Source organism: Streptomyces sp. NRRL S-1022, from assembly GCF_000720135.1.
Taxonomy (GTDB): Bacteria; Actinomycetota; Actinomycetes; order Streptomycetales; family Streptomycetaceae; genus Streptomyces.
The window spans coordinates 279,587-390,689 of record NZ_JOIU01000005.1 but is presented as its reverse complement, the minus strand read 5'-3'; the positions used below and the strand labels follow the sequence as shown (position 1 = coordinate 390,689).

The window sequence follows — 111,103 nt, the reverse complement described above, 5'->3', positions numbered from 1 at the left end:
ATCAGGCGCAGATCCGTGTATTCGCCACCGGACTGAGCACGCCCGCCCTGAAGTTCATCCGCGGTGCGGCGAGCACCACGGCAGGCGCCCTGACCATCTTCGTCCTGGCCTATCTGATGGTGCTGGAGGGCCCCAAGGCCATAGAGCGGTCCCTGGCCCTCGTGGACGAGGGGTCTGCGGCCCGCATACGCCGCGTCGGAGCCGCGTGCGCCCGTACCGTCAACGGCTACCTGACCGGAAACCTGCTGATCAGCGTGATCTGTGGGCTCCTGACCTATATCGTGCTGCTCGTTTCCGGAGTGCCGTTCGCCGGCCTGCTGGCCCTCTTCGTCGCGGTGACCGACCTTATTCCTCTGGTGGGGGCCACCATAGGGGCTGTCGTCGCCTCCACGGTGGCGTTCGTCCACTCCCTGCCGGCCGGCATCGGAGCCATCGTTTTCTTCATCGTCTATCAGCAGGCCGAAAACCACCTTCTGCAACCGGTCATCCTGTCCCGGACGGTGAAACTCAATCCCCTCACCGTGCTGCTGGCCATCCTGATCGCCGCCGAAGTCGCTGGAATTTTGGGTGCCTTGCTGGCGATTCCCGTCACCGGCATCATCCAAATCGTCCTCAAAGACTTCTGGGCTCATCGCGACGGTCGGCCGCCGGGGCTGCCGTTGCGAGCAGACGACAGCCCCGAGAAGGCCGACCGGTCAGACGAACCCGAATGACTGCCGCGTGGAAACCGGCCGACACAAGACAGCAAGGAGTTGGCCAAGTCGACGACTCGCCGCGTCCCGCCGATCCGCCCTTCGATCAGTGCTGGGGGTGCGGACGTGCGTGGAACATGTGGCGCCGCTCGGTGGGCGTGCCGGCAGCCAGGTGGCCGATCTCGACGCGCGTCATGACGGCGCGTACCACCTCGGTCAGGCCCAGGACTATGGCCATGACGCCCACTACCAGGGTGAGTGTCGCGAGGGAGGTGAACGGCATGATGATCATGACGATGCCGGCCATGGTGCCGATGATGCCGAAGGCCACATGCCATCCGCGGGCGGGCATGGCCTGATCGGAGGCCGCAGCGACCGTCTCCAGGGTGCCTCGCATCAGCCAGCTGAAGCCGATCCACAGAGCGAGCAGGAAAATCGACTCCAGGGGGCCCCGGAAGCAGATCAGTCCCAGCAGGACAGAGACCGCGCCGGTGACGAAGTGCAGTACGCGAAGATGCCGGGGAACGTGGGTGCCGAAGGCGGCGGCGAGTTCGAACACACCGGTGGCCAGCAAGTAGACACCGAAGAGTACCCCGACGACGCGGAGCGTCTCGCCCGGCCAGACCAGGGCGATGACGCCCAACGCGATGGTGGCGAGGCCCATGGTGAGCAGTATCTGCCAGCCCAGGTTCGCCACGGCCGACAGACCGCCGGTCAGGCGATCCTCTGGTGGTTCAGTGACGCGCGGCGGAACGGGGCCGGCAGAATCGGAAGAAGACGTCATGGCACCTGCCTCCTGCTGTCAGTAGCGTGGTCATGTCCGGACCTATCCATCGTCACCCGATCAGCCGCAGGTCGCTCGCTCGGCGGGAAGGACTTGGGTGCCGTGCTGTGGGCCCGGTACGAGAACAACGGCGGCGGCCGGAAGAGGAAGATCGCCGGGACGGCCAAGCCGAAGGACATCGAGCCTCTGATGGCCAAGGCGATCACCGACAAGGCTCGCTCGCTGCGCCCGAGCGTGAAGACCACCAAGCACATCGACGCTCGCGACACCGGCATCCTCCTCGGCAACCTCCAGCGCCCGGCCGCTGCACCCGCGCCAAGCTGCTCGCCTCCTGCCAGGACGCGCGCAGCCTGCCGGCCGCCGAGCCCATGCGCCACCTGCACGCCCTGGGCACGGTGGAAGGCGGCGTAGTCGTCCTGACCGGGCAGCATGGCCGCGGCACGGGAGCGTGAGTGGTACTCCACGCTGATGTAGCCGACCCTACGCCGGCGGGCGTTTGCTGGCCTCCCGGGTGAGTGGCAGGACCCTCGGAGCGTCAAACGCGCGTGACGGAGGGAGCGGGCTGACCCGCTCGACGGCCTCCCGGAGCCGGATGTACCGCGCACGAAGGCACCGCCCGGTTTCAGTGGAGCTGAGCGCTCGGAAACGCGGTTCACGTCGGGACCGCGGACGCTCGGTCGGGCTCCTCAGGGCGGCGCTGGGGTGCCGTCGGCAGGGTGAGGACCATGGTCAGGCCGCCGCCGGGGGTGTCCTCGGCGTTGAGGGTTGCGCCGATCGCTTCGGCGAAGCCGCGGGCGACCGCGAGTCCGAGGCCGACGCCGGCGCCGCGCGGTGAGTCGCCGTAGCGCTGGAACGGTTCGAAGATGCGTGACTTGGCCTCGTCCGGGACGCCGGGCCCGCGGTCCACGACCCGGACCTCCACGCGGTCGGCGATCGCGCCGGGCGAGACCAGGACCCGCTCCCCCGGCGGGCTGTACTTGACCGCGTTCTCGACGACGTTGGCGACCGAGCGTTCCAGCAGGCCGCGGTCGACGTCGACCATCGGGAGGGTTTCCGAGACGTCGAGGTCCACGCTGTCCTCCGGTACACCGCCCAGGGCCATCGGGATCACCTCGTCGAGGTCGGTCTCGCGGATGACGGGGGTGACCGTGCCGGTCTGGAGACGGGACATGTCGAGGAGGTTGCCGACGAGGTGGTCCAGGCGGTCGGCGCCCTCCTCGATGGCCTCCAGGAACTCGGCCTGGTCCCGGGACGACCATTCGACGTCGTCCGAGCGGAGGGAGGTGACGGCGGCCTTGATGCCGGCGAGCGGGGTGCGCAGGTCGTGGCTGACGGCGGCGAGCAGGGCGGTGCGGATGTGGTGGCCCTCGGCCAGTTCCTTGGCTTCGTCGGCCTTCTGCTGAAGGCGTTGGCGGTCCAGGACCACGGCGGCCTGGGCGGCGAACGCCGCGAGCACCCGGCGGTCTTCGGCGGGCAGGATACGGCCGGAGAGCGTGAGTGACATCCGGTCGCCGACCGGGACGTCGACGTCCGCGTCGTCGGGGGTGGAATCGCTGTTCGGCCCCGGCCGCGCGCGGTGGGTGTCGATGGCCGAAGCCCTGGGCTGGGGCCGCACCGACGGCCCGGTCCCCACCGTGTGCGCCGGCGGCGGATTAGGGGGCGGCCCCGAGCCGTTCCCCTCCGGCTCGCGCAAAACCCTCACCGACGCCCGCGACCGCGGCACCTGGAGCCCACACCCGGGCGGGGCCGCCTGGCCCAGCAGCCGAAGCGACCTGCCCGTCGACCGCCCGACGACGGCATTCACCGCTGAAGGGCGTCGCTGGGCATGGTCCCTGCGGAGCAATAACCAGGCCAACGCCACCATGCGACCGGCGGACGAACCGGCCGGGACGCTGTTCTTCGGGCACCGCGCGAACGAATGCACCTGGGTCGCCGCCCCCGCCGCTCCCGTCCTCATGGACACCCTTGATGGGCAGGCCGTGGCGGTGCCCGAGCCGATCCGGATCACCGCCCGCGAGGCGGGCATCCTCCAGTCCTTCCCCGCCGACTACCCCTGGCAGGGCAACAAGGGCCAGCAGTTCTCACAGATCGGCAATGCCGTCCCGCCCCGACTCGCTGCCCATCTCCTCGCCCCCCACCTGAGCGTCTCCTTCACTCCAGACGAATTCGCCCTGGCCGCCTGATGCCCCAAACCCCGGACCCCGACGAAGACGATCTCGCCACCATCACGCCATGGCCGCCGGTGTACTACGCCGAGCAGGCCCTGCTCGGTGCCCTCCTCTCCGACCCACGGCGCATCGCTGACGCCACCCGGATCGGCCCGGACGCCTTCTCCACCGCCGCGCACGCCGCGGTGTTCACCGCGATCCGTGCCCTGCCAGCCCCCGCCATGGGCGAGGTCGCCGACTACGCCGCCGTGTTCGCCGCACGGCGTGGGCAATCCACCCCCGGCCTGGCCGAGCCCACCGAGCACATCACCTGGCTCAGCAAGGTGCTCACCGCTGCCCGCCAGCAGGCGCGCGGACTGACCGCCGCACACCTGCACTGGCTCATCAGCGCATGCCCCGACCCAGGGCACACGTCCGCGTACGTCCAGATCATCGAGTCAGAACACGCCCGCCGCCGCCTGCGCACGGCCGCCGCACACCTCATACACACGGCACGGGACGCCTCGCTTCCGCACCGCGTGTCGACCACACTGGCCGAGGCCGACGCCCTCGCATCCGTCGCGGACGACATCGCCGCCGCTTTCCCACCGCACTCCGGATCGCTGCCCCGTACCCCTGAACCCCCGCCGGCCTTCCTGCATGACAGCGACGAAGCCGCCCAGGAGGAGCGGCTGCTGCTGGCCACGGGCACGGTGCGCCCGGCAGAAGTGGAGCAGATGCGCTGGCTGGCCGCCGAGGACTTCACCCAACCCCTGCACGCCGGTCTCTGGCAGTGCCTGACCGCTCTAGTGCGCCGCCACGCGCCCGTCGATCCGGTGACCGTCGTATGGGAGGCCCAGCAGCGCGGTGTCCTCAGTGCCGCGGACGACCTTCGGGACCTGCTCGCCTTCCTCGCCGAACCGGACGTGTCCGCGCCCTACCTGGGCGAGCGAATTCTGCACCGGTCTGTCCTCACCACGGCCCACCATGTCGGCCGCCGCATCGTGGCCTTCACCGACGACCCGGTCAACACGCCCTACCAACTCGTCGTCGGCAGCCGCCGCGCCCTCGCCGAACTGACTGCCATTCGCACCCGCTGGCACCACGCCACCATGCCCACGGCAACAACCTGGTCCCCGCGCCGCACGACCAGGACGGCGCCCCGCGCAGGCCCTCCGCCCACCACAGCCCCACCCACCAGCCGCATCGCACGCTGACCCGACCCTTCTGGCGGCCGGACCCGACCGGTCTGGCCGCCGGCAGAAGGAGCCCCGCTCCGCATGACCGACCTACGCCGCCGACCCCAGTGACCATGACGCCACCAGGGTCACGAACTAGCCGACGCTCCCTGCCAAGCCCTCAACGGGGCGAACCCCGTAAGCCTGGGTCCTGTGCTCACCGACTCCCGCCGCGAACCGTTCGAAGATCAGCCCATAGGCGCTCTGTGATCCGACTCGGCGAGCGGCACGCAGGCAGAGCGGGGGCAACATAGCGCGGGATCGCCGGTTAGCCAAACCGGCGATCCCGCGCATCATTGATCAACCACCGCCACTGCATGCCCATTACGTCGGAAGGCACCACCGAAATGATCACAATCCGAGCGCCGCTCGCTGATGCTGGCGCACTGCCCCAGCTCGGCCAGCGCCGTGCTCTGGCCGTCCTTCACTGCCAGTACGGTCGACTGCCCGCGGGCCCGTCGTACGGCCGGCGACCTGCCGCTGACTGAGGCCACGGTCTCAAGGCCGAGCAGGTCTCTGCCGAAGAGTCGGTAGCGGACCAGGTCGATGCTGCGCCGGTGCTCGCGCACGGCGTGCACGTCGTAGCGGGTGAAGTCCCCGGCGATGCAGATCAACCTCGGGCTGCTCCAGAGCACCTGGGCCGCGGCCGGGGCCCCGAGCCAGCCTTGGACCAGGTGCTCGAACTCCGCCCTGTGGTCCACGAGCCAGCTCAAGTAGAACAGCCCCTGGTTGATGACGCCGGCGTCGAGGCCGCGCTTGTACTCCACGACAACGGGTGATCCGTTCTCGTCCAGGCCGAGCGAATCGATCCTGCCCCCGTGGACAGGTCCAGTGCTGTACTCGCTCGCCAGAAACCGGACCCCCAGCAGCGTCTCCATGTGCGTCTCGACCATGCCCTGCACATCTGCCTCGGCCTCAGCAAGACGCGGCGCCACCTCGGTCGCACCGCTCGTCGTCGTGTGGAACAGCTTCAGGCCCGACACCTTCCCCTCTTCGGCTCGAAGATCGTCAACGCCGGGCGGGCCTAGGATTGTTTCCGCGAGGGGCTTCGGCCCTGTGAAGATGGTGTGAGACGCTACGTCCGGGCCACCGGGATGCCGCAGCGTCCCACCGTTCCACGAAGCTCGAAGATCCCACATAGGTCCCACAGGCCACATGGGCAAGCACCTAAGATACTGCGTTTTCGCAGCTCAGTCCCCGTAGCTCAGTGGATGGAGCAGGCGCCTTCTAAGCGCCTGCTCCATCTCAATCACACGCACCGGCGCGCGCAAGTTGTCCATGTCGATGTTGCGATCCTCGACCGCCCCGAAGAGCGCCTGCCAGGCCGCCCTCACAGTGCTCGCAGAGGTCGTCCCGGGGGTTGCGATCCTCGGCCGCCCCGAAGGATGCCCGCCACCTGCGACGAGCGTGCGGTGCCCCAGCGCCATCATGCGGTTGCGATCCTCAGTCGCCGCCAAGAGCGACCGCTAGTCTCGGGTCTGGCGGGGTCGGCGGTTCGTAATCATTGCGATCCTCGGTCGCCCCAAAAGCCGACCGACAGACGCCCGGCACCAGACCACCGCGCCCTTACCGAAGTACCGCGACCAGTTCGATCGCCGGCTCGCACGTGGTGCCTGCTACGAACAGCCCCACTTCGGCTGCCGCGAGTTCGCAGCCTTCTTCGGGCCTCGCGGATCAGCGGAGGAGGCTGGCGCGGTCACGGTCGCCGATCAGGCGGGTATTCCGCCCATAAGACCTCCCGCTCCCGACCGGAAAGACCCTGCGGGGCCCGTAACTTTTTCACTGCGACCGTACGGCCGATCAACTCGTCGGTTGCCCGCCACACGACCCCCATGCCGCCGCGGCCCAGGACCACCGTCAACCGATACCACCCCGCAACCCGCCTTGCTTCTCCGGAGCCCGTCCCCGTCACAGCCCAACTCCTCAACGCACCGCACCGGTAGCACGACCAGCGTGACAGGCCGACGCCTCCTGCAATAGCCCACTGGCGCTACCCCAGCCTTCGGCTGGGGGTGCCCCGGCCGATCGGCGATAGCGTGCTGTCCGGCAGGATGTACGCCTTCAGGAGCCGCCCGAGCCGCCGGCACGGTCGGGGCGGGCGGGCCCGCGAGGCCGACAGCTTCGGTGACACAGCGGTGGGCGGTGGTGGTTCCGATGCCGAATGTTGCCGCCAGCTGGGCATGGGGGCGACCGTTACGGATGTGGATGTGGGCGAGGTCGGCGAAACCTGCCGGTCGGCACTCAGACGCCGCCAACGGGTACCGAGTACCTGGCGGTGTTCCCGCAGGCGAGTAAGGGGGAAGCGCAGGCGGAGCTGGACAGGTCCAGTTCGGACAAGTGGACAAGCACGCGAAACCTCCGGTGGATCCGGTGCTTCTGGCTGAAAACTCGTCCACCAGGGGCCTCGCTACGGCCAACTTCCGCCCCGTGAAGAGGTTGAGAAGGCTCACTGGGTAGGACTTATGCGAGATACCCGCCCCCAGGAGGCAGGCCGCGATGACCAAGGACACCATCGTCAGGGTCCACTACGCGAGACTTGGTCCATTAGTCCGGCACGACACGATGAGCCTGGAGGACGAATAGGGCAACGCCACCGGAGCCCTTTACTGTGCCCTCAGCCCTGAGTTCTCCGACCTCGACAAGTCGGAGTTCATATTGGCCCCCGCTATGGACGCCGCACGATGGTACGCCGCCACCGAGGCGTTCCTGTACGCAATGAAGATCCTGAATGACGAACAACGTCAGGCCAGTCTTCATATGTACCGGGCCGAGGCCCCACTGCCCCAACTTATCTGGCGGGTCCGCCACGCCTGGCGCAACCGGCGGCTGCGTGCCGACTACGACGCCACAATGCAACGCCTGCGCTACGACGCGCTCACCGCCTGCCGGCATTACCGGGAGCAGGCAGGTGACCTGACCCGATGTGTCGAGGCCGCACGCGAGGACGAGGAGCGTATGAAGCGACACACTGCTGGAACGGAAGAAACAGGAAGAGCGTGAACGCGACCTGCGCGAGTGTGCCGAGCTCGCCGCAGCGATAGTTGATGCTGTCGGCCAGCCCATGTGGGGGTACTACGTGTACTCGACCTACAGCAACAAAAGGCACATCTTCGAAATCTTTCTGCAGACCCTCGACGACGTTCAGGACACCTTGGGTGGCCGGATACGGACCGGGCTCACCCCCGACCAGGTGCAGACCGCGTTCACCGAGGAGCGCGTCCGGGACCAGTACACCGCGGTGATGTGGTCATACAACACATGTCGCGGGTTGCAGCACTGGCACGACAGTGGCTTCGAGCACAGGGCATGGCAGGAGATCACCGGTGTCCTGGTCGATCCATGGCCACGGCTGCCCCAGAGCCGTCCGGCTCGACAGAAGGACGGCCACTCGGGGCGTGGTTACGGCCCATCCAGCAACCGCTCCCGCCGCGGCCCCCGCCGTCGGCGTCCGGCCAAGCTCCACGCAGACAAGGGCTACGACTACGACCACCTGCGGAAATGAACGGTGCCGCGGCTGGAGCTGCAGCACACCCACTCGGGATCCTCCGCCGGCCGCCTTTGCAGGGGCTTGAAGTCGAAGACGCCCCTATAACGGGGGATCGCTGGATACCGTCCTGACCAGGTTGAAGACCTCGCGGGCGGCATATCGCTTGAGGCATCGGATGATCTCGCGTCGGGTCTTGCCCTCCTGGGTGCGGCGTTCGTAGTACGCCTGGGTGCGCGGGTCGTGGCGCAGGCGGGTGAAGACGATGCGGTGCAGGGCCGCGTTCGCCTGGCGGTCGCCGCCGTGGTTGAGCCGGCGCGTGCTCCGACGGCCCGACGAATACTCGACGGGGCTGACTCCGCAAAGCGCAGCAAAGGATGCCTCAGTGTTCAGCCGCTCGGGGTTGTCCCCCATGGTGATCAGCAAGGTGACTGCGCTGTCCGGACCGATGCCCACCGGTACGAGTAGCTGTGGGGCGTGACGTTCGACGAGCCGGGTTATGCGTTGGTTCAGCTCGTCGATCTGCCCGGTGAGCTGTTCGATGCGCTCGGCCAGCATGCGCAACGCCATGTGGGTGGCCTGGGCCACCACGTCATCGTCGCCCTCACCGTCACGTAGGCCGAGGCGCGCACAGGTATGGAACAAGTCGGCATTGCCTAAGCTCGGCAGCCGTTCCCGCAGTGCGGGATCGGCGATGACCAGGACGGCTTTGAGCTGGTTGATCGCCTGGGTGCGGGCCTTGACCGCGGAGTCCTTGGCGAGCTTGAGCATCCGGGCGCTGTGCACCGGTCCGTCGCCGGCTTTTGCCTGGGCCCGGGCGCGGCCGCTGAGCACGGCCCGCGCGGCAGCTTGCGCATCGAGCGGGTCCGACTTGCCGAGCAGCCGGCGGGCCGTGCGGTCCGGCCGATTCACTTCGATCACTTCGACGTGCTGAGCCAGCAGGTAGCGGGACAGGCCCGCTCCGAAGGTGCCTGTGCCCTCCACACCGGCCCGGCGCACCGTCCCCCGCTTGCGGGCCCACACGAGCAGCCGTCGGTAGCCGGCCGCTGTCGCCGGAAAGGACTCGGTGCCCACTACCTTGCCCAGCGGGGAGACCACGGCGGCGACGTGAACCTCGCCGTGCGTGTCCACGCCCAGAACAATTTCGCCCCGAGCGGGCGGATCGGTGCTGGAGGAGGTGCTGCGCTGTCTGGTCGTCATGGTGGTTGCCTCCCGCGTGGTGACGTGCTGGGTGGATGGCACCGGCCCGCTCGGGCGGTCTGAACCGTGATGGCGCCTGAAAGACGGCAAGGCCCTATTGGGACACGCCCTGTGGCTCGGTGACAGAAGGCACCATCCCGGACGACAGTCGACAAGCCTGTGACTGAACACTGCGGTCATAGATCTCATGAGTCAGACCCCCGCCCGGGACGGCACGGCGCAACCGTCCCATCGATCCCGCCACAACGGCGCGACTCGATCACCGCCGGATGGCTTCGAACGAACCGACGCTCAACCTGGCCTGGGCAGGCTGATAATGAGCTGACTTCTCGCCCACTCATGACCGGCAGTGACGGACAGCGAGGAAGCCCGCCGAAGTACTGCCCTTCGCCGTGAGACTGGGCGCGGATGAGCTGGGCGGCTCAGTCCTCGTCCTGGGCCCGTCGGTAGAGCTTGGCGATGTCGTCGTCGAAGTACGCGGCGTAGGAGACGTCGTCCTGGTCGCCGCCGCCTTCGTGGCCTCCCAGGACGCCGATGACCGTGCCGGTGTGGCTCTTGGGGTCGTAGTCGGCGAGCCAGGGGCTGCCGCTGGTCCCGTCCTCGAGGTCGGTGCACTGGATGCGCAGCTGGGTGTCGCTGAACTTCGTGGTGCGGTTTTGGCAGGAGATCGGGGTGTCACGGCTGGTGGGATAGCCGGTGATCTTGACCTTGTTGTCGAAGCCGCGGTCCATGCCGAGGGTGTTGCCGCCCAGGACGTCCTGGATATCCTTGCCGTCCTTCTGGTCGAGGACGAGGAAGGCGACGTCAAGGTCCTCGTCCTGCGACTTGGCCCAGCGGTCGTCGACGACCACCTTGCTGACCTTCCACAGGCCGGTGGGTTCGTCGCCGTTGCGGTAGCCGGGGGCGAAGACCAGGTCGTTCAGCGGCTGTCCGGAGTCGGCGTCGAAGGCGCAGTGGGCCGCGGTGATCAGCATGTTCCGGCCCGGACTCCGCACCACGCTCGCCGTGCAGAAGTGCGCGCCCCGGTCGTCCTTCTCGAAGACCGCGCCGATCCGGGCGTTCTCCTCGGTCCTGCGGGGGGTGTACGCGTTGCCGTCCTTGGCCGGGGCCGTCGCGGAGAGGGCCTGGTCCTGGTCCTGCGGGGACTGGCCCCGCTCGCCGGACTTGCCGAAACCGCTGCGCCCGCTGCTTGTGACCGTATGGGTTTCCCACGCGGTGTCGCCCACCGCTGCGGCTGTTCCGACGATGACCAGCGTCAGGGGCAGGATGGCATTCCTGGCTAGCGAGCGCACAAGGTCATTATCGACGCGGGTCGGGAGTCCGGGAGGTGCTCCACAGGGAGGTTCCCGTCACAATCAGCCGTCCCGAAGGCACCGGCCTGTCAGCCCGCACCCGCAAGGATCTGGACACCGTCACCGCCGAGCTCAATAGCCGCCCACGCAAGACGCCGAAGTGAAGGAGAACCCTGGATCACTTCGTACAGGCGTCGGCACGGATGATGCGCGACGCCGAGGAGAACACGCTTTCCGCTCGGCCAAGCCGTCGACTTCAAACAGCCTCAGCAGCCGCAACGATTCGTTCAGGGCCGTCCGATGTCTCGTGGCCAGGGCGAGGAGCATGCGGACACACCAGCACCAACGGCAGTTCACTCGCTGACCCCGGCAGCCTCACAAGACCTGCATTGGCATGGCCTTGACCAGCGCAAGAGGGCGGCCGCATGGTGAACCAACTGGCCCGCAGCTGACATGACATGCCGTCTGTCAACGCTGTTTTTCGTCATGTGGCCCTTCCGAACAGCCTGAAACCGCACGGAGGCTTGATGCACTCCTCGGTGGCGAGTTCGGTGGCGGCGCAGGGGCCCTCCCGCAGGCGGGAGAGGATCAGCAGCCGGGAAGGGGTGGCGAGGGCCTGGAGGGTGGTGGCCACCCGGGCGGCGCTAGCAACCAGGCCAGCCACTGCCCAACCGGGGCCCCGGGTCCTCGTGAGCGACGGCCGCCACGCTTGGCCCGGCACCATCCACCACACCCCTACCTGCGCAGCCCCGAGCAGTCGTACGCCCGGTCAAAAGATGGCAACGGTTTTCATCTGACGTTGATCTGAAAATCATTCCCATCTAGCGTCGAAAGTGTCGCCCTACAGCTGGCGCGTTTTCGCCTCGCGTCCGGCATCGCCCTAAGGAGCTCCCCGCATGTCCACCGCCCCCGTCTCCCGTGCCACCCGATCGTCCGCGAGGATCGCACTGGTCACCGCGGCGGCCGCCCTGACGGCCGTGACGGCGACCGCCTGCTCGACCTCCTCCCCGCACGCCAGCGACAGCGCCGCGGCCGGCAGCGGCTCGGGCAAGGCGATCCAGGTGGTGGCGGCGGAGAACTTCTGGGGCAGCATCGCCTCCCAGCTCGGCGGCAGCCACGTGAAGGTGACCAGCATCATCACCAATCCGGCCACCGACCCGCACGACTACGAGCCGACCGCCGCCGACGCCCGCACCGTGGCCGGCGCCCAGTACGCGATCGTCAACGGCATCGGCTACGACGCCTGGGCCGACAAGCTGCTCGCCTCCAACCCCGGCAGCGCGCGGACCGAGCTGAAGGTCGGGGACCTGGTCGGGATCAAGCCGGGTGGCAACCCGCACCGCTGGTACTCCCCGGACGACGTCCACCAGGTCATCGAGAAGATCACCACCGACTACAAGAAGATCGACCCGGCCGACGCCTCCTACTTCGACCGGCAGAAGACGACCTTCGAGACCAAGACGCTCGCCGGCTACAACAAGCTCATCGCGGACATCAAGGCAAAGTACGCCGGGACCCCGATCGGCGCCTCGGAGTCCATCGTCACGCCGCTCGCCGAGGGCCTGGGGCTGAAGATGCTCACTCCCGAGACGTTCCTGGACGCGATGAGCGAGGGCTCCGACCCCACGGCCAAGGACAAGGCCACCATCGACCAACAGATCAAGAACAAGAAGATCAAGATCTACGTCTACAACTCCCAGAACTCCACGCCGGACGTGCAGGCGCAGGTCAAGGAGGCCAAGGCGGAAGGCATCCCGGTCGCCACGCTGACCGAGACCTTGTCCCCCGCCGGGGCCACCTTCCAGCAGTGGCAGACCACCGAGCTGCAGGGCATCGAGCAGGCCCTGGCCAAGGCCACCGGGAAGTGAACTGAGCCATGAACCCGATAGCGAAGGCCCGAGAAGCCGTCACGCACAGCGGCCACACCGTCCCCCATCGCCGAAACGGCGGCCACGACACCACCGCGGACACCACGAACACCCCGGTGGTCGCCCTGAACGGCACGGCCGTGCGGGTCGGCGGCCGGACGCTGTGGTCGGGGGTGGACCTTCGCATCGGCGCCGGCGAGTTCACCGCCGTGCTCGGCCCCAATGGCGTCGGCAAGTCCACCATGATCAAGGTCCTGCTCGGCGCGCTACCCGCTGCGGCCGGTGACGTACGGGTGCTCGGCGCCCGGCCCGGGCAGGCCAACGACCGCATCGGCTACCTGCCGCAGCGCCGCAACTTCGACGCCAGCCTGCGCATCCGCGGCACCGACGTGGTGCGCCTCGGCCTGGACGGCGACCGGTGGGGAGTACCGCTGCCGTTCCCGAACGCGCCCCGGCGGGCAGCCCGCGCACGCGTGGACGAGGTGATCGAGCTGGTCGGAGCGTCGGCGTACGCGCACCGGCCGATCGGACAGTGTTCCGGAGGCGAACAGCAGCGACTGCTCATCGCCCAGGCACTGGTGCGCAGGCCCGATCTGCTTCTGCTCGACGAGCCGTTGGACAGCCTCGACCTGCCCAACCAGGGCGCGGTCGCCGCACTGATCGGGCGCATCTGCCACCACGAGGGCGTCTCGGTGGTGATGGTCGCCCACGACGTGAACCCGATACTCCACCACCTGGACCGGGTGGTGTACCTGGCCCACGGCGGAGCCGCCACCGGCACGCCGGGCGAGGTCATCACCTCCGAAACACTGACCCGGCTCTACGGCACACCAGTCGAGGTCCTGCGGGCCTCGGACGGCCGGCTGGTCGTGGTGGGCCAGCCGGAGGCACCGGCCGTCCACACCGACCGGCACGACACCCCGGGGAGCGGTCATGCTGCTGGCTGAGACAGGGGCACCAACCTGGTCGTGGAACCTCCTGACCGACTTCCAGGACATGTGGTCCTACCCCTTCATGGTCAACGCCTTCCGCGCGGGCGCGATCGTGGCCGTGGTCTCCGCACTCGTGGGGTGGTTCGTGGTACTGCGGCGGCAGACGTTCGCCGCGCACACCGTCTCCCTGGTCGCCTTCCCGGGCGCCGCCGGAGCGGTCCTGCTCGGGGTCAGCGCGGTCTACGGCTACTTCACGCTGTGCGTGGCCGCCGCCTTGGTCATCGCCGCCCTGCGCGGCGGCGGAGACCACCATGAGTCCGCACTCACAGGGACCGTGCAGGCGTTCCTGCTGGCTTGCGGCTTCCTGTTCATCGCCCTGTACAAGGGGTTGTTGGCAGGGCCGCAGACCATCCTCTTCGGCACCTTCCTGGGGATCACTTCCTCCCAGGTGACCGTGCTGACGGTGGTCGGCGCGGTGGTGCTCGCCGTGCTGGCGCTGATCGGGCGGCCGTTGCTCTTCGCTTCCGTCGACCCGCAGGTCGCCGCCGGGAGCGGCGTGCCGGTCCGTGCCCTGTCCGTGGTCTTCCTCGTCCTGCTCGGCGCGGCCACCGCCGAGGCGAGCCAGATCACCGGCACCCTGCTGGTCTTCGCCCTCATGGTGATCCCGGCCGCCACCGCACAGACCCTCACCGCCCGCCCGGCGTCGAGCCTGGCCCTGTCGGTGCTCCTGGCCTTCGCCGCCACCTGGCTCGGGCTGACTGCCGCCTACTACTCGCCCTATCCCCTGGGCTTCTTCGTGACATCCATCGCCTTCGCCGGATACCTGCTCGCCCTGGGCTGGCGCTCGCTGCGCGAGTCGCTCGGCCGGACCCGAGCCGGAGCCGCGCCCACCACCAGGGAGGTGGCCGTATGACCGTCCTCCTGGCCGCTTCCCCGCTGTCGCAGCCCTTCTTCCAGCACGCCTTCCTCGCCGGAACGGCCATCGCCGTCGCCTCCGGCCTGGTCGGCTACTTCCTCGTCCTGCGCGCCCAGGTCTTCACCGGCGATGCGCTCAGCCACGTCGCCTTCACCGGCGCGATGGCCGCCCTGGTCCTCGGCGCCGACCTTCGCCTCGGGCTGTTCGCCGCGACCATCGCCATGGCGCTGCTCTTCGGCGCCCTCGGCCGCCGGGCCCGGCCCGACGACGTGGTCATCGGGAGCGTCTTCTCCTGGATCCTGGGCCTGGGCGCCTTCTTCATCACCCTGTACACGACCTTCCACAGCACCACCAACGGAACCGCCGGCGTCAGCGTGCTGTTCGGCTCCATCTTCGGCATCTCCTCCGCAAGCGCGGTCGTCGCCGCCCTGGTGGCCGCCGGGGTCGGCCTGCTGGTGGTCCTCATCGCCCGGCCGCTGCTGTTCGCCACGCTCGACGAGGCCGTGGCCGCAGCCCGCGGGGTGCCGGTCCGACTGCTCGGATACGGCTTCCTCGCCCTCGCCGGGATCAGCGCCGCCGAGGCGACGCAAGCGGTCGGGTCCCTGCTCCTGCTCGGCCTGCTCGCCGCCCCCGCCGGCGCCGCGATCCGTCTCACCGACCGGCCCTACCGGGCACTCGCCCTCTCCGCAGGGCTGGCGGTGCTGGAGATGTGGGCGGGACTGTTCGCCTCGTACGCGGTGCCGAGGATGCCGCCGAGCTTCGCCATCATGGCCGTCGCCACGGCCGTCTATGCCGCGACGTTGCTGATACGACGGCCCGCCTCCGGTCCTCGTACGCACACCGCCGCCCCCACCGGCACATGAGCGAAGGCATCCGATGGAACGCGACCGGCAGCCCTCCCCCACACCGTTGGCCGACGTCACGCTGATCGGCCGGCACACCCAGCAACGCACCACGGTCGTCGAGGCGCTCATCCGTGCCGAGGGCTTCGTCGGCGCCCAGACGCTCCACAACCAACTCGCCGCCGACGGCTCACCGGTCGGCCTGTCCACGGTCTACCGCACCCTCACCGCCCTGGCTGCCGCCGGCCGGGCCGACATGGTCCGCGACACCGGCGGAGAGCGCCTCTTCCGCTACCGCCCCGGCCCCGACCACCGCCACTACCTCATCTGCACAGAATGCGGCCTCAGCCGCCCCGTCGACTCCGGCCCGGTGGAGGACTGGGCGGACACGATCGCACGGACGTCCGGCTTTGCGAACGTCCGTCACACGGTGGAGCTTTCCGGTGTGTGCCCGGGCTGCGGCCCACAACGGGTGGCGCCCCAGTGAGGCCGAACGCGAGCACCGCCTGACGTACCGGCGTTCGCTGTTCCAGATGGGCGACGAAACCGGTGGCTGCCCCTCGCGAGCAGCCCCTTTCCTGCACCGGCTGGCGAAACGCCGTCAGCTAGTAATGGGATTCATTTTCATGTAGCTTTGGGCATCTCATCGATCAAGGAGGTCCCCATGGCCGTACCCAAGCGAAAGATGTCCCGCAGCAACACCCGCCACCGCCGCGCCCAGTGGAAGGCGACCACGCCCACGCTCGTGCCGATCACCGTCGACGGAGTCTCGTACCTGGTGCCGCAGCGGCTGGTGAAGGCGTACGAGCGCGGACTGCTGCGCCCCGAGGACTGACTGTTCATGCCCTTCGACCGACTGCCCGTCACCGTCCTGTCCGGATTCCTCGGCGCGGGCAAGACCACGCTCCTCAACCACGTCCTCGGCAACCGTGAGGGCCTGCGCGTCGCGGTCATCGTCAACGACATGAGCGAGGTCAACATCGACGCCGCCCTGGTGCGCGGCGGCGAGGCGACCCTGTCGCGCACCGCGGAACGCCTGGTCGAGATGACCAACGGCTGCATCTGCTGCACCCTGCGCGACGACCTGCTTCAGGAAGTCGACCGACTGGCCCGCGAGGGCCGTTTCGACTACCTGCTCATCGAGTCGTCCGGTATCTCCGAACCCATGCCGGTGGCCGCCACCTTCTCCTTCGCCCGGGACGACGGAGCGACGCTGGGTGATCTGGCCCAACTGGACACCATGGTCACGGTCGTCGACGCGGCGAACTTCCTGACCGAGCTCGCGAGCGGAGACGAGCTGGCCGAGCGCGGCCTCGACCAGTACGAGGACGACGAACGCACGGTCAGCGACCTGCTGATGGATCAGATCGAGTTCGCCGACGTGATCGTGCTCAGCAAACTCGACCTCGTCGACGCCGAGACCGCCGACCGGCTGCGGGCGACCCTCGCCCGCCTCAACCCGGCCGCGCGGATCGTCCCTGCCGTCCACGGCCGCGTCCAGGCCGGCGATGTCCTCGGCACCAAGCTGTTCGACCTGGAGCGGGCCCAACAGGCCCCGGGCTGGGTCATGGAGCTCAACGGCGACCACGTACCCGAAACGGAGGAGTACGGCATCTCCTCCACCGTCTTCCGATCCGAAATGCCCTTCCATCCCGGGCGGCTGTGGACCTTCGTGACAGAGCAGCTGGACAGCGGGGCTTACGGGCAGATCCTGCGCTCCAAGGGTTTCTTCACGCTGGCCAGCCGCCCGCACCTAACGGGTCTGTGGTCGCAGGCCGGGTCCGTGGCCCGCTTCGAACCGTCCGCCGCTCGCGACGCGGAGAGCGCCGACGGTCAGGAACTGGTCTTCATCGGAACCCACTTGCAGGCCGACTCCTTGCAAGCGGCCCTGGCCGACTGTCTCATGGCGGACGGCGAGGGCCGTCCTGCAGCCGACCCGTTCCCCGCCTGGGACACTTACGGCATCGGCGACACCTGCGAACACGAGCAGCCCGCGCTCGTAGCGGGGCCCTGAGGACCCCGGGCCGGGTGGTGGTCGCAGCCACGGCACCACCCGGCCCGGTACGGACCGCGAACCCGGTACGACAACCTGCCCCAGCCTGATGGGAGCGGGTCCACATCCCTGCCTCTTCGACCGTTGGGTGACCGACGAGACATCGGCCGAGTGGTGGCTGCCCATGCCGATGGTGTCACTCTCGGCGCCCGACGACTGCTGTCCATCCCGTCCTACCCGAGCGGGAGTTCCCCGTCAGTGAGCGGGGCCTTGTCCAGCGCCGACCGCTCCTGGGTCGACACCGCGAGGACCATGGCACCTGGAGCGAGCCCCAGCAACTGTCCGCCGCGGCACCGCAAACGCGAGGGGCCGGTCACCACGCTCAACAGGCCCTTGCTCACACCGCCCGCCCTCAGTTGAGGTGCGGGACATGCCGCGGGGCGGGCGCCGACCGCAGCCTGTCGGGCAGCGTGCCGTCGTCCGGCATTCCGGCCCGCAGCCACGCTCCGACCGCTTCAGCATCGGCCACGGTGACAAGCGGGCCAAGACGCATGGCGGTTCCGGTGGGGCGGCGATCCGCCGTGCACGGCTGCACGGCAGCGTGCAGCCCGCGCCGGCCCGCGCAGTCGAGCACTGTCCGCAGGCATCCTGTGGAGATCATGACCCCCTGGGGGCTGTCGCGGACCACCCGGCGCAGCTCGTCCTTCACCTGACCGGTGGCGGCCTCGCACGCGGCGCAGACGACAAGTGTGAAGGGATGACCCGGATGGTTGCGTGCGGCGTCACTCATGCGTGCTCTCCTGCTGGATTTCGCAGTGGACGGTTTCCACTTGGGTCTGATCTCTCGCATACGCACAGACGGCGATCACGAGCACGCGTGACGCTTCGGTTGTGCTCGTGCGCCCTCCTTGGGCAAGGGGCACGGCTCGAGGTGAGACGTGCCCCCTGTGCCCTCCGTCAGCGCGGAGGAACCGCCGTCACCAGGACGACTTCGTGACACCGGGCAGGAAACCCGCGTGTGCCTGCTCCCTCACTCGGACACGGGAGAGCCCGAACCTGCGCAGATGGCCCCGCGGGCGGCCGTCGACGCTGTCCCGGTTGCGGACGCGGGTGGCACTGGCGTCGCGCGGCTGGCGGCGAAGTTCTGCGACTGCCGCGCTGCGCTCGGCCTCCGTCGAAGAAGGACGCCGGATGATCTCCTTGAGTTCGGCGCGTCGGGCTGCGTACCGCTCGACGACGGCCTTGCGCTTCTCGTTCTTCGCGATCTTGCTCCGCTTGGCCATCAGATTTTCCCTCCCCGGGCGCGGATGCGCGCGACAGCCGCCTCTACGCCGATGGTGTCAACCGTCTTGATGCCGCGGGCGCTCAGCGTCAGTCGGACGTACCGGGACTCGCTGGGCAGCCAGTACCGCTTGTGCTGGACGTTGGGGTTGAAGCGGCGGGAGGTGCGCCGGTGCGAGTGGGAGATGCGGTTGCCGAATCCCGGCTGGGCGCCGGTCAGTTGGCAGTGGGCGGACACAGGAGGACCTGCCTCTCACTGAGGGGGTGCTATCGATAATGGAAATCGTTCCCATATAGTAGCGCCTATGGCACGCAACGAACTCCGCCCGGTCATCAAGCTCCGCTCCACCGCGGGGACCGGCTACACCTACGTGACCCGCAAGAACCGCCGCAACGACCCCGACCGCCTGGTCCTGCGCAAGTACGACCCGCTCGCCGGCCGCCACGTCGACTTCCGCGAAGAACGCTGACCCGACCACCCACCGCCCGAGGGAGCACTCCATGAAGCCCGGCATCCACCCCGCATACGGTCCCGTCGTCTTCCGCGACAAGGCCGCCGACTTCGCCTTCCTGACCCGTTCGACGCTCACCAGCGACAAGCGCATCGAGTGGGAGGACGGCAACACCTATCCCGTCGTGGACGTCGAGATCTCCTCGGCGAGTCACCCCTTCTACACAGGTACCGCCCGCGTCCTCGACACCGCGGGCCGCGTCGAGCGCTTCGAGCGCCGCTACGGCCGTTCCGGAGGCCGCTGATGCGCGAGGAAGGCCGGCTGCCGGTCGTCATCGTCGGCGGCCTGCACACGGACGCCCGCACCCAGGTCGTCGACCGCCTGCTGAAGGCGGTGCCGGGAAGCATCGCCCTGCATCACGACCTGGCCACCGCGGGCGAGGGAACCGTACGACGACTCCTGCGCGACGCGTCAGGCGTGCTGGCCTCGGGCGAAGCACCGCTGGTCAACGACTGCGCCTGCTGCGCCCTGCGCGAGGACCTGGTCCCGGAGCTGGAGCGGCTCGCCGGCCACGGCCTGACGCGGCTGGCCATCGTCGAGTTGTGGGACTCGGTCGAGCCCAAAGCCATGGCGGAGGTCGTCGCGGCGCACAGCGGCGAGGACCTGACGCTCACCAACGTGATCACCGCGGTGGACCCGGCTCTGGTCCTGCCCTACCTCGCCAACGGGGACGACCTGGCCGAGGCGGGACTCGCGGCGGCGGCGACGGACCAGCGCACCGTCGGCGACACCTGGGCACGGCAACTGGAGTACGCGCCCGTCCTCGCCCTCGTGGACAGCAAGGACGCGGACGAACAGGACCACGCCCTGCTGGCCCAGCTGCACCCCACCGCCCGCCACGTCGACGCCGCCTCGGGTGAACTCGCGCACCTTGCCTTCGCCGGATTCGACGTGGAAGCAGCGGCCACGGCCCAGCACCCGGCCTGCGCGCTCCTGCCGCAGGACGCCGACGAAGCAGGCGTCACGACCCTGGTCTGGCATCGCACCCGCCCCTTCCACCCCGAACGCCTCTACCAGGCGCTGGAAGACCTGTGCTGTGCGGCCGCACGCAGCAGGGGCCGGTTCTGGCTCGCCGACCGCCCCGACACCCTGCTTTCCTGGGACGCGGCCGGCGGTGCCCTGTGCGTCGAGAGCGCGGGCCCGTGGCTTGCCTCCCTGCCGGACGCGGCGTGGGAACTGGTCCCCCCGGTACGGCGAGCGGCCGCCGCCCTGGACTGGCATCAGGAGCACGGGGACCGTTGCCAGCACCTCGTCTTCACCTCACCCGGACTCGACCGCTCCGGCATCGAGCAGCTTCTCGACTCCTGCCTGCTCACCGACGCCGAGTACGCGGCCGGACCCGAGGGGTGGCGACGCCTGCCCGCGGCCTTCGACTCCCTGCTCGACGCCGCGTGAGCCACCCATCCGCACGACATCCCTCACTACGACCACATTCCGAGGAATCCGCATGACCCGACGCATCAACACCCGCAAGCCGGTGAAGCACCGCTCCAACCCCCTCGACGCGGCCGGCATCACCTACATCGACTACAAGGACACCGATCTGCTGCGCAGGTTCATCTCCGACCGTGGCAAGATCCGCAGTCGGCGGGTCACCCACGTCACCGCCCAGCAGCAGCGCCAGCTCGCGGCAGCCATCAAGAATGCCCGCGAGATGGCCCTGCTGCCGTACTCCAGCAAGTGACAAGGCGCTGTCGACGGCGGTGAGAACCCGACGGACCAGCCCGCCGATGCGCGGCCGTCTGGCAGGCTGATCGCCATGGCAGCGCACAAGGCAGCGACGTCACCCGAGTTCACCCAGATCACCAGGCCCCAGGAGCTAACCGCCGACCTGAGGCGAGAGCTGGCCGACTGCTGGGTGACGGTGAGCAATGCCGGCGGGGCGGTCATCCCTTACGAATTCTCCTTGCCGCCGGTGAGTCCGCAGGAGGTCGGGCCGGTGCTCGACGAGATCGTCCACGCACTCGATCCGCAACGAAGCAGGCTGCTCGTGGCCACCGTGGACGGCGTGCTGGCGGGATGGCTGCTGCTTCGCCGTGATCCGCACCCGCTCGTCGCGCACTGCGGCACGGTCAACCACGTGCAGACGCACACCAGGTTCCGTGGCCTGGGAATCGGTGCCGCGCTGATGCGCCGCGTCGCCGGCGTCGCCCGGGACGAGATGGGCCTGGAACGGCTGGGGCTCAGCGCGAGGTCCGGCCTGGGGCTCGAGGACTTCTATCGCAAGCTGGGCTGGGTCGAGGTCGGCCGATGGCCGGGGGCCCTGCGGGTGGCCCCCGGTGACGACCGCGACGACATCCTGATGAGCCTCGTCCTCTGACGGCCGTCCACACCCCGTCCCGGGCGTCGTCCGTGTCGGCTCGGGGACGCGCGGGCCGTGCGGATCAGTCCTTGACCGCGACGAGGACTCGACTGTCGCCGAACTGCCAGACCGAGCTGACTTGGTGATAGCCCGCTTGCCGCAGGAGTTGGGCGTGGCGGGCCGCGGTCAGGTGCTCGCCGGCGCTTCCACCACCGCGCGTGGCCAGGCGCTGCTCGCGCTGGGTGAAGAGGTCGGCGAGCTCTGGGTCCTCGGCCGCCCTGCGCCACCAGGACTGCCAGTCCTCATGAACGTGGCTCCCGGCCCGCACGGCCCAACGGCGACCCACATGGGCGGTGAGTTCCGAACAGCGCGGGGTCTCCTGGGGGAAGTGGTCGCCGTTGACAAGGGCACCGCCTGGTCTCAGAAGTGACGCCAGGGACCCGTAGGTTTCCAGGAGCCTTGGTTCCGGGAGGTAGTGGAGAGCCGTTGTGGAGACGACCGCGTCCAGCGGGCGGTCCAGTTCCAGAGCGTCGATCCAGCCGTCCTCGCCGATCACGGCATCCACGTAGCGGGCGGCACGCGCATGGTGGGTGCGGCCCAGCTCCAGGAGGAGCGGGTCCATGTCGACGGCGACGATCTCCGCGTCCGGCATGCGCCCGGCGAGCCTGGCCGCCAGGGATCCAGGCCCGCAGCCCAGGTCCAGGATCAGCGGCCGGGTGCGGCCGGCCGTGACGTGTTCGACCACATCGGCGATCACGATGAACCGTTCCTCACGGTCGACGGCGTAGCGCTGCTGCTGGAGTTCCCAACGCTCCACCCACTCCTTGGCCGTCTCCATGCTCACGCCCATAAGGTCGCGCCACCTCTTCCGACTGACACCTGCCGCGGACACCGCCGAATCTACAGGCGTTGGAAACGGTTTTCATCCCGGATTCACCCGAGTGAGGTGAGTACGGCCACCAGGCGGTCAATCTCCTCGACGGTGTTGTACACATGCAGGCTGACCCGTACGGAACCGTCCTTCTTCTCGTCCGCCCCGGCCTGGCAGAGGCTGTCCGCCCGGACCATGAAGCCGTGGCTGAACAGGATGAAGCCGAGGTCGTCGGAGGGGATGTCGCGGTGCCGGAAGGTGACGATGCCATGGCGCCGTTGTGCGGGGCGGACCGAGGAGTCCGCGGCCAGGCTGGACTGGCAGCCCAGGATCTCGTACGGGGTCAGGCGTCGCAGCCCGTCGGTCAGACGGGTGGTGAGGGCGGCCGTCCAGTGCGCGATCCGGTCCGTGCCGACCGTGTCCAGCCAGTCGAGCGCAGCCTCCAGCGAGGCGATGCCCACCGTGTTGGGGGTGCCCTGCCAGCCGCCGGGCCGGAACGCCGGGCCACGTGCGTTGCGTGCCCACACCACCCCCGATCCGGGCAGCGCCAGGGCCTTGTGCCCGGAGAAGACCACGAAGTCCACGTCGAGCGCGGACTCGTCGACGCGGACCGGCGGGTGGCCGACGCTCTGGGCGGCGTCCAGACAGATCGGTACGTCCGGGCCCACGGCGGCGCGGATACGGTGCACGTTCATGTCGCCGCCGTACACGTGGTGGACGTGCGTGGCGGCGACGAAACGGGTGCGCGGGCCAATGACCCGGTCGAACGCCCGGTGGTCGTAGTCACCCGACGCGGCTTGATACGGCAGTGCCCGCACGTGGACGCGGATCCCCCGGTCGGCCAGCACCCGCTGGGCCTCCAACCAGGGATCGAGGTTCGCCCGGTGGTCGGCGAACGGGACGAGGATCTCGTCGCCGTCGGTGAGATGGGTGGTGAGCCAGTCCAGGGCGATGGTGCGCAGTCCCTCGGTGGTGCCGCTGGTGAAGTGGACAGCTGATCGCTCGGGATCGGAATCGCCCAGGAAGTCCTTGATCCGCCGTCGGGTGCGTTCCACCAGTTCCGTCGTCCGGTTGGCCCACGGGTATGTGCCCCGCCCCGCATTGGCGTTGGACGTCGTGAGGTAGGTGTGTACGACATCCAGCACGGCCCGGGGCTTCTGGGAGGTGGCCGCGCTGTCGAGGTAGGCCAGCTCGGGGTGCGCGGTGATGATGGGGAACTGCTCCCGAACCTCCCGCTGCCAGTCGCTCGCCTCGGCCGAGTCCACCCCGTGGACGGGGTGCACCGTGCTCACTCCCGCACCAGCGGCGCGCCCGCGTCCCGCCAGGCGACGATGCCACCGACCAGACTGCGCACGTCGGGATGGCCCATGCGGGTCAGCAGCGCGGCGTACCGGGCGGACTTCTCCCCGACCGGGCAGGCCAACAGCACCGGCTGCCGCTTACTGAAGGGCAGTCCGCCGCGGACGAGTTCGTCGAAGAGCTCGTCGACGATGTTCACCGACCCCTCGATGTGGAGCGCCGCGTAAGCGTGCGGGCCCCGCAGGTCCACGACAAGCGGACGCGGCTCACCGTCCGCGATCCAGCGCCGGGCGTCGTCGATGCCGACGGCTTTGGCCTCGGCACGTACGTCGGCTTCGGTCAGGGCGGTGACGGAAGGTCCGCGGCGCTGACTGCCCAGGAGTTCGGGCCGCCGCTGCCGTACGTAGCTCAGATAGCTCTCGGCACGGTCGCAGACGATGAAGACCGCCGTCCGGCGCTGGTCCGACTCGGACAACTCCGCGTCGATGGCTCGTAGATGACGTACCGCCCCCTCGTACGCGGCGCCTCCGGTCGGTCCCGACAGCAGACCGCAACGGCGTATGAGGGTCAGCATTCCGTCGATGGCCTCATCCGAGGTGACCGACTCGATCGTGTCGTACGTCGCCGGGTCGAACAGGCCGACCTGGCGCACCTCGTCGATGGTGCGGATGCCGGGTATGAAGTCCGACTTGTGGGCGACCAGGCCGAGGACGCGCACGTCCGGGTCGTGTTCGCGCAGCACCCTGGCGACGCCGGTTGACGAACCAGCCGTACCCACACATGCGATGAACCAGTCCGGCGTGCGGCCGTCCAGGTCCTTGACGATCTCCGGTCCGGTCCCCGTCGCGTGCGCCTCGGTGTTGCGCGGGTTGAAATACTGGTCGGTGTGCACGTACGTACTGCCCGGTTCCGAGAGTGCCTGGTGGAAGCGGGTGAGTGGATCGTCCGTGTCGGTGGGGTCGAGGCACTCGCTCTGCCCGGGCAGTTCCTCGATCTCGGCGCCGAGCAGCAGAAGCAGCTCCTTGATCTCCGGCACCCGCATCCGGTTGGTGACGCTCTTGAACCGCAACCCGTGCATACCGGCCAGCAGGGCGAGGGCTTTGGCCGTGTTGCCGCTGGAGAGTTCCACGACCGTCTCACCACCCTCGGCCGCGGCCTCCAGCAGCGGGCGCGCCATGTTCCAGGCGGGCCGGTCCTTGACCGAGCCGAAGGGGTTGAGCATCTCCAGCTTGGCGTACAGGTCGATGTGGCGCAGGCCGTGGACGGCCGGGTCGATGCGGACCAGTGGTGTGTTGCCGATGGCCTCGGTGATGCTGTCGTACCTCATGCCCCATGCCCCCCGGGGTGTGTGATCGGCCAGTACTCCTCGTCCAGGCACCAGCGCCAGGAGTCTCCTTCTCTTACGACGGCCACGGTGCGGGCCACCGGCTGTCGTTGGGCGTGGTGGGCGTGGAAGTCCATGGCATAGCCCGCGGTGTTGGCGAACGCCAGCAGGTCGCCGGCGCGCGGCAGGCGGGGCAGGAAGACCATGCGGCGCGTGATGAGATCGGCTTCCAGGCAGAGATTGCCGACGAGGTGGACTCCCACCGGCCCGTCTTCTTCGCTCTCCCCTCCCCCTCCGGTGCGCGGGAGCAGTATGGGGTCGACGAGGACGCCGTGTTCCTCCAGGCTCACATCACCCGCGTTCATGCCCAGACGCACCAGAAACTCACCGGCCCCCTGCCCCGTGCGCCGTACGTCCAGGACCCGTGCCAGCGAGAGCCCGCACTGGTCGACGAGGGCCCGGCCCGGTTCGACGTGCAGGTCGTAGAGGTGCTCCAGGAGCAGGGTGGCGGGCGGGCGGCCCAGGGACGGAGTGGGCATCGAGAGCAACTCGGCCAGGTAGCCGGGCCCGGCGGTGGGGCGGTACGCCGGGTAGAGGGCGGCGGCGCCGCGCACCGTACCGCTCTCGTTGCGTAGCCCGTAGCCGTGCCCGCGCCACGTCAGCGGCGGGCGGGCGCCGAGCACCGCCTCGGTCAGCGCGGTGGTGTACCGCTCCCACTGACCGGCGTCGTCGACGTAGCCGACCCCGAAGCCGCCGCCGATGTCGATGACGCGCGGAGCCAGGCCCCGGGCACGGCACTCGTCCATCACCATCACACAGCGCTCCAGAGCACGGACCTTCTCCGCCAGGGCTGTCGTGTCCAGGTGGTAGGCGACACCGGTCAACTCCACGGCGTCACGGCGCCGTTCGACTGCGGACAGCAGCTCACCGACCTCCCCCACCGGAGAACCGAAGCGGCTGCTTCGCGAGAGCACTCGTACACCCACGCCGGTCGAGTCATCTGGCGACTCGAACGCCGAGAGCCGCAGCAGAACATCGACGCGTGGGAGGTCGTACTTGGTCACCATGTCGGCCAGTTGCTCCAGCTCACCGCATGAGTCGATGTTCACCGTCCCCCCGACACGGGCGGCCAGCCAGAGGAACTCCGGGTCCTTCGGTCCGGTGGCCATGATGCGGTCCGGTGTGAAGCCACAGCCCAGCGCGTGCCGCAACTCCCCCAGCGAGGCGACATCGACACCTGTTCCGGCCGGGTCCGCCGCCGCCAGCCGTCGCACCAGCGCGCTGGACCGGTTCGCCTTGTGCGCGTAGTACACCCGGCCGGTCAGGTGGTGGTCACGGTAGACGGCACGGAAGCGGTCGGCGTTCTCGACGATCCGCTCCGGCAGCAGCACGTTGAGCGGAGAACCGAGCGCGTCGACGAGCGAGTGCAGGAACGGTACTTCGTCCAGCAGTGAAGTGAGCGGTGATTCCAGTCGTGGTCGCAGATACAAGGGCACACCCACGACAGGCACCTTCTTCCCCCTCCGCACCGCCGACCGGGGCTCCCGTCAGCCGTCCAGGCGGATTCATATCCACCTACAACGGTCATTAAGCCCCCAGTGACCGCATAGCCGAGTTGGCCGGTGAGCGTCAGTGCGCCTACTGCGGTCCAACGTGGCGGCTCGACCTCCACGTCGTGCGGGTCGTGCGCGCGCTGCGCGTCGAGAATGCCGACTGAGCGGCGCGCATGCTGGAGCGTCATACAAGCCGGTACCAGGGGTGCGACGGACTGTCTGACTTCCACCAAGATCTATGAAAGGATTAAAGAATCCCCTCGCCCACCGCCGCCGTGCACGTCCCGGGCCTGCCCACCCAGAGCGAGAAACCCCACTTGCCGATGGAGGCAGTACCCCATGTGTGAGTCACGCCCAAGCAGCCGGAGACGCAGCCTGCGAAGTCTCGTCGCCGTCGCCTTCCCGGCCCTCTCCCTCGCCGTCGCCAGGCTTTACGCGGCACCTTCGGCCGGAGCCCAGCCCGCGGCAGCACAGTCGCGCCTCCCCAAGACCACCCAGAACGCCGAGGTGCTGACCGACCGCACGTGTGCGCCACCGCCAAACCGGGTCAGGCGTCATCCTCCTCCGTCAGCAGGAGGCGAACGGCACTTCGGCGAGCCCCGGAAGCTCCGACGAGGACCGCGCCGCCGCCCAGCGGGAACTACGCCGACATCCCCGCGACGCCAAGCGCCACCCGCCTGCGCAATCGTGACTCCGTGGACGGCCGCCCGCCTTCGGCCTGTCCCGTATCCGCGTACGCCAGATGGCCCACGCGGGCGAGCTCCCTGGCGTGACCAACAGCAGTTGGTAACCCGGCACGCCAGGGGCTCACAACGGGCACGTCGGCGACGCAGCCCGAATCTGTGCCCGGTTCCGAACGCGCTTCCGTCACTTTGAACGGGGGCGGGTGACGGCACCGACTCGTGGCGTTCTGCCACGACCAGGTGGGTACAGCCCACCCCGCACGCGGACGGCTTCCGCGTGCGGGATCTTGGGCTCACAGGGTGCGGATCAGCTGGTCGTCAGGGCGGTGTCGTCCACGACGAAGCTGGTCTGGAGGGAGGCGTCCTCCACACCGTTGAACTTCAGGGTGACCGTCTGGCCCGCCAGCGAGGACAGGTCGAAGGTCTTCTGCGCGTACCCGGAGTTGTGGTTGAGGTTCGAGTACGTCGCCAGGGTGGTGGAACCGGCGGTCACCGTCATCTTGTCGTACGCGGTGCTGCTCGTGGTCTCCGAGGTGTCGATGTGCAGGTAGAAGGTCAGGGTCGCCTTGCAGCCGGCCGGGATCGTCACGGACTGGGACAGCGTGTCGGTGTGGCTGGAGCCGTAGCCGTCCAGCCAGGCGTAGTACGAGCCGCCGTGGGCCGCCTCACCGGAGTCGTTGGTGATGACACCGCTGGTCGCGCTCCAGCCGGTGCTGCCCGACTCGAAGCCCGGGTTGGCCAGCAGCTGGGCCGAGGTGCATCCGCCGCCACCGCCGCCACCGACGGTCCAGGTGAAGGACGTCGAGCCGGAGGCGCCGGTGGAGTCCTTCGCGGTGACCGTGACCTGGTAGGTTCCCGCGGTGGACGCCGTACCGGAGATCAGGCCGGTGGAGCTGTTGACGGACAGGCCGGTCGGCAGGCCGGTGGCGCTGTAGGTCAGGGCCGCACCGCCGCTGTCGGTGGCCTTGATCTGCAGGCTGACCGAGCCGCCGGTGGTGGTGGACTGGCTGCCCGGGTTGGTGACGGACACCGTGTTGCCGCCACCGCCGCCACCGGCGGTGAAGGCGGCGGTGCCGTTCGGGGTGCCCCAGCCGGTCGGGCCGTCGTAGCCGGTGCCGGCGGTGCAGAAGTACGACGGAGAGCAGCTGCCGTTGTTGCCGCTGGTCACGTCGTACAGGTTGCCCGTGCGGGAGTACGGGTACTTCGCCGGGTAGTCGCTCGCACCCGGAGCACCCGCGAGGGCGTAGACGCTCGCGATGATCGGCGAGGAGGCGCTGGTGCCGCCGTAGACCGCCCAGCCGGAGCCGCCGTAGGTGTCGTAGACCGCCACACCGGTGGCCGGGTCCGCGACCGCGGAGACGTCGGCCTCCATGCGCTTGGAGCAGCCGGAGTCGGTCTGCCAGCTCGGCTTCGGGTCGTACGCCGAGCAGCCGGAGCCGGTACCTTCCGTGGAGTTGGTGTGCCACACCGACTCGCTCCAGCCACGGGAGTTGGAGGCGGTGGTGAGCGCGGTACCGCCCACGGCCGTCACATACTGCGAGGTCGCCGGGTACTCGGCGCCGTAGGCGGAGTCACCCGAGGAGACGGTGATCGCGACACCCGGGTGCTTGAAGTATGAAGTGTCGTCGCTGGTCTGGGAAGAGGACTCGCCGCCGCCCCAGCTGTTGGAGACGAACTTGGCGCCGAGTGCGACGGCCTCGTTCTCGGCTGTGCCGAGGTCGGCGTCGGTCGCGGAGTTGGCCTCGACCAGGATGATGCTGCAGTTCGGGCAGACCGCGCTGACCATGTCGATGTCAAGCATCTCTTCGCCGGCCCAGCCGCTGTCGTTGGTCGGCAGCGAGGTGGTGGAGCCGGTCTGGCTGACCTGCTTGAAGCAGCCGTTGGCCTTGGTGCAGGACGACAGGCCGTAGGTGGAACGGTAGGTGGCCAGGTCCGACTCGGCGTTCGGGTCGTTGTAGGCGTCCACGATGCCGACCGTCATGCCCGAACCGGCCGCGGTGGGCAGGTTGTACGCGCTGTGCAGGTTGGCCGGGGAGAGGCCCGAGGGCGCGGCGGCGGCGAGTGCCGAGGCGAGGCGCTGCTTGATGTCCGTGCGGCGCTGGGCGAAACAGGACGCCTGACCGGGCTTGGCGGTGGCGCACAGGTGCTGGGTCGGCACCTTCTGGCCGGCCTTGCCGGTCGAGTGGTAGGTCTGCCGCTCGGGGGCGGTCAGTGCCTTGTTGTTCTGCGTGACCTTGGAGGTCTGAGGGTGGGGCGCGGCAGGCTGGGCGCCGGCCGTGGGTGCGGCGGTGAATCCGGCGACGGTCAGGGCGAGGGCGGGGAAGGTGACGGCGACGAGTCTTCGCAGACTGCGTCTCCGCCCGCTCGGGTGTGACTCACGCATGGGTTGCTGCCTCCGGTTGACGTGGGGTATCGCACTGGATGGGCAGGCCCGTGATTGCGCGTAGCGGCGGTGGAACCGCGCAGTCAGGAGCATGACACTCACCGCGTCCTGCCACGCCGGGTGAGCGTGACATGACAGGGTGCCGGGGGAACGTAGACCGGAACGGGTCCTACCGGGCAGTACCGGGTCGAATTCTTTGCTTCTCCATAGAATGCGGTTGGCCCCCTTATGGGGGCCGACGCGTGCCGGCCAGGGGTTGGGCCCAGAGCTGGCCCGGGTGGGTCTCGATGGCACCTTCCGTGGCGGGGCTCGTCCTGCTGAGCAGCCCTGAACTCCCCTTCGGGACCGCACAGCAACCGCAAGCGCTCCTTTCACCGTTGCCCGGCGTCTGCGGCACTCTCGACGAACCCAACGACTCAGCCGGCCGCGCACCGCCGCGCCGCCTCTGGCCACCTGCGTTGGGAACGCACCGCAAGGGCTCTCGGCCACGAGAGTGAAAGTGCGGCCGGTGAAGAGGCTCATGATCCGGGCACAGGGAGCAGACCGCTCGATCTTCTGGCGCTGCTCGGACTGAGACCAGGGCACAGCCGTTCCCGTACTCTTCCTCAGAGCCGCCGAGCAGGACCGGCTCCGAAGGGGGCACGGACAACCGCGAGGGAGACGGCATGGGAACCGCTGACCGGCAGAGTGCCGGAGACTGGAACCGGGTCGGCGACCCGCCCCGACCCAAAGGTGGTCGTGCGAGCGAGTACGGCCACGACTACAGGTACGGGAATCCTCCCGAGTCGATACCTCACCCCGGCTACGGACCCGATGCCGGCGGGGGCCGCCTCCCCTTTCAAGAGACGGGCCACGGACACGCACCAGCGACCGGCGCCGGACACGGCCCCGGTCACGGCCCCGGTCACGGCCCCGGAGGGAACGCCGACGGTAACGGACAGGCGCACACCCACGGACACAGCCACAGCCACAGCCACGGGCCCGCCGCCCCCGTCTCCCGGCACCTGCGCAAAGTCATCGCGGCAATCCTGATCCCCTTCACCGCCGCCGTCGTGGTGGGGCTCGTCGTGCTGTGGCCGGGCGGAGCCCCGCCGCACAAACGCACCGGTGTCGGCTTCGACCAGCAGACCCAGCAGGCCACGGTCACCAAGGTCCTCGAGGTGAGCTGCAAGTCGGTGAACGCCTCCGGCGAGACCCCCACCGGCGACACCTCCACCGCCGAGGGCAACTCGGCGCAGCAGGAGGCGAACGACACCTGCCACAAGGCCACGATCCGGATCGGCACCGGCAAGGACAAGGGACGCACCTTCACCGAGATCGTGCAGCCCGACCAGGCACGACAGCTGCACCAGGGCGAGAAGGTCGTCACTGCCTACGAACCCTCCGCGCCCAAGGACCTGCAGTACTCGGTCACCGACGTCAACCGCCGCTTCCCCATGGGCCTGCTCGCCGGCATCTTCGCGCTCGCCGTCGTGGTAGTGGGCCGACTGCGCGGCGTGATGGCGCTGGTCGCCCTGGCCATCAGCTTCCTGGTGCTGAACTTCTTCGTCCTCCCTGCGGTCCTCCAGGGCTCGAACCCGCTGCTCGTGGCGGTGGTCGGATCGAGCGCCATCATGCTGATCGCCCTGTACATGTGCCACGGCCTGTCGGCCCGCACCTCGGTGGCCGTGCTCGGCACCCTGCTCTCGCTGGCGCTGATCGGCATCCTGGGCTCAGCGTTCATCGGCTGGGCCGCCCTCACCGGCAACACCGACGACAGCACCGGCCTGATCCACGGCCTCTATCCGAAGCTCGACATGAGCGGTCTCCTGCTCGCCGGCGTCATCATCGGCTCCCTCGGCGTGCTCGACGACGTCACCGTGACCCAGACCTCGGCCGTCTGGGAACTGCACGAAGCCAACCCCACGATGGGCTGGCGCGGGCTGTACCGGGCGGGCATCCGCATCGGCCGCGACCACATCGCCTCCGTGGTCAACACCCTCGTCCTCGCCTACGCCGGCGCCGCACTGCCCCTGCTGCTCCTCTTCTCCATCGCCCAGAGCGGCGTGGCCACGGTCGCCAACAGCGAGCTGGTGGCCGAGGAGATCGTGCGCACGCTCGTGGGCTCGATCGGTCTGGTCGCCTCCGTGCCGGTCACCACACTCCTCGCCGCCCTGGTCGTCTCGGCAGACCGGCCCGGTCCGCGGACGGACACGGCCACAGCGGCCGGGCTGGCTCCTGGCCGAGCACCCGCCAGCAAGGGCGGACGTCGACGGAAGCGTTGAAAGCCAACTCCCCAAGTACGCCTACAACTGCACTCCTCCGGTCTCCGCCCTCGAATCCACGAACAGATACAGGCATCACGACGCACTCCACACGATGACCCGTCCAGGCCCCGGAAACAGGGCGACTGAAGCTGCATCAGCGCATCAGAATGGCGCTTCCGCGGTACCACCGGATGGCATCTCACCTGGCAGTATCCCTACGGGAAGCGGCAGGTTGGTCACCACGAACTGGTTCAGGATGTCGTCGCGATCCATGAACATGATCTGGCTCCGCTTCGCCGCGTCCAACGCGTTGCCCAGCCAGTTGCGTGCAGCCTTGGTGATCTCCCCGCCAGCCACGATGAACGCATGGTCGACGAGGACGCGCCGGTTGGTCTCGGGGTCGAAGATCTCGTGCGCCAGCATCATCAGAGCCTGATTGTGGATCTCAGCGATGTTGGCATTGCCCACCCTGGACTTTCCGGTAGCGTCCAGCTTCCCGCGCTTCACCTGGATGCCGAAGTACAGGAAGTGCTGGGTCGGCAAGGTGTACCGCATCCAGATGTCCTTGCCGTACTCCAGCGCCTTGTCCCGGTGCCCGGCCGCAGTGATTCGGTGAAAGCCCAGCTGCCGGAACAGTGGCAGCAGCACTTCTTCAATGAGTGCATCCTCACTACACTTGTCCAGGAAAACTGCAAGTGCCGCACGTCGCTGCATCTCGGCGACGCTCAGAGGACGATGCGGGTTCTTGGCCAACACCGAGACAGTGTTCGTTCCGATGTGCCGCAGGTAGCAATGCTTGTCCTCCCCGTAGAAGGCTTCGAACCCCTCACGGGCGAGCGCAAGCGCAGCAGTCATCACTCCAGACTGCCGCAAGATCTCGCCAACTGAAATGACGTCTAAGCGTTGTCCCGTAAATGATCTAGGGCATGCCGGTCCCTCGCCGGCCCCGACGTCGTCAACCACCTGGAGGGGTGGAGTAGAACTCGCGCCGGAAGTATGAGAGTTTCACCAACGGCTCTTGCCGGGTGTCGCCGATGCAGCAGATTCATCCTCACGACCTTCGTGCTGAACGTGTTTGTTCCTTGGTCGGAGAACATGTTCAGACGAAGGCCGCTTCGGTGTATGGCGGTTACCGAACCGCGTGATCAAGTTCGAGGCACCATTCGACGCCGGACGTTAAAGATCAAGTTAGGTGCTTCCATTCCTTAACTCGGCCCACGTTCGTCGTCTTGCCAAGACGCCTCAGCCGTGGTGCGAGAATTCATGGCTGATGGAGACCACCATAGCCGCACGGTTGTGGGAGCAGGTTGCAGACGAGGTCCGCCCGTGAGGTTTCCAGGGCCCCTTGATCTCCCACTTGACGCCGCCGCCGTATCGGCTCAGGCAGGTGACGACTGCGCGGTGCGTCCTGGTGGCAGAGCCGGGCTCGGCGCCACATTTGACGTTTCCGGTCTGGTCGGAGTCGCTCGTCCACGATGTACAGTCTCCGCTGGCTGCCGCCGCCGTGGTGATCTTGACGGACATCGCCTCCGCCGATGTTGCTGCGAGCATTCCGGATGCTAATGCCACTCCGGTGAAACTGGCAACAATGGTCATCCTGAGAGAACGCATATTTCCTCGCTTTCATCCTCGGATTACATGGAATGCACTCCCGTAACCCATCGGTCCTGACGGCTGGATTACCGAGTCGATCCAATCATTCTTGAGTCTCACAAGCAAGGGGATTTCTCGAAAACTTTGAGGGGGCGCGTTGCGGAATTGAGCATGGGAACTAGCGGACCCGAGGAATTGGAGCAGCAAATAGGCCCGTTCAAGCTTCTACTCGTTGAAAGCAGCTAGGAGAGAGTTGGCTTTCCCTTGCTGTTGAGCCAGGTGTCGAACAGTTCAGTCAGATCCATGCCGGATTTCCTCTCGCACAGCTTGATGAACTGGGCGGTGTGGGCGTTGCCGTGTCGGTGTTCCTTGGTCCACGTCTTCAAGATGATGAAGAAGACGTTGTCGCCGACGGTTTCGCGGAGACGGTGAAGGGTCATGGCTCCACGTCCGTAGACGGGAGAGTCGGACACATGCTTGGCGCTTGGAGGGTGCGCTGGCGGGAAGTCCCAGATGCCCTCGCTTTCGGGATGGGTGCCGTTGTAGAAGGCGTCGAAGATCTCATCGGCGGTCGTGTCGCCTTGGTCTTCCTGCCAGAGCCACTCGGCGTAGGTGGCGAACCCTTCGTTGAGCCACATGTCCCGCCAGGAGCGCGGGGTGACGGAGTTCCCGAACCATTGATGGGCAAGTTCGTGCACGACCAGCGTTTCGTCTGGGGCCTTCTCGAAGTACGGCTTGGTCTGGGTCTCCAACGCATACTCAATATCGGGGAGATGGTCGACGATCGCCCCGGTGCTGGCAAAGGGGTAACGGCCGAACCGACTGCTGGCCCAGTCGATGACCTCGGGGACCAACTGGGCCATGTCGGGGGAGTCCTCGACCTCGTCCGGGTCGACGGCGATGTACACCGGCAGCCCCTGCTTGGTAGTCGTGGTGGATATGTCGAAGCTGCCCACCACGACGGTTGTGACGTAGCTGGCCATTGGCTCACCCGTATGCCAACGCCACGTCCTGCGCCGTCCCTTGTCCCGCATGCTGGCCAGCTCACCGTTGCTGACTGCGGTGTAGCCCTTCGGGACGGTGACGGTGATGTCGTACCGAGCTTTGTCGGACGGATGATGGTTGCCCGGAAACCAGGCCATCGAGCCGGTCGGTTCTCCGAGCGCCGTCGCGCCGTCATCCGTTTCGATCCATCCCTCCATGCCTCCGTCCGCATCAGTGATCATGTTCGGGATGCCGGAGTAATGGATGGTGGTCGTGAAGGCCGCGCCGGTCTTGAGTGGATGAGCGGGCGTGAGGGTGAGTTTGTTCTTCTTGCTGCTTACCTCGGCGTCGGCTCCGTTGATGCTCGCGTTGTACACTTTCAGGCCCGCAAGGTCGAGAGTGAAGCGGCTCAGGTGCTGTTTGGCTCGGGCTGTGATCACTGCGGTGCCAGTCAGCTCGTTGGTCTCGGGGGCGTAGTCGAGCGTCAATGCGTAATGCCCAACGTCATAGCCGCGGTTGCCTAACGCGGGAAACAGGGCGTCCCCTGCCGAAGCCGCACCAGGTCTGGGGGCTTCGTCGGGGCGACTGTCGGAACTCGTGCAGGCGGTCCCGACGGTAAGGAGCAGCACGGCGAACAGAGCAGCCCGAGACAACCAAGCAGGATGCATTACACCTCCTGATGCAATGGACGGCGACGACAATGCCAAAGCGGTTTACTCAGACATCAACTCTGGGAGCGTGCGCTGCACCTATGCAAACCCGATGGATACGGTGATACCTAAAAAGCGCAAAGCATTGTCCTGGACCGTCCCGATGGATACCTGTCCGCCCGACGAAGCGAGCTTGTCCGCAGCGCGAAGAGATGCCACCGAGCCGGGCGATCACTGATCTCCCGCCCACCGCGTCCCGGTGCGTCCTTCCGGGCTCAGTCCATCAGCCCTACGGACGATGTGATCGCACCGTGAGAGCCTGTCCCGGAGGGAATGCCATATGGGGACGGATACCCCGGCACACCCGCTCGGGGTGCGCGAGAGACACCGTGGTTCAGCGTCGCCCCCTAGGACTTGACGAGGGCGCTTTCCTTTCCGATTCCGGGCTTGTTGCCCTCGAGTCGGCATCCACTTGCAGCTTCAGCGTGACAACGTTTGGGGGGCTCTCGCTCGCGCCGAATGGCCGGCCCGGCAGCAGCGGCCGAAACGCCGCGGGCCGTGCTCACGGTTCACCCCGAGCCTTGCCACATCTGCCGGGGTGATCTCGCCGACGCGCAGCAGACCTTCAGTCCCCTTCCTTTCACGGGGCCACCGACGACCACTCCCCGCGACCGCCACAGTGGGGCCGCGGGGGTAAGAGCTTCTCTCTGGGGTACCGGTCAGCCGTGGTAGTTGCGTTCCACACTGATCGCATACACACCGGCAGTGCCGGTTGTGCTACAGGTTGCGGATGACACGTGGTTGCGGGAACGCCACGGGCCGGTGATCTTCCACTTCGCTCCGCCGCTGTTCATGCACGTGACAACGGCTCTGTGGTGGCGTACTGCGCTGTCGCTGTCGCATTTCACGTTTCCGGTCTGCCCGGAGTTGCTGCTCCAGGACGTGCAGTCTTCACTCACGGCGGCGGCTGTTGTTGCCCACATAGGCGAGGCGGCAAGGAAACCGGCGGCGAAGGTCGGGATGAGCAGGAGGCGAGTTTTCGACAGCATGCAATTGGTGCCCCTCTGTGTCGGAGTATACAGGTGGAAGTGCGGTGACGATGAGGTTCAAGGTGGCGGTGTTGTCGCCGTTACAGCAAGGTCGTGACCCGCCCGGCAGCACCGGGTTCGGATCGTGGTGTGCTGGCTACGGCGCGACTAGCTGGTGTTCCGTTCCGATGCCGGACTTGTTGCCTTCGGTATAGAGGCTCAGTTCACCGTCGGACCAGCGGACGAGCGTGTCGTCTGGCCATGGGTTATCACTGAAGTCCCCGCCCGTGACGAGCATCGCGTGCTCCCACAGATCGTTGGGGGCCTTCCACTTGTGCTCGCCCCAGGTGTCCCCGGTGCCGGTGAAGTCGTCGTACAGCGTGAGCTCGCCGTCGGACCAGCGCACCACGAGGTCCCAGGTGTCGCCCTGCGTGTAGTCGCCAGAGCCGATTTCGACGGCGTGGGTCCAGTGCTCGTTCTTGCCGACGACCTTGATTTCCTTGCCGAGGCTGGCCCCCGTGTTCTGATAGACCGTCAGCTCACCGTCGGACCATCGCACGACGAGGTCGTCCTGCCACTTGTTTCCGCCGTACCGGCCGGCGGTCATCGCCGAGGCGTGCTTCCACGTCGGGTTCGGTGCAACGATCTGCTTCTCGCCGTGGAAGCCCTGCTCGTCCACAGACGGATACAGCGTGACCTCGCCGTCAGACCAGAGCACGATGAGGTCGGAGCCATTGTCGCCGGTGAAGTCGCCAGCCACGACTTGCTTGGCGTGTTCTGCCCAGAACTTGTTGCGCTTTTGGACTCTGATCTCTTTGTCAAAGTAGTTCAGGCCCTTGTCCGCGCCGCGGTAGATCGTCAGCTCGCCGTCCGACCAGAGGACGAACATGTCCATGCGGTCGTCAGATACCGGCCCGTCCAAGGCGAAGTAGCCGGAGGCGATGTCCTTGGCGTGCTTCCAGGTAGAGGCGGCTGGTAGGACGATTGGGGCCGGCTTCTTCCCCGCAGCCGCGGCGTCGTAGATCCGCTTGAGGTCGCTGTCGAAGTACGAGGAGTACGACGTATCGTCCGTGTGCCCGCCGGTTTGCCAGCCGCCTGTGACCCCGACGACCTTGGGCTCGTCGCCACCAATGATGAAGGGACCGCCGGACGTACCTGAGACGTAGCCGTCGCAGTCAATCTGTGAGAACGTGCCGCCCTTCCAGCCGCCCGCGTCCCCCGTGGTGAACTTCTTCATCGGGGAGGTGCAGTCCAGCGGATCCTGCTTCGGCTTGTAGTGCGGGTCGCCGTTGTCCAGCCAGGGATAGCCGATCACCCGCGTCTTCGGGTGGTCGAACCCGGTGCTGTAGCCGATGGGGATGGCTCCGACGACATCCTGGACCTTCTTGCCGTCTGATCGAGGCTCGATCTTCAGGAAGGCGAAGTCCAAGTCCGTGTAGTCATGGTCGCCGTCCTTGCGCAGGTAGCGGGGGTCGGCGTAGATCTGCCCTACCTTGATCGGGAACAGCCCGTACGGTGCAGGGTGGTCGTGGCTGTGTTTCGGGACGAAGACCAGTCTTTTCTGCTGATCCTGGTCGTCGAAGCAGTGCGCGGCGGACAGCACCAGGTTGTGGCCGGGGGACGGCACGACGGTGCCTGCGCAGTAGCGGTGGTAGAGCTGGCCGTCGCGGCGCTCGTCCCAGTAGAACGTGCCGACTTCCTTGATGCCTTCGAAGTAGTGCGATGGCGAGGTCTGCACGCTCTTGCGCGTGCTGCTGGACGTCCGTGTCGTGCGCTCCTGGTCCTCCTCGACGGGTATGGCGTCGGCCATGCGCTCGGGGGTCCAGTACTGCTCCAGGGCGGTGTCGTCATCGTCGGCGCCGCTGCTTGCCGAGGGGCTGGCCGTCGGTGTGAGCGTGGGCGAGACGGTCGTGTCAGCGTCGCCGGAGGTCGGTGGGGACAATGGAGAGGATGGCGGGGACGTTGGAGCGGGAGGGGTGGCGGAGTCCGACTCCGTAACCGTCGGAGTAGGAGCAGACGAAGACTCGGCTGGTGGATGGGAGGGCGTCGGAGCGGCCCACGCGAGGGTGGACGTCACGGGCATGGATGTCAGTAACGCGGTGGTCGTCAGGGCAACGGTGATCAGGCTGTGTCTCAGCCTCAACTTTCCCCCTATGAACGGTTGTTGATGGGACTGTGGTCAGCAGTCCACGTTTGCGTGCGATCTACACAAGCCAGGAGCGTATCTTTCGAACGCGTGAACATCGCGTACGTGTGCGAGAGATCACTTTGCGTAGCAACGGGCAACCAAACCGCCGAGATCACCATCTGACTGAGCATGGCGATGACACCGCACTGCGCTCGCACCCGGCTCGGCCGGCCCTTACGGGCGACCGTGATGCTCACTCTGGCCGCAGGACTGTGCCTGATGCTGGCCGCGTGCTCCGGCCCGTCCGATTCGACATCCCCTTCCGCTTCCGCACACCCGTCGGCGCCCTCCTTGTCCGCCCCGACCACGACCGAATCCGCGTCTTCATCCGCTCCCGATTACGTGGCAGCCTTCGAGGCCGGATATACAGCGGGCAAGCGCCTCTACGACGAAGGTGGCAAAGGAGGGGCCGTACGCGAGGTGAACGGTGGATGCGTACGGCGCTCGCTGACGGCAAAGCCGTCGGCCGTGGTGGCCCGGGATCGCGGAGCATGGGTACTGGGTTGCAAACAGGGCGCCGGTAACAGCGCTCCCCGTCCGCCGAGCACCCCCGTTACCCGTCGCGAGAACGCCCCCGACCTGCGTGGCCGCTTCCGCGACTGGGCCACGGGCAATGGCGCCACCGACACCGCTCGCCATGTTGAGCGGGTCACCCTCGTACACCTCGGCAGAGGCGAGTACGACGTCGAGCTGTCCACTACATACTCCACCGCCGACGCGACCGGCGCCGCACGACGCCTAGCCGACGCGTTCGCGGCCTGGTGGGACGGTGACGACGGTGACGGCGTGGCATGGAACCTCATCATCACCGACGCAGGCGGACACCGGCTGATAGACCGGCAGCTGGACTAACAGGTCATTTCATTTGGGGATTCTGCGGTAGCAGATGAGGGCAGCTGCCAGGGCGGTGAAGGCTAGTGCCGCATCAGGCAACGTTTGCCACGTCTGCCAGACTGCTCGGGTGATCGTCAGACTTGCGCGAGAGCAGGACTTCCCTGGCCTTCTTGGCTTGGCAGCTCAGGTCGAGCACTGGTTCGGCCCGATGGTTGGGAACCCTGGTTTCCAACGCGCCGTGGACAAGCACATTCGCCGGTCCACGGCGCTCGTCGCCGTCTCGGGATCGGATGTCCTCGGCGGCCTGCTGTTTGGCAGCAAGGCCCCGATCTATCACGTCCACTGGCTCGTCGTCTCGGAGAAGGAACGTGGGAAGGGCGTCGGTCGTGCGTTGATGGCTGACGCGACACGTAGGTTCGTACGCGGTCCGGGCAGCATTGAGGTGATCACGTTCGGGGCCGACCACCCGGGCGCAGTCGCCAGCGGTGCACGCGTCTTCTACGAGTGCCTCGGTTTCAGCCCAGCCGAGGCCGCCGATCCGGGCCCGGAAGGCGGTTCACGGCAGGTCTATCGCCGGCCCGTCATCTGATTCAGGCAACGTTCGCCCTGTTCACGACCTCGCGAAGGCGTTCGTCGGCGGCGTGCTTGTTCCGCCAGATGATGTAGCGGCGGATCATGCTTCCCTGCTCTTTGTGGCTGGCGTGGTCGGTGCCGTCCAGTGCGAAGTAGCGAAGGGCGGTGAAGTGGGCTTCGATGCGGTTCAGCCAGGAGCTGTTGGTCGGGGTGTAGGCGAACTCGACGTTGTTGGCCGTGGCCCAGTCGCCGACCCGGGTGTCCTTCTTCGTGGTCAGGTGCGGGGAGAAGTTGTCGAGCACGATCGCGATCCGGATCTGGGGCGGGTAGAGGCTGCGCAGGTAGCGGCAGAACTCCAGGAACCTGGTCCGGTTCTTCTTCGGCTTGATGTGGCCGTAGAGCTTGTCCTTGCTGAGGTCGTAGGCGGCGAACAGGTGCCTGACCCCGTGCGGGCGGGTGTAGGTCGCCCGCCGGCGGGGCCTGGGCTCCCGGTCGGGGTCCTTGTGTCGTCCGCCGCGCTCGGCCCAGTGCCGTCCGGGGTGGGGCTGGAGGTTGAGGGGGCCGAACTCGTCGAGGCATAAGACGACTTCGGGCTCGCCGTCCTCGGATATGACCTCGCCGTCGGCGATCGCGTACAGATGCTCGACTCGGGCCTTCTTGGCCGCGTAGTCGGGGTCGCGGGAGGTCTTCCAGGTCTTTATGCGTTGAAAGGAGACGCCCTCCTCGCGGAGCAGGACCCGAAGGCCCTCGTGGCTGATGTCGTCGACCACCCCCTCGGCGACCAGGAAGTCGGCCAGTTTGGCCAGGCTCCAGGTCGAGAACGGCAGGCCGTGCTCGGCCGGCTTAGACTTGGCGATCTTCTTGATTTCCCGGCGCTCGGGCAGGGTGAAAGTTCTGGGTCGGCCGCCCCTGTACTTGGGGTAGAGCGAGTCGAAGCCGTCGGTGTTGAAGTTGTGGATCACGTCCCTGACCCGGTCCGCGCTGGTGAACGTCACCTCGGCGATCTTCGCCACGGGCATGCCCTGCGCGGATAACAGCACCATCTGGGCCCGCCGCCAGGTCACCACCGACCCCGTGCCCCTGCGGATGATCCGCAGCAGTCTTCGGCCCTCGTCGTCATCGATCTCCCGTACCCGCACCCGTTCGGCCATGCGCACATCCTGGCAGCGACCGGGACTTGGGGACGGCGCTGCGGCCGCTTCACATCGCTCGGCGTTTCCTCAGCTCAGCGAGCCATGCCCGTACCTGTTCGTCGTCGTGCAGGTAGCCGCCGCTTCCGCCCGCGGGGAGATCGATTCCGTAGAGGCGATTCAGCGCCCACCAGGAGAGGTCGTTCCAGACGATCCCGTCCTCCATTACCCACCTCGCCGCCCAGCGGTCGGCCTCGTCCCGGGGCAGCCGACCCGCGACAAGCTCAACGAAGCGATCCTCGATCTCATCAAGAGTTGGCCGACCGCTGGCATCCATGCCCTGACCGTACAGGCAGGGCAAACGTTGCTTGATGCGGCACTAGGGCCCCGTAAGGAACGGTCGCCGGAACCGGTGCGCCCGCCTAGCGTCGAGGGCATGGGACGGAGCGGACCGCCTGGGGCGGCGGGCGACCGCCACTGGCGCGGCAGCGCCCGGCTCGCGGCGGGCTGCGCCCTGCTCTTCTGCGCCCTGAGCCTCCTGATCGACTGGGACTCAGGAAGCCTGACGCCTCTGCGTGCCCTGCTGTGGGTCACACTGTCGGCCGCAGTGTGCGCTGTCCTGCTTCCGCAGCGGGTAAGTGCGGGCTCCGGCTGGCTCGCAGTACGCACCCCCTGGCGTCGGCACATCGTCCGCACGGACGCGCTGGCAGCCGTACGGCAGTACGACGGCGTCTCCTCCCACCTGGTCCTGAGGGACGTGTACGGCCACCGCCTGGAACTCGACCCCCGGGTCCTGACCGCGAATCCACTGATCTGGCACGAACTCGACACCGGCGTCCGCCGCTCCCTGGAACGGGGAACCCTGCGCCAGGGCTCGGAAGTCCTGCACCGGCTGGGCGACCGCATCGACGAGGAGACGGTGCAGGCGGTGCTCCGGGCATCGGGGCTCTCCTGACCTTCGGGGCAAGCCCGCCAGGGACAGCGACCGTGGTCTTCCCTCACCCGCCCAGCCCCAGCCTTCGGGACCGACACACACGACGCCATGAACCCGGTGTGGTGGAACCCCGCAGCGTCGCCAACCGGTCCGGCGGCTGTCACTCGCTGGCCACGCCGGGTTCCCCGCTAATGGATTCCTGGTAGGCATCCGCGTAGGTGGGAGAGTCCTTGATCAGGTCGTCGCAGAACGCGGCGACGTCGGTGCCGATGAGTTCCAAAACTCCCTTGCTCGCGGCGACTCCCTCCTCGAAGAAGTCGACGATCCCCGGGAGGAGGGGCCCGTCGGACAGGCTGACCGGTCCGACCTTGAACAGGTACTTCTGCATCTCCTTGTAGACGATCTGGTAGTCCGGCGGGAGTGCCTTGACCCGGGCCATGTGCGCCCGCCACTGTTTCTTGCCTTCGATGATGTCTTGGATGCTCACGTCAGCCTCCCAGCCGGCTCAATTTCCTTGCGACGTTCCTGTTCAACTGCTCGCGCCACCGGTCGCGATAGGTCCGGGCCCCTGCTCCGCCGGCCAGCGCTGTGCAAAAGCCCTGGATGTCGTCGCCGAGCACCTCGTGGACGCTCTGCCCGTCCGCTGCCGACACTTCGAGCAGCCCCAGGGCGGAGTCGAGGATCGGTGTCAGGGTGCGGCCGGTGAAGTCCCCGTAGGGGAAGAGGTGCGCGACGATCTGGTCCCACGCTGCCCGGTAGCCGTCCGGCAGGGCCTCGACCCGGACTTCGAACGCCTTCCAATCCCTGGTGAGATCGCTGCCTGTGACCTTCTCCCAGAAGTTCATCTCCCGCCCTCCTTGAGCCTGTTGATGCGCGATGAGAGGTACTGCCATTTCGCCCAGAACTTCGCGAGTTCCTCGCGTCCGGCATCGTTGAGCGCGTAGAACTTGCGCGGCGGACCGACCCCGGATGGACGTTTCGTCACTTGGACGAGCCCGTTCCTCTCCAGCCGCAGCAAGATCGTGTACACCGTCCCCTCGATGACGTCGGCGAAGCCGAGCTCGTTCAGCTGGCGAGTGATGGCGTACCCGTACGTTTCCTCGCTGCCAATGATCTCGAGCACGCACCCTTCGAGCGTGCCCTTCAACATCTCCGTCAGGTCGTCCATCGCGGGTGCTCCTCAGCCTTGCCGGTACTGCGTGATACCGAGTACCGCTATACGGTAACACCAAGTAGCGGAACCGCAACGTCTCCAGTGGACGCAATCCCGGGCCGACTCGTCCGGCGAGGGACCGAGCTCCGTCTAACGCTGCAGCCCGGTCATCGATTGAGCCGAGGGGTGGGCCGTTCATGTCAACATGCTGCACTTGACAGGGAATCCGCCGGATGGCACCCACCGGCGCCGAGCGTCACTCCTGCCAAGGCCCGAGCCGGCCATGGGCGGCGGCGACTCCTGCGGGAACAGCGCCGGACACCGACGCCAGGCCGCCCACTGCAACCAGATTCTGCACTCGCCTCGTGCCTTCCGCAGACTGCGCCGTCGATGGTGTAGGACGGCAAAGCCGGTCCGGACATCTCTGGCGAAGTCGGAGTCGGCGTCTAGTCTGCCGCTGTCCGAAGGTGACGCTGCCATGAGCATTGATGTCCCCACCGCCGGTGCGGGCGCTGGGTGGTTGGCTGCCGACGAGTACGTGTCGATAGTCGCGCGAGCCATGGCTGATCGCGGGTTCTGCACGCTGCCGGAGTTCTTCGACTTCCGACCGTGCGATGACAGCAGCACGGAACGGGACACGTCGACGGGCATCTTCAGCCAGGCAGAAGTCGGCGGCGGCGTCGGCACCTCCGGAAAATGCACGAACGACTGAAGTGGTTGCCACGCAGCGGTGAACGCGGTCCATGCGCCGTTCTGCTCGGCCGGGACGGCGCCGACAACCTCGCCAGGGCGCGGTCGGAAAGATCCCGGCCACGTCTGTTCTGCGGCGGATCTCCGTGTGCAGCCGCCGCACCGATGAGGTCGGCACACCCTCCCCCGGCGTCCTCTCCGCCCGGGTTGCGCATGCGGCAGGCATGTCAGGCGTGGTCCATTCCTCGGGGGTCCCGGGGATGTCGCCTGCGGCAGGAGCCTGAAGGGCGGCGTTCACTCCTCCACCCCTCTCACTCTACTGACAAGGTCCCGACCCGTGCCCGGCCTCGGAGGTGGCCTCTCAGGACGCCGCCTGGGTGGGGCAGCCCTGCGGCACCGCACCTCGGGGCGATTGCGATCGCAAAGTCGGCGCACCCCGAGAGCGTCACAGGAACACGAACCGCATGCGGCACCGACCGCATCGTGCGCGCCAGAGCACCCGCTCTCAGACCAAGCCGCACCAGAGCCCTCCGGTGCGGCTTCGTCGTCTCACAGCTCCGCGTAGCGGTCCCGTGGGCGGCCCGGCGGGGCCTCGCCGTATCACCCGCCTATCACACAGCGATCACCAACTGGGCGGACCCTCCCAGACCAGCAGGCCCTGACCTGCGATTTCATGCCCGTGCTGGACTGGCGTAGACACCCCTGGACGGTCTTCACAACCTGTGCCATGTGGTACCGCGGCCCGCTCGCTAGCACCACGTACCACTCATCAAGATCCGGACCAGGTGCGGTCCGACTCAGCCTGGCACGCGACGTTTCCACTCTTTGTCGCAGGTCAGGAGCGAGGTCAGGCGTGTACCACCAGCAGACCAAGAATCTGCTGGGACGAACGCGTACCACGTGCAGGCACAGCGCCTCGTACGGTGAGGTGGGCTTTTAGTCAGCACCAAACCAGCACGGGAGCCAGCACCGCAGCGTCAAATCACCCCGAACTACGCGTCCCGGACAGCACTCGTTTCGACCACCTTCGAGTCCCTGAACGGCCCTTTCGCGAGCCGACATGGCGGCTGCACGCATAGCCGACCCTCGAACTATGGTGCCCCACCACATGTGCCCCTGACCTGCGTCTTCCTACCGTGTGCCGACACCTACCCGTCCCCACCGCACACGAGGAAGTGGCGCACATGGCCTCCGGAACCACCGCTCCCCCACCACCCGTGAACCTCAAGCGCGTCGTCGCCGCCAGCCTCATCGGGACCACCATCGAGTGGTACGACTTCTTCCTCTACGGCTCGGCCGCCGCGCTGGTGTTCAACAAGTTGTTCTTCCCGGACTCCGACCCGCTCGTCGGGACACTGCTGTCGTTCCTGACGTACGCCGTGGGGTTCGCGGCGCGGCCGTTGGGGGCGCTCGTGTTCGGGCACTACGGCGACCGGCTGGGGCGGAAGAAACTGCTGGTGCTGAGCCTGGTGCTGATGGGCGGCGCCACGTTCGGCATCGGGCTGCTGCCCACGCACGCCACCGTCGGTAGCGCCGCGCCCGTGCTGCTCACCGTGCTGCGGCTGGTGCAGGGCTTCGCGCTCGGCGGTGAGTGGGGCGGTGCCGTCCTGCTGGTGTCGGAGCACGGCGACGCGCGGCGGCGCGGCTTCTGGGCCTCCTGGCCGCAGACCGGCGCGCCGGCCGGGCAGTTGCTCGCGACCGGTGTGCTGTCGCTGCTCACCGCCGTACTGTCCGACGACGCCTTCGGCTCCTGGGGGTGGCGGATTCCGTTCCTGCTCTCCGGGGTGCTCGTCATCGTCGGTCTGTGGATACGGCTGTCCGTCGACGAGTCGCCCGTGTTCAAGGAGGCGTTGGAGCGGGCCGAGGCACGCCGGGCCGACGCGGAGGAGAAGCTGCCGCTCGTCTCCGTGCTGCGGCACCACTGGCGGGACGTGCTCGTGGCGATGGGCGCCCGGATGGCGGAGAACATCAGCTATTACGTGATCACCGCCTTCATCCTCGTCTACGCCACCACCTCGGCCGGCGTCTCCAAGCAGACCGCGCTCAACGCCGTGCTCATCGGCTCGGCCGTGCACTTCGCCGTCATCCCGGCCTGGGGCGCGCTGTCCGACCGGGTCGGCCGGCGGCCCGTGTACCTGCTGGGCGCGGCCGGTGTCGGGCTGTGGATGTTCCCGTTCTTCGCGCTGGTCGACAAGGGGTCGTTCGGCTACCTGATCCTCGCCGTGACCGTCGGCCTGGTGCTGCACGGAGCGATGTACGCGCCCCAGGCCGCGTTCTTCGCCGAGATGTTCGCGACCCGGATGCGGTACTCGGGCGCGTCCATCGGCGCCCAGTTCGCCTCCGTGGCGGCCGGTGCGCCCGCCCCGCTCATCGCCACCGCGCTGCTCTCCGACTACGGCAGCTCCACCCCGATCGCGCTGTACGTGATCGCCGCAGCGGTGCTGACCCTGGTGGCCGTGGGCGTCGCGCGCGAGACACGGCACCGGGACCTCGCCCGGGTCGAGGAGGACGGCGGCGAGTCCGCTGCCGCGGCCCCGGCCGCCGAGGCTCGGACCGTCTGACCGGCCGCCCTCGACGGCGCTTGCGTACCGACCGGCTCCGCGTTGCCGCGGCGGGGCCGGTCAGTGCCGTCCCGGAGCGGCCAGCCGGTGCAGTCTCAGGGCGAGTTGGATCTCCAGGGCCCGGGCAGGGGTCTGCCAGTCGGCGCCGAGCAGGCGGCCCACGCGCTCCAGCCGCTGCGCCACCGTGTTCACATGGACGTGCAGCGCGTCCTTGGTGCGCGCCGGACTCATCCCGCCCTCGAAGTACGCGTCCAGGGTCCGCAGCAGTTCCGTGCCGCGCCGCTCGTCGTAGGACACCACCGGGCCGATGGTCCGCTCGACGAAGCCGGCGATGTCCCGTTCGCCGGCGAGGAGCAGGCCGAGGAAGCCGAAGTCCTCGGCCGCCGCGCCGTCCCCGGCCCGGCCCAGCAGGTGCAGCGCGTCCAGGCAGCGGCGGCCCTCGGCGTAGGCGGCGGCCACGGTCTCGGGGCTCCCGGCGAGGTCGGTGACGGGTGCCGAGGCGCCGACCGTGACTGGCTGGTGGACGGCCGTGCCCAGGTGGCGGGCGGTGCGCCGGGCCGTCTCGGTGGCGGTGTCGCCGGCGCGGAGCGGCAGCAGCAGGACGGTGCCGCCGTCGCGGGCCGCGGCCAGCCCGTGCCGGGTGGCCGCGAGATGGGAGGCGGCGGACCACAGCCGGCGGCGGGCCGCGGCCTCCTCGTCGGCGTCGGCCGCCGGGCCGTCGAGGCGGGCGGCGAGCACGACGTGGGTGGCGTCCAGGTCCGCGTGCAGGCGGTTGGCGCGTTCGCGCAGCAGGCGCGGGTCGCGGTCGCGCGCGTCGAGCAGGTCGTCCAGCAGCTCGCCGCGCACCCGCTGTTCGGCCTCGGCGGCGGAGCGGCGGGCGAGCAGCAGCAGGGACGTGACCATCGCGGCGCGTTCCAGGGTGCGCTGGTCGACGGGGTCGAGGCCGGGGTGGCCGCGCAGGACGAGGGCGCCGAGGAGTTCACCGCCGGCGGCCACCGCGGCGATCCAGTCGCTGCCGTGCCGTACGGCGTGTCCCTCGGCCCGGGAGGCCTCCAGTGCCCCGGCCGGTGCCGCCGCGGCCTCGGTGAACTCGACGGTGCCGTCGAGGACCTGGGAGACGGCGGCGGCCACGTCGTGGACCCCGCCGCCGCGCAGGACGAGTTCGGCGAGCCGGTCGTGGACCTCGGAGGCGCGCTCGATGACGGCGCTGCGGTCCCGGATGATCTCGTTGGCGCGTTCCAGGCCGGCCAGGGCGGCCCGGGTCTCGGCCAGCAGGTTGGCGGCATCGATGGCCGCCGCGGCGAGCGCGGCGAAGGAGCCGAGCAGGGCGATCTGCTCGCGTTCGAAGACCCGCGCGCGCCGGTCCGCCGCGAAGAGGACGCCGATCACGTGCGGGCCGAGCATCAGCGGGACGCCGAGGATGGCGACCAGACCCTCGTCGCGGACCCCGGCGTCGATGGCGTGGGTGTGCTGGAAGCGGCCGTCCTGGAAGTAGTCGTCGGTGACGTACGGCCGCGCGGTCTGGGCGACGAGTCCGCCGAGCCCTTCCCCCATCCCGAGGCGCAACTGCTGGAAGCGCGCGGAGACGGAGCCCTCCGTGACCCGCATGTAGGTGTCGCCGCGGGCGGGGTCGTTGAGGCTGAGGTAGGCGATGTCCGTGCCGAGCAGGGAGCGGGCGCGCTGCACGATCGCCTGCAGGACGGCGTCCAGGTCGCGCAGTCCGGCGAGGTCGTGGGCGGTCTCGAAGAGGGCCGACAGCTCGGCCTCGCGCCGCCGGCGGCCCTCCAGCTCCGCGCGGACGCGCAGGGCGAGCAGCCTGGCCTCCTCCAGCGCGGCGATCCGGCCGGCCGGCTCGCCCGCGGCTCGGGCGAGCAGCACGGGCCGCTCGTAGGCCTCCACGGAGGCGTCGCGGGTCAGCAGGTCGAGGTACGGGGCCTCGGCGCTGCCGCTGGGTGCCGACTGCAGGTGATCGCGGGACATGGTCACAGGATTCCGTATCGGCCGGCCGGCCCGGCAGGCCTGTGGAAAACTCCCGGAGCCGGTACCGGAGTCGGAGCGGGAGCCGCCGGGCGGCGGGTCGGCCGGCCGGTCAGTGGGCCGGTCAGTGGGCCGTCCACCCGCCGTCCAGGACGAGCGAGGTGCCGGTGACGAAGGACGCCTGCGGGCTGCACAGGTAGGCCACGGCCTCGGCGACCTCCTCGGGTTCGATGAGCCGCCGCAGGGCGCTGTCCTTCAGCATGACCTCGGAGAGCACCTGTTCCTCGGGAATGCCGTGCGCCTGTGCCTGGTCGGCGATCTGCTCCTCGACCAGGGGGGTGCGCACATAGGCCGGGTTCACACAGTTCGAGGTCACCCCGTGGGCGGCGCCTTCCAGTGCGGCCGTCTTGGACAGGCCTTCGAGGCCATGTTTGGCGGCCACATAGGCGGACTTGAAGGCGGAGGCGCGCAGACCATGGACGGAGGACACGTTCACGATGCGGCCCCATCCTTGCGCGTACATGTGCGGGAGGGCGCCGCGGATGAGGCGGAAGGGTGCCTCCAGCATCACGGTCAGCACCGTGTGGAACACCTCGGGCGGGAACTCCTCGATGGGCCGCACGAGTTGCAGTCCGGCGTTGTTGACCAGCACATCGGTGCCGGCGGCGGCGCGTTCGGCGGCGTCCAGATCGGTGAGGTCGACGACCAGCGGTACGACGGTGCCCGCGAGGCCGTCGGTCCGCTCCGCCTGGTGGGCCAGTTCGGCCAGGCCGGCCGCGTCCCGGTCGGCGGCGCGCACCTCGGCCCCGGCGGCGGCCAGCCGCAGCGCGCAGGCGCGGCCGATGCCGCTGGCGGCACCGGTGACGAGCGCGGTGCGGCCGCCGAGGTCGAGCGCGAGGGCCTGGGGCGGGGCGTCGGGACCGGGCAGGGGGGTGGGCGAGGTCATGCGCCGACCCTAGGGCGGAACCCCATGGCCACCACATGTGGTGACCACCCACACTTCAGCTGGCTGCCATAGGGTCAAACCATGTGGGTGCATCCGACAGGGCTTGCTTGATCCGGAAGAGCCCGAACTCGTGCAGTGCGGGCAGCGCGTCCACCTCGAACCAGCCGACGTCGAGCGACTCGTCGTCGTTGACCCGGGCCTCGCCGCCCACGGCACGGCAGCGGATGGTGATGTCCATGTACTGGCAGACGTCGCCGTTGGGGTAGGTCACCGGGTCCAGGGCCTGGACCAGGACGATCCGTTCGGCGACGCAGTGCACCGCCGTCTCCTCGAAGACCTCCCGCACGGCGCATGCCGCGGGCTGCTCGCCCGGGTCCGGGATGCCCCCGATCACCGACCACTTCCGCGTGTCCGCCCGGCGGCCGAGCAGCACCCTGCCCTCGTCGTCGAAGACGATCGCGGAGACGCCGGGGAGCCACAGCAGCTGCTGTCCGGCGGTGGACCTGAGCGTGCGGATGAATTCGGGAGTAGCCATGAGCCGACCCTAACCGGCCGCCGCACCACACCCCGGCCGGTTCGGGGGTGGTGCGACGGTCATACGGCGGTCGTACCGCCCCGTCAGGCGCGCCGGGCGCGCAGTCCGGACCCGATCGCCCAGCCGATCCCGCCCGCGGCGACCAGCACCAGGGCGATCTCGGGGAGGATGCCGAGCTCGGTGGCGGGGGTGGTGGACGTGCGCAGCGGCACCTTCTGGACGAGATAGGCGGGCACGAACATGCCGGTCCGCTGGGTGATCCGGCCGTCCGGCATGATGACCGCGCTGACGCCGCTGGTCACCGGCACGGTCACGGTACGGCTGTGCTCGACCGCGCGGATCCGCGACATGGCGAGCTGCTGGTACGTCATCTCGCTGCGGTCGAAGGTGGCATTGTTGCTCGGCACGGAGATCATCTCGGCCCCGTGCGTCACCGTGTCGCGCACCGCCCAGTCGAAGGCGGCCTCGTAGCAGGTGGCCAGGCCGACCTTGGCGCCCTTGATGTCGAAGACGCCCGGCTCGGTGCCCCGGTCGAAGTCCCGGTGGGCCATGTCGGTCCAGCTCTTGTTGATGGCTCCGACGAGCGAGCGCAGCGGGAGGTACTCGCCGAAGGGCTGGATCTGCCGCTTGTCGTAGGTCTGTGTCGGGCCCTTGGCCGGGTCCCACAGGATCTGCTCGTTGAGCAGTTTGCCGTCCTTCTCCACCACCGCGCCGACGGAGACGGGCGCGCCGATGTCCTTGGCCGCCTGCTCGATGACGAGGGAGGCGTCGGCGTACTCGAAGGGGTCGATGTCGGAGGAGTTCTCCGGCCACAGGACGTAGTCCGGCTTGGGGGCCTTGCCCGCCCTGACGTCGGCGGCGAGCTTGTGCGTCTCGCGCGCGTGGTAGTCGAGCACGGCCCGCCGCTGGGCGTTGAACTCCAGTCCGGAGCGCGGCACGTTGCCCTGGACGAGCGCCACGGTGGCGGTGCCGTCCTCCGCCTTGTCGCTCACCAGCGTGCGGGCCGCGAGCGCGCCGCCCATCGGTACGGCCACGCTCAGCAGCGCGGCGGTCGCGGCGGCCGGCCGCACGGTGCGTGTCCGGCGCCGCTCCAGCATCAGCCGCCAGGCCTCGTACAGGCCGAAGCCGCACAGGGCGACCGCGAAGCCGAGCACCGGGGTGCCGCCCACCGCGGCGAGCGGCAGGAAGACGCCGTCCGCCTGCCCGAACGCGATCTTGCCCCAGGGGAAGCCCCGGAACGGCACGCGCGCGCGGACCGCTTCGCCCGCGATCCACACGGCGGCGGCCCACACCGGCCACGCGGGCAGCCGGGAGACGGCGGCGACACCGACGCCGGCCAGCGCGACGAAGACCGCCTCGATGGCGACCAGGGCCAGCCAGGGCCCCGGCCCGACCTCCACGCCGGTCCACACCAGCAGCGGCAGCAGGAAGCCCAGCCCGAAGAGGTAGCCGAGGCCGAACGCCGCCTTCCGGCTCCGGCCGCGCAGCACCCAGGCGAAGCCGGCGAAGGCGGGCAGGGCCAGCCACCACAGGGTGCGCGGGGGGAAGCTGACGTAGAGCAGCACTCCGCTCAGCGCGGAGGCGGCGGCCGGGACCAGGCGCAGGATCCGGCCGCCGCGCGCGCCGGCGGCGGGGCGCGGTTCGAGCTGGTCCGGCTGGTCCACGGAAGTTGCGGTGACGGTCACCCGGGTGAGTGTACGGCGGCTCGCGTCACCGCGGACAGCGCGGTCCGGCACCCGAACACCGGCGGTTGTCGCTGGTGGGACACGTTGGAGACGGCCTAGCGCCGGGGTCGGGGGGATCGCCGGTATGGGGCGGAATCACAGCGTTTTCCCGCGCCTCATCCCCAAACCGCCCATGAGCCGTTACGGTGTGCCCAGCTTCGGCGGCGCGGCCGGAACCGGTGCGCGGTCGTGGCCTGCCACAGGTCGGGGGACCGGGTACGAGGGGCGACGGGTGGGGTCGACGGGGACAGGATCCGTGACCGGTGCGTACGGTACGGACGTCTACAGCACGAGAAGAAACGTTTCCGACGGGACGGGCATGGTCCTGTTGGGGGCCTGCGCCGGGTGGTCGCTGATCACCGCGGCGGCCCACGACGGACGGCCCGAGGGCATGCTCCTCGCGGTGCTCGCCGTCGCCGCCGGCTATGCCGCGGGCCGGGTCTCGGGTGCTCTGCTGCCGGTGGCCGCGCCGTGCGCGGGCGCGGTGGCGGGGATCGCCCTCGCCGTGGCGCTGCCCGGGCTCTCCCCCGGGCCCTGGTACACCGCCCCGCTCGGGCACGCCGGCGCCACGGCCGCACTGCTGGCGCTGGCGACCGGGGCCGCGTGCTGCGCCGCCTGGGCGGCGGCCGTACCGGCCCTCCGGTTCGCACTGCGGGCGCTGGCCTGCGCCGTCGTGGCCGCCGGGGGCGTCCTGGGATCGGCGGCCGGGTGCGCGGCCAGCGCGGCCGTCCTGCTGTGCTCGCTCGCCGCGGGCGCGGCGCGCGGCCGGGGCGCGTGGCTGGCCGGACCGGCTGCAGCGGCGGGCCTGGTCGCGACCTCGGTGTGGGCGCTCGCCGCGGACGCGCTGCCCGGCGGCCTCGCCGGCGCGCTCGACGACCGGTTCCCCGCGCACCGGACAGGGCTGTGGCGGAATGCCCTGGAGCTGGCGGGCCGGCACAGCGGCCTGGGCGTCGGCCCCGGGCGGTTCGGGGAGCAGAGCACGGCGGCACCGCGGACCCTGCTGTCCGACGGCAGACCGCACTCGGCCCTGCTGCAACAGGCCGCCGAGCAGGGGCTGGTCGGGGTGTTCCTGCTGGTCGCCGTGTTCTGCTGGGTCCTGTACGCGCTGTGGCGCACCCCCCGCTCCACACCGCTGGCGCTCACGGCGGGCGCGGCCCTGACCGCTGTGGCCGCGCTCGCCTCGGTGAGCAACGCCCTGAGCTTCACGGCGGTGACGGCGGGCGCGGCGCTCCTGGCCGGCTGGGCCACGGCCCGGCCCTGGGCGGGCGTCGGCGCGGCACCGGGGCGGTGAGCGGAAAGCCGGGTGCGCCGGATCAGCCGGCCGTGCCGGGGGTGATCGTCCGCAGGCGGTCCCTGATGATCCTGACCGCCGACTCCGCGTTGTCCACGGTGATGGTGAACGTGTGGCCGTCCCACAGGCGCAGCACGATTCCCTCGCCACGGCGTACGACGACCGCGGTGCCCTTCTCGGGGCGCCAGCGGTAGCCCCAGCCGCCCCATTGGCGGGGGGTGACCAGGGCGGCGAAGTCGGCGCCGGCCACGTGGGAGAGCGGGATGCGGCGGCGCGGCAGCCCGACGTGCCCGCAGCGCACCTCGACGCACTCCCGGTCGAGCTTGAGGTCGACGTGCACGAAGGCGAGCGTGCCGAAGAGGACCAGCAGACCGGCCGCGATGCAGCCCACGACGGACATCACCAGCGGCGCGCTGCCGGAGGTCCAGGCCGAGTCGACGGCGAGTTCGATACCGAGTGCCATACAGGCGGCACCGGCCAGGGCCAGCAGCCACTGGACCCGGTTGGTGGCGCGTCCCGTCCAGACGTCCGGGGGCGGAGTGTCGTCGGCGTCGGGGTGGTCCCTCATGTATTCGAGGTTACTCAGGTTTCGCTGCGCGGGGAGCCGCTCGCCGTGGGTGACTGCTCCGTGCGGCCCAGACCGGGGTCCGGGCCGCCGCGGACGGGCGCCTGGGCGGTGCGGGTCAGCTGCGGTCGGCGAGCGGGCCGGTGGCCGGCAGCAGGCGTCCCTCGGCGTAGTGCAGCGCGGGCGTGGGCAGCGGGCCCGGCCGGCCGCTCAGCAGGACCGTCATCGTGCCCTCGGCCGGGGCCTCGGGGGCGGGGAGTTCGCCGACCCGGCGCAAGGCCTGGGCGGCCACCGCTCCGGCGGAGCCGTGCAGCACGAGCGGGGCGGCGTCGGGGCGCTGGACGGCGGCGCGGATACGTTCCGCCACCAGCTCGTAATGGGTGCAGCCCAGGACGACGGTCGTCACGTCCTCGGGCGTGAGGGCCGCCGCCGCGGCGACGGCCGCGTCGATGGCCGCCTCGTCCGCGTGCTCGACGGCCTCGGCCAGGCCCCAGCACGGCACCTCGGCCACCCGCACGCCGCCGGCGAACTCCTCGATCAGGCCGCGCTGGTAGGCGCTGCCCGTGGTGGCGGGCGTCGCCCAGATGGCGACGGGTCCGCCGCCGGCCGCAGCCGGCTTGATCGCCGGAACCGTGCCGACGACCGGGATGCCCGGTTCCAGACGGGCGCGCAGCGCGGGCAGGGAGTGCACGGTGGCCGTGTTGCAGCCGATGATCAACGCGTCGGGCCCGTGGGCCGCGGCGGCCTCGGCGACGTCCAGCGCACGCCGGGTGACGTCCTCGGGGGTACGCGGCCCCCAGGGCATGCCGTCCGGGTCGAGGGAGAGCACGAGATCCGCGTCGGGCCGCAGGCGCCGTACCGCGGCGGTGGCCGCCAGCAGGCCGATTCCGGAGTCCATGAGCGCGATCTTCACCCGGCCACGATAGACGATGCCGTCTTGGACGCCTGCCGGGTGGGGCAGACTGCGGCCGTGAGCGCCTTCCTGTGGATCACCGTCGTGTCCCTGGCCGCCTGGTGCTGGCTGCTGCTCGGCCAGGGCTTCTTCTGGCGCACCGACGTCCGACTGCCGCGGCGCCGGGAGCCGGAGGAGTGGCCGCCGGTCTGTGTGGTCGTACCGGCCCGCGACGAGGCCGGCGTGCTGCCCGCCAGTCTGCCGTCGCTGCTGGCCCAGGACTACCCGGGGCGGGCGGAGGTCTTCCTGGTCGACGACGGGAGCACGGACGGCACCGGGGAGCTGGCCCGGGAACTGTCCCGGCGGCACGGCGGGCTGCCGCTCACGGTGGGCTCGCCCGGTGAGCCGCCGGCGGGCTGGACGGGCAAGCTGTGGGCGGTGCGGTACGGCATCGAGTCGGCACGCGCGCGTGATCCCGAATACCTGCTGCTGACGGACGCGGACATCGCGCACGCGCCGGACAGCCTGCGCGAGCTGGTGGCGGCGGCCCGCACCGGGGGCTTCGACGTCGTCTCGCTGATGGCGCGGCTGCGGGTGGCGAGCCGGTGGGAGCGGCTGGTGGTCCCGGCGTTCGTGTACTTCTTCGCGCAGCTGTACCCCTTCCGCCGGATCGGCCGCCGGGGGTCGCGCACGGCCGCGGCGGCGGGCGGCTGCGTCCTGCTGCGCGCGGACACGGCCGGGAAGGCGCGCATTCCGGAGGCGATCCGGCACGCCGTCATCGACGACGTGGCGCTCGCGCGCGCGGTGCGGGACACCGGCGGCCACATCTGGCTGGGGCTGGCCGACCGGGTGGACAGCGTGCGCCCCTATCCTCGGCTGGGCGACCTGTGGCGGATGGTCTCGCGCAGCGCCTACGCCCAGCTGCGGCACAACCCGCTGCTGCTCCTCGGTACGGTCGCCGGGCTGGCGCTGGTCTACCTGGTGCCGCCGGCCGCCGTGGCCGTGGGCGCGGCCGGCGGCGGTACGGCGACCGCGCTCGCCGGGGCGGCCGCGTGGGCGGTGATGGCCGGCACCTACCTGCCGATGCTGCGCTACTACCGGCAGCCGCCGTGGCTCGCCCCGCTGCTGCCGTTCACCGCGTTCCTGTACCTGCTGATGACGGTCGACTCCGCCGTGCAGCACTACCGCGGGCGCGGGGCCGCCTGGAAGGGCCGCACCTACGCCCGACCGGGCGCCGTGCCCGAGGAGGGCTGAGCCGGGCTCACTTGCGGCCGGGCCTCCAGTTCATGCCCCAGCCGTAGGCGCGGTCCACGGTCCGCTGCGGGCTCGATCCCCGTTCGGGCACCAGGTAGCGGGCCTCGCGCTGGACGAGGAGGTCGCCGCCGGTGTTGGTGATCAGCGCGAGCGCGCACACCCGGGAGGCGACGGTGCACTCGTCCAGCGAGAACTCGATGGGCGCGCCGTGCTCCGGCTGGAGGGTGACGGTGGCGTGCAGGTCGGCGAAGGAGCCGGCGCCCTCGTAGATGGTGACGAAGACGAGGATGCGCTGGAAGTCGCGCCGGTGGTCGAGGTTGACGGTGAGGTTCTCGCCGCTCGCCACGGCGCCGGTGCGGTCGTCGCCGTCGAGATGGATGTACGGCGGCCGGTGCAGCGAGCCGAAGGAGTTGCCGAGGGCCTGGACGACTCCCTTGCGGCCGTCGGTGAGTTCGTACAGCGCGCACAGGTCGAGGTCGACGTCGCCCCGACCGCCCCACCGGCCGCCCCAGCCCGGGGACTGCTTGCGCGTCTGCCAGTTGAGGTTCACCCGCATGGCACCGGAGGTGCCGCCCTGCTTGGCCAGCGAGACGGACGGGGCCGCCTTGGTGAGGGTGACCTTGGACAGGCGGACCGGCTGGGCCGCGGGCGCGGGCGGCGGGGGCGGGGCCGCGGCCGGGCGGGCCGGCGGGGCGGGAGCCGCGGCGGGGCGCGGCGGCGGGGTGGCCCGGGCCGGTGCCGTGAGCGGTGCGGCGGGCCGTGCGGTGTGCTGCGGCTCGTCCACGGTGATGCCGAAGTCCGTTGCCAGGCCTTCCAGTCCGCTGCTGTAGCCCTGGCCGACGGCCCGGAACTTCCAGCCGCCCTGGCGGCGGTAGAACTCGCCGAGCACGAAGGCCGTCTCCACGGTCGCGCCGGGACTGTCGAAGCGGGCGACGACCTGGCCGCCGGCCGCGTCGCTCACCTCGATGTAGAGGTCCGGGACCTGCCCGAACGTCCCGCCGTCCGCGGAGGCGGCCAGCACGATCCGGTCGATGCCGGCCTCCACGCGCGCGAGGTCGGCCAGCAGGGTGTCGGTGACGCGTCCGCCGGCCGTCCGCTTGCCCTCGTGGCGCACCGCGCCGGAGGAGTGGGCGGGCTGGTTGTAGAAGACGAAGTCCCCGTCGGAGCGGACCTTTCCGGCCGCGAGCAGCAGCGCCGAGGCGTCGGCGTCCGGCACTCCGGGGCCGGAGCGCCAGCCCAGTTCGACGCGCAGCGCCGTGGCCGGCACCGGTGTGTTCGACCCTTTCGGCATGGACATGTCCGCCCCCTCATCTGTCGGCTCCCGGCCTTCGCCCTTCACCCTCAGGCCGTGCCGTCGCCGCCCGCGTGTCCGGAACCTGTCGTCCCTACCCGCCCAACCTATGACCGGGGACGGCGCGCGGCCATGAACGGCACAGCAAGATCGCCGGTCAACCGCCGGTAACCCCGAAGGAACTCGGCTTTTACACGATCCAAACGTTGATCTGCGTCCCTTTTTGCCGAGTTCGCTCGGATTGGGGATAGCAGACCACTGGCGACACGGAAAACAACCCTCTTATCGGTCTCCCCAACCAGCACATCGTGGGCTTAACTTATGTGCCATGACCTCCCCCCGCTCCACTTATGGCGGCGGCTACTACTCCGCCTCCTTCCCGGACACCCCGATCTACGACTCGCTCGTCGCCGAGCGTGGCACCCCGCAGATCGCCCCGATCCGGGTCCCCGCCGCCTACGACACGGGCAGCAGCCTTCCTGCCCTGCCGTCGGCCCTCCCCGCCCTCCCGGCGGCCCCGTCATACCAGCAGCCCCCCGCCTACGGCTACCCGCAGCAGCAGCCCGCACCGCTGCAGCAGGCGCCCACGGCGTACATCCCGCAGCAGGCGAGCGCCCCGCGCGGCTATCCCGGCCAGCAGGCCCCGCAGCAGCAGCGTCCGATGGCGCCGGGCAACGGGTACGAGGCCATGCGCCCGGCCGCTCCGCGCCCCGCGCCGGCGCCCTACCAGGACCCGTACAACAACCAGCAGTACCGCGGCTACTGACGGCGCGTCCCGGCCGTCGGTCCTGCCTGGCACGATGGACGGCATGGGAAACGCCGAAGTGGAGTCGCTCCATGTCCATCCGGTCAAGGCGTTCCGGGGCATCTCGCCCCGGCAGGCCGTGGTGGAGCCCTGGGGGCTGGCCGGGGACCGACGCTGGACGCTGATCGACCACGGGGGAAGGGTCGTCACACAGCGCGAGCAGCCGCGCCTCGCACTGGCCGCCGCCGAGCCTCTGGCCGGCGGCGGCATTCGTCTGTCCGCGCCCGGCGCGGACCCGTTGACGGTCGAGGTGCCCGAGCCGACGGCGACCGTGCCGATGAGCGTGTTCGGCACGAAGGTGGAGGGGGTCCCCGCCGACGCGGCCGCGGACGCCTGGTGCAGCGCCTGGCTGGGGACCGAGGTCCACCTGGTCCACATGGACGATCCGGCCACCCGCCGTCCCGTCGACCCCGCTTACGCGCTGCCCGGCGAGACGGTGAGCTTCGCCGACGGCTACCCCCTGCTGATCACCGCGTCGGCCTCCCTGGAGGATCTGAACGGCCGGATCGCCGAGGGCCCGAACGCCCACGAGGGCCCCCTGCCGATGAACCGGTTCCGGCCCAACGTCGTCGTCGCCGGCACCGAGCCCTGGGCCGAGGACGGCTGGACCCGCATCGCCATCGGTGAGGTGGACTTCCGGGTCGTGAAGCCCAGCGGACGGTGCGTCGTGACCACCACCGACCAGACCACCGCCGTACGGGGCAGGGAACCGCTGGTCACGCTGGCACGCCACCGCCGGATCGCCGGGAAGCTGCTGTTCGGCCAGAACCTGGTGCCCCTCTCCCCCGGCACGATCGCAGTCGGCGACCCGGTACGCGTGCTGGGGTAGCCGCGGCGCGGGCGGCGGCCCCCGAGCGGCCCGATGACGGCCCCGCCGGACCGGGAACCCGGCGGCGCCTCCCGGTCGTTGAGTGCGTGAGAGATGGATGAGAGGCCGCGTGCTCCGGGTCCCGCGGCCGACGTGACGTCGCTCTCTCCCGGGCCGGTCCGGGAGTCGGGCGCCGGCACCGGGGGTTATGACGGACCGGAAGGGGGCGGAGTCATGCGAGCACTCACCGGGCTGTGGCGCTGGCGGCACAATGCGGTGCGCCGTAGGACCGATCTGGCCGAGGCGTGGGTGGCCCTCGTGGCGCTGCTGCTGATCGCGGTGGCCGCACCCGTCGCCGGCTGTCTGGCCGGCGCCGCCGCCCAGGACTCGCTCCAGCGGTCCGCGCGGCAGCAGCAGCACGCGCGCCACCTGGTCACGGCCACCGTGGTCCGGAACCTGGGCGGTGCCATGCCGGAGTCCGATCCCGACACCAGTGCCACGCGCGAGCCCCACAGCCGCGTCCTCGCGAGCTGGACGGGGCCGGACGGCACCGCACAGCACGGCCCGCTCCTCACCGACCTCAGGTCCCCGCACCGCGGGGACCGCTTCGGCCTCTGGACCGACCCGCACGGCCGAATAACCGCCCGCCCGCTGGACTCCGCCACGGCGACGACGCACGCGGTGCTCGCCGGGCTCGGCACGGCCCTGCTGACGGCGGGCCTGGTCGAGGGCGGCCGCCGCCTGGCCGTGTGGCGCCTGGTCCGCCGGCGGTACGCCCGCTGGGACCAGGCATGGGACCGGGCGGGCCCGGACTGGGGCAAGGCGGGCACCGGCAGCTGACGGCCTTGCGGCTCTGGTCAACCGGGCGCGCACGCACACGCTACGGTGGACCGGCCGAAGCGCTTTCGGCGACAACCCGCGGGTGCGTGAACCCCGGGGCGCGCAGCTGACCGGGGCGCGAACGCGCTCACGCCCCTGGGGCCGAGCACGGTCGCTGCCCGGGCACCGGCGGCAGCGTCCCGGCGGGCAGCGAGCCATCAGTACGACGAGGTGGGGGCACGGCAACGCCATGGCACAGGGCACGGTCCAGGTGACGCACACCGGTACGTCGCGGTGGCGGCGCCGCACGGGTGAGTACGCTTCGCTCGCCGCCGCCCTGGAGGCCGCCGCCGACGGCGACGTCCTCACCATCGCCCCCGGCACCTACCGGGAGAACCTCGTCGTCGAGCGGACGGTGACACTCCGCGGGCCCGAGGGCTCCCCCGGCTCCGTGCGGATCGCCCCCGTGGACGGGGTGCCGCTCACCGTGCGGGCCTCGGCCGTCGTGCAGGACGTGCACGTGGAGGGACAGGACGCGGCGGCGCCCGCGGTGCTGATCGAGGACGGCACACCCGAACTGACGGACCTGCGGATCGTCACCCGGTCCGCCGCCGGCATCGAGGTGCGCGGCGGCGCCCGCCCGACCGTGCGCCGGTGCACCGTCGACAACCCGGCCGGCATCGGTGTCGCCGTACTCGACGGCGGCAGCGGGGTGTTCGAGGAGTGCGAGGTCGTCGCGGCCGGACAGGCGGGCGTGGCGGTGCACGGCGGTGCCCATCCGCGGCTGGAGCGCTGCCGGGTGCACCACGCCTCCGGCACCGGGCTGACGGTCACCGGCGAGAACTCCTCGCTGGAGGCGGTCGGGTGCGAGGTGTACGAGGTGCGCGGCTCGGGGGTGCAGGTGGCCCAGCGGGCCACCGCGCACCTGACCGACTGCGATGTGCACCGCACCACCGCCGACGGCATCACCCTGGACACCGATGCGGTGCTCACCCTCGCCGACTGCCGCATCCACGACATCCCGGAGAACGCGGTCGACCTGCGCTCCCGCTCGGTGCTCACGCTGACCCGGACGACGGTCCGTCAGTTCGGGCGCAACGGCCTGTCGGTGTGGGACCCGGGGACCCGGGTGGACGCCAACCAGTGCGAGATCTTCGACAGCACCGGCGACTATCCGGCGGTGTGGGTGAGCGACGGGGCCACCGCCGTGCTCGACTCCTGCCGGGTGCACGACGTGCCGGACGCGCTGTTCGTGCTGGACCGCGGTTCCCGCGCGGACGTGGTCGACAGCGACCTGTCGCAGGTGCGTAACACGGCCGTGTCGGTGAGCGACGGGGCGACCGCGCAACTGGTCGACTGCCGGATCAGGGAGGCGGCCACCGGCGCCTGGTTCCGCGACCACGGCAGCGGCGGCACGCTCGACACCTGCACGCTGGACGGCACCCAGACCGGAGTGATCGTCACCAAGGGCGCCGACCCGACCGTCGAGCGCTGCACGGTCGACTCCCCCGCCGAGGCCGGTTTCTACGTCTCCGCGGGCGGCCGGGGCAGCTTCCTGAACTGCCGGGTGACCGGCAGCGGCGGGTACGGCTTCCATGTGATCGACGGGTGCCGTACGACGCTGCGCAAGTGCCGCACGGAACGGTGCGCGCGCGGCGGGTACGAGTTCGCCGACGGCGGCCCGGACGCCGGGGCCGGCACCGGACCGGTCGTGGAGGACTGCACCAGCGACGAGAGCGGCGGCCTGCGGGCGCCCGCGGCCCGCGACGCGGCCGTGCAGACGGTGCCGCAGTCCGCCGGCCTGCTGGGGGCGCTCCCCGGGCCGCGGGCGGCGGAGCAGCAGCCGGTCGCCGCCGTGGAGGCGGACGATCCGCAGCGGACGCCGAAGGACGTGCTCGGTGAACTCGACGCGCTGGTGGGCCTGGAGAGCGTCAAGCGCGAGGTGCGGGCGCTGACCGACATGATCGAGGTGGGCCGGCGCCGGCAGCGGGCGGGGCTGAAGGCGGCCTCCGTCAAACGGCATCTGGTCTTCACCGGCTCCCCCGGCACCGGCAAGACCACGGTCGCCCGGCTCTACGGCGAGATCCTCGCCTCGCTGGACGTGCTGGACAAGGGCCACCTGGTGGAGGTGTCCCGGGTCGACCTGGTCGGCGAGCACATCGGGTCCACGGCGATCCGCACCCAGGAGGCCTTCGAACGGGCGCGCGGCGGTGTGCTGTTCATCGACGAGGCGTACGCGCTGTCCCCTGAGGACGCCGGCCGGGACTTCGGCAAGGAGGCCATCGACACGCTGGTGAAGCTGATGGAGGACCACCGGGACGCGGTGGTGGTGATCGTCGCCGGGTACACCGCGGAGATGGAGCGCTTCCTGTCCGTCAACCCGGGCGTGGCCTCCCGCTTCTCCCGCACCATCACCTTCGGCGACTACGGCCCCGGGGAGTTGCTGCGGATCGTGGAGCAGCAGGCCGACGAGCACGAGTACCGGCTGGCGCCGGGGGCGGCCGAGGCGCTGCTGAAGTACTTCACGGAGCTCCCGAAGGGCCCGGCGTTCGGCAACGGCCGGACCGCCCGGCAGACGTTCGAGGCGATGGTGGAGCGCCACGCGAGCCGGGTCGCCCAGCTGGCCGACCCGACCACCGACGACCTGACCCTGCTGTACGCGGAGGACCTGCCGGAGCTGCCCTGAGCGGTCGGTCCGCGGCTCAGTCCGGGGTTCCGGGGTCCGGGCGCTGGCCCGGCAGCCGCGGGTGCAGGCGGGTCAGCAGGCGGGCCCGTTCCCGGGTGAAGGCGGGGTCCGACTGGTAGTCGGAGTGGCCGAGGATCGGGGCCGGGAGCGGGTGGTCGGCGCTGCGGCCGTAGGCGAGCGGGTCCCGCAGCGGCTCGTGGTCCACGCCGGGAGCGGTGTCGTCGGGAACACGGGCGGGGACACGGACGGGGCCGCCGATGGGGTCGGTGCGGCGGTAGAGGTTGCGCCAGCAGGCGATGTCGCGGTGCAGGGCGGCGAGCGCGGGCGGGCCGAAGTGGGCCGGGAACCAGCGGCCGTAGAGGCGCTCCAGCGGGGAGCCGTAGGTGAGCAGGGCGACGCGGGCGCGTACGGACGGCGGCAGCTGCCAGGCCGCCGCGGCGGCGAGGACGCTGCCCTGGGAGTGGCCGGACAGGACCAGCCGGCCGCCGGTGCGCCGGGTCCAGGTGGCCATGCGCCAGGTCAGGTCCGGAACGGCGCGTTCGGCGTAGCAGGGCGGGGCGAAGGGGTGGGCGGCGCGGGGCCAGAAGGTGCCGACGTCCCAGAGGATGCCGATGGTGCGCCGCGCCGAGGCGTCCTTGTAGGCGCGCCGGCCCCAGGTCACGAACAGCAGGAAGCCGAGTCCGACCAGCCAGGAGCCCAGCGCCTGCGAGGTCTCGGCCACGCCCCGCACGAGGTGGTGGGCGTGGTGGGCGGCCCCGTCGGGCGTCTGTCCGGTGGCCAGGGCTCCGGCCAGCGCCGCGCCGCCCAGCACGAGGGTGGTGGCGGTGAGCACGGCGACGACGAGGGGCGCCCGGTCGGTCAGGGTGGCCATGGCCCGGGCGTCGGCGATGGCGCGGGTGCGGGGCGGGTCCTCCGGTTCGCCGGGGTGCTCGCGGCGGATCCGGGCGCGTTCGGAGTGGGCGAGGCGGGCGGTGCGCGTCGCGAGCGCGGCGGTCAGCAGGAGCAGGACCGCGAGCAGCGGCGGGATGGCGGAGGCCTGCCAGGTCAGCAGGACCGGCGGCCCGGCGAGCAGGGCGCGGGTGCCGTCGAGCCAGTCGGCGACCCGCTGCGCGACCCCGCCGGAGATCACTCCGCCGAGCGCGCAGGCGAGCAGCGCGACGGCTGGGCCGCCGAGGCCGCGCATCCCGGCGCGCGGGTCGGGGCGGCGCCGGTGCAGGTACCCGGCCACGGCGGCGAGGGCGAGGACGAGCAGGCCCTGGGCCAGCATGAGGGCGCCGAAGGCCGGATCGCCGGGCAGCCGGCCCGCGGACTGCCAGCCGGGCCGGGACCAGCCGGCGTAGACCAGGCCGAGCACCAGCAGGGCCGACGCGGCGAGCGGCAGACCGCGTACGAGGTGCCGGTCGAGCCGCCGGTCCGGCCGGCGCTCGCTGCGGCCCCGGCGGCACACCACGCCCACGACCGCGGCCCCGCAGGCGAGCAGGGCCACGGCCAGCAGCCGGCCGAGCAGGTCCAGCACCCCGGATCCGCCGCCCCGCTGATCGAAACGCATCGCCGGCGTGACGACGGCACCGGCCACGGTCAGCAACCCCGCCGCGGTGTGCGCCGCCCGCAACCGGGCGACCAACCGCCGCCCGTACCAGAACCCCGGCCGAGCGAGCGCGCTGCCGTGCGGGGCGGGGTCGTCGGCGCCCTGCTTGCCGCCGTGGGCGCTGGCCCCGGGGCGACGGGCGTCCGGCACGGCATCGGGGGCGTGGGGCATGGGGGCCGGGCCTCCCCGCTCGGGTCCGTCCGTTCCCCCCACGGACCCATGGGCCCCCGGCACGGGGGCCCCGGTGTCCAGGCCGAGGCCGTGAGCGCCCGGCACAGGGTCCTGGGCCCCCCGCCCGACACCGCCGGCACCCCGCCCGGCACCGCCGGCACCCCGCGCGGGACCGTCGCCGTCGGCGCCCCGGGCGGGACCGTCGCCGTCGGCGCCCCGGGCGGGACCGTCGGTGTCCGGTGAGCTGTCGTCGGGGCCCGGCAGGGGGGCGGTGGGCAGTGGCAGGTGGGACTCGTAGGCACGCCAGGTGCGGTGGGAGAGGTACCAAAGCAGAGCCGTCAGCGCGGTCGGCGGAACCGCGGCGAGGGCGAGCCTGCGGCCCGGGGCGCTCCACCAGCCGCCGGACCCGGTCGGCGCCGCGGGGCCCGCGGGCTCCAGGAAGGCCAGCCAGGAGTGGCGGCGGACGCAGGCGTGGGTGCCGGCGCACTGCCAGGCGACCAGGTCGAGCGCCACCTCGCAGGCGGCGGCCACCAGCAGCACGGTCAGGGTGAGGGCGGCCAGGCGCACCAGGAGGCCGTAGAGCCGGACCATGCGGGGCCGGGCGGGCGCGGCCGGCCGCATCCAGTGGGCGAGGTTGACGACCATGAACGGCAGCAGCAACAGCCACAGGGCGCGGCTGCCGTCTCCGGACGTGAGGTTGCACCAGACGTACGCCTCGCGGACCGGTCCGCGACGCGGGTGCCGCCCGGCCGGGCCGGTCGCGGTGTCCTCGGCGCGCCGGAAGACGGCCGCCGTGTCGTCGCCGGTGACGCGTACCGTGCGCGGATCACCGAGCATCTTCTCCGGCGTGGTGCCGCCGACCCCGTGCACCAGCAGTTCCAGCTCGGTCTCCGGCCCCGTGATCCGCTCCGCGTGCCCCCCGGACCCGTCCGGGCGCCCCTCGGCACACCCCTCGCACCGCCCGGCCTGCCGCCGCCCGCACTCCCCGCGACCGCAACCGTCCGGACACGCCCCGGCTCGCCCCGCGTACTCCCCGTGCTCCTCGGCCCGCTGATCGCCGCCCCGCGCGGCGGAGCCGTGCCCTGTGCGTTTCACTGGTCGCGCACTCCCCCGTGACGCCCTGACGTCTGTGCCGTGCGGGCTTCAGGATCTCGTCTCCGGCGGTCGCGTACGGCTCTCGTCACGGAATCTCCCCGAACCGGGTCACGGCGACCGGTCCGGCAGGCGGTGGCGCAACCGGGACCGAGCCGTGAAAAGATGGGACGCCCGCGCACCGCCGGACGGCCGGAACGTCCTGGTCGGAGCCGGTGCACCGGGCGTGTCGGACGGATGGCGGCGAAAGGACCGGAGCGTACGTGAGTGAGAATCAGAACCTCCTCGCGGAGCAGCGCCGCGCCCTGATCCTGGACGAGGTCCGGCGCCGGGGCGGGGTCCGGGTCAACGAGCTGACCCGCAAGCTCGGCGTCTCGGACATGACCGTGCGCCGCGATCTGGACGCGCTCGCCCGCCAGGGCGTGCTGGAGAAGGTGCACGGCGGTGCGGTGCCCGTCGTCGAGGCGAGCACCCACGAGCCCGGGTTCGAGGCGAAGTCGGGTCTGGAGCTGACCGCCAAGGAGGACATCGCGCGCGCGGCGGCCCGCCTGGTGGGTCCGGGCTCGGCGATCGCCCTGTCCGGCGGTACGACGACGTACGCGCTCGCCCAGCACCTGCTGGAGGTGCCCGAGCTGACCGTGGTGACGAACTCGGTGCGGGTCGCGGACGTCTTCCACGCGGCGCAGCGCACCTCGGGGCAGCGGCAGGGTTCCGCCACGGTGGTGCTGACGGGCGGGGTCCGCACCCCGTCGGACTCGCTGGTGGGGCCGGTGGCCGACCAGGCAATCGCCTCGCTCCACTTCGATCTGCTCTTCCTCGGTGTGCACGGCATATCGGCGGAGGCCGGCCTGTCCACGCCGAACCTCGCGGAGGCCGAGACCAACCGGCGGCTGGTGCACTCCGCGCGCCGGGTCGTGGTGGTCGCCGACCACACCAAGTGGGGTGTGGTGGGACTGAGTTCGTTCGCCACGCTGGAGCAGGTCGACGTGCTGGTGACCGACGCGGGCCTGCCCGCCGAGGCGCGGTCGGAGATGTCCGAGCACCTGCGCGTGGTGGTGGCGGGCGAGCCCGAGGACGAGGACTCCGCAGACATCTGAGGACCCCTCAGCTAAGGTGACGGTGCCGGTCAGTCACCCTGTGGGAGCGTCACGAGGGGGAATCGTCCATGGCTCGTCGTCTGCGCCCGGTGGATCTCGACTTCATCGGGGTCGCGCCCGTGCGTATGGTCTTCGCGCGGAACATCGCGGCGCCCCCCGAGCGGGTCTTCCGCGCACTCGCCGAGGACGTGCCCGGCTGGGCGGAGTGGTTCGCGGCCGTGACCTCGGCCCGGGCCACCGACGGCGGCGCCGGGCGGGAGATCCGGCTCCGGGGCGGAGGCCGGTTCACGGAGACCGTACTGGTCGCGAAGGCACCCGAGGTCTACGCCTACCGGGTGGACGCCACCAACGCGCCGGGCGCCCGTGCCCTGGCCGAGGAGTGGCGCCTGGTGCCGCACGGGGGCGGCACACAGGTGCGGTGGTCCTTCGCCGCCGACGGTACGGCACCGTTCCGGTTCGTTCTCCTGCTGGGCCGGGCCGGACTCAAGCGGGCCTTCCGCGACGCGGTGACGTCACTGGACCGACGGCTGTCCAGGAGCTGATCAGTCGCGGGCGTGATGCGCCTCGGTCACGACCGCTGCCATGAGTTCCGCGTCCAGCAGTGAGACGTCCGCCAGGCGGGAGGCGGCGGACAGCGAGTTGAGCAGCGTCTTGGTGACGCGCAGGGCCGCCGCGGGACGGCGGAGGACGGGCCTGGCCCAGGCGGCGACGGCCGCGTCCAGCTCGTGCGCCGGGACGACCTTCTGCAGGATGGACAGGGACTGGGCCTCCGCCGCGGTGAAGGCCCGCCCGGTGAGGACCAGTTCGCGGACCCGGGCCGCGCCGACCTCGTTGATCAGGCGGGGCAGCAGCCCGCCCCACGCGGTGGGCAGTCCGAGGGCCAGCTCGGGCAGCCGGAAGGTGGCGGTCTCGGCTCCCACCCGCAGATCGCAGGCGAGCGCCAGGGCCATGCCCGCCCCGATGGCCTTGCCGTGGACCCGGGCGATGGTGACGGCCGGGTTCCCGGTCAGGGCTTCGCAGACGCGCCGCGCCTTGGTGCCCGACGTCCGGATGCCGCTGCCGGTGGGGTCGTCGGCGAGGTGCCGGGCGTACTCTCCGCGGTCCCCGCCGAGGCAGAAGTCCTCCCCGCTCCCGGTGAGCACCAGGACCCGGACCTCCGGGTCCTGGTCCTGGAGGACCGCCAGGAGGTCGTCGAGCAGGGCGTCGGTGACGGTGTTGCCGTGCTCGGGGGTGTTCAGCTCGATGGTGAGGACGGGACCTTCCCGGCGGGTGCGCAGGGTGTGCCGGCCGGGGCCGGCCGGGAGGGTCTCGAAGGAGAGGGCGGTCATGTGGTCACTTCCAGGGAGGTGACGCGCCGGAAGACCATCCGGGGCGCGTAGGTCGGGGCCGTGGTCGGCCGCAGGGTGGGGAATCGTTCCAGCAGCTGGGTGAGCAGCAGGCGGGCCTCCAGACGGGCCAGGGCCGAGCCGAGGCAGTAGTGGGCGCCGCCGCCGAAGGTGAGGTGGCCGCCCTTGCGGCGGATGTCGAAGACGTGCGGGTTCTCGTTGCGGCGCGGGTCGTGGTTGGCGGCGCCGTAGAGGACGTGGACGGTGGTGTCCTTGGCGACGGGCACGCCGGCGAGCACGGTGTCCTCGGCCGCGTAGCGGGAGTTGAGGTGGATGGGCGGGTCGTAGCGCAGTGTCTCGTCGATCGCGTCGTCGATCAGCTCGGGGTGCCGGCGCAGCCGGTCGGCCCGGGCGGGGTCCCGGGTCAGGAACCACACCGCGTTGGCGAGCAGGGTGGCGGTGGTCTCCAGGGAGGCGATGGTGATGAACATCGTCAGGTCGTAGAGCGTCCGGTCCGCCGCCGCGCGGTCGTCGGGATGGCAGGCGTCCCAGTGGCGGATCCAGCCGGAGAGGACATCGTTGCCAGGGTGCGCGCGCCGGTCGGCGATCAGGCCGGTGAAGAAGTCCCGCATCTCGGCGGTGGCCCGGGCGGAGACCGCCAGGTCGCTCTTGGTGGGGAGCAGTTCCTGGGCATGGACCTGACGGTGGGTGAAGTCCAGGATGCGCGGGTAGTGCTCGGCCGGGACGGCGAGCCAGTGGCCGACGGTGTGGATCGGCAGCTGGTCGGCGACCAGGGGAACGAAGTCGGCCGTGCCGTCGGCGCGCAGGTGTGACGCGAGGCGGTCGAGGAGCCGGGTGACGTGGCCGGCGATCGCGGGCCGCAGGGCCTCCAGGGTGCCGCGGTCGAAGAGGTTGCCCAGGGCGCGGCGCTGGACGGTGTGCTCGGGCGGGTTGAGGCGGGAGAGGGTCCGGGTCATCTCCCGGGTCGCCGGTTCCCGCCAGCGCGCGGTGTCGGCCTGGCGCTCCTGCCAGTCGAAGTCGGGCACGAGCCAGTTCCTGCCGCGCAGGACCTGGCTGCACGCCTCGAACCCGGTCACGAAGTAGCCGCCCCAGGGAGCCGGCACCACGTCGCCCAGTGCGCGCAGCTCGTCCCAGACGGGAAGGGGGTCGGCCTGCCCCTCGCCGGACCGCAGGCGACGAAGGAGGGGGATGACGGCTCGGCGGTCGGTGGTGGTACCGCTCACGACGCCAAGGACGGTCACGCGGAGCTCCTTTGTGGCTGGGCGCTACCGATACGGCCGGAACCTACCCTTCCCCTCTCCTTCGTCATGCGCCTGACAGTGTTGCTCCCGTCACATGCCGCACATCAGACGCGGAAGATGTCCAGGAAGCTGCTCCAGAAGCCCTTCTTCCGGGCCGGTTCCTGACGCGCGGCGGCGACCGGAGCCGTGGGCAGCGGCTGCTCCGGCGCGGCGACGGTACGGTTCTGCAGCGCGGCGACCATGCGGGTGGCCGGGGTCGGGCTGAAGGCCACGGGCAGCGCGACGAGCGCCCGGTGGAACGGCCCGGGCCGCCACTCCAGCTCCTTCTCGTGGACCGCCAGCGTCAGGTCCGGCAGCGCGTTGAGGATCTTCTCGATCGCGGTGACGGCGATGACCTGCGCCGGGTCCTTGGCCGGGCAGGCGTGCGGACCGGCTCCCCAGGCCAGGTGGGCGCCCTTGCTGTGCATCCGGCGCGCCTCGGCCAGCGCCGGGTCGCTGTTGGCCGCGGCGAAGCTGATGACGACGGGTGTGTTGGCCGGCGCCACCACTCCGCCGAGGTCGACGTCCTGGACCGGGTAGTGGGTGGCGTAGTTGGCGATCGGCGTCTGGTTCCAGAGCACGTGATCGATCGCCTCCTCGATCAGCAGGCCGGAGTCGCGTCCGCTCGTGTCGGGCGACAGCAGCAGGAGCAGGGCGTTGCCGATCAGGTTGCGCTCGGGCTCCACACCGGCGCCCATCAGCATGACCAGCTGGTCCTTGAGTTCCTCGTCGGTGAGTCCCGCGGGGTGCTGGATCAGCCAGGAGGTGACGTCGTCGCCGGGCCGGCGGCGCTTGAGCGCGATCAGCTCCATGAGGCAGGCGGTGAGCTCCTCGTTGGCACGCAGGGCGTCCTGGCCGTCGAAGATCGCCGACATGGCGCTGGTGAGGGTGTCGCCGATGTCCGCCGGGCAGCCGAAGAGCTTGTTGAACAGCAGCAAAGGCAGCAGCTTGGCGTAGTCGTTGAGGAGGTCGGCCCGGCCCCGCTCGCTGAACTGGTCGATGAGGTAGTCGGCGAGGGGCTCGACGTCCCGGCGGATCCGGGTGATGTTGAGGCGGGCCAGGCTGTCCGTGACGGCCTTGCGCAGCCGCAGGTGCACGGCACCGTCGGTGAACAGGCAGTTCGGCCGGTACGCCATCATCGGCAGCACGGGGTTGTCCAGCGCGACGCGCCCTTCGTTCAGCGCCTCCCAGCGGCGGGCGTCCCGGGCGAAGAGCGTGGAGTTCTGCAGCACGCGCAGGGCCGTCTCGTGGCCGACGACCAGGGTGGCGTCGACACCCGGTGCGAGTTCGACCGGCCCGGCGGGACCGTGGGCGCGCAGCCGGTCGTAGACCTGGTGGGGGTCGGCGGCGAACGCGGCGTCGTGCATGGGGCATCTGCCGCCGGCGGGGGCGGGGGCTGACTGGCGGTCCATGGGGTTCCTTCTGCTGGCTCCGGGCCGGTGGTCCGGGCGGATGGGGGTCAGGCGGCTCGGGTGAGCAGGTGACGCACGAGCGCGATCAGCGCGAGGGCGGAGGACTGCCGGTCGCGGGCGTCGCAGTAGACGACGGGCGTGTCCGGGAGCAGGTCGAGGGCCTCACGCACCTCCGCCTCCTCGTACAGCCGGCCCGGCTCGAAGCCGTTGACGGCGATGGCGTACTCGAGGCCGTACCGCTCGACGAGGTCGATGACGGGGAAGGTCTCCTCCAGCCGGGCGGGGTCGACCAGGAGCAGCGCGCCCAGCGCGCCGCGCGCCATGTCCTCCCACAGCTGCATGAACCGCTGCTGGCCCGGGGTGCCGAACAGGTACAGCACGAGGTCGTCGCTGAGCGTCAGCCGGCCGAAGTCCAGGGCCACCGTGGTGGTGGTCTTGTCCGTCACGCCCCTGAGGTCGTCCACGTGGAGCGACGCCTGCGTCATCTTCTCCTCGGTGCGCAGCGGGGTGATCTCCGACAGCGAGCCGATGAAGGTCGTCTTGCCCACGGCGAAGTGCCCGACGACCAGGATCTTCGCAGCGTTGGTCACCGCGCTGGAGACGTATATGGATCCGGGGGCCGTCTCAGCCGATGAGGGATTGGAGTCCATTCAGAACCTTTTCCAGGGTCGCTCTGTCAACGTTCTGAGCCCGGGGCGGCTCGGCGCGGCGCAGCAGGTGGCCTTGCTCGGATAAGTCGGTCAGCAGCAGCCGGGCCACCCCCACCGGCAGGCCCAGGTGGCCGGCCACCTCGGCGACCGACAGGTAACCGCCCGCGCACAGCTTCCAGATCGCCCTCACCTCGGGGCCGGCTCCCAGCGGGGGCGTCCGGTCGGGAGCCAGGGTGACGAGGGTGTGCAGCGCCAGGTCGTCGGCGGCCGGCAGGGTCCGGCCGCCGGTGATGACGTAGGAGCGGACGAAGTCGCTGGTGACGGAGGCTTCCCCGCCGGGGGTCGTCATGCGCCCACGCCGTTGTCAGAGCGCGGCGCCACGCTCATCGCCTTGCTCAGGGCGGACACCGTCTTCTGCATCCGGAAGGACATGGCCTCCATGTCGACGTCCAGCGCGGCCGAGACGGCGAGGTAGGAGCCCTGGCCGGCCGCGATGAGGAAGATCCAGCCGCCGTCGTACTCCAGCAGCGTCTGCTTCCAGATCCCGTGTCCGGCTCCCACGAACCCGGCGACGGCCCGGCTGAGCGACTGCATGGAGCTCATCGCGGCCGCGTTGGTCTCGGCGTCGTCCCGCCCGATGTCGTCCGAGCGCTGCAGCAGCAGGCCGTCGCCCGAGACGAGGATCGCGTGCCGGGCTCCGCGTACCTCAAGTACGTCGTTCAGCACCCAGGACAGGTCGATGTTCACTTGGTGTCAGGTCCTTCCGTGGTGTTCGTGGTGCGCCCGAGCTGGGTCCCGCGCGCGAACGCCCCGAGCCGCGACGCCGTCACCTCGCTGACCGGCTCGGCCGGCGCCTCCGGGCCGCCGGCGTCGAGGGACGGGACCACCGTGACAGGGCCACCGCGCCGCCGGCGTTTGGGCAGACCGCCCGAGGTCGTCCCCACCACGTGCGAGGGGCCCACCACCGGGACCGGTGCCAGTCGCTGGGGGGCCGGCTGCCGGCCCTCGTCGTCCTGGACGACGGCCGCAGGGGACGGCGCGTCGGCCGCGAGGAGACTTTCGGGCACACGGATCACTGCACGCACTCCGCCGTAGGGGGACACGGAACCGACGGAGACGGCGAAGCCGTAGCGTGCGGCGAGCATGCCGCACACGGCGAAGCCGAACCGCGGCGGGTCGCCGAGACCGGTGATGTCGACGGGACCGTCGACCGACAGCAGCGCCGCCGCCCGGTCCTTGGTCTCCTGGTCGATCCCGAGCCCGGCGTCGTCCACGATGAAACACACACCGGTCGGTACGGCCTGGATGTTGACCTCCACCGGGGTGCCGGGCGCGCTGTAGTTCGTCGCGTTGTCCAGCAGCTCGGCCAGGACGACGGCCACCGGCTCGACCGCCTTGCCGACGAGGGAGACGTTGACCTGGGAGTGGACGCCGACCCGGTCGAAGTCCTTGATCCTGCCCTGGGCGCTGCGCGCGACGTCGTACACCGTGGCGGCGCGCTCGCGGCGGCCCAGCCAGCCGCCGCACAGCACGGAGATCCCCTTGGCCCGGCGGCTGAACTGGCTGCCGGTGTGGTCGACCGTCATCAGATCGGCCAGCACGTCGGTGGTGTCGCCGTACTTCTTCAGCAGGCTGTCCAGGAGGACCTGCTGTTCCTCGGCGAGCGACTGGAGCGTTCCCATCGCGGACTTCAGCACCGCCTTGGTCGCGGCCTCCGCGTCGGCGCGTACGTCGGCGAGGTCGCGCTGGTGCTGCGCGGTCAGCGTGGCGATGTGCGCGTGGAGCTGACCGACGTCCCCACGGGCCTCCCCCAGCCCGTTCTCCAGTTCCTTCCTCGTTCTTCGGAGCGCCATGTTGGTTCTCCGGGCCCGCTTCACTGCGACAACCGCAGCGACGAGCACCACAATCAAGATCCACAGCAGCGGATCCTGGGTCATTGACGTCATGAGACTCTCTTCAAGTCGCATCGCGCCAGGAGCGTGAGCAGCGCGATGGTGCCTTTGAGACTGTCCCCCGGACGCGTTCATGACACGCCGTCAGCCCACTGAGAAGTGGGATGATCTTATCAGTCACACAGGCACAACCGGCTTGCCCAGAGCCTCAATTGAGACGTCACCAAACCCACACACCTCCGCAACCCGCCCGTCGTACGACGGTCGCCGCGGGAGCGGCTCAGACCGGCCACACACCCGTCGTCAGGAACGAGTCGAGCACCGCCGCGTACGGCGCGATGTCCAGGCCCTGCTCCGCGAGCCACGCGTCCGAGTAGTACTTGTCCAGGTACCGGTCGCCCGGGTCGCACAGCAGGGTGACGACACTGCCGGTACGCCCCTCGGCCACCATCTCGGCGACGATCTTCAGCGCGCTCCACAGACCGGTCCCCGTGGAGCCGCCCGCCTTGCGGCCGATGGTCCCCTCCAGCGCCCGCACGGCGGCGACGCTGGCCGCGTCCGGGACCTTCATCATCCGGTCGATCGCACCGGGCACGAAACTCGGCTCCATGCGCGGCCGGCCGATGCCCTCGATCCGGGAGCCGCAGTCACAGGTGACATCCGGGTCACCGCCGGTCCAGCCCTCGAAGAAACAGGAGTTCTCGGGGTCGGCGACACAGATCCGGGTGTCGTACTGCATGTAGTGCACGTAGCGGGCGAGAGTCGCCGAGGTGCCGCCGGTGCCCGCCGTGGCGACGATCCAGGCCGGCTCCGGGAACCGCTCCAACTCCAGCTGCCGGAAGATCGACTCGGCGATGTTGTTGTTGCCGCGCCAGTCCGTGGCCCGCTCGGCGTAGGTGAACTGGTCCATGTAGTGGCCGCCGGTCTCCACCGCGAGGCGGGCGGACTCCTCGTACATCTTCCGCGAGTCGTCCACGAAGTGGCACTGTCCGCCGTGGAACTGGATCAGACGGATCTTCTCGGCGCTCGTCGTGCGCGGCATGACCGCGATGAAGGGCACGCCGATCAGCTTGGCGAAGTAGGCCTCGGAGACGGCCGTCGAGCCGCTGGACGCCTCGATCACCGGGCGGTCCGGGCGGATCCAGCCATTGCAGAGGCCGTACAGGAACAGGGAACGGGCGAGCCGGTGCTTGAGGCTTCCGGTGGGGTGGGTGGACTCGTCCTTCAGGTAGAGGTCGATGCCCCACCGCTCGGGCAGCGGGAAGCGCAGCAGGTGCGTGTCGGCCGACCGGTTGGCGTCCGCCTGGACCTTGCGGACGGCCTCTTTCAGCCAGACTCGGTAGGCGGCGTCACTGCGGTCGACGTCCAGGGTGGCGCCGGTGGTGGTCCGGGGGGTGGTGCTCACGGCGGGGCTCCTTACGCTGATCGCCGACGGCGCCTCACGCGGGCCGGCAGATCGAGCATAGGCAGCTTTCAGACCGCTTCCCACCTGCATAAACGCATCTTTGAGCCGCCCAAAGACGCCCTGGGGCACAGGCGTGCGAGGCCCCGGGGGGCGCACGGGCGCACTCACCACCGGCCGGTGTCGCACGCGCCCCGCGCGTACTGGTGCTCCACGCCGTACCGGGGCAGACTGCACGCGACGGGACCACCGTCCCGAACGGGGGCGCACAAGGAACCGAACGGGAAGACCGTAAGGGGGCGGCGAGACATGGCGGAGGCGGAGTTCACGGCCACCGGCGTGCGCATCGGCAAACGCCTGCGTTCGCTCACCCGGGCCGGACAGGTCCGGATCAGCGACGGCAGGCTGCAGTTGCTCACCAGCTACGGCAGCGAGATCGACAGCGCGCCGGTGCAGGCGGTGCGCGCGTCCAAGCCGTGGTTCGTGCCGGACGACCGGGCGCTGGCCGACGTCAACGGCACCCGGTACCTGCTCACACTGGGCGAGCACGACCCCGCGCCCGGGCGGCCCGGGCCGCCCGCCGCACGGCGGTTCGTGGAGGCGGTGCGCAGGGCGGCGGGGCGCGGCGGCTGAGCAGCCGTACGCCGACTACGGGGCGCAGCGGTTCGTCGCGGCGAGTTGCGGGAGCGCATCCACTGCGTCACGCTGGTCCTACGTCACTCTGGGTTTACCGGCGATAACGCTGCGAACCAGCCCGCCGGCCACGACAGCAGGCGGACGTTTGGACGCAAGCACCCTGCTGGATCCGTTCTTCTCCGTGTTCTTCCGGTTCCTCCGGACCTCACATCGGGGAGTCGCAGCCGTGATCAGTCACCCAAGCAGGCACTGCACGGTGGAGCTCCAAGCCCTGCCGTCGCGGATCGGCCAGGTCCGCAGAATCGTATCTGCGCAGTTGCGCTACTGGCATATGGACCCCTTGATAGACCGGGCCGCGCTCGGTGTGACGGAGTTGCTGAGCAACGTCCACCGGCACGCCAGGCCCGACAAGTCGTGCACCGTCGAGCTGGAGCTGCTGCCGGACCGGCTCACCGTCTCGGTGCGCGACCACGATCCGCGTCTTCCGGTACCGGCCGACGCCCCCGGCACGGCGGACGCCACCCCGCTGGCCACCTGCGGGCGCGGCCTGGCCATGGTGGCCGCGGTCAGCGAGAGCTGGGGCGCGCGGCCGGACGGCGAGAACGGCAAGGTGGTGTGGTTCACCCTGCCGGCCTCGGCAGCACCACGCAGCACCCCGGAACGGCCGCCACGAGACACGACACGCCCGACACCGGTGCGTGCGGGAGCGGGCGTCGGGGCGGGCACTCCGGTTGCCGCGGGCGCCGGGAGTCCGGTTCCCGTGGTGGTCGGCGTGGCGAACGGTGCCGCTCTTGCGGCGCGGGCCTCGGTCGGCGCCGGTGCGGTGGCGGACGGTGGGGCCGTCGGTGAGGCCGGCGGCGCACGGCCCGTCGGGAGTACGGCCGGGGTCGGCCGTACGGCACCCGTGCCCGGCCGCGGCCCGGCTCCCGCCCGCACGGGGGTACCGGCGGGCAGCCCCGCCTCCGCACCCGCCGGACGGACAGCGCCGGCGCCCGCCGGAAGCACGGCTCCCGTCACGGCACCGGCCCCCGCGGCGCGACCGGCGTCCCCCGGCACCGGGACGCCTCCTCCCGCCAGGCCGGCGGTTCACAGCTGACCCGGCCGGTGACCTGCCCGGTCCGCAACACGCGGGCCGACAGCGGCAGATGGACACCCTGGACCCCTGCACGGGGCCCGGGGCGTTCTCACTCCGAACCGTGGGCGAGGGCGATCCCGGTGACGCTCACACCGCCGCACGGCTCATCCCTCCACCCAGGAGAACGCTGACGTCGACGCCGTCCGGGCGTACGACGCGGGCCCGGGCCGCGACCGGGGCCGTCATGCCGTACCGCCCCTGCGCACGCGGCCGAACCGGCCGAACTGTTCGGCCAGGATGCACAGGCGGCGCCGGTACTCGTCCTCGCCGTTCTCGCCGGAGGCGAAGCGGCGGCCGAGGACGGCGAGTGGTGAGTCACCCGCCGGGCGCCCATTGCCCAGCGGCCGCCAGGGGTCCCCGCGCCGGGCGGTACGGCGCCGGACGGTGACCGCGCCGGTCACGGCGGCCGCCCGGCTCACCGGGAGGAACCGGCGAGGGGCCGTGAGGCTGGCGTTCTGTAACTACTAGTATGTACAGTGAGCGCATGAGCACCTCGGAACGACTCATCGAGTCCACCCGCGAGCTGCTGTGGGAGCGCGGCTACGTGGGCACCAGCCCCAAGGCGATCCTGGAGCGCGCGGGAGCCGGCCAGGGCAGCATGTACCACCACTTCAAGGGCAAGCCGGATCTGGCCCTGGCGGCGATCCGGCGCACCGCGGCCGAACTGCGGGCCACCGCAGAGGCGGTGCTCGACGGCCCGGGCACGCCGTACGAGCGCATCGAGGCGTACCTGCTGCGCGAGCGTGACGTGCTGCGGGGCTGCCCGGTGGGCCGGCTGACCATGGACCCGGACGTGATCGCGAGCGAGGAACTGCGCGCGCCCGTCGACGAGACGATCGGCGCCATCCGCGAGCGGATCGCGGAGCTCGTCGAAGAGGGCAAGCGGCAGGGGCAGTTCGCGCCCGGCCTGGACGGTGCGGAGATCGCCGCCGCCGTCCTCGCGACCGTGCAGGGCGGCTACGTCCTCGCCCGCGCGTCCGGATCGCCCGCCGCTTTCGACGCCGGAGTGCGCGGTCTGCTCTCCCTGCTCACCCCGCCGTCCCCCGGACAGGAGAACTGAGTCACGTGCACATCACCCGACAGCGTCCCGAGACCCGGCAGGGCCCGGCGGAGCACTTCGCCGGCACGGTCTGGCTGGACGAGATAGCGGCGCCCGCGGCCCCCTCCCGGCTGCGGATGTTCAACGTCCACTTCGCCCCGGGCGCGCACACGGCCTGGCACCGGCACCCGCACGGGCAGGTACTGCACGTCCTGGAGGGCGAGGGGCTGGTGCAGCGCAGGGGCGGTGCGGTCGAGGAGATCCGGGCGGGCGACACGGTGTGGATCGAGCCGGAGGAGTGGCACTGGCACGGCGCCGGGCCCCGCACCTTCATGACCCACCTGGCGGTCGTGGAGGCCGCGGCGGACGGCACGACGATCGAGTGGCACGCGCACGTGACCGACTACCCGGCCTGAGAAGGGAAGAGCGACATGCACGCCATGCAGTACGAGTTCACCCTGCCCGCCGACTACGACATGGGGGTCGTCCGCTCGCGCGTCGCCCGGGTCGGGCACCTGCTGGACGACTGGGACGGCCTCGGCATCAAGACGTACGTGATGCGCGAGCGCGGGGTGAACGGCTCGCCGGTGAACCAGTACGGGCCGTTCTACCTCTGGGACACCCTGGAGGGCATGAACAGGTTCCTGTGGGGCGGGGCCTTCCAGGGACCGGTGGACGACTTCGGACGGCCCGCGATCCGGCAATGGACCGGCCTGGCGTTCGAGGAGGGCACGGCGGCCGCCTCCGCGCCGGCGTTCGCGGTCCGGCGGCGCCGACCGGTCCCGGAGGGCGTGGAGCTGGCGTCCTTCATGGCGGACGCGGTGGCCGAGACGGGGAGGCTGGCGGCGCAGGACGGTGCGGTGCTCGCGGCGGCCGCCGTGGACACGCGCGCCTGGGAGCTGGTGCACTTCTCCCTCTGGGAGCAGGACACTCCGAAGGCCGACGGGGACGTCTTCGAGGTGCTGCACCTGTCCGCGCCCGGCCGGAACCGGCTTGCGCGGGGCCGGCAGTGCTGACCCGCGTCCGTACGGTCCTCGGGGACGTACGGCCCGCGGATCTGGGCGTGTGCGACGCGCACGACCATCTCTTCCTGCGCAGCCCGCGGTTGCCGGGACAGGAGCTGGACGACGTGCCGGCCGCGCGAGCCGAGCTGGCGGCGTTCCGCGCGGCGGGCGGAGCGGCCGTCGTGCAGTGGACGCCGTACGGGATGGGGCGGCGGGCGGCGGACCTGCCGGCGCTGTCCCGGGCGACCGGGGTGGGCATCGTCTGCGCCACCGGACTGCACCAGGCGGTGCACTACGACGCCGGGGTGCTCGCCCGGCTGCGGGGCGGGCGGCTCGCCGGGCTGTTCGTCTCGGAACTCACCGAGGGCATCGGTACGAGCGGGGTCCGGGCCGGTCTGATCAAGGTGGCCGGTGGTTTCCACGGGCTCGACGCGCACACCCGCTGGACGATGGCGGCGGCGGCCGAGGCGCACCACGCCACCGGCGCGCCCGTCGCCGTGCACCTGGAGCTGGGCACCGCCGCACTGGACGTCCTCGACCTGCTGTGCGGCGAGTTGGGGGTGCCGGGAGAGCGGGTGGTCCTGGGGCACCTGAACCGCTTCCCCGACCCGGTGCTGCACCGGCAGGCCGCCGCGTCGGGCTGCTGGCTGGCCTTCGACGGGCCGTCCCGTGCCCACCACGCCACCGACTGGCGGATGCCGGAGGCGGTACGGGCCCTGGTGGAGGCCGGTTTCGGGGACCGGGTCCTGCTCGGCGGGGACACCGTGGTGGCCGGCGCCCGCTCGGTCGACGGCGGGCCGGGGATGCCGTACCTGCTGCGCCGGGTGCGGCAACGGCTGGCGGAGACGGTCGGCGCCGAACTGGTGGAGCGCATCCTCACCGAGCATCCGGGGCGGGCGTTCGGGGCCGACTGGAGCTGAGCGGCCGTGGCCCGATCCGGTGGCTCGTTGTCCCTCGGGGACGGTGTCGCCGCGGGCCGTGGCGCGGAGGATGGAAGCCGACGATCACCGACCGTTGTCCGAAGGGACGGGAGACGACATGGCCCTGGAGATGCGCGAGCGCTGCGAGCGCTGCGAGACCGCCGCACTGCCGCCGGGCGGACCGGCCCGCATCTGCTCGTTCGAGTGCACGTTCTGCGAGGCGTGCGCCGCGGCCCTGGGGCAGGTCTGCCCCAACTGCGGGGGCGAGCTGGTGCGCAGACCGCGCCGCACACCGCCCGCCGACACCGCATCCGGAGGCGTCGGGGCCGGCGGGGTGAGCTAGCGCGGCCGGGGCGCGGGGTCCGGCCGCCCGTCGGCGGCAGGGCCGGGCCGGCCCTGCCCGGCCGGACGCGTCGTCCCTTCCCCGGCCGCGCTAAGGCCTGTCTGGTCCCGCACCCGTCGCCGGGGCTCGACTCGCGCAAACCGGCCCGCTATCCGGCCCGTCAGGACCTCGAACACCTCGTGCCGACGGGCTCGCATTGAGCGCTCCAGTCGGCCACGCCGAGCACCCCCGAGTCAGGGGCTGAGAGGTTCATCGGTCGCCGAGAGTAGGTCCCCGGTCTCATGCGCGCTTCGAGCCTGGTGGCCAAGGTCGGCACTCATGCAGACCACGGGGATTGTTCGCCGCCAAGCGGCGGAGCGAAACCCTGTCAGCAATCGCCATCGGATCTGATTGGATTCGAGCCCCCAAGAACCCCTGGATCGCAAGGTTCATTGGACGCGTCGCCCGCCTGTCGTCAAACGATCGTTCGGCGACAGGCGCTGGGGGTCAGGCGGCGGACCCGTCGGTCGTCGGCGTCGCGGTGCGAGCCGCCGGCTTACGGCGGCTCGAGGGTGTGGGGATGACGATGTTGCGCATGAGGAGGAGCGCCGAGAAGGCGAGCAGCCCGGCGATGGTTCCGCTCCAGGCGATGGTGGATCCGATCGCAGCGGTGGGCATGGCGTGGTAGCTCATCAGGGACTGGCCGCAAGCCAGGCCGAACGCGCCGCCGATCTGCTTGGTGAGGGCGGAGCCCGCGGTGGCGGTGCCCATGTCGGCGTGTGGGACGCAGTTCTGGGTCGCGATGGTGATGCCGCCCATGGCCGGTCCGGTGCCCAGTCCGGCGATCAGCAGCCATACGCACGTCCATGCCGGCGGTGTCGCAGCGTCCAGAGTGAAGAAGGCGGCGGTGCCGATGGTGAGCAGTCCGGCGCCGGCCAGGAGTGCGGGCTTTGCGTGTCCGCTGCGCAGGACGGCGGTGGCGGTGAGCCGGTTGCCCAGCGTCATGCCGGTGAGCAGCGGGAGGAGCAGGAGACCGGAGACGGTGGCCGAGTGGCCGCGGACGTACTGGAAGTACAGGGGAAGGAAGACTCCGACCGGCAGTGCGGCGACCTGAAAGAAGAACCCGGCGGCCAGGAGGGCGCTGTAGGTGCGGTGTTGGAACAGTCGCATGGGCAGGACGGGCACGGCCGCGCGCCGCTCGACGGGAACAAGCAGGGCGAGGAGAGCCAGGCCGCCGAGCAGGCAGCCCGCGACGGTGGGATCGGTCCAGGACAGGGGTTGCCCGGAGGTGGTGTTGCCTTTGAGGCTGAGGCCGGTCAGCGCCAGGGAGAGACCCGCGGCGAGCAGTGCGATCCCCGCGGCATCGAGGCGGCCGGCTGGTGCTGTGGCGGGACGGTGGTCGGGCAGGAACCGGGCAAGGACGGCCGAGGCTGCGAGGCCGATGGGGAGGTTGAGCCAGAACGCCCAGCGCCAGCCGGCGTGATCGGCCAGCAGGCCGCCGATGATCGGGCCGCCCACCATGCCGAGCACCATCATCGTGGCCAGGATCGTCTGCATCCGGATGAGGCCCTGCGTCCGGGAGGGCGGGTGGAGGTCGCGGATCAGGGCCATGCCGAGGGTGAGCAGGGCTCCGGCACCCAGACCCTGCAGGGCGCGGGAGGCGATCAGTACGGCCATGGAGTCGGCCAGCCCGCAGGCGAGCGAGCCGACCAGGAAGACGGTGAGTCCGCCGAGCAGTAACCGGCGGCGGCCGTACAGGTCGGAGAAGCGGCCGTAGAGCGGGACGCTGACCGAGGAGGTGAGCAGGTAGGCGGTGACGAGCCAGACATACCAGGAACCGTCTCCGCCGATCTGCTCGACGATGCGCGGCAGGGCGGTGCCGACCACAGTGCCGTCCAGCATGGCCAGGAAGGCGCAGCCGAGCAGGGCGAACGTGATCACCGTCCGGCGGCGGGGGGTGAGCGCGTCGTACGCGTCAGGTGTGGTCATCGGGCCTCCCCGGGCGTGGTGAGCGCGCCGTACAGGAAGAGGCCCACCAGTTCTTCGGTGGTCAGCGGGTCCGGGGCGCCGGGGCGGCCTGCGGACATGAGCATGAGCTGGAAGGCGTCGGCGAGGCGTTCCGGCGCCAGCCGCAGGGCGTCCCGATCGGGTTCGAACAGGGCGGCCAAGGCCGCGCGCGGCGCGGCAAGGCCCGCCTCGCGATCCGGGGAGCGGCCGTCCTTGCCGGATGGGGACGGGGCGGTGCGTTCCAGCCGCCCGGTCGCAGCGAGGGCTCCTGCGACGGCGCCCAGGCGTGTCATGTAGCCCTGCATCACCTCGGCCGCCTCGGTGAGCCGTGCCGTCAGTGGCTGGTCCAGTGCGATCGATTCCAGGTGGGCGACGGTGTCATCGGGACGTACCGCCTCGGCCATGCAGGCCGCGAGCAGGGCGTCCTTGTCGGCGAAGGCCCGGAAGATCGTGCCCTCTCCGATGCCCGCAGCGCGGGCGATCTTCGCGGTGGACACAGAGGAGCCGTACTCGACGACGAGGGGAAGGGCCGCAGCGACGATCATCGCGCGGCGCTGGTCGGGTTCCATCGGTGCCGCACGACGCCGGGAGGGAGTGGGAGAGGTCTCTGTCATGCCTCCAACCGTACGGAGTGAGTACTCACTCCGTCAATGTCCATGGTCGACGACGTGGGGATCAGTCGTCGTCGTCCTCGTCGCGACCGCCGGCCCCCAGGTCGCGCAGCGGGTGCAGGCCGCCATCGACCGGGGTGGAGGCGCGGAAGCTGTAGCGGCCGAGCACGTCGAGGTTGGCGTGCTTGAGCGGGGAGACGCGGGCGACGTCGTGCTCGCGATCCTCGGCGGGGCCCGCCCGCGGTCCTCGCCGTCCTCGCGCAGAGCGTGGTCCTCGACAGGCAAAACGGTGTCAGGCCCGAGGGCGCGCATGGGGTTGTAGGTGATCGAGCGGTGTCCCGGCCGAGCCTGTGCCCGCTCCAGCGCCGTGCGGACGACCGTCGCGCATGGGCCGTCGAAGAGTCACTCCTCGTCTTCGCCGTCCCCGACGGCGTCCCGGTCACGGGCGGTGGGGCGCAGGGACGAGACGGGAGGACCCCGGCCTGTTGGGCCGGGGTCCTCTGCTGTGAGCGTGCCGCGCGGGGGTCAGTGGCTGCCAGCGAGGTCGCCGGTGAGCTTGCCGTGGAGGTCGGCGCTGGGGTCGTTCAGCCCGGTGATCTCGACGCTCTTGCCTCGCTGGGTGTACTTGGTCTCGATTGCGTCCAGGGCTGCGACGGAGGAGGCGTCCCGGATGTGCGCTGCGGACAGGTCGATGACGACCCTGTCGGGTTCGGTTCGCATCCTGGCGGGGGCGGGGGACGAGCGGCGAGGCCCCCCACCTGTCTTGGTAGGGGGTCTCGTCCAGTAGCGGCGCGGGCGGAGTTGCTGCCCTTCGCGGGCTCAACGGCTCTTGTACATCGTGACCGTGAAGCTGACCTTCTTACCGTTGTGGTAGTCGGTGCCGTCCCACACCGAGATATGAGACGTGTCCTGCATCCGCAGGTGCAGCACCTCATCGGCGTTGCTCCAGTTGTATCCGACGAACTGGAAGTTCGGCTCGGGACTGTCTCCCATTCTCCTGTTTCCCCAGCTGCAGATATGCGACGAGTCGTTCTCGCAGACGGACCAGGCCCTGGCGTACAGGTGGCAGTCCTCTCCCTGCCATACGTCAATACGCTCCAGCCTCGCATCGGACGAGCGCCACGTTCCGTTGAACCGGCTGGCGGAGCACAAGGCGGCTGCTTCTTTCGTCGAGGCGACGGTGAGCACCACCGAGAGGGAGAGCGTCAGGGCGGCCGTCAAGAGCACGGCCATGATCTGGCGTAGTGAAATGCGGGCAGAAGAGACCTGTGTCATCGCGAACCTCCGATAGCGGGTCGCAGCGCGGGGCATCCCGTCGTCACACGACGCGTCGTCCCCTTCTTTCGGCTGAACGCCACCCATTCGGGCCCGAATCATTTAGCCCTTTACCCCCTACTTATTCCAGAGCAGCACTCCGCAATCCTGATCGCAAGTCGCAGGATTTTACATTTCTTGCACGATTCAATGATGAATGCGATCCAAAGTGGATCGGTCAATTAGTGATGAGTTACACCTCAACGTAGTGAGGATCGGCAAGAGGGGATGCGGTTGACGAGTACAGTCACCATCCCACCGACGGGGGAATCGGTGATTAGCGGTGTTATGCGTCGCAGTCCGTAGAGGAGGCGCGTCTTCCCAGCCAGCCAAAATGCCAGTCAGATCGCGAGGATGGACCCCACCAGTGCCAGGACTCCAAGTGTGAAGCTTCAATGGCCGTGAAGGCGAGGAAGTGTTCCGGCTTCCGCTCGTAGCGGTGGTGGAGGCGTCGGCAGCCGGACAGCCAGGAAACGGTTCGTTCCACGACCCAGCGGTGCCGGCCCAGCCGTTGGGAGGATTCGATGCCCTTGCGGGCGATGCGGTGCCGGATGCCGCGGGAGGACAGCCACCGTCGTAGGTGCTGATAGTCGTAGCCCTTGTCTCCGTGCATTTTTCCGGGTCGGGCGCCGCGGCGTGAGCGGATGGGTGGGATGCCGCGGACCAGCGAGACGAGGGCCTGGCTGTCGTGGAGGTTCGCGCCGGGGATGCCGATCGACGGGGGCAGGCCTCGGCGGTCAACAGTGAGGTGGATTTTCGATCCGGCTTTGCCGCGGTCGGTCGGATTCGGTCGCGTCAGCTGCCCCCTTTGAGGGCCCGGACGCTGACGGAGTCGATCGCGCATCGCGACCAGTCCAGCTCGCCGCGGGAACCGGGTTCGTCCAGGACCAGGCGGTGAAGCTTGGCCCACACCCTGGCCTCGGTCCATCGGCGGAAGGCGGTCACTCCCGACAGCCCGAAGCCCGGTGGCAGCTGGTTCCAGGTGCAGCCCGAGGTGGCCACGAAGATGATCGCGGCCAGTACCTCACGGTTCCCTCTCCGACGGGCTCCTCCGCCCTGCGGGCGTTCCGGCGCTGGCGTGACCACCCGCTGGAACAGCTCCCACAGATCTTCCGGCGCCATCCGTGCGGCAAGCGCAGCAGTCATCACCCCAGACCGCCGCAAGATAACGCCAACTGAAATGGCGTCTTAGGCGGCCCCGGCCAGCGCCCCCAGTGGATCGTCCAGCACCGGCTGCCAGGCCAGTTCGGCCGCGCCGACCAGGCTGTTGTGGTCCAGGGTGCACGGCAGGATGGGGACACCGCCGCTCTGGCCCCACAGGCTGCGGTCGGCCACCACCGCGCGCAGCCGGGCCGGGTCCGCGTCCAGCAGGGTGCGGTGCAGGCCGCCGAGGATGATGCGGTCGGGGTTGAGGATGTTGACCAGGCCGGCCAGGCCGAGGCCGAGGCGGTCGATGAGGGCTTCGGCGGCGGTGCGGACGGCCGGGTCGTCGTACCGGGTGCGCAGCAGGTCGTTGGCCTGCTGGAGCAGCGACACCTCGGGGCCGGGCTCGCGGCCCGCCTCCACGAGCAGCGCCAGCGGGTCCGCCTCGACGTCCAGGCAGCCGCGGCTGCCGCAGTGGCAGGGGCGGCCCTCCGGATTCACGGTGAGGTGGCCGACCTCCAGCGCGAGTCCGGAACTGCCGGTGTGCAGGCGGCCGTCCAGGACGAGCGCGCCGCCGACACCCCGGTGCCCGGTGGCCACGCACAGCAGGTCGCGCGCGCCCCGCCCGGCGCCGTGCCGGTGCTCGGCGAGCGCGGCGAGGTTGACGTCGTTGCCCGCGAAGGCGGGTCCGCCGATGCCGGCGGCGCGCACGCACTCCGCGAAGATCTCCCGGACGGGGGCGCCGACGGGCCAGGCCAGGTGCAGTGGGTTGAGGGCCAGGCCGGCGGGTTCGGCGACGGCGGACGGCACGGCGAGTCCGGCGCCGACACAGCGCCGGCCGGTGGTGCGCAGCAGCTCGGTGCCCGCCTCCACGACGGAGCCGAGCACCTTCGCCGGGTCGGCCTCGACGGTCTCGCAGCCGGGCGCGGTCGCCACGATCCGGCCGCCGAGGCCGACCAGCGCGGCCCGGAAGCCGTCGGCGTGGATCTGCGCCGCGAGGACGACGGGACCGTCCTCGGCGACCTGGAGCCGGTGCGAGGGACGCCCCTGGGAGCCGGCCGCCGCACCGGGCCGGGCGTCCACCCGGATCAGGCCCAGCGCCTCCAGCTCGGCGGCCACCGCGCCGGCCGTCGCCCGGGTGACGCCGAGTTCGGCGGTGAGCACGGCCCGGGTCGGTGCCCGTCCGGTGTGCACCAGCTCCAGCGCGGGCCCGAGCGCGCCGCGCCCCCGGTCCAGCCTCGCCCGTGAGGTGGTCCTCTCCCCCGCTGTCCGGGGATCCGCCTTGCCGCTCATGAGAGCGAGTCTCCCATGATCCGCACCCGGGGTGGCCTGCGCGGCCGGCTACAGGCCGCTGACCCTCAGGGTGATGTTCAGCCGGCCGGTCAGGCCCAGCCGGGCCGGGCCCGTGCCCTGGTGGACGCGGGGCACGCCGTGGTAGGCGAACCGGGACGGGCCGCCGAAGACGAACAGGTCGCCGCTGCGCAGCTCCACGTCGGTGTACGGCTGCCCGCGTGTCGTGGTGTTGCCGAAGCGGAAGACGCAGGTGTCGCCGAGGCTGAGCGAGACCACCGGCGCGTCGGCCCGCTCGTCGCCGTCGCGGTGCATGCCCATCCGGGCGTCGCCGTCGTAGAAGTTGATCAGTCCGATGTCGTACGGCGCGGGCGGTACGGCGTCCGGGCCGAGCGCGTCGGACACCGCGCGGCGGCCCAGCTCGCCGAGCCAGTCCGGGAAGGGCTTGACCGGGCTGCCGTCGCCGTCGACGACGGTGCGCGCGTAGGCGTACGGGTACCAGTGCCACCCCAGGCAGACCTGCCGGGCGGTCATGGTGCCGCCGCCGGGGGTGCGGACCGTACGCAGCCCGGCGGGCGGCCGTGCCCACTCGCGGCAGGCGGTGAGCAGGGCGCGCTGCCGTTCGCCGTCCAGCCAGTCCGGGACGTGCACGGCGCCCGGAGCGACCTCCGCGCGCTCCCGGCCGAACAGCTCGTCCTCCATGCCCCCATCCTGCCCCACGGCCCCTGATCTGCGGCTCGGCTAGCCTGGACGCACGATGAGCGACCGTATGACGACACCGTGGGGCGAGGTCGGGCTGACCCGCTTCCCCGAGGACCCGCGCGACCCGCTGCGTGCCTGGGACGCCTCCGACGCGTATCTGCTGCGCCACCTGGACGAGGAGAAGGTGCCGCTCACGGGCACGGTCGTGGTGGTCGGGGACCGCTGGGGCGCGCTCGCCACCGCGCTGGCGGAGCACCGGCCGGTGCAGATCACCGACTCCTTCCTCGGTCAGGAGGCGACCCGGGCGAACCTGGCGCGGGCCGGTGTGGAGCCCGGCGCGGTACGGCTGCTCACCACGCAGGACCCGCCGCCGGACCGGGTGGACGTCCTGCTGGTGCGGGTGCCGAAGAGCCTGGCGCTGCTGGAGGACCAGCTGCTGCGGCTGGCGCCCGCCGTGCACGCGGACACGGTCGTGGTCGGCACCGGCATGGTGAAGGAGATCCACACCTCGACGCTCCAGCTGTTCGAGCGGATCCTCGGGCCGACCCGGACCTCGCTGGCCCGGCAGAAAGCGCGGCTGGTCTTCTGCACCCCCGACCCGGCGCTGGAGCGGCCCGCGAACCCGTGGCCCTACAGCTACGCCTTGCCGGACGGCGTCGGCGCGGTGTCGGGGCGCACGGTGGTGAACCACGCGGGCGTCTTCTGCGCCGAGCGGCTGGACATCGGCACCCGCTTCTTCCTCCGGCACCTGCCCGGGCCCGGCGCCGGGCGCGTGGTGGACCTCGGCTGCGGCAACGGCGTGGTCGGTACGGCCGTGGCGCTGGCCGATCCGGCGGCCGAGGTGCTGTTCGTGGACGAGTCCTTCCAGGCCGTGGCCTCGGCCGAGGCGACGTACAAGGCGAACGGGGTGCCGGGGCACGCCGAGTTCCGGGTCGGGGACGGGCTGGCCGGGGTGGCGCCCGGCAGTGTGGACCTGGTCCTGAACAATCCGCCGTTCCACTCGCACCAGGCGACCACGGACGCCACGGCGTGGCGGATGTTCACCGGGGCGAAGCGCGCGCTGCGGCCGGGCGGCGAGCTGTGGGTGATCGGCAACCGCCACCTCGGCTACCACGTGAAGTTGCGGCGGTTGTTCGGGAACAGCGAACTGGTCGCGTCGGACCCGAAGTTCGTGGTGCTGAAGGCGGTCAGGAAGGACTGATCAGCCTCCCGTCCGGGACAGCACCCCGATGATCCGCCGGACCTCCGAGGCCATCGCCTCGCGCCCCACGCTGAGGTACTGGCGCGAGTCGACGGCCTCGGGGCGGGCGGCGAGGAATTCCCTGATCGCGCCGGTCATGGCCGCGTTGAGTGCCGTGCCGACGTTGACCTTGGTGATGCCGCCGCCGACGGCCTCGACGAGTCGGTCGTCCGGCACTCCGGAGGAACCGTGCAGGACCAGCGGCACGGCCAGCGCCGCGGACAGCCGCTTGAGCAGGCCGAGGTCGAGCACGGCGGTGCGGGTGGTCATGGCGTGCGCGGAGCCGACGGCGACGGCCAGGGCGTCGACGCCGGTGCCGGCCACGAAGTCCCGCGCCCGGGTCGGGTCGGTGCGGGCGCCGGGCGCGTGCGCGTCCAGCGGGGGCCGGCCGTCCTTGCCGCCGATCTCCCCCAGCTCTGCTTCGATCCACAGGCCTTGGGCGTGTGCCCAGTCGGCGGCTGCGCGGGTCGCGGCGAGGTTGCCGGCGTAGGGCAGGCGGGCCGCGTCGTACATCACGGAGCTGAACCCGGCGTCGGACGCCTGGCGCAGCAGTTCGTCGCTCTGCACGTGGTCCAGGTGCAACGCGACCGGTACGGCGGCCCGTTCGGCGGCGGCGACGGCGGCACGGGCCAGCGGCAGCAGCCGTCCGTAGCGGAACTTGACGGCGTTCTCGCTGACTTGGAGGACCACGGGGGAACCGGTGGTCTCGGCGCCGGCGATGACGGCCTCGATGTGTTCCAGGGTGATGACGTTGAACGCGGCGACGGCGCAGCGGGCGGCGGCGGCCCGGGTGATCAGCTCGCCGGTGGACGCGAGGGGCACGTGAGTGTCCTTCCGTGACGGGGCCGGCGCTTTCAGGAGGCGAGGATCACCGAACGGGTGAGGTGCCGCGGCCGGTCGGGGTCGAGGCCGCGGGCGGCGGCGACGGCGACCGCGAGCCGCTGTATCCGGACCAGTTCGGCGAGCGGGTCGAGTGCGCCCTGGAGCCAGCGCCCGCCGGTGGCGCGGACCTGTTCGGCGAGCCCGTCGGGCGCGGTGCCGAGCATCCAGGTGGCCGTGCCCGCGGTGGTGACGCTGATCGGGCCGTGCCGGTACTCCATCGCCGGGTAGGCCTCGGTCCAGGACAGGGAGGCCTCGCGCATCTTCAGCCCGGCCTCCTGGGCGAGGCCGACGGTCCAGCCGCGCCCGAGGAAGGTGAACTGGGTGCAGTCCACGAGGCCTTCGGGCAGCGGGGTGGCCAGGGCGGTGCGCGCGTCGGCGACGACGGTCTCGGTGTGCAGGCCGAGGTGGGCGCGGAGCAGGGTGAGCGCGGTGGTCGCGAACCGGGTCTGGACGACGGAGCGTTCGTCGGCGAAGTCCAGGACGACGAGGTCGTCGGCGGCCGGCCGGACCGGGGTGCCGGGGTCGGCGGTGACGGCGGTGGTGCGGGTCCGGCCGTTCAGCCGGCGCAGCAGTTCCAGCACTTCGGTGGTGGTGCCGGAACGGGTGAGGGCGAGGACCCGGTCGTACGACCGCCCGTACGGGAACTCGGAGGCGGCGAACGCGTCGGTCTCCCCCTGCCCGGCCCCCTCGCGCAGGGCGGCCACCGCCTGGGCCATGAAGTAGGAGGTCCCGCACCCGACGACGGCGACCCGCTCCCCCGGTTCCGGCAGCGCGTCCCGGTGCCGTCCCGCCTGCTCGGCCGCCCGCGTCCAGCACTCGGGCTGGCTGTTCAGCTCGTTCTCGACATGGGTCATCGCCCACACCCTCCCCTTGCTGATTGTTCTTGCAAGATATAGCGAACTTTCGAGCACAATCAAGCATTCGTGCGCGGAGGCAGGTGCGCTAGGGTCGCCGCAGACCGCTGAAACGGTCTCGGACGGACCGGCCGGAGCCGGACGACCGGAGAACGATCGGGGAACGGAGGACCACGCGATGTCCCGGGACGCCCGCTGGAAGGCGCTGCTGGAACTGCTCGTCGAGCGCGGCCGGCTGGACGTCGAGGAGGCGGCGGCCGAGCTGGCGGTGTCGGCGGCCACGATCCGCCGCGACTTCGACCAGCTCGCCGAACAGCAGATGCTGGTCCGCACCCGGGGCGGGGCGGTGGTGCACGGGGTGTCGTACGAACTCCCGCTGCGCTACAAGACGGCGCGGCACGCCTCGGAGAAGCAGCGCATCGCCAAGGCGGTGGCCGAGCTGGTCGCCCCGGGCGAGGCGGTGGGGCTGACCGGCGGCACGACCACCACGGAGGTGGCCCGTGCGCTGGCCGTGCGCGGTGACCTCGGCACCGGCTCACCGGCCCTGACGGTCGTCACGAACGCGCTGAACATCGCCAACGAGCTCGCCGTGCGGCCCCAGTTCAAGATCGTGCTGACCGGCGGGGTGGCACGTGCGCAGTCGTACGAGCTCATCGGGCCCCTCGCGGACGGGGTGTTGAGCCAGATCACGCTCGACGTGGCCGTGCTCGGTGTCGTCGGTTTCGACGTCACGCACGGGGCGGCGGCGCACGACGAGGCGGAGGCCGCGATCAACCGGCTGCTGTGCGAGCGTGCCGAGCGTGTGGTGGTGGCCGCCGATTCCAGCAAGCTGGGCCGGCGGGCCTTCGCCCGGATCTGCGGGGCGGAGCTGGTGGACACGCTGGTGACGGACGCGGCGGTGGGCCAGGAGACGGTACGGCGGTTCGAGGAGGCCGGCGTCCGGGTGCTGACGGTGTGAGCGGCGCCGGCCGGGCGGCTCAGAAACGGCCCAGGTCGGCCTTCACGAACCCCGCGCCCCGCTGGTCGTTGCAGCCCGTGACCGCCCGGCCGGCCGGGTCGGGCCAGCTCTCCTGGGCCTGGAGCGCCACGCTCACCAGCGTCAGCAGCAGGTCGACGTCGCTCGCGGCGTCCAGGCGCAGGGTCACCCACTGCGAGCCGGGCACGATCCTGATCGCACCCGAGTCCCTGAGGTCCTTGGCGAACCGCCGGATGGCCCGGTCGGTGAGCCGCAGGTCCACATCCCGTTCGGAGTGGAAGTGCACGACCTCGCCCTGGACCGAACTCACCGCCCGCCCCAGCCCGCAGCTCGGGACGGCCCGTCTCAGGTCCGGCCAGGTCGCCAGTTGCGCGAACGCGCGCGAGGCCAACGTCATGGGCCCATCATGACGCGCTCACCCGCCCGCAACCAGCTCGTGAGCAAGCATTAACCGACCTGTATCCACCCGGCGTTCAACAATCCGCACACCCATCCCCCTCTCGAACAGACCACTCTGCGCAACGGGCTCACGGCGCCGGCGCATCGGCGTCACCGGGACGCGGCCGGCGGAGCGCGGCCGAGGACGGCACCGCCGGCCGGAGGGCGCGCCGAGTCGGCGACGGACCCGACGGACCTGCGGCGACCCCCCTTGCCCGCTGTCCGGCCTGCCCGTACGCTTATTTTGTGCCGCAAATAAACAAAACCCGTTCGCACAGTGTCGTGCCGGGTCCGGGGCTCGGTGCGTTGCGGGCGGCGATCACCGCTTTCTTCGCGCTGGACGGTTTCCTCTTCGCGGGGTGGGTCGTCCGGATCCCCGACATCAAGCTCCAGACGCATGCCTCCGCCGGTGCCCTCGGGCTCGCTCTGCTCGGGGTGTCCGCCGGGGCCGTGCTCACCATGACGCTGACCGGCCGGCTGTGCCGTCGCTACGGCAGCCATCCCGTGACCGTGGTGTGCATGGCGGTGCTCTCGCTCAGCGTGGCACTGCCTCCGCTCACGCACTCGGCGCCCGTCCTGGGTGCCGTACTGCTGCTGTTCGGCGCGGCCTACGGCGGGGTCAACGTGGCCTTCAACAGTGCCGCCGTCGACCTGGTCGCCGCTCTGCGCAGGCCGATCATGCCCAGCTTCCACGCCGCGTTCAGCCTGGGCGGCATGGTCGGCGCGGGACTCGGCGGGCTGGTGGCCGGCGCGCTCTCGCCGACCCGTCACCTGCTGGCGCTGACCGTGTTCGGGCTGCTCGTCACGGCCGTCGCCGGACGCGCCCTGCTGCGCCACGAACCGCCGGTGCCGCCGGAGCGGACGCACGGGCCGGCGGCGGCGCCGGACGGCGGGCCGGGCAGGCGCGGGGTGGTCGTGGTCCTCGGGCTCGTCGCGCTGTGCACGGCCTACGGCGAGGGCGCGATGGCCGACTGGGGCGCGCTCCACCTCCAGCAGGACCTCTCGGCCTCCCCCGGCACCGCGGCCGCCGGGTACGCGTGCTTCGCGCTCGCCATGACCGTCGGCCGGCTGACGGGGACGGCGCTGCTGGCCCGCCTCGGCCGGGCCCGTACCGTGATCGCCGGCGGTACCGTCGCCGCGGCCGGCATGCTGCTCGGCGCGCTGGCGCCCTCCGCGTGGGCCGCGCTGGCCGGCTTCGCGGTCACCGGGCTCGGACTGGCCAACCTCTTCCCGGTCGCCGTGGAGCGCGCCGGCGCGCTGGCCGGCCCGTCCGGCGTCGCCGTCGCCTCCACCCTGGGCTACGGCGGCATGCTGCTCGGCCCGCCCGCCATCGGTTTCATGGCCGACTGGTTCTCCCTGCCCACGGCTCTCACCAGCGTGGCCGCGCTGGCCGCCGTCGCCGCCGTCATCGGGGTGTCCACGCGCCGGGCGCTGGGCCGCTGACGACGCAACGCGGCTGCCCCGACCGGCTGTTCGCCAAGGCGGCCCCTCACCCCCACTGCTCCGTTGACTCCGGCCGAACGGCCGTGCGACGGTGAGGTTGCGCTCGTCTCAGACATCCCGGGAAACTGGAGGCAGACCGCTGTGAGCTTCGGAAACGACGACTCCCGCCAGGCCATGGACCGCAGCCTGACGCCGGATCAGCTGGAGTCGTTCGAGAAGGAGTTCGCCGCCCGCCCGGCGAACCGGCTGATGCAGAACGCGGTCACGCAGACACCCGTGGACGACATCGCCCTGGACCGGCGGGTGCTCACCGGCATCGACCACTCGGTCTCCCACCACCTGGACGACTGGAAGGCCACCAACCAGAAGCAGAGCGGCCGGTGCTGGATGTTCGCCGGGCTCAACCTGCTCCGGGTCGGCGCCGCGCGGAAGCTGGGCGTGAAGGACTTCGAGTTCTCCCAGAACCACCTGCTGTGGTGGGACAAGTTCGAGCGGGCGAACCACTTCCTGGAGGCGGTCGTCGAGACCTCCGGCCGGGAGGTGGACGACCGCACGGTGGCGCACCTGCTGGCCGACCCGATCGGCGACGGCGGGCAGTGGAACATGTTCGTGGCGCTGGTCGTCAAGCACGGCCTGGTGCCCAAGTCGGCCATGCCGGAGACCGACAGCTCCTCCTCCACCCGGGCGATGAACCGGGCCCTGGGGACCCTGCTCCGCCAGGGCGCCCGCGACCTGCGCGCCCTGGCCGCGGAGGGGGTGGAGGCCCAGCGGGCGCACAAGCGCGAGGTACTGGCCGCCGTCCACCGGGTGCTCGGCATCCACCTCGGCACGCCTCCGCAGCGGTTCCTGTGGCAGTGGGAGGACAAGGACAAGGAGTTCCACCGCGACGGCTGGCTCACCCCGGCGGAGTTCGCCGCCAGGTACGTCCAGCTCCCACTGGAGGAGTACGTCTGCCTGGTGCACGACCCGCGCGAGTCCAGCCCGGTCGGCCGTACGTTCACCGTCGAGTACCTGGGCAATGTCGTGGACGCCCCGCCGGTGGTCTATCTCAACGCGCCGATCGAGCTGCTGAAGCGGCTGGCCATGGAGTCGATCACCGGCGGGGAACCGGTGTGGTTCGGCTGCGACGTGGCCAAGATGATGCGCGCGGACGCCGGCGTCTGGGACGCCGCCCTGTTCGACTACGCGGCCGTCTACGACGCCCCCTTCACCCTGGACAAGGCCGACCGGCTGCTGCACCACGACACCCAGATGACCCACGCCATGCTGTTCACCGGCGTCGACGTGGTGGACGGGAACCCGCGCCGCTGGCGGGTGGAGAACAGCTGGGGCGAGGAGAAGGCCGACAAGGGCTTCTGGACCATGAACGACTCGTGGTTCGGCGAGCACGTCTTCGAGATCGCGGTCCGGCGCTCGGCGCTGCCGCCGGAGCTGGCGGCGGCCCTCGACCAGCCGCCGATCGTCCTCCCCGCCTGGGACCCCATGGGGGCGCTCGCGGACTGAGCGTGGCACCCGGCCGGAACACCCTCCCGCTGGAGCGCACTCCATCCGGCACACTCACCCCATGGAGACTGCCGAGTTCCTTGAGATCCTGGACCGCGAGGGCCGTTCGCTGGCGGCGGCCGCCGCCGTGGCGGGGCCCGACGCCAAGGTCCCGGCGTGCCCGCAGTGGCAGGTGCGGGACCTGGTGCGGCACACCGGATCGGTGCACCGGTGGGCCGCCGCCCTCGTCGCCGGAGGACACACCGCGCCCCGGCCCGTGGATGAGCCGCCGGAGCTGGACGGCGCCGGACTCGTCGACTGGTACCGGGACAGCCACCGGCTGCTGGTGGACACCCTGGCCGCCGCGCCCGCCGACGTGCGGTGCTGGACCTTCCATCCCGCGCCCAACCCCTCGCCGTTGGCCTTCTGGACCCGCCGGCAGGCACACGAGACGACCGTGCACCGCTACGACGCGGAGGCGGCGCGCGGCGGTACGCCGTCCCCGATAGCCCCGGAGTTCGCGGTGGACGGCATCGACGAACTGCTGCGCGGCTTCCACGCCCGCTCCCGGAGCCGGCTGCGCAGCGAGGAGCCGCGGGTGCTGCGGGTGCGCGCGGTGGACGCGGGGGCGGACGCGGTGTGGACCGTACGGCTCACGGCCGAGCCACCGGTGACCGTGCGCGCGGCCGAGGGCCCCGCCGAGGCCGAACTGTCGGGCCCGGCCGATCAGTTGTACCTGGCGCTGTGGAACCGTACGGCGGTGCCGCAGGTGACCGGCGACGCGTCGCTCGCCGTGCTGTGGCGGGAGCGCTCCGGGATCTGACGCCGGTCAGCCGGCGTCGGACAGCATGCGGGACAGCACCGCGCGCTGCACCGGCCGTACCTCGCCGTGCAGTGCGCGCCCCTTGCCGGTCAGCACCACCCGCACCCCGCGCCGGTCCTCCGCACACATGGCCCGCTCGACCAGGCCGTCCTTCTCCAGACGGCCGATGAGCCGGGACAGCGCGCTCTGGCTGAGGTGCACCCGGTCGGAGATCTCCTGGACCCGGTAGGCGCAGCCGCCGTCCGCCGCCATGCCCTCGGCCAGCAGGTCGAGGACCTCGAAGTCGCTCGCGCACAGGCCGTGCCCGTGCAGTGCCCGGTCCAGCTCGCACTGGGTGCGGGCGTGCAGGGCCAGGATGCCCCGCCACTCCTCCACGAGCGCCTGCTCGGCCTTCTTCGCCGCCATGCCCGCACCGTAGCAGAGAAACCAGTTCATTGCACCGTAATTAAATGCGCTTGCATTTCATGCGCACGCATGTAGTCTCACGGCCATGACCTCTCCGCTCACCCCGTCCGCGACCCCGTCCCCGGTCGGCCGCTGGACCCCCCGGCTGTGGGGCACCCTGCTGGTGCTGTGCGCCGCGATGTTCCTGGACGCGCTGGACGTGTCGATGGTCGGCGTCGCCCTGCCCTCCATCGGTGCCGACCTCGGCCTGTCCACGTCGACCCTGCAATGGGTCGTCAGCGGCTACATCCTGGGCTACGGCGGCCTGCTCCTCCTCGGCGGCCGGGCCGCTGACCTGCTCGGCCGGCGCCAGGTGTTCCTGGTCGCCCTCGGCGTGTTCGCGCTGGCCTCGCTGCTCGGCGGGCTCGTGGACTCCGGCCCGCTGCTGATCGCCAGCCGGTTCGTCAAGGGCCTGAGCGCGGCCTTCACTGCACCGGCGGGCCTGTCGATCATCACCACGACCTTCCCGGAGGGGCCGCTGCGCAACCGGGCCCTGTCGATCTACACCACCTGCGGTGCCACCGGCTACTCCATGGGCCTCGTCCTCTCCGGCCTGCTCACCGAGGCCGGCTGGCGGTTCACCATGCTGCTGCCGGCGCCGGTCGCGCTGCTCGCCCTGTTCGCGGGCATGAAGCTGCTGCCGCGCAGCGGGCGCGAACGCGGCCACGGCGGCTACGACGTCCCGGGCGCCGTCCTCGGCACCGCCTCGATGCTGCTGCTGGTCTTCACCGTCGTCCAGGCGCCCGAGGCGGGCTGGGCATCGGCCCGCACGATCCTGTCCTTCGCCGCCGTGGCCGTCATGCTGGTGGCCTTCGTCCTGGTCGAGCGGCGCAGCCCGAGCCCGCTGGTCCGGCTCGGAGTGCTGCGCTCCGGGCCCCAGGTGCGGGCCCAGCTGGGCGCGTTGACGTTCGTCGGCAGCTACATGGGCTTCCAGTTCCTGGTCACCCTGTCCATGCAGCAGGTGCTCGGCTGGTCGGCGATGCACACCGCGCTGGCGTTCCTGCCGGCGGGCGCGGTGGTGGCACTGTCCGCGACCAGGGTCGGGGCCGTCATCGACCGGTTCGGCACCACACGGCTGATCGTGCTCGGCTTCATCCTGATGGCGCTCGGGTACGCCCTGTTCCTGCGCATCGACCTGCACCCGTCCTACGCGACCGTGATCCTGCCGACCATGCTGCTGGTCGGCTCGGGCTTCGCGCTGACCTTCCCGTCCCTCAACGTCCAGGCCACCAACGGCGTGGAGGAGCACGAGCAGGGCATGGTCTCCGGCCTGCTCAACACCTCGGTGCAGGTGGGCGGCGCGATCTTCCTCGCCGTCGTGACGGCTGTGGTGACCGCGCACGCCCCCGGACACGCCACTCCCCAGGCCGTGCTGGACAGCTACCGGCCCGGTCTGGTCGTGGTCACGGTCATCGCCGTCGCCGGCCTGCTGCTGTCGCTCACCGGACTGCGCCGGCCCCGGCCGGGACGCTCCGTCGTGGTCGCCAGGTCCACCGTGCGGGAGGCGGAGGCGGACCGCGTACCGGTCCGCGACTAGGGGGTCCGCCTCCACGCGTGCGCCCGGCCGGAGTTGCTTGCTCCGCCGGGCGCACGTCTGTGAAACTGACGGGATGTACGCACACGGGGGCCGGCGCACCAAGGCGGAGCAGGACGCGGCGACGGTCGAGATCGGGTACGCCCTGGTCAGCGCCGCGTTCGCGGCGGCGGTGCTGTTCGGGGCCGTGGCCGGGCCCACGTTCCTCTTCGACCTGCCCCACCCGGTGTCCACGGTCCTGCTGGGGCTCGGTACGACGGTCGCGCCGGTGGTGTTCATGGCCCGCGTGATCAGCGTGCTGGTGCGCTTCCAGCAGTCGGCTCGGCCCGGCCGCACCGACCCCGACTCGTAGGCGAGGACGGCGAGTCGGGCGCGATCGCGGGCGGCCGGCTCCGTCGCCGTATCCCAGGTGCAGGCGCGCGCGCCGCGAACCGGAGTGCCGTACGACGTCGGTGAGGGCCTCCTGCACGATGCGGAAGGCGGCGAGGCCGGCGCCGGGCGTCAGCCGGGGCGACTCGCCCTCGGTTCGACCAGCTCCGGCAGCCGGTCCAGGCCCGGTGCGGGGGCGCGCGGTGCGGCGGCCGGCGCGCGCAGGGTGTTCGCGTGTACTCCCTGGGGAGTACACGGCTCACGCCGGGGTGAGGCCCACGCCCTCGGCGAGCCGGCCGACCGCGTGCCGGAAGAACGTCTCCCGGTCCTCCACGACCCGGTTGAACTGCCCGAACACTTCGAACCCGACCAGTCCGAACAGCTGGGCCCAGGCCGCGACCATGGGCGCGGCCACCTCGGGCGGCAGGTCGGGGGCGAGGTCGGCGGCCATCCGCTCGGCCTCCGGCCGCAGGGCGGCGGGGAGCGGCGGGGCGGCCAGGCCACCGGGGCCGCGGTGGGCGTCCCGGAGGATGCCGATGAGGGCCAGGCCGACGCGGGCGGCGGCCCGGACGGTGCTCCGGGGGGCGGAGTAACCGGGCACCGGCGAGCCGTAGATCAGCGCGTACTCGTGCGGGTGGGCGAGCGCCCAGCCGCGCACCGCCTCGCACACGGCCGTCCAGCGGGCCGCGGGCGGGGCGTCGCCGGCGGCGTCCCGGGCCTGTTCCGCGGCCTCGCCGAGGGAGTCGTAGGCGTCGATGATCAGGGCGGTCAACAGGTCGTCCCGGCTGGGGAAGTAGCGGTACAGGGCCGACGAGACCATGCCCAGCTCGCGCGCCACGGCCCGCAGGGAGAGCTTGGCCGCGCCCTCCGCGGCCAGCTGTCTGCGCGCCGCGTCCTTGATGGCCGCGGTGACTTCCTGCCTGGCCCGCGCGCGGGCGCCCTGTGCGGTGCTCATGCCAGCAGTGTGCCACGCACGAGAGCGGTGCACACATCAGAGAGCGGCGCAACGAAAAGAGAGCAGCGCTCTTGCTTCCGAGTGCCTGACTGTCCCACACTGGAGGCAAGCGAGAGCACCGCTCTCTCACAGCGTGGGGGTCACCATGTCGTCTTCGCCGTACTACCTCAAAGGCAGCCCGCTCACCGTCCGTCTGAACAGCGTGATCGGCTGGCTCGCCCGGCACGGGATCAGCCTGGCGGGCACCGCCGAGATGTCCGTGCCCGGCCGCAAGAGCGGCCGGATGCAGCGCATCCCGGTCAACCCGCACCGCTACGACGGCGGGCAGTACCTGGTCTCGGCGCGCGGCCATTCGCAGTGGGTGCGCAACATGCGGGCCGCCGGAGGCGGGGAACTGCGCGTGGGCCGCAGGGTGCGCGCCTTCACCGCGGTGGAGCTCCCCGACGCCGAGAAGCTCCCGGTCCTGCGGACCTATCTGGAGAGGTGGGGCTGGGAGGTCGACCAGTACTTCGCCGGGGTGACCGCCAAGTCCTCCGACGAGGAGATCATCGCCTGCGCCGGTGACCACCCGGTCTTCCGCATCACCGTCACGGACTGACGGGCTCCGCCTCTTCCTCGGCGGCCTGCCCGGCCTGCCTCCGGTCCAGCGCGGTCAGCGCGCGCTGGGCGACCGGGTGGGAACGGACCAGCTCGCCCAGCGAGGTCGAGCCCTGGGTGATGTCCCGGAAGGCCCGCCAGGCCGGGCGGAAGCCGGTGAGGGCGGCGTGGAAGAGGCCGGGGCGCTTCTCGAACAGGCCCAGCAGCCGGCTGCCGACGGCCATCTCGACGCCGAGCCCGGCCTTCACCGCGAAGGCGTAGTTCAGGGCCTGGCGCCGGGCGTCCACGGCGTCGTGCGCCTCGGCGATGCGGACCGCCCACTCCCCCGCCAGCCGGCCCGAGCGCAGCGCGAAGGAGATGCCCTCGCGGGTCCACGGCTCCAGCAGCCCGGCCGCGTCCCCGCAGACCAGCACCCGGCCCCGGGACAGCGGGGAGTCGTCGGCGCGGCAGCGGGTCAGGTGCCCGGAGGAGAGCGACGGCTCGAAGCCGGCGAGGCCCAGCCGGGCGATGAAGTCCTCCAGGTACCGCTTGGTGGCGGCGCCCTCACCGCGCGCGGAGATCACACCGACCGTGAGCGTGTCGCCCTTCGGGAACACCCAGCCGTAACTGCCCGGCATCGGCCCCCAGTCGATCAGGACCCGCCCCTTCCAGTCCTCGGCGACCGTCTCCGGGACCGGGATCTCCGCCTCCAGGCCGAGGTCCACCCGGCCGAGCTTCACACCGACGTGCGCCCCTATCCGGCTGGCGCTGCCGTCGGCACCGACGACCGCGCGGGCCAGCACCGTCTCCCCGCCCTGCAGGACGACGGCGACCGTACGGCGGTCGGGCACCGCCGAGCCGTGCTGCTCGACCCGCTGGACCGTGACACCCGTACGCAGCTCGGCGCCCGCCTTCTGGGCGTGTTCGACCAGCTGCTGGTCGAACTCGGCACGGTTGACCAGTCCGAACAGCATCTGCTTGGAGCGGCGGGTGCGGGTGAAGCGGCCGTTGTGGGAGAAGGTGACCGCGTGCACCCGGTCCCGGAAGGGCAGCTCGAACCCGGGCGGCAGCGCGTCGCGCGAGGGGCCGATGATGCCGCCGCCGCAGGTCTTGTAGCGCGGCAACTCGGCTTTCTCCAGCACCAGCACGCGCCGTCCCGCGACCGCCGCCGCGTAGGCGGCCGAGGCGCCCGCGGGGCCCGCGCCCACCACGACGACGTCCCACACCCGCTGCACGTCGTCCGCCGAAGAGTTCTCGCCGCTCACGATGGTCTACCGCTCCGATCAAGCCGCTGCCAAGTGTCCTGTCGCATCCTACGGCGGCCGTCCGTGCGGACCGCTGTGGGAGGATCGGTGTACTCACCCCGTACAACGTCGCACCCACGAGGAGCGTGCCCATGCCGTCGAATCCGGTCGCCGAGACCGTCGCCTCGCTGCTGCCCCGGGCCAAGGCGGAGCTGACCGAACTGGTCGCCTTCAAGTCGGTGGCGGACTTCACGCAGTTCCCGAAGAGCGAGAGCGACGCCGCCGCGGGCTGGATCGCCGACGCGCTGCGCGCCGAGGGCTTCACGGACGTGGCCCTGCTGGACACCCCGGACGGCACCCGGTCGGTGTACGGCCACCTGCCCGGACCGGAGGGTGCGAAAACGGTTCTCCTCTACGCGCACTACGACGTGCAGCCCCCGCTGGACGAGGCCGGCTGGGCCACCCCGCCCTTCGAGCTGACCGAGCGCGACGGCCGCTGGTACGGCCGCGGCACCGCCGACTGCAAGGGCGGCTTCATCATGCACCTGCTCGCGCTGCGCGCCCTCAAGGCGAACGGCGGCGTCCCGGTGCACGTGAAGGTGATCGTGGAGGGCTCGGAGGAGCAGGGCACGGGCGGCCTGGAGCGGTACGCCGAGCAGCACCCCGAGCTGCTGGAGGCCGACACGATCGTCATCGGCGACGCGGGCAACTTCCGGGTCGGCCTGCCGACGGTGACCACCACGCTGCGCGGAATGACCCTGGTCCGGGTGCGGATCGACACCCTGGCCGGCAACCTGCACTCCGGCCAGTTCGGCGGGGCCGCCCCGGACGCGCTGGCCGCGCTGGTCCGCGTCCTGGACTCGCTGCGCGCCGAGGACGGCTCGACCACGGTCGACGGCCTGGACGCCACGGCCGGGTGGGACGGCCTGGAGTACGCCGAGGAGCAGTTCCGCGCGGACGCCAAGGTGCTGGACGGCGTCGGGCTGCTCGGCAGCGGCTCGGTGGCCGACCGCATCTGGGCCCGCCCGGCGGTCACCGTCCTCGGCATCGACTGCCCGCCGGTCGTCGGCGCCACCCCGTCGGTGCAGTCCAGCGCCCGCGCCCTGATCAGCCTGCGGGTGCCGCCGGGCGTGGACGCGGCCGAGGCCACCAAGCTGCTCCTGGCGCACATCGAGGCGCACACCCCGTGGGGCGCCCGGGTCACCACCGAACAGATCGGCCAGGGCCAGCCGTTCCGCGCCGACCCCTCCAGCCCCGCCTACCAGGCGATGGCGGACGCGATGGCGGTGGCCTATCCGGGCGAGACCATGCAGTACGCCGGCCAGGGCGGCTCCATCCCGCTGTGCAACACGCTCGCCGGTCTCTACCCGGGCGCGGAGATCCTGCTGATCGGGCTGAGCGAGCCGGAGGCCCAGATCCACGCGGTCAACGAGAGCGTGTCCCCCGAGGAGCTGGAGCGGCTGTCGGTCGCCGAGGCGCTGTTCCTGCGCAACTACGCGGCGGGCTGAACCGTTCTGCCCGCGGCAGAGGGCCCTCGTCCCCGGACGGGGGCCCTGCCTACGGTCGGCGCATGGATGTCATCGGACTGCTGCCCCGCCTGCACCTGTTGCGCTTCCCGGTCGGCCAGGCCTACCTCTGGAGCGACGACGCAGAGCTGACCCTGATCGACGCGGGCACGATCGGCTGCGGCCGGGCGATCGCCGACGCGATCACCGCGCTGGGCCGCGTCCCGCAGGACGTACGACGTGTGGTGCTGACCCACTTCCACGAGGACCACGTGGGCGCCGCGGGCGAGTTCGCCGCACTGAGCGGGGCCGAGGTGCTCGCGCACTCCCTGGACGCACCGTTCGTCCGCGGTGAACGGCCCGGTCCGCCGCCGCGGTTCGAGGAGTGGGAGCTGCCGATCCACGCGGAGGCGGCCCGGCAGCTGCCCGAGGGACCGCCGCTGCCGCCGTCCTCGGTCACCGAGGTGACGGACGGGGACGTACTCGGTTTCGGCGGGGGCGCCCGCGTGGTCCACGTCCCCGGGCACACGGACGGCAGCATCGCGCTGTTCCTGCCCGCCGAGGGCGTGCTGTTCACCGGGGACACGGTGGCGTCGGTCGACGGCGTCCCGATACCGGGCGTGTTCAACCTGGACGGGCGGCAACTCCTCGCGTCCGTGGGCCGGTTGGCGGACCTCGGCGCGGAGGTGGCCTGCTTCGGCCACGGCGACCCGGTGCTGGGCGGCGCCGCCGCCGCGCTCCGCGCGATCGCCGGGGCGCCGGGTCAGCCGACCGGGACGCCCGCCTCCAGGTAGAGCGCGGAGCCCCGCTCCCGGGCGCGCAGGGCCCAGCGCAGGCGTTCGTAGCGGACCGGTGGCAGCATCGCGGCGGCCTCCTGTTCCGTGGCGAACCGCCAGCCGCGCAGCTCCGGTCCGGGCAGCAGCACCCGGGACGCCTCGCCGGACTCCAGCCGGCCGCCGTCGAACAGCAGCCGCAGCCCGCCGAACCCGGGCGGGGCGGGCCGCTCCCAGTCCACGACGAGCAGCCGGGGCACCTCCCGCAGCCGTATCCCGGTCTCCTCGGCGACCTCGCGCATCCCGGCGCGGGCCGGCGCCTCGCCCCGCTCGACCACGCCGCCGGGGAACTCCCAGCCGGGCTTGTAGGTGGGGTCGACCAGCAGCACACGGTCCTGCTCGTCGAAGAGCAGCACCCCGGCGGCGAGCGTCTCGGCGGTCGGCTCCGGGGTCTGCACGATGTCGCAGGCGGGTACGGCACCGCCGGCGACGGCGTCGGCGATGCGGACGGCGGTCTCGTACGGGGTGAGCGCGCTGGTGTCGACCGGGTGGGCGTCCGCGGTGAGCCAGGAGGCGAGGGCGGCACGGTAGGGCTCTATGTGGTCGTACGACCACTGCTGTACGCGCATCTCGCCGTCGGGCAGGTCGGGCGGGATCTCCCGCCCGGCTATCCGCTCGCGCAGGATCGTTTCGGCCGGGGCGAGCAGCAGATGGTGCACGGTGATCCGGCGGGCGGCGAGGCCGCCGAAGATCTCGTCGCGGTACTCCTGACGGAGCAGGGTCATGGGCACCACCAGGGTGCCGCCCAGCTCGGCGAGCATCGCGGCGGCGGTGTCGACCACCAGCCGGCGCCAGATCGGCAGGTCCTGGAAGTCGCCGGCCTCGGCGAGGCGCTTGGGCGGCAGCAGGTGCGTGAGCGCCCCGCCGACGACCTCGGGGTCGAAGAGCACGCTGTTCGGGATCAGTTCGATCAGTTCACGTGCGGTGGTGGTCTTCCCCGCACCGAACGCGCCGTTGATCCAGACGACGGTCACGGACTCCCCCTCTTGTGTTGGCCCCCTGAGGCTTGCCCGCTCCACCCTGCCACGGAAACCCCCCGCCGTTGAGGGTGCCTGTGCGTGCGCACACGGCAGTGCCGGCGCCCCTGCGGCGGGGACACCGGCACGCACACCGTGCGCCTCGGGGGTTACTCGTGTCCGGGGGTGCCGTGGTCGACGTCCAGGCTGTCCTGGGCGACGAGGTGGCCGGCCGAGTCGAGGGTGTCCGAGACGTTGAGGTCGCCGCGGGGACGCTCGTCCGCCGCGTGGGACGGGGTGACGGCGGCCACGACGAATCCGGCGGCGAGGGTGGCGATGGCGAGCATGCTGCGCTTCTTCATGCGCTGAACAACTGCGCGGAGGGCCGGGAGTCACGCGGGACACCGCGTTTCCGGCCCGGCCGGCTGCGCCACACCCCGTGGCCCGGTGATCGGCCGGCGGACAGGGTCCGGGCAGCCCGGCGCCACCCGCGCCTCGTCCGACCCGGCCGCAGCCCGAACGAACACTTCCGAACGGTCGAATTCGATCTGCGCACCCCTCTTCCAACACACTCCGACACGTCCTACCGTAAACGCGCACCGATGACGCGTACATGCCGTCATCCTGGTTTCGCGAGTCGGAGGAACGTCAACGATGCGTCACCCTCACACCCGCACCACACCCCGAGGACTGGCCGCGGCGCTCACCGCGGGGCTGCTGTGCGCGGCGGGCCTCGCCACCCCCGCGTCGGCGGCCCCCGCCGCAACCCCGGCGGTACCGGCCTCCCCCGCCCTGGCCGACGGGCTCGCCCTCACCCCGCCGATGGGCTTCAACAACTGGAACTCCACGCACTGCCGTGCCGAGTTCAACGAGTCCATGGTCAAGGGCATCGCGGACCTCTTCGTCCAGAAGGGCCTGAAGGACGCGGGCTACCAGTACGTCAACCTGGACGACTGCTGGGCCCTGCCGAACCGCGACGCCGACGGCAGACTGGTGCCCGACCCCGCGCGCTTCCCCAACGGGATCAAGGCGGTCGCCGACTACGTCCACGCCAAGGGGCTCAAGCTCGGCATCTACACCAGCGCCGGCACCAAGACCTGCAACAGCGCCGGCTTCCCGGGCGCCCTGGGCCACGAGTACAGCGACGCACGGCAGTTCGCCGACTGGGGCGTCGACTACCTGAAGTACGACAACTGCAATAACCAGGGCGTGGACGCCCGGCAGCGCTACCGCACCATGCGGGACGCGCTGAAGGCGACCGGCCGCCCCATCGTCTACAGCATCTGCGAATGGGGCGAGAACAAGCCCTGGGAGTGGGCCGCCGACGTCGGCCACCTGTGGCGGACCACCGGGGACATCAGCGACAGCTGGAGTTCGATGCTGTCGATCCTCAAGCAGAACCTGCCGCTGGCGCCGAACGCCGGCCCGGGCCACTGGAACGACCCCGACATGCTGGAGGTCGGCAACGGCGGCATGACCGACACCGAGTACCGCTCGCACTTCTCGCTCTGGTCGGTCATGGCCGCCCCGCTGCTCATCGGCACCGACCTGCGCAAGGCCTCCCAGGCCACTTACGACATCCTGGGCAACAAGGAGGTCGTCGCCGTCGACCAGGACCCGCTCGGCAAGCAGGGCACGGTGGTCTCCTCCGCGGGCGGACGCTGGGTCGTCGCCAAGGAGATGAAGGACGGCAGCCGCGCGGTGGCCCTGTTCAACGAGTCCGGCACCGCACAGCGGATCGCCACCGGTGCCGGCGCCGTCGGCCTGCCCGCCGCCGACGGCTACACCCTGCGCGACCTGTGGCAGCACCGCACGTACAACACCGCCGGCACCATCGCCGCCACCGTCCCCGCCCACGGCACGGTCCTGCTGCGCGTCCAGGCCGACCCGCGCTGGGCCGCCCAGCCGCCCGCCGTCGAACTCGGCCTGGACAGCAGCCCCCTGCTGGAGGCGGCCGCCCCGACCACGCTGACCAGCACCGTCACCGACCTCGGCCGCACGCCCGCGCAGCAGGTGTCCGTGGCACTGACCGGCCCCGCCGGCTGGACGGTACGGGCCGCCTCGGCGACCACGGCAGCCGCCCTCCCCACCGGCGGCACGCTGCGCACCGACTGGCGGGTGACCGCCCCGGCCGGCACCCCGACCGGCTCCTACGGCCTCACCCTGCGCACCCGCTACCGCTCACCGTCCGGGACGGCGGTCACCGGCGAGGTCCCGCTGACCGCGTCCGTCGTCGTGCCGCCGCCCGGCGGGACCTCGTACCTCGGCGACCTGCCCTGGCTGTCGGCGACCAGCGGCTGGGGGCCGGTGGAACGCGACAGCAGCAACGGGGAGAACGCCGCCGGCGACGGACACCCGCTCACCGTCGGCGGCACGGTGTACGCCAAGGGGCTCGGCGTCCACGCGCTCAGCGACATCGCCTTCTACACCGGCAAGGCCTGCGAGAAGGTCACCGCGGACGTCGGCGTGGACGACGAGAAGGACACGAAGGGCACCGTCGCCTTCGAGATCTGGGCGGACGGCACGAAGGCCGCGTCCACCGGCGTCCTGACCAACGCCATGCCGGCCCGGCCGCTCACCGCCGACGTCACCGGTGCCCAGGTGGTCCGGCTCGTCGTCACCGACGGCGGCGACGGCATCGACTCGGACCACGCAGACTGGGCGAACGCACGGCTCGTCTGCTGAACCGCGCCGCTGCGGCGGGGCCGGGCAACCCCGGCCCCGCGACCGCCCGGGGCGGCCCCTAGTGGCTCGCCGCCGGCACCCCCGGGGTGCGGGCCAGGGCTGCCGCCGCGGCGCCGACCAGGCCCGCGTCGGTGCCCGTCTGCGCGGGCACGACGGTGAGCCGCTGCACGAAGGACAGGGTCGCGTAGTCGGTGAGGGCCTTGCGCAGCGGCGTGAACAGGACGTCACCCGCCTTGCCGACACCCCCGCCGATCACCGCTATGTCGATCTCGACCAGGGTCGCGGTGGCCGCGATCCCGGCGGCCAGCGCCTGCGCGGCCCGCTCGAAGGAGGCCACGGCGACCGGATCGCCCGCGCGGGCGGCGGCGGCCACCGCGGCGGCCGAGGTGTCACCGTCGGGGCCGGGGAGCCAGCCCTGTTCCAGCGCCCGGCGGGCGATGTTGGGGCCACTGGCGATGCGCTCCACACAGCCGCGGGAACCGCACGGGCAGGGATCGCCGTCGAGGTCGACGCTGATGTGCCCGATGTGTCCGGCGTTCCCGGTCGGTCCGGGGCGCAGCCGCCCGTCCAGGACCAGGCCGCCGCCGACGCCCGTGGAGACCACCATGCACAGCGCGTTGTCGTGCCCGCGCGCCGCTCCCTGCCAGTGCTCGGCCGCGGTGATCGCGACCCCGTCGCCGATCAGCTCCACCGGCAGGCCCCCGGTGACCGCACGGACCCGGTCGACCAGCGGGAAGCCCCGCCAGCCCGGCACGTTCACCGGGCTGACGGTGCCGGCCGAGGCGTCCACGGGACCGGCGCTGCCGATGCCGACCGAGCGCGCCCGTCCCCACAGGGGCGACCCGGCGAGTTCGCCGAGCACCTCCGCCACGGCCCGCATGACCGTTTCGCCATCCTGCCGGGCGGGCGTGGCGCGCTGGGCCCGGGCCAGGATCCGTCCGTCGCCGTCCACCAGCGCGCCGGCGATCTTGGTGCCGCCGATGTCCAGGGCCGCCACGAGGTCGGTGTGCATCAGAGTCAGATCTCCCCGTTGAAGCTTGAGAACCGAAGAAGGAAAGCCGGTCAAGCGGTGGGGGCGCAGGCCGGGACAGCGGTGGACAGTCTCTCTCGCATCTGACAACGTTGTCCAGGCTCTATGCTCGACGCCACATCCTCATACAAGCCCATCGCGCCCCGCACCCGCACCTCCCTCGTACGAGACAGGACAGAGCATCGTGCCCGAGACCACCCGCCGCGCAGACCGCCTTCCCGGGAACCGGTACGGCAACCGCCCGACGATGAAGGACGTGGCGGCGCGCGCCGGAGTCGGGCTCAAGACGGTCTCCCGCGTGGTCAACGGCGAACCCGGGGTCACCCCGGACACCGAGCGCCGGGTGCAGGAGGCGATCGAGGCGCTCGGCTTCCGCCGCAACGACAGCGCGCGGGTGCTGCGCAAGGGCCGTACGGCGAGCATCGGCCTGGTCCTGGAGGACCTCGCGGACCCGTTCTACGGCCCGCTCAGCCGGGCGGTGGAGGAGGTGGCCCGCGCCCACGGCGCCCTGCTGATCAACGGCTCCAGCGCCGAGGACCCCGAGCGTGAGCAGGAGCTGGCGCTGGCCCTGTGCGCGCGCCGGGTCGACGGGCTCGTGGTGATCCCGGCCGGTGACGACCACCGCTATCTGGAGCCGGAGATCAGGGCCGGCGTGGCGACCGTGTTCGTGGACCGCCCGGCCGGCCGGATCGACGCCGACGTGGTGCTGTCCGACAACCACGGCGGTGCCCGCGACGGCGTCGCCCACCTCATCGCGCACGGCCACCGCCGGATCGGGTTCATCGGCGACATGCCCCGCATCCACACCGCGGCCGAGCGGCTGCGCGGCTACCGGGCGGCCATGGAGGACGCGGGCATAACCGTCGAGGACCGCTGGATGTCCCTCGGGGCGACGAACCCGGAGCGGGTGCGCCGGGCCGCGGAGGAGATGCTGTCCGGACCCGATCCGGTCACCGCGGTCTTCGCCGGCAACAACCGGGTGACGGTCACCGTGATCCGGGTCCTGGCCGAGCAGTCGCGCCGGGTCTCGTTCGTCGGCTTCGACGACATCGAGCTGGCCGACCTGCTCCAGCCGGGCGTCACGGTCGTCGCCCAGGACGCCGCGGCCCTCGGCCGCACCGCCGCCGAGCGTCTCTTCCGCCGGCTGGACGGCGCCCTCCTCGCCCCCGGCCGGATCGAACTGCCGACCCGCCTGATCACCCGCGGCTCGGGCGAACTGCCACCGGCGGACTGACCGGGACGGCCCGGCGCCTGCGGCCTGTTCGCCCCGAGGTGCGAGAAGTGGATTCCGTCGGGGGACCGGCCCAGGGCAGCTGCGACAGACCGGGCGGGATCAGCATGGGGTTCACACCGATCTGGTCGGGATAGACGTCGAATTCGACGGCCGGAGCCGTTTCGGCATAGGTGTTGACGGCATACTCGGACATGAGGTCCCTGCCCACCTTGTCGACCTTCTTCGCCGGCATCACAAGGATGTAGCCGCCGGTGGTGAACCGTTGCATCTCGCTGTCGAACCACTTGCTCCAGGCGGCGGAGTCGTGCGTCGGCTTGACCGCCTTCCACGAGCACAGGTTCGTCAGCCCCCAGGCGTAGGCTCGGTTGACAGTGGCGACATCCCCGGGCCGGATGCCGTAATAGTAGTGCGGGGCGAAGGTCGGGCTGTAGAAGGCTTTTACCGTACCCGCGTCGAGGACGGACGAAAGCACCGAGGAAAATGGCGTCCTGTTCAACGAAACGGTCCTCGTCCGTTCACCGTCCCAGTAGGTGAAGGAGGGATTGAAGTCGGAGCTGCAGGACGTGACCGCGTAGGCGACCACACGCTTGTCGGGGTCCGTCACGGCATCGACCCAGTACTCCTTACGGGGCTGAAAGGTGTTCTGCGTGAGGTCCCCCGACTCCGTCTTGCCGATCGAGACCTGCACGGACGGCCGGCCCAGCTGTTCCTCGAATTTCTGCAGGGTGTAACCGGCGTGCAGCTTGGCGAGCTTCGCGTACTCTCCCGCTTGCCATTGGAAGTGTTGCTGGTACCAGCGCCCGCCGGTCACGAATGCGGTGATGAAAGTGCTCACCGCGGTGACGACACTGCTGACGTAGAGCAGCCCGACCAAGGGCAGATTGCGTTCGGTCAGCTTTTTGAAACGCTCGCCAAAGGTAGGTTTCTCCTCCTGTGTGGGCCCTCTCTCTCCCTCTGTCATGACTCATGGGTATAGGAACGCGGTAGCGCACACCACCAGAGGTAGGCCGGACGCGGATGCCCCTACTGCCCGGAGGCGGTCAGGCCGCCGCGGCGGGGGGCCGCGAAGTTCTCCAGGTCGGCGCGGGTCAGGCCGGTGAGGCGGGCGACCTCGGCGATGTCGAGGGCGCCGCAGTCCAGGCCGCGCAGGAGGTAGCCGCTCAGGGCCTTGGCGGTGGCGGGCTCGTCCATGACGTCGCCGCCGGTCCGGTTGGCGTACCGGGTGAGGCGGGCCGCCGCCTGCTCGAAGCCCTCGCGGTAGAAGGCGAAGACGGCCGCGTAGCGGGTGGGGATGTGGCCGGGGTGCATGTCCCAGCCCTGGTAGTAGGCGCGGGCGAGGGCGCGGCGGGTGAGGCCGTAGTGGAGGCGCCAGGCGTCGTGGACCTTGGCGGTGGGGCCGACCGGGAGGACGTTGGTGGAGCCGTCCGAGACGCGGACGCCGGTGCCGGCCGCCGCGACCTGCATGACCGCCTTGGCGTGGTCGGCGGCCGGGTGGTCGCTGGCCTGGTGGGCGGCGGAGACACCGAGGCAGGCGCTGTAGTCGAAGGTGCCGTAGTGCAGTCCGGTGGCGCGGCCCTCGGCGGCCTGGATCAGGCGGGCGACGGTGGCGGTGCCGTCGGTGGCGAGGATCGCCTGGCTGGTCTCGATCTGGATCTCGAAGCCGAGGCGGCCGGCGTCCAGGCCATGTGCCTTCTCGAAGGCCTCCAGGAGCCGCACGAAGGCGCCGACCTGCTCGGGGTAGGTCACCTTGGGCAGGGTGAGGACCAGGCCGTCGGGCAGGCCCCCGGCCTCCATGAGGCCGGTGAGGAAGACGTCGAGGGTGCGGATGCCCCGGTCGCGTACGGCGGCCTCCATGCACTTCATGCGGATGCCCATGTACGGCGCCGCCGTGCCCGTGCGGTACGCCTCGGCGATCAGACGGCCGGCGCGGGCGGCCGTCGCGTCCTCCTCGGCGTCGGGCCGGGGGCCGTAGCCGTCCTCGAAGTCGACGCGCAGGTCCTCGACGGGCTCGCGTTCCAGCTTGGCGCGGACGCGGGAGTACACCGGCTCGGCCAGCTCGTCCGGCAGTCCGAGGACGGCCGCGAAGGAGGCGGCGTCCGGGGCGTGTTCGTCGAGCGCCGCGAGAGCCTGGTCGCCCCAGGAACGGAGGGTGCCGGCGGCGAAGGCGTCGCCGGGGACGTACACGGTGTGGACGGGCTGCCGGGTGCCGGGGTCCCCCGGGTAGCGGCGCTCCAGCTCCGCGTCGACCGGCGCGAGGGAGGCGCTGATCTCCTCGCTGACGGTGCCCGCGAGGCTTGTCGCCACCTGCTCCTGCTGACCCATCCCACACCCTCCAATTTCCGCTCTGCGGAATCAACAATCCGTAGAATGAAGTTATCCGGGGTGGTTCCCGCTGGTCAACACCCTCTCGAACGATGGCCGGTACCGCCTTCAGGATGCACCGAGGCCCCTGTGACCGCGCCGGTCACAGGGGCCTCGTGCTGCGCCTGGGGGGATCAGCCCTTGCGGGTCTTGATCTCGTCGGTCAGCTGCGGCACGACGTCGAACAGGTCGCCGACCACGCCGAAGTCGACCAGCTCGAAGATCGGGGCCTCGGCGTCCTTGTTGACGGCCACGATGGTCTTCGAGGTCTGCATGCCGGCGCGGTGCTGGATCGCACCGGAGATGCCGTTGGCGATGTACAGCTGCGGCGAGACCGACTTGCCGGTCTGGCCCACCTGGTTGGTGTGCGGGTACCAGCCGGCGTCGACGGCGGCACGCGAGGCACCGACGGCCGCGCCGAGCTGGTCGGCGAGCGCCTCGATGATCGCGAAGTTCTCGGCGCCGTTCACACCGCGGCCACCGGAGACCACGATCGCGGCCTCGGTCAGCTCCGGGCGGCCCGTCGACTCACGCGGCGTGCGGCCGGTGATCTTGGTGCCGGTGGCCTTGTCGGAGAAGGTCACGGACAGGGCCTCGACGGCGCCGGCGGCCGGGGCGGCCTCGACGGCGGCCGAGTTCGGCTTGACCGTGATGACCGGGGTGCCCTTGATGACGCGGGACTTGGTGGTGAAGGACGCGGCGAACACCGACTGGGTGGCCACCGGGCCCTCGTCGCCGGCCTCCAGGTCGACGGCGTCGGTGATGATGCCGGAGCCGATGCGCAGCGCCAGACGGGCGGCGATCTCCTTGCCCTCGGCGGAGGACGGGACCAGCACGGCGGCCGGGGAGACGGCCTCGTGGGCGGCCTGAAGGGCGTCCACCTTCGGCACGACCAGGTAGTCGGCGTACTCGGACGCGTCGTGGGTGAGGACCTTCACCGCGCCGTGCTCGGCGAGCGTGGCGGCGGTGTCGGCGGCGCCGTTGCCCAGCGCGACGGCGACGGGCTCGCCGATGCGGCGGGCCAGGGTCAGCAGCTCAAGGGTCGGCTTGCGGACGGCACCGTCCACGTGGTCGACGTAGACGAGGACTTCAGCCATGGGATTGCTCTCCTGCGTAACGAAGTTGAGGGGCGGTCAGCGGGGGCGGGCCCTTAGATGAACTTCTGGCCCGCGAGGAACTCAGCGAGCTGCTTGCCGCCCTCGCCCTCGTCCTTGACGATGGTGCCGGCCGTGCGCGCCGGACGCTCGGTCGCGGTCTGGACCTTGGTGAACGCGCCGTCCAGGCCGACCTCCTCGGCCTCGATGTCCAGGTCGGACAGGTCCCAGGACTCCACCGGCTTCTTCTTCGCCGCCATGATGCCCTTGAAGGACGGGTAACGGGCCTCGCCGGACTGGTCGGTCACGGAGACGACCGCCGGGAGCGAGGCCTCCAGC

At 71.0% G+C, this 111,103-nt stretch carries 106 protein-coding genes and 10 pseudogenes (2 of these 116 cut by a window edge); 54 read left to right on the top strand and 62 right to left on the bottom strand.

Annotation, left to right across the window (positions count from 1 at the left end; genetic code table 11):
• On the top strand, positions 1-713 hold the 3' portion of the coding sequence (locus tag IG05_RS0107935) for an AI-2E family transporter (RefSeq protein WP_030340435.1). It extends 391 nt beyond the left edge of the window; only the last 713 of its 1,104 coding nucleotides appear in the window; the start codon falls outside the window, past its left edge; it ends in the stop codon at positions 711-713.
• Positions 714-798: 85 nt separating this feature from the next.
• Here the strand turns inward: IG05_RS0107935 and IG05_RS0107930 are convergent, their stop codons facing one another.
• Entirely contained in the window at positions 799-1,476 is a 678-nt protein-coding gene (locus IG05_RS0107930; protein ID WP_030340433.1) for an HdeD family acid-resistance protein, read from the bottom strand.
• A 102-nt stretch (positions 1,477-1,578) separates the two neighbouring features.
• Between IG05_RS0107930 and IG05_RS44745 the strand changes: the two are divergent.
• Positions 1,579-1,770, top strand: a pseudogene (locus tag IG05_RS44745) (hypothetical protein); the annotation flags it as partial.
• 358 nt (positions 1,771-2,128) lie between these two features.
• Here IG05_RS44745 and IG05_RS0107920 read toward each other — a convergent pair.
• A pseudogene (locus IG05_RS0107920) lies at positions 2,129-3,019 on the bottom strand (sensor histidine kinase); the annotation flags it as partial.
• A gap of 4 nt (positions 3,020-3,023) precedes the next feature.
• Here IG05_RS0107920 and IG05_RS0107915 point away from each other — a divergent pair.
• Positions 3,024-3,659, top strand: a pseudogene (locus tag IG05_RS0107915) (DNA cytosine methyltransferase); the annotation flags it as partial.
• Positions 3,659-4,840 carry a DnaB-like helicase N-terminal domain-containing protein gene (locus tag IG05_RS0107910; protein WP_030340426.1) on the top strand — a complete coding sequence of 394 codons (1,182 nt, stop codon included), beginning with the start codon at positions 3,659-3,661 and terminating at the stop codon, positions 4,838-4,840. The pseudogene IG05_RS0107915 and the gene IG05_RS0107910, both read left to right, overlap by 1 nt.
• 413 nt (positions 4,841-5,253) lie before the next feature.
• Here IG05_RS0107910 and IG05_RS0107905 read toward each other — a convergent pair.
• Positions 5,254-5,844, bottom strand: a pseudogene (locus IG05_RS0107905) (endonuclease NucS domain-containing protein); the annotation flags it as partial.
• Positions 5,845-6,878: 1,034 nt separating this feature from the next.
• Positions 6,879-7,210 (bottom strand): annotated as a pseudogene (locus IG05_RS49080) (transposase family protein); the annotation flags it as partial.
• Positions 7,211-7,528: 318 nt separating this feature from the next.
• Between IG05_RS49080 and IG05_RS47715 the strand changes: the two are divergent.
• Positions 7,529-7,861, top strand: coding sequence for a hypothetical protein (locus IG05_RS47715; RefSeq protein ID WP_158838814.1), 333 nt, complete (start codon positions 7,529-7,531; stop codon positions 7,859-7,861).
• 76 nt (positions 7,862-7,937) lie between these two features.
• Positions 7,938-8,363, top strand: a complete 426-nt coding sequence (locus tag IG05_RS49925) for a hypothetical protein (protein WP_267883301.1) — start codon at positions 7,938-7,940, stop codon at positions 8,361-8,363.
• Positions 8,364-8,447: 84 nt separating this feature from the next.
• Here the strand turns inward: IG05_RS49925 and IG05_RS0107885 are convergent, their stop codons facing one another.
• From IG05_RS0107885 to IG05_RS46730, 3 genes are all read right to left on the bottom strand, one after another.
• Positions 8,448-9,545, bottom strand: coding sequence for an IS110 family transposase (locus tag IG05_RS0107885; RefSeq protein WP_030340421.1), 1,098 nt, complete (start codon positions 9,543-9,545; stop codon positions 8,448-8,450).
• Positions 9,546-9,967: 422 nt separating this feature from the next.
• A complete protein-coding gene (locus tag IG05_RS0107880) occupies positions 9,968-10,771 on the bottom strand; it encodes a trypsin-like serine peptidase (RefSeq protein ID WP_234335786.1) in 804 nt (267 codons plus the stop codon).
• A gap of 550 nt (positions 10,772-11,321) precedes the next feature.
• Positions 11,322-11,471, bottom strand: a complete 150-nt coding sequence (locus IG05_RS46730) for a hypothetical protein (RefSeq protein ID WP_199808267.1) — start codon at positions 11,469-11,471, stop codon at positions 11,322-11,324.
• Between the two features lie 262 nt (positions 11,472-11,733).
• On the opposite strand from IG05_RS46730, the gene IG05_RS0107870 reads away from it, so the two are divergent.
• From IG05_RS0107870 to IG05_RS0107840, 7 genes are all read left to right on the top strand, one after another.
• Positions 11,734-12,705: a metal ABC transporter solute-binding protein, Zn/Mn family gene (locus IG05_RS0107870; RefSeq protein WP_030340419.1), complete on the top strand. Its 972-nt coding sequence runs from the start codon at positions 11,734-11,736 to the stop codon at positions 12,703-12,705.
• 8 nt (positions 12,706-12,713) lie between these two features.
• The gene (locus IG05_RS0107865) at positions 12,714-13,652 is read left to right on the top strand and encodes a metal ABC transporter ATP-binding protein (protein WP_030340418.1); all 939 of its coding nucleotides are present in this window, start codon (positions 12,714-12,716) and stop codon (positions 13,650-13,652) included.
• Positions 13,639-14,550: a metal ABC transporter permease gene (locus IG05_RS0107860; RefSeq protein WP_030340417.1), complete on the top strand. Its 912-nt coding sequence runs from the start codon at positions 13,639-13,641 to the stop codon at positions 14,548-14,550. Before IG05_RS0107865 ends, IG05_RS0107860 begins: the two co-directional genes overlap by 14 nt.
• Positions 14,547-15,416, top strand: a complete 870-nt coding sequence (locus IG05_RS0107855) for a metal ABC transporter permease (protein ID WP_030340416.1) — start codon at positions 14,547-14,549, stop codon at positions 15,414-15,416. The genes IG05_RS0107860 and IG05_RS0107855 overlap by 4 nt, the downstream gene beginning before the upstream one ends.
• A 13-nt stretch (positions 15,417-15,429) precedes the next feature.
• Positions 15,430-15,882: a Fur family transcriptional regulator gene (locus IG05_RS0107850; protein ID WP_051789589.1), complete on the top strand. Its 453-nt coding sequence runs from the start codon at positions 15,430-15,432 to the stop codon at positions 15,880-15,882.
• Positions 15,883-16,059: 177 nt separating this feature from the next.
• Positions 16,060-16,230, top strand: a complete 171-nt coding sequence (rpmF, locus tag IG05_RS0107845) for a 50S ribosomal protein L32 (RefSeq protein ID WP_030340414.1) — start codon at positions 16,060-16,062, stop codon at positions 16,228-16,230.
• A 6-nt stretch (positions 16,231-16,236) separates the two neighbouring features.
• Positions 16,237-17,409 carry a GTP-binding protein gene (locus IG05_RS0107840; protein ID WP_030340413.1) on the top strand — a complete coding sequence of 391 codons (1,173 nt, stop codon included), beginning with the start codon at positions 16,237-16,239 and terminating at the stop codon, positions 17,407-17,409.
• A gap of 212 nt (positions 17,410-17,621) precedes the next feature.
• Here the strand turns inward: IG05_RS0107840 and IG05_RS47710 are convergent, their stop codons facing one another.
• The 4 genes from IG05_RS47710 to rpmB form a co-directional block, all read right to left on the bottom strand.
• On the bottom strand, positions 17,622-17,789 hold the full coding sequence (locus IG05_RS47710) for a hypothetical protein (protein WP_158838811.1): 168 nt from the start codon (positions 17,787-17,789) through the stop codon (positions 17,622-17,624).
• Positions 17,790-17,800: 11 nt separating this feature from the next.
• Positions 17,801-18,178: a hypothetical protein gene (locus IG05_RS0107830; protein WP_030340412.1), complete on the bottom strand. Its 378-nt coding sequence runs from the start codon at positions 18,176-18,178 to the stop codon at positions 17,801-17,803.
• Positions 18,179-18,365: 187 nt separating this feature from the next.
• Positions 18,366-18,671, bottom strand: coding sequence for a 30S ribosomal protein S14 (gene rpsN, locus IG05_RS0107820; RefSeq protein ID WP_030340411.1), 306 nt, complete (start codon positions 18,669-18,671; stop codon positions 18,366-18,368).
• A complete protein-coding gene (gene rpmB / locus IG05_RS0107815; protein WP_030340410.1) occupies positions 18,671-18,907 on the bottom strand; it encodes a 50S ribosomal protein L28 in 237 nt (78 codons plus the stop codon). Before rpmB ends, rpsN begins: the two co-directional genes overlap by 1 nt.
• A gap of 67 nt (positions 18,908-18,974) precedes the next feature.
• On the opposite strand from rpmB, the gene rpmG reads away from it, so the two are divergent.
• The 5 genes from rpmG to IG05_RS0107790 all read left to right on the top strand — a co-directional run bounded on the left by rpmG (position 18,975) and on the right by IG05_RS0107790 (position 21,501).
• Positions 18,975-19,139 (top strand): 50S ribosomal protein L33, encoded by a 165-nt coding sequence (rpmG, locus tag IG05_RS0107810; RefSeq protein WP_030340409.1) that lies wholly within the window; start codon positions 18,975-18,977, stop codon positions 19,137-19,139.
• Between the two features lie 31 nt (positions 19,140-19,170).
• Positions 19,171-19,425: a type B 50S ribosomal protein L31 gene (locus IG05_RS0107805; RefSeq protein WP_030340408.1), complete on the top strand. Its 255-nt coding sequence runs from the start codon at positions 19,171-19,173 to the stop codon at positions 19,423-19,425.
• A complete protein-coding gene (locus IG05_RS0107800; RefSeq protein ID WP_030340407.1) occupies positions 19,425-20,576 on the top strand; it encodes a CobW family GTP-binding protein in 1,152 nt (383 codons plus the stop codon). The genes IG05_RS0107805 and IG05_RS0107800 overlap by 1 nt, the downstream gene beginning before the upstream one ends.
• A 52-nt stretch (positions 20,577-20,628) precedes the next feature.
• The gene (gene rpsR, locus IG05_RS0107795) at positions 20,629-20,865 is read left to right on the top strand and encodes a 30S ribosomal protein S18 (protein ID WP_030340406.1); all 237 of its coding nucleotides are present in this window, start codon (positions 20,629-20,631) and stop codon (positions 20,863-20,865) included.
• 75 nt (positions 20,866-20,940) lie between these two features.
• Positions 20,941-21,501, top strand: a complete 561-nt coding sequence (locus IG05_RS0107790; RefSeq protein WP_030340405.1) for a GNAT family N-acetyltransferase — start codon at positions 20,941-20,943, stop codon at positions 21,499-21,501.
• A 64-nt stretch (positions 21,502-21,565) separates the two neighbouring features.
• Here IG05_RS0107790 and IG05_RS0107785 read toward each other — a convergent pair whose 3' ends face one another.
• From IG05_RS0107785 to IG05_RS0107770, 4 genes are all read right to left on the bottom strand, one after another.
• Positions 21,566-22,333, bottom strand: a complete 768-nt coding sequence (locus tag IG05_RS0107785; protein ID WP_030340404.1) for a class I SAM-dependent methyltransferase — start codon at positions 22,331-22,333, stop codon at positions 21,566-21,568.
• Between the two features lie 83 nt (positions 22,334-22,416).
• Positions 22,417-23,646 carry an aminotransferase class V-fold PLP-dependent enzyme gene (locus IG05_RS0107780; protein WP_051789586.1) on the bottom strand — a complete coding sequence of 410 codons (1,230 nt, stop codon included), beginning with the start codon at positions 23,644-23,646 and terminating at the stop codon, positions 22,417-22,419.
• On the bottom strand, positions 23,643-24,980 hold the full coding sequence (locus IG05_RS0107775) for a pyridoxal-phosphate dependent enzyme (protein WP_030340401.1): 1,338 nt from the start codon (positions 24,978-24,980) through the stop codon (positions 23,643-23,645). Before IG05_RS0107775 ends, IG05_RS0107780 begins: the two co-directional genes overlap by 4 nt.
• A complete protein-coding gene (locus tag IG05_RS0107770; protein ID WP_420707569.1) occupies positions 24,977-26,488 on the bottom strand; it encodes a Y4yA family PLP-dependent enzyme in 1,512 nt (503 codons plus the stop codon). The genes IG05_RS0107775 and IG05_RS0107770 overlap by 4 nt, the downstream gene beginning before the upstream one ends.
• A gap of 661 nt (positions 26,489-27,149) precedes the next feature.
• On the opposite strand from IG05_RS0107770, the pseudogene IG05_RS44735 reads away from it, so the two are divergent.
• Positions 27,150-27,320 (top strand): annotated as a pseudogene (locus IG05_RS44735) (30S ribosomal protein S14); the annotation flags it as partial.
• A 200-nt stretch (positions 27,321-27,520) separates the two neighbouring features.
• On the opposite strand, the gene IG05_RS0107765 reads toward IG05_RS44735, so the two are convergent.
• Entirely contained in the window at positions 27,521-29,596 is a 2,076-nt protein-coding gene (locus tag IG05_RS0107765) for a putative Ig domain-containing protein (protein WP_030340398.1), read from the bottom strand.
• A 665-nt stretch (positions 29,597-30,261) separates the two neighbouring features.
• Between IG05_RS0107765 and IG05_RS0107760 the strand changes: the two genes are divergently transcribed.
• Complete coding sequence (locus IG05_RS0107760; RefSeq protein ID WP_078893946.1) at positions 30,262-31,860, top strand: YibE/F family protein; 1,599 nt, start codon at positions 30,262-30,264, stop codon at positions 31,858-31,860.
• A gap of 144 nt (positions 31,861-32,004) precedes the next feature.
• On the opposite strand, the gene IG05_RS0107755 is transcribed toward IG05_RS0107760, so the two are convergent.
• Positions 32,005-32,697 (bottom strand): hypothetical protein, encoded by a 693-nt coding sequence (locus tag IG05_RS0107755; protein WP_078893945.1) that lies wholly within the window; start codon positions 32,695-32,697, stop codon positions 32,005-32,007.
• 980 nt (positions 32,698-33,677) lie between these two features.
• Positions 33,678-35,087 (bottom strand): M1 family metallopeptidase, encoded by a 1,410-nt coding sequence (locus tag IG05_RS0107750; RefSeq protein ID WP_051789583.1) that lies wholly within the window; start codon positions 35,085-35,087, stop codon positions 33,678-33,680.
• Between the two features lie 16 nt (positions 35,088-35,103).
• Here IG05_RS0107750 and IG05_RS47705 point away from each other — a divergent pair, with 16 nt between their 5' ends.
• Complete coding sequence (locus tag IG05_RS47705) at positions 35,104-35,307, top strand: hypothetical protein (protein WP_158838810.1); 204 nt, start codon at positions 35,104-35,106, stop codon at positions 35,305-35,307.
• Positions 35,308-35,891: 584 nt separating this feature from the next.
• The gene (locus tag IG05_RS0107745) at positions 35,892-36,215 is read left to right on the top strand and encodes a hypothetical protein (RefSeq protein WP_158838808.1); all 324 of its coding nucleotides are present in this window, start codon (positions 35,892-35,894) and stop codon (positions 36,213-36,215) included.
• Between the two features lie 39 nt (positions 36,216-36,254).
• Here the strand turns inward: IG05_RS0107745 and IG05_RS41975 are convergent, their stop codons facing one another.
• Positions 36,255-38,039 carry a trypsin-like peptidase domain-containing protein gene (locus IG05_RS41975; RefSeq protein WP_051789581.1) on the bottom strand — a complete coding sequence of 595 codons (1,785 nt, stop codon included), beginning with the start codon at positions 38,037-38,039 and terminating at the stop codon, positions 36,255-36,257.
• 588 nt (positions 38,040-38,627) lie between these two features.
• Between IG05_RS41975 and IG05_RS47700 the strand changes: the two genes are divergently transcribed.
• Together IG05_RS47700 and IG05_RS0107735 are read left to right on the top strand one after the other, a co-directional pair.
• A complete protein-coding gene (locus tag IG05_RS47700; RefSeq protein ID WP_158838806.1) occupies positions 38,628-39,137 on the top strand; it encodes a hypothetical protein in 510 nt (169 codons plus the stop codon).
• Between the two features lie 109 nt (positions 39,138-39,246).
• Positions 39,247-39,708, top strand: a complete 462-nt coding sequence (locus IG05_RS0107735) for a GNAT family N-acetyltransferase (protein WP_030340387.1) — start codon at positions 39,247-39,249, stop codon at positions 39,706-39,708.
• A gap of 1 nt (position 39,709) precedes the next feature.
• Here IG05_RS0107735 and IG05_RS0107730 read toward each other — a convergent pair whose 3' ends face one another.
• Positions 39,710-40,843 carry an IS630 family transposase gene (locus IG05_RS0107730; RefSeq protein WP_030340385.1) on the bottom strand — a complete coding sequence of 378 codons (1,134 nt, stop codon included), beginning with the start codon at positions 40,841-40,843 and terminating at the stop codon, positions 39,710-39,712.
• Between the two features lie 49 nt (positions 40,844-40,892).
• On the bottom strand, positions 40,893-41,159 hold the full coding sequence (locus IG05_RS0107725; RefSeq protein ID WP_037813195.1) for a hypothetical protein: 267 nt from the start codon (positions 41,157-41,159) through the stop codon (positions 40,893-40,895).
• A gap of 99 nt (positions 41,160-41,258) precedes the next feature.
• Here IG05_RS0107725 and IG05_RS0107720 point away from each other — a divergent pair, with 99 nt between their 5' ends.
• Positions 41,259-41,777, top strand: coding sequence for a hypothetical protein (locus tag IG05_RS0107720; protein WP_030340381.1), 519 nt, complete (start codon positions 41,259-41,261; stop codon positions 41,775-41,777).
• A 139-nt stretch (positions 41,778-41,916) separates the two neighbouring features.
• On the opposite strand, the gene IG05_RS0107715 is transcribed toward IG05_RS0107720, so the two are convergent.
• Genes IG05_RS0107715 through IG05_RS0107705 form a run of 3 tightly spaced genes read right to left on the bottom strand, consistent with a single transcriptional unit; the run spans position 41,917 to position 42,924 of the window.
• On the bottom strand, positions 41,917-42,243 hold the full coding sequence (locus tag IG05_RS0107715; RefSeq protein ID WP_030340379.1) for a DUF1048 domain-containing protein: 327 nt from the start codon (positions 42,241-42,243) through the stop codon (positions 41,917-41,919).
• Position 42,244: 1 nt separating this feature from the next.
• Positions 42,245-42,601: a DUF1048 domain-containing protein gene (locus tag IG05_RS0107710; RefSeq protein WP_030340377.1), complete on the bottom strand. Its 357-nt coding sequence runs from the start codon at positions 42,599-42,601 to the stop codon at positions 42,245-42,247.
• On the bottom strand, positions 42,598-42,924 hold the full coding sequence (locus IG05_RS0107705; protein ID WP_030340375.1) for a PadR family transcriptional regulator: 327 nt from the start codon (positions 42,922-42,924) through the stop codon (positions 42,598-42,600). The genes IG05_RS0107710 and IG05_RS0107705 overlap by 4 nt, the downstream gene beginning before the upstream one ends.
• 463 nt (positions 42,925-43,387) lie before the next feature.
• Here IG05_RS0107705 and IG05_RS47695 point away from each other — a divergent pair, with 463 nt between their 5' ends.
• Both IG05_RS47695 and IG05_RS0107695 read left to right on the top strand, forming a co-directional pair.
• A complete protein-coding gene (locus IG05_RS47695; RefSeq protein ID WP_030340373.1) occupies positions 43,388-43,621 on the top strand; it encodes a hypothetical protein in 234 nt (77 codons plus the stop codon).
• A gap of 1,162 nt (positions 43,622-44,783) precedes the next feature.
• Positions 44,784-46,160: an MFS transporter gene (locus tag IG05_RS0107695; RefSeq protein WP_030340371.1), complete on the top strand. Its 1,377-nt coding sequence runs from the start codon at positions 44,784-44,786 to the stop codon at positions 46,158-46,160.
• Positions 46,161-46,220: 60 nt separating this feature from the next.
• On the opposite strand, the gene IG05_RS0107690 is transcribed toward IG05_RS0107695, so the two are convergent.
• From IG05_RS0107690 to lnt, 4 genes are all read right to left on the bottom strand, one after another.
• Positions 46,221-48,140, bottom strand: coding sequence for a helix-turn-helix domain-containing protein (locus tag IG05_RS0107690; protein ID WP_030340369.1), 1,920 nt, complete (start codon positions 48,138-48,140; stop codon positions 46,221-46,223).
• A gap of 121 nt (positions 48,141-48,261) precedes the next feature.
• Positions 48,262-49,083: a 3-hydroxybutyrate dehydrogenase gene (locus tag IG05_RS0107685; protein WP_030340367.1), complete on the bottom strand. Its 822-nt coding sequence runs from the start codon at positions 49,081-49,083 to the stop codon at positions 48,262-48,264.
• A 55-nt stretch (positions 49,084-49,138) separates the two neighbouring features.
• Positions 49,139-49,618, bottom strand: coding sequence for an NUDIX hydrolase (locus IG05_RS0107680; protein WP_030340365.1), 480 nt, complete (start codon positions 49,616-49,618; stop codon positions 49,139-49,141).
• A gap of 83 nt (positions 49,619-49,701) precedes the next feature.
• Positions 49,702-51,303, bottom strand: coding sequence for an apolipoprotein N-acyltransferase (gene lnt, locus IG05_RS0107675; RefSeq protein ID WP_030340363.1), 1,602 nt, complete (start codon positions 51,301-51,303; stop codon positions 49,702-49,704).
• Between the two features lie 358 nt (positions 51,304-51,661).
• Between lnt and IG05_RS0107670 the strand changes: the two genes are divergently transcribed.
• Positions 51,662-52,633, top strand: a complete 972-nt coding sequence (locus IG05_RS0107670) for an O-antigen ligase family protein (RefSeq protein ID WP_030340361.1) — start codon at positions 51,662-51,664, stop codon at positions 52,631-52,633.
• A gap of 22 nt (positions 52,634-52,655) precedes the next feature.
• Here the strand turns inward: IG05_RS0107670 and IG05_RS0107665 are convergent, their stop codons facing one another.
• On the bottom strand, positions 52,656-53,201 hold the full coding sequence (locus IG05_RS0107665; RefSeq protein ID WP_030340359.1) for a hypothetical protein: 546 nt from the start codon (positions 53,199-53,201) through the stop codon (positions 52,656-52,658).
• Positions 53,202-53,316: 115 nt separating this feature from the next.
• A complete protein-coding gene (locus IG05_RS0107660; RefSeq protein ID WP_030340357.1) occupies positions 53,317-54,111 on the bottom strand; it encodes an aspartate/glutamate racemase family protein in 795 nt (264 codons plus the stop codon).
• A gap of 39 nt (positions 54,112-54,150) precedes the next feature.
• Between IG05_RS0107660 and IG05_RS0107655 the strand changes: the two genes are divergently transcribed.
• On the top strand, positions 54,151-55,344 hold the full coding sequence (locus IG05_RS0107655) for a glycosyltransferase (RefSeq protein WP_107051315.1): 1,194 nt from the start codon (positions 54,151-54,153) through the stop codon (positions 55,342-55,344).
• A 7-nt stretch (positions 55,345-55,351) separates the two neighbouring features.
• Here IG05_RS0107655 and IG05_RS0107650 read toward each other — a convergent pair whose 3' ends face one another.
• On the bottom strand, positions 55,352-56,635 hold the full coding sequence (locus tag IG05_RS0107650) for a TerD family protein (protein ID WP_030340353.1): 1,284 nt from the start codon (positions 56,633-56,635) through the stop codon (positions 55,352-55,354).
• A gap of 328 nt (positions 56,636-56,963) precedes the next feature.
• Between IG05_RS0107650 and IG05_RS0107645 the strand changes: the two genes are divergently transcribed.
• From IG05_RS0107645 to IG05_RS0107630, 4 genes are all read left to right on the top strand, one after another.
• A complete protein-coding gene (locus IG05_RS0107645; protein WP_030340352.1) occupies positions 56,964-57,401 on the top strand; it encodes a DUF6643 family protein in 438 nt (145 codons plus the stop codon).
• A 43-nt stretch (positions 57,402-57,444) separates the two neighbouring features.
• Complete coding sequence (locus IG05_RS0107640) at positions 57,445-58,269, top strand: MOSC domain-containing protein (RefSeq protein WP_030340351.1); 825 nt, start codon at positions 57,445-57,447, stop codon at positions 58,267-58,269.
• Between the two features lie 213 nt (positions 58,270-58,482).
• The gene (locus IG05_RS0107635; RefSeq protein WP_030340350.1) at positions 58,483-59,088 is read left to right on the top strand and encodes a hypothetical protein; all 606 of its coding nucleotides are present in this window, start codon (positions 58,483-58,485) and stop codon (positions 59,086-59,088) included.
• Between the two features lie 229 nt (positions 59,089-59,317).
• On the top strand, positions 59,318-61,753 hold the full coding sequence (locus IG05_RS0107630; RefSeq protein WP_030340349.1) for a right-handed parallel beta-helix repeat-containing protein: 2,436 nt from the start codon (positions 59,318-59,320) through the stop codon (positions 61,751-61,753).
• Between the two features lie 16 nt (positions 61,754-61,769).
• Here IG05_RS0107630 and IG05_RS46725 read toward each other — a convergent pair whose 3' ends face one another.
• Positions 61,770-64,349, bottom strand: a complete 2,580-nt coding sequence (locus IG05_RS46725; protein ID WP_234335791.1) for a hypothetical protein — start codon at positions 64,347-64,349, stop codon at positions 61,770-61,772.
• 518 nt (positions 64,350-64,867) lie between these two features.
• Between IG05_RS46725 and IG05_RS0107620 the strand changes: the two genes are divergently transcribed.
• Both IG05_RS0107620 and IG05_RS0107615 read left to right on the top strand, forming a co-directional pair.
• The gene (locus IG05_RS0107620; RefSeq protein WP_030340347.1) at positions 64,868-65,701 is read left to right on the top strand and encodes a DeoR/GlpR family DNA-binding transcription regulator; all 834 of its coding nucleotides are present in this window, start codon (positions 64,868-64,870) and stop codon (positions 65,699-65,701) included.
• A 68-nt stretch (positions 65,702-65,769) separates the two neighbouring features.
• On the top strand, positions 65,770-66,243 hold the full coding sequence (locus tag IG05_RS0107615; protein WP_030340346.1) for an SRPBCC family protein: 474 nt from the start codon (positions 65,770-65,772) through the stop codon (positions 66,241-66,243).
• On the opposite strand, the gene IG05_RS0107610 is transcribed toward IG05_RS0107615, so the two are convergent.
• The 8 genes from IG05_RS0107610 to IG05_RS0107575 form a co-directional block, all read right to left on the bottom strand.
• A complete protein-coding gene (locus tag IG05_RS0107610; RefSeq protein ID WP_030340344.1) occupies positions 66,244-67,029 on the bottom strand; it encodes an enoyl-CoA hydratase/isomerase family protein in 786 nt (261 codons plus the stop codon).
• Positions 67,026-68,288, bottom strand: coding sequence for a cytochrome P450 (locus tag IG05_RS0107605; protein WP_030340342.1), 1,263 nt, complete (start codon positions 68,286-68,288; stop codon positions 67,026-67,028). The genes IG05_RS0107610 and IG05_RS0107605 overlap by 4 nt, the downstream gene beginning before the upstream one ends.
• Positions 68,289-68,392: 104 nt before the next feature.
• Positions 68,393-69,694 carry a cytochrome P450 gene (locus tag IG05_RS0107600; RefSeq protein ID WP_037813279.1) on the bottom strand — a complete coding sequence of 434 codons (1,302 nt, stop codon included), beginning with the start codon at positions 69,692-69,694 and terminating at the stop codon, positions 68,393-68,395.
• 92 nt (positions 69,695-69,786) lie between these two features.
• Positions 69,787-70,389, bottom strand: coding sequence for a GTP-binding protein (locus tag IG05_RS0107595; protein WP_030340339.1), 603 nt, complete (start codon positions 70,387-70,389; stop codon positions 69,787-69,789).
• Positions 70,364-70,738 carry a DUF742 domain-containing protein gene (locus IG05_RS0107590; protein ID WP_030340337.1) on the bottom strand — a complete coding sequence of 125 codons (375 nt, stop codon included), beginning with the start codon at positions 70,736-70,738 and terminating at the stop codon, positions 70,364-70,366. The genes IG05_RS0107595 and IG05_RS0107590 overlap by 26 nt, the downstream gene beginning before the upstream one ends.
• On the bottom strand, positions 70,735-71,136 hold the full coding sequence (locus tag IG05_RS0107585; RefSeq protein WP_030340335.1) for a roadblock/LC7 domain-containing protein: 402 nt from the start codon (positions 71,134-71,136) through the stop codon (positions 70,735-70,737). The genes IG05_RS0107590 and IG05_RS0107585 overlap by 4 nt, the downstream gene beginning before the upstream one ends.
• Positions 71,133-72,335 (bottom strand): histidine kinase, encoded by a 1,203-nt coding sequence (locus IG05_RS0107580; RefSeq protein ID WP_030340334.1) that lies wholly within the window; start codon positions 72,333-72,335, stop codon positions 71,133-71,135. The genes IG05_RS0107585 and IG05_RS0107580 overlap by 4 nt, the downstream gene beginning before the upstream one ends.
• Before the next feature lie 226 nt (positions 72,336-72,561).
• A complete protein-coding gene (locus tag IG05_RS0107575) occupies positions 72,562-73,686 on the bottom strand; it encodes a PLP-dependent cysteine synthase family protein (RefSeq protein WP_030340331.1) in 1,125 nt (374 codons plus the stop codon).
• A 306-nt stretch (positions 73,687-73,992) separates the two neighbouring features.
• Here IG05_RS0107575 and IG05_RS0107570 point away from each other — a divergent pair, with 306 nt between their 5' ends.
• Positions 73,993-74,316 (top strand): hypothetical protein, encoded by a 324-nt coding sequence (locus tag IG05_RS0107570; RefSeq protein ID WP_030340330.1) that lies wholly within the window; start codon positions 73,993-73,995, stop codon positions 74,314-74,316.
• Between the two features lie 229 nt (positions 74,317-74,545).
• A pseudogene (locus IG05_RS49075) lies at positions 74,546-75,052 on the top strand (ATP-binding protein); the annotation flags it as partial.
• 584 nt (positions 75,053-75,636) lie between these two features.
• Here IG05_RS49075 and IG05_RS41965 read toward each other — a convergent pair.
• Positions 75,637-75,873 (bottom strand): hypothetical protein, encoded by a 237-nt coding sequence (locus IG05_RS41965; RefSeq protein ID WP_051789578.1) that lies wholly within the window; start codon positions 75,871-75,873, stop codon positions 75,637-75,639.
• A gap of 65 nt (positions 75,874-75,938) precedes the next feature.
• Between IG05_RS41965 and IG05_RS0107555 the strand changes: the two genes are divergently transcribed.
• From IG05_RS0107555 to IG05_RS41960, 5 genes are all read left to right on the top strand, one after another.
• Complete coding sequence (locus IG05_RS0107555; protein ID WP_234335783.1) at positions 75,939-76,514, top strand: TetR/AcrR family transcriptional regulator; 576 nt, start codon at positions 75,939-75,941, stop codon at positions 76,512-76,514.
• 5 nt (positions 76,515-76,519) lie between these two features.
• Positions 76,520-76,909, top strand: coding sequence for a cupin domain-containing protein (locus IG05_RS0107550; protein ID WP_030340327.1), 390 nt, complete (start codon positions 76,520-76,522; stop codon positions 76,907-76,909).
• A 15-nt stretch (positions 76,910-76,924) separates the two neighbouring features.
• The gene (locus tag IG05_RS0107545; protein ID WP_030340326.1) at positions 76,925-77,509 is read left to right on the top strand and encodes a DUF4865 family protein; all 585 of its coding nucleotides are present in this window, start codon (positions 76,925-76,927) and stop codon (positions 77,507-77,509) included.
• Positions 77,506-78,417 (top strand): phosphotriesterase family protein, encoded by a 912-nt coding sequence (locus IG05_RS0107540; protein ID WP_030340325.1) that lies wholly within the window; start codon positions 77,506-77,508, stop codon positions 78,415-78,417. The genes IG05_RS0107545 and IG05_RS0107540 overlap by 4 nt, the downstream gene beginning before the upstream one ends.
• Before the next feature lie 118 nt (positions 78,418-78,535).
• On the top strand, positions 78,536-78,760 hold the full coding sequence (locus IG05_RS41960; protein ID WP_107051306.1) for a DUF1272 domain-containing protein: 225 nt from the start codon (positions 78,536-78,538) through the stop codon (positions 78,758-78,760).
• A gap of 486 nt (positions 78,761-79,246) precedes the next feature.
• Here IG05_RS41960 and IG05_RS0107530 read toward each other — a convergent pair whose 3' ends face one another.
• The 7 genes and pseudogenes from IG05_RS0107530 to IG05_RS0107495 all read right to left on the bottom strand — a co-directional run bounded on the left by IG05_RS0107530 (position 79,247) and on the right by IG05_RS0107495 (position 85,806).
• Positions 79,247-80,728, bottom strand: coding sequence for an MFS transporter (locus IG05_RS0107530; RefSeq protein ID WP_030340322.1), 1,482 nt, complete (start codon positions 80,726-80,728; stop codon positions 79,247-79,249).
• Complete coding sequence (locus tag IG05_RS0107525) at positions 80,725-81,360, bottom strand: TetR/AcrR family transcriptional regulator (RefSeq protein ID WP_078893942.1); 636 nt, start codon at positions 81,358-81,360, stop codon at positions 80,725-80,727. The genes IG05_RS0107530 and IG05_RS0107525 overlap by 4 nt, the downstream gene beginning before the upstream one ends.
• Positions 81,361-81,882: 522 nt before the next feature.
• Positions 81,883-82,068: pseudogene (locus IG05_RS0107515) on the bottom strand (sodium-independent anion transporter); the annotation flags it as partial.
• A 108-nt stretch (positions 82,069-82,176) separates the two neighbouring features.
• Positions 82,177-82,632: a hypothetical protein gene (locus tag IG05_RS41955; protein WP_158838804.1), complete on the bottom strand. Its 456-nt coding sequence runs from the start codon at positions 82,630-82,632 to the stop codon at positions 82,177-82,179.
• Positions 82,633-83,056: 424 nt separating this feature from the next.
• A pseudogene (locus IG05_RS46715) lies at positions 83,057-83,817 on the bottom strand (IS5 family transposase); the annotation flags it as partial.
• A 42-nt stretch (positions 83,818-83,859) separates the two neighbouring features.
• Complete coding sequence (locus IG05_RS0107500; protein WP_030340313.1) at positions 83,860-85,107, bottom strand: ROK family protein; 1,248 nt, start codon at positions 85,105-85,107, stop codon at positions 83,860-83,862.
• Positions 85,108-85,155: 48 nt separating this feature from the next.
• The gene (locus tag IG05_RS0107495) at positions 85,156-85,806 is read right to left on the bottom strand and encodes an alpha-ketoglutarate-dependent dioxygenase AlkB family protein (RefSeq protein WP_030340312.1); all 651 of its coding nucleotides are present in this window, start codon (positions 85,804-85,806) and stop codon (positions 85,156-85,158) included.
• 67 nt (positions 85,807-85,873) lie between these two features.
• On the opposite strand from IG05_RS0107495, the gene IG05_RS0107490 reads away from it, so the two are divergent.
• The gene (locus IG05_RS0107490) at positions 85,874-87,007 is read left to right on the top strand and encodes a methyltransferase (RefSeq protein WP_030340310.1); all 1,134 of its coding nucleotides are present in this window, start codon (positions 85,874-85,876) and stop codon (positions 87,005-87,007) included.
• Here the strand turns inward: IG05_RS0107490 and IG05_RS0107485 are convergent, their stop codons facing one another.
• On the bottom strand, positions 87,008-87,868 hold the full coding sequence (locus IG05_RS0107485; protein WP_030340308.1) for a class II fructose-bisphosphate aldolase: 861 nt from the start codon (positions 87,866-87,868) through the stop codon (positions 87,008-87,010).
• A gap of 32 nt (positions 87,869-87,900) precedes the next feature.
• Entirely contained in the window at positions 87,901-88,782 is an 882-nt protein-coding gene (locus IG05_RS0107480) for an SIS domain-containing protein (RefSeq protein ID WP_030340306.1), read from the bottom strand.
• Between the two features lie 178 nt (positions 88,783-88,960).
• Here IG05_RS0107480 and IG05_RS0107475 point away from each other — a divergent pair, with 178 nt between their 5' ends.
• Positions 88,961-89,740, top strand: coding sequence for a DeoR/GlpR family DNA-binding transcription regulator (locus IG05_RS0107475; RefSeq protein ID WP_030340305.1), 780 nt, complete (start codon positions 88,961-88,963; stop codon positions 89,738-89,740).
• 19 nt (positions 89,741-89,759) lie between these two features.
• Here IG05_RS0107475 and IG05_RS0107470 read toward each other — a convergent pair whose 3' ends face one another.
• Positions 89,760-90,155: a luciferase family protein gene (locus IG05_RS0107470; protein WP_030340303.1), complete on the bottom strand. Its 396-nt coding sequence runs from the start codon at positions 90,153-90,155 to the stop codon at positions 89,760-89,762.
• Positions 90,156-90,478: 323 nt separating this feature from the next.
• Here IG05_RS0107470 and IG05_RS0107465 point away from each other — a divergent pair, with 323 nt between their 5' ends.
• From IG05_RS0107465 to IG05_RS0107455, 3 genes are all read left to right on the top strand, one after another.
• A complete protein-coding gene (locus IG05_RS0107465) occupies positions 90,479-91,639 on the top strand; it encodes an MFS transporter (RefSeq protein WP_030340301.1) in 1,161 nt (386 codons plus the stop codon).
• A gap of 141 nt (positions 91,640-91,780) precedes the next feature.
• Complete coding sequence (locus tag IG05_RS0107460; RefSeq protein WP_199808261.1) at positions 91,781-93,142, top strand: aminopeptidase C; 1,362 nt, start codon at positions 91,781-91,783, stop codon at positions 93,140-93,142.
• Between the two features lie 61 nt (positions 93,143-93,203).
• Positions 93,204-93,944, top strand: a complete 741-nt coding sequence (locus tag IG05_RS0107455; protein WP_030340298.1) for a maleylpyruvate isomerase family mycothiol-dependent enzyme — start codon at positions 93,204-93,206, stop codon at positions 93,942-93,944.
• Between the two features lie 6 nt (positions 93,945-93,950).
• On the opposite strand, the gene IG05_RS0107450 is transcribed toward IG05_RS0107455, so the two are convergent.
• Positions 93,951-94,349 carry a MarR family winged helix-turn-helix transcriptional regulator gene (locus IG05_RS0107450; protein ID WP_030340297.1) on the bottom strand — a complete coding sequence of 133 codons (399 nt, stop codon included), beginning with the start codon at positions 94,347-94,349 and terminating at the stop codon, positions 93,951-93,953.
• 85 nt (positions 94,350-94,434) lie between these two features.
• Between IG05_RS0107450 and IG05_RS0107445 the strand changes: the two genes are divergently transcribed.
• Together IG05_RS0107445 and IG05_RS0107440 are read left to right on the top strand one after the other, a co-directional pair.
• Positions 94,435-95,925: an MFS transporter gene (locus tag IG05_RS0107445; protein ID WP_030340295.1), complete on the top strand. Its 1,491-nt coding sequence runs from the start codon at positions 94,435-94,437 to the stop codon at positions 95,923-95,925.
• A gap of 73 nt (positions 95,926-95,998) precedes the next feature.
• Positions 95,999-96,274: a DUF6332 family protein gene (locus tag IG05_RS0107440; RefSeq protein ID WP_030340294.1), complete on the top strand. Its 276-nt coding sequence runs from the start codon at positions 95,999-96,001 to the stop codon at positions 96,272-96,274.
• Between the two features lie 39 nt (positions 96,275-96,313).
• Here the strand turns inward: IG05_RS0107440 and IG05_RS49070 are convergent.
• Both IG05_RS49070 and IG05_RS0107435 read right to left on the bottom strand, forming a co-directional pair.
• A pseudogene (locus IG05_RS49070) lies at positions 96,314-96,522 on the bottom strand (sensor histidine kinase); the annotation flags it as partial.
• Positions 96,523-96,550: 28 nt separating this feature from the next.
• Positions 96,551-97,246, bottom strand: coding sequence for a TetR/AcrR family transcriptional regulator (locus tag IG05_RS0107435; RefSeq protein WP_030340292.1), 696 nt, complete (start codon positions 97,244-97,246; stop codon positions 96,551-96,553).
• A gap of 145 nt (positions 97,247-97,391) precedes the next feature.
• Here IG05_RS0107435 and IG05_RS0107430 point away from each other — a divergent pair, with 145 nt between their 5' ends.
• Complete coding sequence (locus IG05_RS0107430) at positions 97,392-97,844, top strand: nitroreductase family deazaflavin-dependent oxidoreductase (RefSeq protein WP_030340290.1); 453 nt, start codon at positions 97,392-97,394, stop codon at positions 97,842-97,844.
• Here IG05_RS0107430 and IG05_RS0107425 read toward each other — a convergent pair.
• Positions 97,834-99,087: a geranylgeranyl reductase family protein gene (locus IG05_RS0107425; RefSeq protein WP_030340289.1), complete on the bottom strand. Its 1,254-nt coding sequence runs from the start codon at positions 99,085-99,087 to the stop codon at positions 97,834-97,836. The two genes, IG05_RS0107430 and IG05_RS0107425, sit on opposite strands and share 11 nt — an antisense overlap.
• A 131-nt stretch (positions 99,088-99,218) precedes the next feature.
• On the opposite strand from IG05_RS0107425, the gene IG05_RS0107420 reads away from it, so the two are divergent.
• Together IG05_RS0107420 and IG05_RS0107415 are read left to right on the top strand one after the other, a co-directional pair.
• The gene (locus tag IG05_RS0107420) at positions 99,219-100,574 is read left to right on the top strand and encodes a dipeptidase (RefSeq protein ID WP_030340287.1); all 1,356 of its coding nucleotides are present in this window, start codon (positions 99,219-99,221) and stop codon (positions 100,572-100,574) included.
• A 62-nt stretch (positions 100,575-100,636) separates the two neighbouring features.
• Positions 100,637-101,365, top strand: coding sequence for an MBL fold metallo-hydrolase (locus IG05_RS0107415; RefSeq protein ID WP_030340285.1), 729 nt, complete (start codon positions 100,637-100,639; stop codon positions 101,363-101,365).
• Here IG05_RS0107415 and IG05_RS0107410 read toward each other — a convergent pair.
• Both IG05_RS0107410 and IG05_RS0107405 read right to left on the bottom strand, forming a co-directional pair.
• Positions 101,335-102,378, bottom strand: a complete 1,044-nt coding sequence (locus IG05_RS0107410; protein WP_030340283.1) for an NUDIX hydrolase — start codon at positions 102,376-102,378, stop codon at positions 101,335-101,337. The two genes, IG05_RS0107415 and IG05_RS0107410, sit on opposite strands and share 31 nt — an antisense overlap.
• 152 nt (positions 102,379-102,530) lie before the next feature.
• Positions 102,531-102,722 (bottom strand): hypothetical protein, encoded by a 192-nt coding sequence (locus IG05_RS0107405; protein ID WP_030340282.1) that lies wholly within the window; start codon positions 102,720-102,722, stop codon positions 102,531-102,533.
• Positions 102,723-103,014: 292 nt separating this feature from the next.
• Here IG05_RS0107405 and IG05_RS0107400 point away from each other — a divergent pair, with 292 nt between their 5' ends.
• On the top strand, positions 103,015-105,045 hold the full coding sequence (locus IG05_RS0107400) for an NPCBM/NEW2 domain-containing protein (protein ID WP_030340281.1): 2,031 nt from the start codon (positions 103,015-103,017) through the stop codon (positions 105,043-105,045).
• A gap of 58 nt (positions 105,046-105,103) precedes the next feature.
• Here IG05_RS0107400 and IG05_RS0107395 read toward each other — a convergent pair whose 3' ends face one another.
• The gene (locus IG05_RS0107395) at positions 105,104-106,057 is read right to left on the bottom strand and encodes an ROK family protein (protein ID WP_030340279.1); all 954 of its coding nucleotides are present in this window, start codon (positions 106,055-106,057) and stop codon (positions 105,104-105,106) included.
• Between the two features lie 202 nt (positions 106,058-106,259).
• On the opposite strand from IG05_RS0107395, the gene IG05_RS0107390 reads away from it, so the two are divergent.
• The gene (locus tag IG05_RS0107390) at positions 106,260-107,309 is read left to right on the top strand and encodes a LacI family DNA-binding transcriptional regulator (protein ID WP_030340277.1); all 1,050 of its coding nucleotides are present in this window, start codon (positions 106,260-106,262) and stop codon (positions 107,307-107,309) included.
• Here IG05_RS0107390 and IG05_RS0107385 read toward each other — a convergent pair.
• The 4 genes from IG05_RS0107385 to IG05_RS0107370 form a co-directional block, all read right to left on the bottom strand.
• A complete protein-coding gene (locus IG05_RS0107385) occupies positions 107,272-108,270 on the bottom strand; it encodes an ETEC_3214 domain-containing protein (protein ID WP_030340276.1) in 999 nt (332 codons plus the stop codon). The two genes, IG05_RS0107390 and IG05_RS0107385, sit on opposite strands and share 38 nt — an antisense overlap.
• A gap of 62 nt (positions 108,271-108,332) precedes the next feature.
• On the bottom strand, positions 108,333-109,631 hold the full coding sequence (locus tag IG05_RS0107380; RefSeq protein ID WP_030340274.1) for a DUF6986 family protein: 1,299 nt from the start codon (positions 109,629-109,631) through the stop codon (positions 108,333-108,335).
• Between the two features lie 173 nt (positions 109,632-109,804).
• A complete protein-coding gene (locus IG05_RS0107375) occupies positions 109,805-110,767 on the bottom strand; it encodes an electron transfer flavoprotein subunit alpha/FixB family protein (RefSeq protein WP_030340272.1) in 963 nt (320 codons plus the stop codon).
• Between the two features lie 53 nt (positions 110,768-110,820).
• On the bottom strand, positions 110,821-111,103 hold the 3' end of the coding sequence (locus IG05_RS0107370; RefSeq protein ID WP_030340270.1) for an electron transfer flavoprotein subunit beta/FixA family protein. Its footprint extends 503 nt past the window's final position; the window shows 283 of its 786 coding nt (coding positions 504-786); its start codon lies beyond the right edge, outside the window; the stop codon is at positions 110,821-110,823.

What these genes read in the sequence shown, in the direction of transcription:
- IG05_RS0107490 (WP_030340310.1), top strand. Translation starts at nt 85,874, where the DNA reads ATGACGACACCGTGGGGCGAGGTCGGGCTGACCCGCTTCCCCGAGGAC.
- IG05_RS0107885 (WP_030340421.1), bottom strand. Translation starts at nt 9,545, where the DNA reads ATGACGACCAGACAGCGCAGCACCTCCTCCAGCACCGATCCGCCCGCT.
- IG05_RS0107385 (WP_030340276.1), bottom strand. Translation starts at nt 108,270, where the DNA reads ATGACAGAGGGAGAGAGAGGGCCCACACAGGAGGAGAAACCTACCTTT.
- IG05_RS0107855 (WP_030340416.1), top strand. Translation starts at nt 14,547, where the DNA reads ATGACCGTCCTCCTGGCCGCTTCCCCGCTGTCGCAGCCCTTCTTCCAG.
- IG05_RS0107720 (WP_030340381.1), top strand. Translation starts at nt 41,259, where the DNA reads ATGGGACGGAGCGGACCGCCTGGGGCGGCGGGCGACCGCCACTGGCGC.
- IG05_RS0107680 (WP_030340365.1), bottom strand. Translation starts at nt 49,618, where the DNA reads ATGGCTACTCCCGAATTCATCCGCACGCTCAGGTCCACCGCCGGACAG.
- IG05_RS0107670 (WP_030340361.1), top strand. Translation starts at nt 51,662, where the DNA reads ATGGTCCTGTTGGGGGCCTGCGCCGGGTGGTCGCTGATCACCGCGGCG.
- rpsN (WP_030340411.1), bottom strand. Translation starts at nt 18,671, where the DNA reads ATGGCCAAGCGGAGCAAGATCGCGAAGAACGAGAAGCGCAAGGCCGTC.
- IG05_RS0107775 (WP_030340401.1), bottom strand. Translation starts at nt 24,980, where the DNA reads ATGAGGTACGACAGCATCACCGAGGCCATCGGCAACACACCACTGGTC.
- IG05_RS0107600 (WP_037813279.1), bottom strand. Translation starts at nt 69,694, where the DNA reads ATGCACGACGCCGCGTTCGCCGCCGACCCCCACCAGGTCTACGACCGG.
- IG05_RS0107590 (WP_030340337.1), bottom strand. Translation starts at nt 70,738, where the DNA reads ATGACGACCCCCGGCGGGGAAGCCTCCGTCACCAGCGACTTCGTCCGC.
- IG05_RS0107695 (WP_030340371.1), top strand. Translation starts at nt 44,784, where the DNA reads ATGGCCTCCGGAACCACCGCTCCCCCACCACCCGTGAACCTCAAGCGC.
- IG05_RS46725 (WP_234335791.1), bottom strand. Translation starts at nt 64,349, where the DNA reads ATGCTCGGTGATCCGCGCACGGTACGCGTCACCGGCGACGACACGGCG.
- IG05_RS0107685 (WP_030340367.1), bottom strand. Translation starts at nt 49,083, where the DNA reads ATGACCTCGCCCACCCCCCTGCCCGGTCCCGACGCCCCGCCCCAGGCC.
- IG05_RS0107665 (WP_030340359.1), bottom strand. Translation starts at nt 53,201, where the DNA reads ATGAGGGACCACCCCGACGCCGACGACACTCCGCCCCCGGACGTCTGG.
- IG05_RS47705 (WP_158838810.1), top strand. Translation starts at nt 35,104, where the DNA reads ATGGACGGCGACGACAATGCCAAAGCGGTTTACTCAGACATCAACTCT.
- IG05_RS0107690 (WP_030340369.1), bottom strand. Translation starts at nt 48,140, where the DNA reads ATGTCCCGCGATCACCTGCAGTCGGCACCCAGCGGCAGCGCCGAGGCC.
- IG05_RS0107495 (WP_030340312.1), bottom strand. Translation starts at nt 85,806, where the DNA reads ATGGAGGACGAGCTGTTCGGCCGGGAGCGCGCGGAGGTCGCTCCGGGC.
- IG05_RS0107765 (WP_030340398.1), bottom strand. Translation starts at nt 29,596, where the DNA reads ATGCGTGAGTCACACCCGAGCGGGCGGAGACGCAGTCTGCGAAGACTC.
- IG05_RS0107440 (WP_030340294.1), top strand. Translation starts at nt 95,999, where the DNA reads ATGTACGCACACGGGGGCCGGCGCACCAAGGCGGAGCAGGACGCGGCG.
- IG05_RS0107760 (WP_078893946.1), top strand. Translation starts at nt 30,262, where the DNA reads ATGGGAACCGCTGACCGGCAGAGTGCCGGAGACTGGAACCGGGTCGGC.
- IG05_RS0107610 (WP_030340344.1), bottom strand. Translation starts at nt 67,029, where the DNA reads ATGACCGCCCTCTCCTTCGAGACCCTCCCGGCCGGCCCCGGCCGGCAC.
- IG05_RS0107910 (WP_030340426.1), top strand. Translation starts at nt 3,659, where the DNA reads ATGCCCCAAACCCCGGACCCCGACGAAGACGATCTCGCCACCATCACG.
- IG05_RS0107530 (WP_030340322.1), bottom strand. Translation starts at nt 80,728, where the DNA reads ATGACCACACCTGACGCGTACGACGCGCTCACCCCCCGCCGCCGGACG.
- IG05_RS0107400 (WP_030340281.1), top strand. Translation starts at nt 103,015, where the DNA reads ATGCGTCACCCTCACACCCGCACCACACCCCGAGGACTGGCCGCGGCG.
- IG05_RS47695 (WP_030340373.1), top strand. Translation starts at nt 43,388, where the DNA reads ATGAGCATTGATGTCCCCACCGCCGGTGCGGGCGCTGGGTGGTTGGCT.
- IG05_RS41960 (WP_107051306.1), top strand. Translation starts at nt 78,536, where the DNA reads ATGGCCCTGGAGATGCGCGAGCGCTGCGAGCGCTGCGAGACCGCCGCA.
- IG05_RS0107435 (WP_030340292.1), bottom strand. Translation starts at nt 97,246, where the DNA reads ATGAGCACCGCACAGGGCGCCCGCGCGCGGGCCAGGCAGGAAGTCACC.
- IG05_RS0107595 (WP_030340339.1), bottom strand. Translation starts at nt 70,389, where the DNA reads ATGGACTCCAATCCCTCATCGGCTGAGACGGCCCCCGGATCCATATAC.
- IG05_RS0107650 (WP_030340353.1), bottom strand. Translation starts at nt 56,635, where the DNA reads ATGCCGAAAGGGTCGAACACACCGGTGCCGGCCACGGCGCTGCGCGTC.
- IG05_RS0107730 (WP_030340385.1), bottom strand. Translation starts at nt 40,843, where the DNA reads ATGGCCGAACGGGTGCGGGTACGGGAGATCGATGACGACGAGGGCCGA.
- IG05_RS0107800 (WP_030340407.1), top strand. Translation starts at nt 19,425, where the DNA reads ATGCGCGAGGAAGGCCGGCTGCCGGTCGTCATCGTCGGCGGCCTGCAC.
- IG05_RS0107395 (WP_030340279.1), bottom strand. Translation starts at nt 106,057, where the DNA reads ATGCACACCGACCTCGTGGCGGCCCTGGACATCGGCGGCACCAAGATC.
- IG05_RS0107380 (WP_030340274.1), bottom strand. Translation starts at nt 109,631, where the DNA reads ATGGGTCAGCAGGAGCAGGTGGCGACAAGCCTCGCGGGCACCGTCAGC.
- IG05_RS0107455 (WP_030340298.1), top strand. Translation starts at nt 93,204, where the DNA reads ATGGAGACTGCCGAGTTCCTTGAGATCCTGGACCGCGAGGGCCGTTCG.
- IG05_RS0107445 (WP_030340295.1), top strand. Translation starts at nt 94,435, where the DNA reads ATGACCTCTCCGCTCACCCCGTCCGCGACCCCGTCCCCGGTCGGCCGC.
- IG05_RS0107725 (WP_037813195.1), bottom strand. Translation starts at nt 41,159, where the DNA reads ATGGATGCCAGCGGTCGGCCAACTCTTGATGAGATCGAGGATCGCTTC.
- rpsR (WP_030340406.1), top strand. Translation starts at nt 20,629, where the DNA reads ATGACCCGACGCATCAACACCCGCAAGCCGGTGAAGCACCGCTCCAAC.
- IG05_RS0107630 (WP_030340349.1), top strand. Translation starts at nt 59,318, where the DNA reads ATGGCACAGGGCACGGTCCAGGTGACGCACACCGGTACGTCGCGGTGG.
- IG05_RS0107580 (WP_030340334.1), bottom strand. Translation starts at nt 72,335, where the DNA reads ATGACGTCAATGACCCAGGATCCGCTGCTGTGGATCTTGATTGTGGTG.
- IG05_RS0107870 (WP_030340419.1), top strand. Translation starts at nt 11,734, where the DNA reads ATGTCCACCGCCCCCGTCTCCCGTGCCACCCGATCGTCCGCGAGGATC.
- rpmF (WP_030340414.1), top strand. Translation starts at nt 16,060, where the DNA reads ATGGCCGTACCCAAGCGAAAGATGTCCCGCAGCAACACCCGCCACCGC.
- IG05_RS41955 (WP_158838804.1), bottom strand. Translation starts at nt 82,632, where the DNA reads ATGACACAGGTCTCTTCTGCCCGCATTTCACTACGCCAGATCATGGCC.
- IG05_RS0107470 (WP_030340303.1), bottom strand. Translation starts at nt 90,155, where the DNA reads ATGACGTTGGCCTCGCGCGCGTTCGCGCAACTGGCGACCTGGCCGGAC.
- IG05_RS0107555 (WP_234335783.1), top strand. Translation starts at nt 75,939, where the DNA reads ATGAGCACCTCGGAACGACTCATCGAGTCCACCCGCGAGCTGCTGTGG.
- IG05_RS0107420 (WP_030340287.1), top strand. Translation starts at nt 99,219, where the DNA reads ATGCCGTCGAATCCGGTCGCCGAGACCGTCGCCTCGCTGCTGCCCCGG.
- IG05_RS0107640 (WP_030340351.1), top strand. Translation starts at nt 57,445, where the DNA reads ATGGGAAACGCCGAAGTGGAGTCGCTCCATGTCCATCCGGTCAAGGCG.
- IG05_RS0107785 (WP_030340404.1), bottom strand. Translation starts at nt 22,333, where the DNA reads ATGGGCGTGAGCATGGAGACGGCCAAGGAGTGGGTGGAGCGTTGGGAA.
- IG05_RS0107830 (WP_030340412.1), bottom strand. Translation starts at nt 18,178, where the DNA reads ATGAGTGACGCCGCACGCAACCATCCGGGTCATCCCTTCACACTTGTC.
- IG05_RS0107705 (WP_030340375.1), bottom strand. Translation starts at nt 42,924, where the DNA reads ATGGACGACCTGACGGAGATGTTGAAGGGCACGCTCGAAGGGTGCGTG.
- IG05_RS0107790 (WP_030340405.1), top strand. Translation starts at nt 20,941, where the DNA reads ATGGCAGCGCACAAGGCAGCGACGTCACCCGAGTTCACCCAGATCACC.
- IG05_RS0107930 (WP_030340433.1), bottom strand. Translation starts at nt 1,476, where the DNA reads ATGACGTCTTCTTCCGATTCTGCCGGCCCCGTTCCGCCGCGCGTCACT.
- IG05_RS0107405 (WP_030340282.1), bottom strand. Translation starts at nt 102,722, where the DNA reads ATGAAGAAGCGCAGCATGCTCGCCATCGCCACCCTCGCCGCCGGATTC.
- IG05_RS0107430 (WP_030340290.1), top strand. Translation starts at nt 97,392, where the DNA reads ATGTCGTCTTCGCCGTACTACCTCAAAGGCAGCCCGCTCACCGTCCGT.
- rpmG (WP_030340409.1), top strand. Translation starts at nt 18,975, where the DNA reads ATGGCACGCAACGAACTCCGCCCGGTCATCAAGCTCCGCTCCACCGCG.
- IG05_RS0107850 (WP_051789589.1), top strand. Translation starts at nt 15,430, where the DNA reads ATGGAACGCGACCGGCAGCCCTCCCCCACACCGTTGGCCGACGTCACG.
- IG05_RS0107450 (WP_030340297.1), bottom strand. Translation starts at nt 94,349, where the DNA reads ATGGCGGCGAAGAAGGCCGAGCAGGCGCTCGTGGAGGAGTGGCGGGGC.
- IG05_RS0107635 (WP_030340350.1), top strand. Translation starts at nt 58,483, where the DNA reads ATGCGAGCACTCACCGGGCTGTGGCGCTGGCGGCACAATGCGGTGCGC.
- IG05_RS0107475 (WP_030340305.1), top strand. Translation starts at nt 88,961, where the DNA reads ATGTCCCGGGACGCCCGCTGGAAGGCGCTGCTGGAACTGCTCGTCGAG.
- IG05_RS0107750 (WP_051789583.1), bottom strand. Translation starts at nt 35,087, where the DNA reads ATGCATCCTGCTTGGTTGTCTCGGGCTGCTCTGTTCGCCGTGCTGCTC.
- IG05_RS0107545 (WP_030340326.1), top strand. Translation starts at nt 76,925, where the DNA reads ATGCACGCCATGCAGTACGAGTTCACCCTGCCCGCCGACTACGACATG.
- IG05_RS0107615 (WP_030340346.1), top strand. Translation starts at nt 65,770, where the DNA reads ATGGCTCGTCGTCTGCGCCCGGTGGATCTCGACTTCATCGGGGTCGCG.
- IG05_RS0107525 (WP_078893942.1), bottom strand. Translation starts at nt 81,360, where the DNA reads ATGACAGAGACCTCTCCCACTCCCTCCCGGCGTCGTGCGGCACCGATG.
- IG05_RS0107375 (WP_030340272.1), bottom strand. Translation starts at nt 110,767, where the DNA reads ATGGCTGAAGTCCTCGTCTACGTCGACCACGTGGACGGTGCCGTCCGC.
- IG05_RS0107755 (WP_078893945.1), bottom strand. Translation starts at nt 32,697, where the DNA reads ATGACTGCTGCGCTTGCGCTCGCCCGTGAGGGGTTCGAAGCCTTCTAC.
- IG05_RS47715 (WP_158838814.1), top strand. Translation starts at nt 7,529, where the DNA reads ATGGACGCCGCACGATGGTACGCCGCCACCGAGGCGTTCCTGTACGCA.
- IG05_RS0107805 (WP_030340408.1), top strand. Translation starts at nt 19,171, where the DNA reads ATGAAGCCCGGCATCCACCCCGCATACGGTCCCGTCGTCTTCCGCGAC.
- IG05_RS0107860 (WP_030340417.1), top strand. Translation starts at nt 13,639, where the DNA reads ATGCTGCTGGCTGAGACAGGGGCACCAACCTGGTCGTGGAACCTCCTG.
- IG05_RS0107500 (WP_030340313.1), bottom strand. Translation starts at nt 85,107, where the DNA reads ATGAGCGGCAAGGCGGATCCCCGGACAGCGGGGGAGAGGACCACCTCA.
- IG05_RS0107865 (WP_030340418.1), top strand. Translation starts at nt 12,714, where the DNA reads ATGAACCCGATAGCGAAGGCCCGAGAAGCCGTCACGCACAGCGGCCAC.
- IG05_RS0107570 (WP_030340330.1), top strand. Translation starts at nt 73,993, where the DNA reads ATGGCGGAGGCGGAGTTCACGGCCACCGGCGTGCGCATCGGCAAACGC.
- IG05_RS0107840 (WP_030340413.1), top strand. Translation starts at nt 16,237, where the DNA reads ATGCCCTTCGACCGACTGCCCGTCACCGTCCTGTCCGGATTCCTCGGC.
- IG05_RS0107645 (WP_030340352.1), top strand. Translation starts at nt 56,964, where the DNA reads ATGACCTCCCCCCGCTCCACTTATGGCGGCGGCTACTACTCCGCCTCC.
- IG05_RS0107480 (WP_030340306.1), bottom strand. Translation starts at nt 88,782, where the DNA reads ATGACCCATGTCGAGAACGAGCTGAACAGCCAGCCCGAGTGCTGGACG.
- IG05_RS0107415 (WP_030340285.1), top strand. Translation starts at nt 100,637, where the DNA reads ATGGATGTCATCGGACTGCTGCCCCGCCTGCACCTGTTGCGCTTCCCG.
- IG05_RS0107710 (WP_030340377.1), bottom strand. Translation starts at nt 42,601, where the DNA reads ATGAACTTCTGGGAGAAGGTCACAGGCAGCGATCTCACCAGGGATTGG.